The sequence below is a fragment of the Streptomyces sp. NBC_01267 genome, from assembly GCF_036241575.1.
GTDB lineage: Bacteria > Actinomycetota > Actinomycetes > Streptomycetales > Streptomycetaceae > Streptomyces.
In genome coordinates this window covers 168535-283877 of record NZ_CP108455.1, presented here as the reverse complement: position 1 = coordinate 283877, position 115343 = coordinate 168535, and the positions used below count along the sequence as shown (strand labels likewise).

At 68.9% G+C, this 115343-nt stretch carries 99 protein-coding genes and 6 pseudogenes (1 of these 105 running past the window's edge); 42 read left to right on the top strand and 63 right to left on the bottom strand.

Annotated features, from left to right (window positions below):
* Positions 1–520: the final stretch of an ABC transporter substrate-binding protein gene (locus OG709_RS01470; protein WP_250304985.1), read on the top strand. It extends 593 nt beyond the left edge of the window; only the last 520 of its 1113 coding nucleotides appear in the window; the start codon falls outside the window, past its left edge; it ends in the stop codon at positions 518–520.
* Positions 521–589: 69 nt separating this feature from the next.
* On the opposite strand, the gene OG709_RS01465 is transcribed toward OG709_RS01470, so the two are convergent.
* The 5 genes from OG709_RS01465 to OG709_RS01445 form a co-directional block, all read right to left on the bottom strand.
* A complete protein-coding gene (locus OG709_RS01465; protein ID WP_329164437.1) occupies positions 590–1405 on the bottom strand; it encodes a DUF899 family protein in 816 nt (271 codons plus the stop codon).
* Between the two features lie 292 nt (positions 1406–1697).
* A complete protein-coding gene (locus tag OG709_RS01460; protein WP_250304987.1) occupies positions 1698–2390 on the bottom strand; it encodes a TetR/AcrR family transcriptional regulator in 693 nt (230 codons plus the stop codon).
* 541 nt (positions 2391–2931) lie between these two features.
* Positions 2932–3912: a hypothetical protein gene (locus OG709_RS01455; RefSeq protein ID WP_329164436.1), complete on the bottom strand. Its 981-nt coding sequence runs from the start codon at positions 3910–3912 to the stop codon at positions 2932–2934.
* A gap of 177 nt (positions 3913–4089) precedes the next feature.
* On the bottom strand, positions 4090–4383 hold the full coding sequence (locus tag OG709_RS01450) for a class I SAM-dependent methyltransferase (RefSeq protein WP_329164435.1): 294 nt from the start codon (positions 4381–4383) through the stop codon (positions 4090–4092).
* Between the two features lie 84 nt (positions 4384–4467).
* Positions 4468–5853 (bottom strand): FAD-dependent oxidoreductase, encoded by a 1386-nt coding sequence (locus OG709_RS01445; protein ID WP_329164433.1) that lies wholly within the window; start codon positions 5851–5853, stop codon positions 4468–4470.
* A gap of 499 nt (positions 5854–6352) precedes the next feature.
* On the opposite strand from OG709_RS01445, the gene OG709_RS01440 reads away from it, so the two are divergent.
* Positions 6353–6787: a VOC family protein gene (locus OG709_RS01440; RefSeq protein WP_329164431.1), complete on the top strand. Its 435-nt coding sequence runs from the start codon at positions 6353–6355 to the stop codon at positions 6785–6787.
* Between the two features lie 235 nt (positions 6788–7022).
* Here the strand turns inward: OG709_RS01440 and OG709_RS01435 are convergent, their stop codons facing one another.
* The gene (locus OG709_RS01435) at positions 7023–7670 is read right to left on the bottom strand and encodes a class I SAM-dependent methyltransferase (RefSeq protein ID WP_326695460.1); all 648 of its coding nucleotides are present in this window, start codon (positions 7668–7670) and stop codon (positions 7023–7025) included.
* Between the two features lie 722 nt (positions 7671–8392).
* Here OG709_RS01435 and OG709_RS01430 point away from each other — a divergent pair.
* The gene (locus OG709_RS01430; RefSeq protein WP_329164428.1) at positions 8393–9835 is read left to right on the top strand and encodes a cellulase family glycosylhydrolase; all 1443 of its coding nucleotides are present in this window, start codon (positions 8393–8395) and stop codon (positions 9833–9835) included.
* 402 nt (positions 9836–10237) lie between these two features.
* Complete coding sequence (locus tag OG709_RS01425; protein WP_266644670.1) at positions 10238–11296, top strand: D-alanyl-D-alanine carboxypeptidase family protein; 1059 nt, start codon at positions 10238–10240, stop codon at positions 11294–11296.
* Positions 11297–11665: 369 nt separating this feature from the next.
* Here the strand turns inward: OG709_RS01425 and OG709_RS01420 are convergent, their stop codons facing one another.
* A complete protein-coding gene (locus tag OG709_RS01420) occupies positions 11666–11992 on the bottom strand; it encodes a hypothetical protein (protein WP_250304995.1) in 327 nt (108 codons plus the stop codon).
* A 517-nt stretch (positions 11993–12509) separates the two neighbouring features.
* Here OG709_RS01420 and OG709_RS01415 point away from each other — a divergent pair.
* The 4 genes and pseudogenes from OG709_RS01415 to OG709_RS01400 all read left to right on the top strand — a co-directional run bounded on the left by OG709_RS01415 (position 12510) and on the right by OG709_RS01400 (position 15599).
* Entirely contained in the window at positions 12510–13058 is a 549-nt protein-coding gene (locus OG709_RS01415) for a TetR/AcrR family transcriptional regulator (protein ID WP_329164426.1), read from the top strand.
* Between the two features lie 27 nt (positions 13059–13085).
* Positions 13086–13799 (top strand): hypothetical protein, encoded by a 714-nt coding sequence (locus OG709_RS01410; protein WP_326695462.1) that lies wholly within the window; start codon positions 13086–13088, stop codon positions 13797–13799.
* Between the two features lie 92 nt (positions 13800–13891).
* Positions 13892–14287: pseudogene (locus OG709_RS01405) on the top strand (prolipoprotein diacylglyceryl transferase family protein); the annotation flags it as partial.
* A 394-nt stretch (positions 14288–14681) separates the two neighbouring features.
* Complete coding sequence (locus OG709_RS01400; RefSeq protein WP_250304998.1) at positions 14682–15599, top strand: S1 family peptidase; 918 nt, start codon at positions 14682–14684, stop codon at positions 15597–15599.
* Between the two features lie 354 nt (positions 15600–15953).
* Here OG709_RS01400 and OG709_RS01395 read toward each other — a convergent pair whose 3' ends face one another.
* From OG709_RS01395 to OG709_RS01380, 4 genes are all read right to left on the bottom strand, one after another.
* Positions 15954–19169, bottom strand: a complete 3216-nt coding sequence (locus tag OG709_RS01395; RefSeq protein ID WP_329164423.1) for a lantibiotic dehydratase — start codon at positions 19167–19169, stop codon at positions 15954–15956.
* A gap of 86 nt (positions 19170–19255) precedes the next feature.
* A complete protein-coding gene (locus tag OG709_RS01390; protein WP_329164421.1) occupies positions 19256–20518 on the bottom strand; it encodes an MFS transporter in 1263 nt (420 codons plus the stop codon).
* On the bottom strand, positions 20515–21681 hold the full coding sequence (locus OG709_RS01385) for a radical SAM protein (protein ID WP_329164419.1): 1167 nt from the start codon (positions 21679–21681) through the stop codon (positions 20515–20517). The genes OG709_RS01390 and OG709_RS01385 overlap by 4 nt, the downstream gene beginning before the upstream one ends.
* A gap of 258 nt (positions 21682–21939) precedes the next feature.
* Positions 21940–22755, bottom strand: coding sequence for a class I SAM-dependent DNA methyltransferase (locus OG709_RS01380; protein WP_266644676.1), 816 nt, complete (start codon positions 22753–22755; stop codon positions 21940–21942).
* A gap of 571 nt (positions 22756–23326) precedes the next feature.
* Here OG709_RS01380 and OG709_RS01375 point away from each other — a divergent pair.
* Positions 23327–26110, top strand: coding sequence for a helix-turn-helix transcriptional regulator (locus tag OG709_RS01375; protein WP_326695465.1), 2784 nt, complete (start codon positions 23327–23329; stop codon positions 26108–26110).
* 48 nt (positions 26111–26158) lie between these two features.
* Here the strand turns inward: OG709_RS01375 and OG709_RS01370 are convergent, their stop codons facing one another.
* Together OG709_RS01370 and OG709_RS01365 are read right to left on the bottom strand one after the other, a co-directional pair.
* Complete coding sequence (locus OG709_RS01370) at positions 26159–27448, bottom strand: MFS transporter (RefSeq protein ID WP_329164416.1); 1290 nt, start codon at positions 27446–27448, stop codon at positions 26159–26161.
* Entirely contained in the window at positions 27445–27984 is a 540-nt protein-coding gene (locus OG709_RS01365; protein ID WP_250305005.1) for an ArsR/SmtB family transcription factor, read from the bottom strand. Before OG709_RS01365 ends, OG709_RS01370 begins: the two co-directional genes overlap by 4 nt.
* Before the next feature lie 403 nt (positions 27985–28387).
* On the opposite strand from OG709_RS01365, the gene OG709_RS01360 reads away from it, so the two are divergent.
* Positions 28388–29221: a PIG-L family deacetylase gene (locus tag OG709_RS01360; RefSeq protein ID WP_250305006.1), complete on the top strand. Its 834-nt coding sequence runs from the start codon at positions 28388–28390 to the stop codon at positions 29219–29221.
* Positions 29222–29630: 409 nt separating this feature from the next.
* Here OG709_RS01360 and OG709_RS01355 read toward each other — a convergent pair whose 3' ends face one another.
* A complete protein-coding gene (locus OG709_RS01355; RefSeq protein WP_266644679.1) occupies positions 29631–30233 on the bottom strand; it encodes a TetR/AcrR family transcriptional regulator in 603 nt (200 codons plus the stop codon).
* Between the two features lie 91 nt (positions 30234–30324).
* On the opposite strand from OG709_RS01355, the gene OG709_RS01350 reads away from it, so the two are divergent.
* From OG709_RS01350 to OG709_RS01325, 6 genes are all read left to right on the top strand, one after another.
* Positions 30325–31452 (top strand): ABC transporter permease, encoded by a 1128-nt coding sequence (locus tag OG709_RS01350; RefSeq protein ID WP_250305008.1) that lies wholly within the window; start codon positions 30325–30327, stop codon positions 31450–31452.
* Positions 31449–32123, top strand: coding sequence for an ABC transporter ATP-binding protein (locus OG709_RS01345; protein ID WP_329164410.1), 675 nt, complete (start codon positions 31449–31451; stop codon positions 32121–32123). Before OG709_RS01350 ends, OG709_RS01345 begins: the two co-directional genes overlap by 4 nt.
* Before the next feature lie 573 nt (positions 32124–32696).
* Positions 32697–33656 (top strand): carbohydrate ABC transporter permease, encoded by a 960-nt coding sequence (locus OG709_RS01340; protein WP_250305010.1) that lies wholly within the window; start codon positions 32697–32699, stop codon positions 33654–33656.
* Complete coding sequence (locus OG709_RS01335) at positions 33653–34531, top strand: carbohydrate ABC transporter permease (RefSeq protein ID WP_250305011.1); 879 nt, start codon at positions 33653–33655, stop codon at positions 34529–34531. Before OG709_RS01340 ends, OG709_RS01335 begins: the two co-directional genes overlap by 4 nt.
* On the top strand, positions 34528–35898 hold the full coding sequence (locus OG709_RS01330) for an ABC transporter substrate-binding protein (RefSeq protein WP_329164407.1): 1371 nt from the start codon (positions 34528–34530) through the stop codon (positions 35896–35898). The genes OG709_RS01335 and OG709_RS01330 overlap by 4 nt, the downstream gene beginning before the upstream one ends.
* On the top strand, positions 35895–36602 hold the full coding sequence (locus OG709_RS01325) for a glycerophosphodiester phosphodiesterase (protein ID WP_250305013.1): 708 nt from the start codon (positions 35895–35897) through the stop codon (positions 36600–36602). Before OG709_RS01330 ends, OG709_RS01325 begins: the two co-directional genes overlap by 4 nt.
* A 180-nt stretch (positions 36603–36782) precedes the next feature.
* On the opposite strand, the gene OG709_RS01320 is transcribed toward OG709_RS01325, so the two are convergent.
* Positions 36783–37256, bottom strand: coding sequence for a hypothetical protein (locus OG709_RS01320; protein WP_326695470.1), 474 nt, complete (start codon positions 37254–37256; stop codon positions 36783–36785).
* 385 nt (positions 37257–37641) lie between these two features.
* On the opposite strand from OG709_RS01320, the gene OG709_RS01315 reads away from it, so the two are divergent.
* Complete coding sequence (locus OG709_RS01315) at positions 37642–38592, top strand: DUF4232 domain-containing protein (RefSeq protein ID WP_250305015.1); 951 nt, start codon at positions 37642–37644, stop codon at positions 38590–38592.
* A 54-nt stretch (positions 38593–38646) separates the two neighbouring features.
* On the opposite strand, the gene OG709_RS01310 is transcribed toward OG709_RS01315, so the two are convergent.
* Positions 38647–41463 (bottom strand): glycoside hydrolase family 2 protein, encoded by a 2817-nt coding sequence (locus OG709_RS01310; protein ID WP_329164403.1) that lies wholly within the window; start codon positions 41461–41463, stop codon positions 38647–38649.
* Between the two features lie 611 nt (positions 41464–42074).
* Here OG709_RS01310 and OG709_RS01305 point away from each other — a divergent pair.
* Positions 42075–42818: an SDR family NAD(P)-dependent oxidoreductase gene (locus OG709_RS01305; protein ID WP_250305017.1), complete on the top strand. Its 744-nt coding sequence runs from the start codon at positions 42075–42077 to the stop codon at positions 42816–42818.
* A gap of 539 nt (positions 42819–43357) precedes the next feature.
* Positions 43358–44191 carry an NAD(P)H-binding protein gene (locus OG709_RS01300; protein ID WP_250305018.1) on the top strand — a complete coding sequence of 278 codons (834 nt, stop codon included), beginning with the start codon at positions 43358–43360 and terminating at the stop codon, positions 44189–44191.
* 91 nt (positions 44192–44282) lie between these two features.
* Here OG709_RS01300 and OG709_RS01295 read toward each other — a convergent pair whose 3' ends face one another.
* The 3 genes from OG709_RS01295 to OG709_RS01285 all read right to left on the bottom strand — a co-directional run bounded on the left by OG709_RS01295 (position 44283) and on the right by OG709_RS01285 (position 46845).
* A complete protein-coding gene (locus tag OG709_RS01295) occupies positions 44283–44681 on the bottom strand; it encodes a hypothetical protein (RefSeq protein WP_250305019.1) in 399 nt (132 codons plus the stop codon).
* 405 nt (positions 44682–45086) lie between these two features.
* Positions 45087–45464, bottom strand: coding sequence for a hypothetical protein (locus OG709_RS01290; protein WP_329164397.1), 378 nt, complete (start codon positions 45462–45464; stop codon positions 45087–45089).
* A 218-nt stretch (positions 45465–45682) separates the two neighbouring features.
* A protein-coding gene (locus OG709_RS01285; RefSeq protein ID WP_326694943.1) for an IS3 family transposase occupies positions 45683–46845 on the bottom strand; the annotation gives its coding sequence in 2 pieces (ribosomal slippage) (positions 45683–46558 and positions 46561–46845; 1161 coding nt in all).
* A 243-nt stretch (positions 46846–47088) separates the two neighbouring features.
* On the opposite strand from OG709_RS01285, the gene OG709_RS01280 reads away from it, so the two are divergent.
* Positions 47089–48020 (top strand): IS5 family transposase gene (locus tag OG709_RS01280; protein WP_401279564.1). Its coding sequence is split into 2 segments (ribosomal slippage): positions 47089–47436 and positions 47439–48020, totalling 930 coding nucleotides; the frame shifts between segments, so codons are not numbered across the junction.
* 817 nt (positions 48021–48837) lie between these two features.
* Positions 48838–49212, top strand: a complete 375-nt coding sequence (locus OG709_RS01275; RefSeq protein ID WP_329164395.1) for a hypothetical protein — start codon at positions 48838–48840, stop codon at positions 49210–49212.
* On the opposite strand, the gene OG709_RS01270 is transcribed toward OG709_RS01275, so the two are convergent.
* Together OG709_RS01270 and OG709_RS01265 are read right to left on the bottom strand one after the other, a co-directional pair.
* On the bottom strand, positions 49194–50738 hold the full coding sequence (locus OG709_RS01270; protein ID WP_329164393.1) for an FMN-binding glutamate synthase family protein: 1545 nt from the start codon (positions 50736–50738) through the stop codon (positions 49194–49196). The two genes, OG709_RS01275 and OG709_RS01270, sit on opposite strands and share 19 nt — an antisense overlap.
* 422 nt (positions 50739–51160) lie before the next feature.
* Positions 51161–51769, bottom strand: a complete 609-nt coding sequence (locus OG709_RS01265) for a TetR/AcrR family transcriptional regulator (RefSeq protein ID WP_266644693.1) — start codon at positions 51767–51769, stop codon at positions 51161–51163.
* Positions 51770–51815: 46 nt separating this feature from the next.
* Between OG709_RS01265 and OG709_RS01260 the strand changes: the two are divergent.
* Positions 51816–52196: pseudogene (locus tag OG709_RS01260) on the top strand (SRPBCC family protein); the annotation flags it as partial.
* On the opposite strand, the pseudogene OG709_RS01255 reads toward OG709_RS01260, so the two are convergent.
* Positions 52094–53394: pseudogene (locus OG709_RS01255) on the bottom strand (MFS transporter). The pseudogenes OG709_RS01260 and OG709_RS01255 overlap by 103 nt on opposite strands.
* Positions 53395–54010: 616 nt before the next feature.
* On the bottom strand, positions 54011–55774 hold the full coding sequence (gene ltrA / locus OG709_RS01250; RefSeq protein ID WP_329164390.1) for a group II intron reverse transcriptase/maturase: 1764 nt from the start codon (positions 55772–55774) through the stop codon (positions 54011–54013).
* Positions 55775–56670: 896 nt separating this feature from the next.
* Here ltrA and OG709_RS01245 point away from each other — a divergent pair.
* The 4 genes from OG709_RS01245 to OG709_RS01230 all read left to right on the top strand — a co-directional run bounded on the left by OG709_RS01245 (position 56671) and on the right by OG709_RS01230 (position 59561).
* Positions 56671–57624, top strand: a complete 954-nt coding sequence (locus OG709_RS01245) for an SDR family NAD(P)-dependent oxidoreductase (RefSeq protein WP_329164389.1) — start codon at positions 56671–56673, stop codon at positions 57622–57624.
* Between the two features lie 207 nt (positions 57625–57831).
* Positions 57832–58002 (top strand): hypothetical protein, encoded by a 171-nt coding sequence (locus OG709_RS01240; protein ID WP_250305026.1) that lies wholly within the window; start codon positions 57832–57834, stop codon positions 58000–58002.
* A gap of 581 nt (positions 58003–58583) precedes the next feature.
* Positions 58584–59072, top strand: coding sequence for a GNAT family N-acetyltransferase (locus OG709_RS01235; RefSeq protein WP_250305027.1), 489 nt, complete (start codon positions 58584–58586; stop codon positions 59070–59072).
* Positions 59073–59159: 87 nt separating this feature from the next.
* The gene (locus OG709_RS01230) at positions 59160–59561 is read left to right on the top strand and encodes a hypothetical protein (protein ID WP_308409512.1); all 402 of its coding nucleotides are present in this window, start codon (positions 59160–59162) and stop codon (positions 59559–59561) included.
* Between the two features lie 784 nt (positions 59562–60345).
* On the opposite strand, the gene OG709_RS01225 is transcribed toward OG709_RS01230, so the two are convergent.
* The 14 genes from OG709_RS01225 to OG709_RS01165 form a co-directional block, all read right to left on the bottom strand.
* The gene (locus OG709_RS01225) at positions 60346–61062 is read right to left on the bottom strand and encodes a DUF6390 family protein (protein ID WP_329164384.1); all 717 of its coding nucleotides are present in this window, start codon (positions 61060–61062) and stop codon (positions 60346–60348) included.
* On the bottom strand, positions 61063–62151 hold the full coding sequence (hypE, locus tag OG709_RS01220; protein WP_329169031.1) for a hydrogenase expression/formation protein HypE: 1089 nt from the start codon (positions 62149–62151) through the stop codon (positions 61063–61065).
* Positions 62152–62177: 26 nt separating this feature from the next.
* On the bottom strand, positions 62178–63281 hold the full coding sequence (gene hypD, locus OG709_RS01215) for a hydrogenase formation protein HypD (RefSeq protein WP_250305029.1): 1104 nt from the start codon (positions 63279–63281) through the stop codon (positions 62178–62180).
* On the bottom strand, positions 63278–63574 hold the full coding sequence (locus OG709_RS01210) for a HypC/HybG/HupF family hydrogenase formation chaperone (RefSeq protein WP_250305030.1): 297 nt from the start codon (positions 63572–63574) through the stop codon (positions 63278–63280). The genes hypD and OG709_RS01210 overlap by 4 nt, the downstream gene beginning before the upstream one ends.
* Positions 63575–63621: 47 nt before the next feature.
* Positions 63622–66174, bottom strand: a complete 2553-nt coding sequence (gene hypF / locus OG709_RS01205) for a carbamoyltransferase HypF (protein WP_329164383.1) — start codon at positions 66172–66174, stop codon at positions 63622–63624.
* A 2-nt stretch (positions 66175–66176) separates the two neighbouring features.
* Positions 66177–66707: a hydrogenase maturation protease gene (locus tag OG709_RS01200; protein ID WP_329164382.1), complete on the bottom strand. Its 531-nt coding sequence runs from the start codon at positions 66705–66707 to the stop codon at positions 66177–66179.
* A 7-nt stretch (positions 66708–66714) separates the two neighbouring features.
* Complete coding sequence (locus OG709_RS01195; RefSeq protein WP_250305033.1) at positions 66715–66927, bottom strand: hypothetical protein; 213 nt, start codon at positions 66925–66927, stop codon at positions 66715–66717.
* 26 nt (positions 66928–66953) lie between these two features.
* Complete coding sequence (locus OG709_RS36015; RefSeq protein WP_374211356.1) at positions 66954–67073, bottom strand: DUF6893 family small protein; 120 nt, start codon at positions 67071–67073, stop codon at positions 66954–66956.
* Positions 67070–68482, bottom strand: coding sequence for a hypothetical protein (locus OG709_RS01190; RefSeq protein ID WP_329164380.1), 1413 nt, complete (start codon positions 68480–68482; stop codon positions 67070–67072). The genes OG709_RS36015 and OG709_RS01190 overlap by 4 nt, the downstream gene beginning before the upstream one ends.
* Positions 68479–69120: a DUF6084 family protein gene (locus OG709_RS01185; protein WP_329164378.1), complete on the bottom strand. Its 642-nt coding sequence runs from the start codon at positions 69118–69120 to the stop codon at positions 68479–68481. Before OG709_RS01185 ends, OG709_RS01190 begins: the two co-directional genes overlap by 4 nt.
* Positions 69117–69677: a DUF5947 family protein gene (locus tag OG709_RS01180; RefSeq protein WP_329164377.1), complete on the bottom strand. Its 561-nt coding sequence runs from the start codon at positions 69675–69677 to the stop codon at positions 69117–69119. The genes OG709_RS01185 and OG709_RS01180 overlap by 4 nt, the downstream gene beginning before the upstream one ends.
* A gap of 89 nt (positions 69678–69766) precedes the next feature.
* On the bottom strand, positions 69767–70711 hold the full coding sequence (locus tag OG709_RS01175) for a NifU family protein (RefSeq protein ID WP_329164376.1): 945 nt from the start codon (positions 70709–70711) through the stop codon (positions 69767–69769).
* Position 70712: 1 nt separating this feature from the next.
* The gene (locus OG709_RS01170) at positions 70713–72506 is read right to left on the bottom strand and encodes a nickel-dependent hydrogenase large subunit (protein ID WP_250305038.1); all 1794 of its coding nucleotides are present in this window, start codon (positions 72504–72506) and stop codon (positions 70713–70715) included.
* A 47-nt stretch (positions 72507–72553) separates the two neighbouring features.
* Positions 72554–73609: a hydrogenase expression protein HypE gene (locus tag OG709_RS01165; RefSeq protein ID WP_266644708.1), complete on the bottom strand. Its 1056-nt coding sequence runs from the start codon at positions 73607–73609 to the stop codon at positions 72554–72556.
* A gap of 261 nt (positions 73610–73870) precedes the next feature.
* On the opposite strand from OG709_RS01165, the gene OG709_RS01160 reads away from it, so the two are divergent.
* Entirely contained in the window at positions 73871–74200 is a 330-nt protein-coding gene (locus tag OG709_RS01160; RefSeq protein ID WP_326695482.1) for a hydrogenase maturation nickel metallochaperone HypA/HybF, read from the top strand.
* Positions 74201–74203: 3 nt separating this feature from the next.
* Complete coding sequence (gene hypB / locus OG709_RS01155) at positions 74204–74977, top strand: hydrogenase nickel incorporation protein HypB (protein WP_329164371.1); 774 nt, start codon at positions 74204–74206, stop codon at positions 74975–74977.
* A 22-nt stretch (positions 74978–74999) separates the two neighbouring features.
* Here the strand turns inward: hypB and OG709_RS01150 are convergent, their stop codons facing one another.
* Positions 75000–76679 carry a hydrogenase maturation protein gene (locus tag OG709_RS01150; RefSeq protein WP_326695483.1) on the bottom strand — a complete coding sequence of 560 codons (1680 nt, stop codon included), beginning with the start codon at positions 76677–76679 and terminating at the stop codon, positions 75000–75002.
* 185 nt (positions 76680–76864) lie between these two features.
* Between OG709_RS01150 and OG709_RS01145 the strand changes: the two are divergent.
* Positions 76865–77345: pseudogene (locus OG709_RS01145) on the top strand (transposase family protein); the annotation flags it as partial.
* Positions 77346–77830: 485 nt separating this feature from the next.
* Positions 77831–78433, top strand: a complete 603-nt coding sequence (locus tag OG709_RS01140) for a GNAT family N-acetyltransferase (RefSeq protein WP_250305043.1) — start codon at positions 77831–77833, stop codon at positions 78431–78433.
* Positions 78434–79043: 610 nt separating this feature from the next.
* Here the strand turns inward: OG709_RS01140 and OG709_RS01135 are convergent.
* On the bottom strand, positions 79044–80027 hold the full coding sequence (locus OG709_RS01135) for an alpha/beta hydrolase (protein ID WP_329169030.1): 984 nt from the start codon (positions 80025–80027) through the stop codon (positions 79044–79046).
* A 643-nt stretch (positions 80028–80670) separates the two neighbouring features.
* On the opposite strand from OG709_RS01135, the gene OG709_RS01125 reads away from it, so the two are divergent.
* Positions 80671–80988 carry a 4a-hydroxytetrahydrobiopterin dehydratase gene (locus OG709_RS01125; RefSeq protein WP_329164368.1) on the top strand — a complete coding sequence of 106 codons (318 nt, stop codon included), beginning with the start codon at positions 80671–80673 and terminating at the stop codon, positions 80986–80988.
* A gap of 960 nt (positions 80989–81948) precedes the next feature.
* Complete coding sequence (locus tag OG709_RS01120; RefSeq protein WP_329164366.1) at positions 81949–83571, top strand: alpha/beta fold hydrolase; 1623 nt, start codon at positions 81949–81951, stop codon at positions 83569–83571.
* Positions 83572–84044: 473 nt separating this feature from the next.
* Here the strand turns inward: OG709_RS01120 and OG709_RS01115 are convergent, their stop codons facing one another.
* The 5 genes from OG709_RS01115 to OG709_RS01095 form a co-directional block, all read right to left on the bottom strand.
* A complete protein-coding gene (locus tag OG709_RS01115) occupies positions 84045–84323 on the bottom strand; it encodes a hypothetical protein (protein WP_266644717.1) in 279 nt (92 codons plus the stop codon).
* 487 nt (positions 84324–84810) lie between these two features.
* Positions 84811–85518: a hypothetical protein gene (locus OG709_RS01110; protein ID WP_329164362.1), complete on the bottom strand. Its 708-nt coding sequence runs from the start codon at positions 85516–85518 to the stop codon at positions 84811–84813.
* Positions 85519–85535: 17 nt separating this feature from the next.
* On the bottom strand, positions 85536–85901 hold the full coding sequence (locus OG709_RS01105; RefSeq protein ID WP_329164359.1) for a hypothetical protein: 366 nt from the start codon (positions 85899–85901) through the stop codon (positions 85536–85538).
* Complete coding sequence (locus tag OG709_RS01100; RefSeq protein ID WP_250305055.1) at positions 85898–86623, bottom strand: HAD family hydrolase; 726 nt, start codon at positions 86621–86623, stop codon at positions 85898–85900. The genes OG709_RS01105 and OG709_RS01100 overlap by 4 nt, the downstream gene beginning before the upstream one ends.
* A gap of 240 nt (positions 86624–86863) precedes the next feature.
* Positions 86864–87697 (bottom strand): alpha/beta fold hydrolase, encoded by an 834-nt coding sequence (locus OG709_RS01095; protein WP_250305056.1) that lies wholly within the window; start codon positions 87695–87697, stop codon positions 86864–86866.
* Positions 87698–87809: 112 nt separating this feature from the next.
* On the opposite strand from OG709_RS01095, the gene OG709_RS01090 reads away from it, so the two are divergent.
* Complete coding sequence (locus OG709_RS01090; protein ID WP_250305057.1) at positions 87810–88295, top strand: MarR family winged helix-turn-helix transcriptional regulator; 486 nt, start codon at positions 87810–87812, stop codon at positions 88293–88295.
* A gap of 172 nt (positions 88296–88467) precedes the next feature.
* Positions 88468–88758: pseudogene (locus OG709_RS01085) on the top strand (dienelactone hydrolase family protein); the annotation flags it as partial.
* A 298-nt stretch (positions 88759–89056) separates the two neighbouring features.
* Here the strand turns inward: OG709_RS01085 and OG709_RS01080 are convergent.
* A pseudogene (locus OG709_RS01080) lies at positions 89057–89444 on the bottom strand (transposase); the annotation flags it as partial.
* Between OG709_RS01080 and OG709_RS01075 the strand changes: the two are divergent.
* Entirely contained in the window at positions 89365–89649 is a 285-nt protein-coding gene (locus OG709_RS01075; protein ID WP_250305116.1) for a hypothetical protein, read from the top strand. The pseudogene OG709_RS01080 and the gene OG709_RS01075 sit on opposite strands and share 80 nt — an antisense overlap.
* A gap of 544 nt (positions 89650–90193) precedes the next feature.
* On the opposite strand, the gene OG709_RS01070 is transcribed toward OG709_RS01075, so the two are convergent.
* Complete coding sequence (locus OG709_RS01070; protein ID WP_326695489.1) at positions 90194–90793, bottom strand: hypothetical protein; 600 nt, start codon at positions 90791–90793, stop codon at positions 90194–90196.
* 440 nt (positions 90794–91233) lie between these two features.
* On the opposite strand from OG709_RS01070, the gene OG709_RS01065 reads away from it, so the two are divergent.
* Entirely contained in the window at positions 91234–92460 is a 1227-nt protein-coding gene (locus tag OG709_RS01065; RefSeq protein WP_443068526.1) for an IS701 family transposase, read from the top strand.
* Between the two features lie 235 nt (positions 92461–92695).
* Positions 92696–93627, top strand: a protein-coding gene (locus OG709_RS01060; protein WP_405683604.1) for an IS5 family transposase whose coding sequence is annotated in 2 segments (ribosomal slippage) — positions 92696–93043 and positions 93046–93627 — 930 coding nt in all. Because the reading frame shifts where the segments join, the coding sequence is not laid out codon by codon here.
* A gap of 86 nt (positions 93628–93713) precedes the next feature.
* On the opposite strand, the gene OG709_RS01055 is transcribed toward OG709_RS01060, so the two are convergent.
* The 4 genes from OG709_RS01055 to OG709_RS01040 all read right to left on the bottom strand — a co-directional run bounded on the left by OG709_RS01055 (position 93714) and on the right by OG709_RS01040 (position 97113).
* A complete protein-coding gene (locus OG709_RS01055; RefSeq protein WP_329164355.1) occupies positions 93714–94325 on the bottom strand; it encodes a hypothetical protein in 612 nt (203 codons plus the stop codon).
* Positions 94326–94446: 121 nt separating this feature from the next.
* Positions 94447–94659 carry a hydrophobin family protein gene (locus OG709_RS01050; RefSeq protein WP_329164354.1) on the bottom strand — a complete coding sequence of 71 codons (213 nt, stop codon included), beginning with the start codon at positions 94657–94659 and terminating at the stop codon, positions 94447–94449.
* A 298-nt stretch (positions 94660–94957) separates the two neighbouring features.
* The gene (locus OG709_RS01045; protein WP_266644730.1) at positions 94958–96610 is read right to left on the bottom strand and encodes a hypothetical protein; all 1653 of its coding nucleotides are present in this window, start codon (positions 96608–96610) and stop codon (positions 94958–94960) included.
* Between the two features lie 308 nt (positions 96611–96918).
* Positions 96919–97113, bottom strand: a complete 195-nt coding sequence (locus OG709_RS01040) for a hypothetical protein (protein WP_266644732.1) — start codon at positions 97111–97113, stop codon at positions 96919–96921.
* A gap of 153 nt (positions 97114–97266) precedes the next feature.
* Here OG709_RS01040 and OG709_RS01035 point away from each other — a divergent pair, with 153 nt between their 5' ends.
* The 5 genes from OG709_RS01035 to OG709_RS01015 all read left to right on the top strand — a co-directional run bounded on the left by OG709_RS01035 (position 97267) and on the right by OG709_RS01015 (position 100113).
* Positions 97267–97899: an RNA polymerase sigma factor gene (locus OG709_RS01035; RefSeq protein ID WP_329169028.1), complete on the top strand. Its 633-nt coding sequence runs from the start codon at positions 97267–97269 to the stop codon at positions 97897–97899.
* Positions 97896–98966: a CU044_5270 family protein gene (locus tag OG709_RS01030; protein WP_329164352.1), complete on the top strand. Its 1071-nt coding sequence runs from the start codon at positions 97896–97898 to the stop codon at positions 98964–98966. The genes OG709_RS01035 and OG709_RS01030 overlap by 4 nt, the downstream gene beginning before the upstream one ends.
* 200 nt (positions 98967–99166) lie before the next feature.
* Positions 99167–99577, top strand: a complete 411-nt coding sequence (locus tag OG709_RS01025; RefSeq protein ID WP_329164350.1) for a DUF2975 domain-containing protein — start codon at positions 99167–99169, stop codon at positions 99575–99577.
* Positions 99577–99825: a helix-turn-helix domain-containing protein gene (locus OG709_RS01020; RefSeq protein ID WP_250305065.1), complete on the top strand. Its 249-nt coding sequence runs from the start codon at positions 99577–99579 to the stop codon at positions 99823–99825. The genes OG709_RS01025 and OG709_RS01020 overlap by 1 nt, the downstream gene beginning before the upstream one ends.
* A gap of 150 nt (positions 99826–99975) precedes the next feature.
* Positions 99976–100113 carry a hypothetical protein gene (locus OG709_RS01015; RefSeq protein ID WP_250305066.1) on the top strand — a complete coding sequence of 46 codons (138 nt, stop codon included), beginning with the start codon at positions 99976–99978 and terminating at the stop codon, positions 100111–100113.
* An 11-nt stretch (positions 100114–100124) separates the two neighbouring features.
* Here the strand turns inward: OG709_RS01015 and OG709_RS01010 are convergent, their stop codons facing one another.
* The 13 genes from OG709_RS01010 to OG709_RS36010 all read right to left on the bottom strand — a co-directional run bounded on the left by OG709_RS01010 (position 100125) and on the right by OG709_RS36010 (position 114965).
* Positions 100125–100904, bottom strand: coding sequence for a PIG-L deacetylase family protein (locus OG709_RS01010; RefSeq protein WP_266644737.1), 780 nt, complete (start codon positions 100902–100904; stop codon positions 100125–100127).
* Positions 100897–103212 carry a methyltransferase, FxLD system gene (fxlM, locus tag OG709_RS01005; RefSeq protein WP_329164347.1) on the bottom strand — a complete coding sequence of 772 codons (2316 nt, stop codon included), beginning with the start codon at positions 103210–103212 and terminating at the stop codon, positions 100897–100899. Before fxlM ends, OG709_RS01010 begins: the two co-directional genes overlap by 8 nt.
* Before the next feature lie 42 nt (positions 103213–103254).
* Complete coding sequence (locus tag OG709_RS01000; RefSeq protein WP_329164345.1) at positions 103255–103749, bottom strand: M15 family metallopeptidase; 495 nt, start codon at positions 103747–103749, stop codon at positions 103255–103257.
* A 106-nt stretch (positions 103750–103855) separates the two neighbouring features.
* Complete coding sequence (locus OG709_RS00995; protein ID WP_329164343.1) at positions 103856–104200, bottom strand: NUDIX hydrolase; 345 nt, start codon at positions 104198–104200, stop codon at positions 103856–103858.
* On the bottom strand, positions 104160–104897 hold the full coding sequence (locus tag OG709_RS00990; protein ID WP_329164341.1) for a GNAT family N-acetyltransferase: 738 nt from the start codon (positions 104895–104897) through the stop codon (positions 104160–104162). Before OG709_RS00990 ends, OG709_RS00995 begins: the two co-directional genes overlap by 41 nt.
* On the bottom strand, positions 104894–106342 hold the full coding sequence (locus tag OG709_RS00985) for a phosphotransferase (protein ID WP_329164340.1): 1449 nt from the start codon (positions 106340–106342) through the stop codon (positions 104894–104896). The genes OG709_RS00990 and OG709_RS00985 overlap by 4 nt, the downstream gene beginning before the upstream one ends.
* A complete protein-coding gene (locus OG709_RS00980; protein WP_329164338.1) occupies positions 106339–107208 on the bottom strand; it encodes a class I SAM-dependent methyltransferase in 870 nt (289 codons plus the stop codon). Before OG709_RS00980 ends, OG709_RS00985 begins: the two co-directional genes overlap by 4 nt.
* Positions 107205–108473 carry a protein-L-isoaspartate O-methyltransferase family protein gene (locus OG709_RS00975; RefSeq protein WP_329164337.1) on the bottom strand — a complete coding sequence of 423 codons (1269 nt, stop codon included), beginning with the start codon at positions 108471–108473 and terminating at the stop codon, positions 107205–107207. Before OG709_RS00975 ends, OG709_RS00980 begins: the two co-directional genes overlap by 4 nt.
* Positions 108470–109957, bottom strand: coding sequence for an NUDIX domain-containing protein (locus OG709_RS00970; RefSeq protein WP_329164335.1), 1488 nt, complete (start codon positions 109955–109957; stop codon positions 108470–108472). Before OG709_RS00970 ends, OG709_RS00975 begins: the two co-directional genes overlap by 4 nt.
* A gap of 4 nt (positions 109958–109961) precedes the next feature.
* On the bottom strand, positions 109962–110909 hold the full coding sequence (locus OG709_RS00965; protein ID WP_329164333.1) for an MFS transporter: 948 nt from the start codon (positions 110907–110909) through the stop codon (positions 109962–109964).
* Positions 110893–111927 carry a phosphotransferase enzyme family protein gene (locus OG709_RS00960; RefSeq protein ID WP_329164331.1) on the bottom strand — a complete coding sequence of 345 codons (1035 nt, stop codon included), beginning with the start codon at positions 111925–111927 and terminating at the stop codon, positions 110893–110895. Before OG709_RS00960 ends, OG709_RS00965 begins: the two co-directional genes overlap by 17 nt.
* Positions 111928–112192: 265 nt before the next feature.
* Positions 112193–114058 carry an ABC transporter ATP-binding protein gene (locus OG709_RS00955; protein ID WP_329169027.1) on the bottom strand — a complete coding sequence of 622 codons (1866 nt, stop codon included), beginning with the start codon at positions 114056–114058 and terminating at the stop codon, positions 112193–112195.
* Between the two features lie 739 nt (positions 114059–114797).
* Entirely contained in the window at positions 114798–114965 is a 168-nt protein-coding gene (locus OG709_RS36010) for an aldo/keto reductase (protein ID WP_443068566.1), read from the bottom strand.
* Positions 114966–115343 lie beyond the last annotated feature (378 nt).

Genomic DNA, 115343 nt, shown 5'->3' with positions numbered 1-115343 from the left:
CGACGAACTCGTCGAAAATCGCGCAACTGCCCTCCTCCTTCTGGTCGGCCACCCTGAGCCGGCCGTGTCGATCGTCAAGTCCGTCCGCCGTGACCCGCGCCTCGCCGCGATCATGATCGGTGCTCCGGCCGGGCAGCCGGAGTTCGCCGAATGGGCGACGTCGCTGGGCAAGGACGGCGCAGCGGTCCCGTTCTTGCGCTACCTGCCCGAGCGGCTCACCCCCCTTGGTGAACGAGTCGAGAGGGCCCTTCGCGAGGAGCTGGCCGAAGCGCCCTCCTTCGTCGCTTTCGAGGGTTACGACACGGTCGCGGTCCTCGCCGATGTGCTGCGTTCTCACGGCGTGGACCGGGTGCGCACGGCCGAATCCTGGCCGCGCGTCGCAGTCGAAGGCACCCGTGGGCAGATCCAGTTCTCCCGCGTACCAGGTATCAGCGTGTGGCAATGGGCTTGGACGCCGGTCCAGGTCGTCGACCGCGATCCGGCGGAACCGGATCGTTTTCGGGTCCTTCACACCGGCTGAGGGCGCCAGCACCTTTTACAGCCGGAGCCGGAGCCGCAGCCGCCGAACCACCGCCGTCGACGAAGCGCGTCAGCGGTGGTTGCCGTGCCGGCCGAGCGTTTCCACGGGGGTCGCGCCGGGGCGGGTCCACTGCGGCACGGGTCGGCTGGTCGGGCCCCAGGTGGCGACGCCATCGGCGTCCGAGCGCCAGTACCAGCAGGCGTGGTGGCCTTCGGGCGAGGGGGCCTCGCTGCCACCGCCGGTCAGGTGACGGCCCTCGGGCTGGTCCTCCCACGCCTCGCCGCGGCCGTACGGTGTCATGTCGAGAAGCGCGAAGAATCCGGAGACGGGCTCGTTGCCACGGCCCGTCGTGGAGTAGGTGAGGAACACGCGATCGCCGTCGCGCAGGAAACAGGTGATGTGCCCCATTTCCCCGCCGACCGGCGCTTCCACGTCCCGCACCGAGTACCAGGGCTGGGTGTAGCCCATGAACTCGACGTAGGGAGCCACCTCGCCCCACGACCCCGAGGTCAGGATGGCGAACGAGACGCCCCGGGCGTTGAGGTAGACGGCGTCCTTCACCTGCCAGGCCATGGTGGTACAGCCTTCGCACTGACCCTGGTGAGGTGCGCCGTCGTACCACATGTGCTGGTAGACCACGAGCTCGTCGCGGCCCTGGAACAGGTCGAGGAACGGGACCGGCCCGTCAGCGCCGGTGACTTCGACCGTGCCGTCGAGATCGACCATCGGCAGCCGCCGCCGGGCCGCGGCGATCGCGTCGCCCTCATGGGTGTGTGCCTTCTCGCGGACCAGCAACTCCTCGCGCGCAGCCTGCCAGGTGGCCAGGTCGACGACTGGTGGCTTGCCGGGGAGGTCGCTGCTCGTGTTGCCGGGCGTGATCGTCATGCTGTGCTCCTTGGCGTCTCGTACCGGGCAGCGTCGCACGGCGTACGACGGCCACCGGGGCAGACTCGCGACCGGGCCGGAACTCATCGGCACAGGGGTGCTTTCGGCCGAGCCCGGCAGTCGGCGATGGCGGATCGGGGAACCTCGCCGACGAACATCATTTTCCTGGTCCGCCCGACGGGCAGGCAGCCGCAGTCCCCTGCGCCAGGCCGGCGGCGGGTCCGGGTTCACCGGCTGCCCGGGGTTGGCGGGGGCGAACCGGTACGGAGCCCGCGGGGCCGGAGCCGCGGCCTCAACCGTTCCGGGCGACGGCGTACCCGACGAGCAGCGCTGCAAGGATGTCGGCCAGCCGCGGTTCGACGTCGACGATGGTGTGGGACAGCTCGGGGTCTGTCTCGTAGAAGGCACGCAACTGCGTGCCAGGGGCGGCCATTTGCCACAGGGCCCCGGCCATCGAGGTGGCGGTCGTCACGACGTCGTGCGCCTGGTCGACATCGAGGGGAGCGATCGTGGCCAGCGTGGCACTGATCTTCGCGACCTCCGCGATGGCGCCCTTCTTGAAGACCCGGACGATGCCGGTGGAGACGTTGCGCTCCAGGTTGAGCGGGGTGTGGGCCAGTAGGTCGCAGAACAGCGGGCGCGCCACCAGCGACCGGGCCAGCGTGTCGGCGATCGAGCGCGCCGTGCGATCCCACGCGCGATCGCCGGCGGCGGGGCAGGGGGTGACGGCCTCAAGGCGGCTGCGTACGTCGGCTGACCAGTCCTCCCAGGCACTTGCCGCAAGACGCAGGAAGATGTCCTCGCGCGTCTCGAAGTAACGGAGCATGGCCGACTTGTGCATGCCGACCTCGTCGGCGATGGCTGTCACGGTCACCTCCCGGACTCCCTTCGACGTAGCGAGGTGTTCCGCCGCCGCGAGGATCGCGTTCTCGCGGGCGCGCTTGGTCTCGGGACTGCGGGCGCGCAGGAATTCAGCTTTGGCCATGAGCTCGGTGTAACGAAACATGGTTTTGGTAATGACGCAACCGCGGTCTTGCTGCGGGTGGCCGGTCCTGCGATTAGTGCAACCGTGTTTCGGTATAGATGTGAGTACACACATCCGCACCTGGTTCATCACCGGTTCCTCGCGCGGCTTCGGCCGCTGGGGCGCGTTCAAGCAGAGACTGGCCGTGAGCGTCCCGGACCTCTTGGAGAATGGGCAGATCAAGGCCCCTGCCACGGAAGTCCTGATGGCTGGGGCCGAACGATGGGCCGCCGAAACCGGTTGGCGGGCAACGTGAGTTGACCCCGACGAGGTGGAAGAAGCCGGGCACGCCGTACCGGGGGAGAGGCTGATGACCCTCGACCGAGCGGCTGCGATCCCGCCCGACGCCTGTCATGGCCGCCAGCGGTGCACAACGGAGAGCGTCGTCGCTACCCGTCGCCCGAAGTCTGCCCCGGCGATGTCCCGCAGAACAGGGGCGCAGGAGCTCAGGACAGCGAGACACGTTTCGCGGTCTCTCGGTCGGAAGGCCGCTCCGCCACTCTCAGGCACCGCCCGGTACTTGGGGCGACCGTCGACTGCGCGGGCCTGGCGGAGGTGACGGCGGATCCGCAGGGGCGACAAGCCTCCGCAAGGGGAGGGTGAACGTGTAGGAGCGCTGTGCGGCGCATCCCTGGCAGGTGCCGACGAACCGGGAGAGGAGGTGATCGTCGGCCTCGGTAAGGATGTTGCGCCAGAAGCAGCGGAACTCCCCGCACCCGCAAGACCGTTGGCTGACGCTGATGAACGCGTTGGTGTTGGAGTCGTGACCGCCCTCAGGCGGCATCTGCCGCAAGGCGTCACCACCGTCGGTATCGGGCAGTCCGTACTGCCTCCGCTTCCACGATGTCTCCTCGGCGGTGAGAAGGCCCGACCCGCCGCATTCCACACATCTGCCAGGCCCCGCGTTGTTCGCGGCGCACAGACATCGCCCGTAGCCGCCGCTGCCACCGCTGTAGGGCCTGCCCTCACACTCCAGGCACATTCCCCAGCCGTGGCAGTCATCGCACAACACCCCATCGGCCGTGCTCGGAGTGAAGGGCGGCTGGCGCAGATGCCGCTCGGTGTACACGACCGGTGTCCAGCCGGTGAACGTCACGATTCCCCGCCCGCTGCCCTCGTAGACCCTCACCTCGAACTCTTCGCGGTGTACTGTCGCACCCCTCTCCCCGGGGTGGTCCGAGGGCCGTCGCTGTACGGTCCAGCCGGCCGCGGAGAAGGCGTTCAGGGCGTCGTCGAATCCTGGAGACGTGGGGCGATCGTCCCCGTCGGCGCAGAGGAGGAACAAGAAGCGGTGGCCGACCGGCGCGGGGTCACGCAGCCGTACCGGATCAGTCCACTCGCGGACCACCATCGGTCGGCGGTCCGGATACAGCGCGGAAGTGATCTCCAGCAGCTCCCCTTTGAGCCACACCGCACTTCCGGGGACAGTGGGCGCGCCAGCGTGTCCCTGCTCATCGGTCGCATCGGTCATTGTGGATGCCATCCCTCCCTCACTCGGAGACGTCCATGATGCGCCGCCCGGCAACAGCGGTGTCAGCTGGACCGGTAAGACCGAGGGGGTGGGCGGCCGTCAGGCCCTTCCGGCGCCGGTCCTCGCACGCCGGACCACCAGCCGCGAAACCTCGGGCAACGGCGGGCCTACCGGGCAGCAGAACAGAGTTCAGGCCGCCTTCGCTGCGGACAGGGCGCCGCCTTTGTACGACGACGCGCCGGGCGGCGGTCGGGTGCGGCAGCGCAGCATCTCCCACGAAGAACTCGCCACCCGGCACCAGGCGCCGGTGGATGTTGCGGCACATCGCTCCATCGACGCAGTGTTCTCGGCGTAGTTGAGGCGCTGAACCCCGACCGCGATGTCGAAGCGCCGGTCGGGAGGCCGCAACTCGGCCACGTCACCGACCTCGTAGCTCACACCCAGCGGGGCACGCTGCTCGAACTCCCGCGCGGCGGCGGTCATCTCGACGGAGATGTCGACACCGAAGACGTCCGTCGCGCCACACCGCTTGAACTTCCGGGGCGCCGTCCTTGTCTTGCCGAGGTGTCAGGCAAGTACCCGGCCCGGGATGAGCGCTTCCCACTGATCCCGGGTCGGACCGTCGTACGTCGGCGAGAAGTCCGGGCGGGCATCCAGCCAGGCGGTGAGGTGTCGGTCCACCTCGTCGGTTCCGTAGGCGTCGTGGGCCGGTTGCAGGAGATGGCGTACCTGGGCTCGGGCCCGCATCACGACAGGATCATCGAAGGCGCAGGCCGCCAGGGCGGCAGCCCGCCGATCCGAGCGGGGTGAGGCCTCGGCGAGGCGTTGCTCGTTGGCACGGTCGGCCGATACCTGCGCGTCGAACCACGGGCGGAGGGCTTGTGCCGTCCAGTCGTGGTAAACGACAGGATCCGCGGTGATCTGGTCGACATGGGTGGCGAGGTGCTGGGCGGCGCGCAGTCCCAGGGCTGCGCCGTGGCCCAGGGTGGGGTTGGTGTGGATGAGGCTGTCCCCGGCGTTGACCAGGCCGGTGACGACGGGGCCGTCATCGTCGGTGAGGGAGGTCCATCGGTTGTCCAGGCCGGCCATCGCGAGGACGGCCGACTGAGGTTCGGGGGCCAGGTCGAGCCAGGCGGCAGTGGCGGGGAAGCGGCGCGCGGCGGCCTCGAACACTGCGGGGTCGGTGAGCGCGCCGCGGGTCGGGTCGCCGGTGGAGAGCGCCAGGTGCAGCGCGAAGGTGTCGTTGTCGGAAGGGAAGACACCGGCGAGCGCGAACGGAGCGGAGGAGCCGGTCTGCACCCGACCGGGGTCACGCGGACCGTCGGCACGCAGGCGGTACCAGCGACACAGATAGGCGATCCCGGTCCGATGGCTGTCGACCACGGGCGGGCGGCAGCCGGCCGCGGTCAGCCAGCCGGGAACCGGCGAGCGGCGACCGGACGCATCGACCACAAGATCCGCCTGGTGCGTTTCCGCCCCCACCCGCACACCGGAGACCCGGGCAGGGCGGCCCTCCTCGATGGTGAGAGCGCTCACCCGTCGGCCTCGTCGCACGTCAACGGTGTGTTCCCGCCGCACAGCCGCGGTCAAGGCGGCCTCCAGCACGATGCGGCGGGTGCGCAGGGTCACCAAGTCCTCGTCCCCGGAACGGTGGGGCGGATGCTCATCGAACCAGTCGAAGTCGTGGTATTCCTGGGCTCCGCGCGTCAGCAGGTCCTCGTAGACATCAGGGACTTCGGTGCGCAACACCGTGCGTACGGGGGCGAGGAACGAGTGAGGTTGGACCGCCTGCGGAACTCGGGGCCTGTGCCAGTGGAAGAAGTCCCGGTTCAGGTCGTCTCCGGCCTGCCGTACGTCCTGCTCGAACACCGCGACCGTGTGGCCCCGTCGGCCGAGCATGAGCGCGGCGCCCAGCCCGCTGATGCCCCCACCGATTATTGCAACCCGCGCCATTGAGCTCCCCTTCGCGTCGTGTTGCGGGATGATCCTACTGCTCGGCGGCATCGGCGGCCGGAGTGCTGTCCGGGCGTGCGAGGAGGTGGACGTACCCGAACGAGAATCGGGCGCAGGGCCGGGTTCGACTGCTCCTGGCAGGGGTGCGGGGTCGGTGAGGACGGGTATGCCGAGGCCGACCAGCTGGGGCATAGCCGCAGCTCGGGGACGGCTCGCCAACCGATCCTCGTGACCGGCATGCCCCGAGCGGGCAGCAGCACCGCCTGCGCGCGCCGCCGGGGATCCACCGGGTGACGCCGTCGACTGCCACACAGATACCCCAAGACACGACCGTGGCTGGTCCAGAGACACGACCGTGGCTGGTCCAGCCGTTGACGCAGCCACAGTTGTTGCTGATCTGCATCCGGTCCCTGGCGAGGGCCACGGACGACATCACATGGCACTGGCCAGGGGGCCGGCCTGTGGAGACGACGAAAGGCCCCGTCTCTATAGTGGACCGATGGCGTTGATCAAGCAGATCCAAATAACCTTCGACTGCACGGAACCTGAGCGTGTTGCCCGTTTCTGGTGCGAGGTGTTGGGGTACGTCGTACCGCCGCCACCGGACGGGTTTGCCACGTGGGACGACTTCGATCGCGCACTGCCACCTGAGCGTCAGGGTTCGGCGTTCGCATGCAAGGATCCCTCAGGTGTGGGCCCTCGACTGTTCTTCCAGCGCGTTCCCGAAGGCAAGGTCGTCAAGAATCGGCTGCATCTCGACGTGCGCGTCGCCACTGGGCTCGTGGGTGAAGAGCGCCTGGCCGCACTTGAGGCCGAGTGCACACGACTGGTCGCACTCGGCGCTGTACGTGGGCAACTGCTGCTTGCCGATGGATTCAACGAGTCGTGCCTCGTGATGCAGGACATCGAGGGCAACGAGTTCTGTCTCGACTGAGTGGCCGAACGTGGCACCTGCATGAGTCGGCTGGTGCAGTTCGCCGTCATCACGAGGGTCGTCGTCCCGCGTCCCGCCAACGGTCCCGACCCCGAACCACGCCTCGGACTCTCCCTCGTTCGCCCCACATCGGAGTGCGAACGAGGGAGAGCCCTGGTCACGAATCGACGCCTGGAACCTGGCGGACCCCTGTCCGGCAGGTCGGCCCCCGTGTGTTCGGCCAGGCAGTCCCGGTTCAGGCCTTGCGGGCGAGCAGTTGAATCTCCTGGAACTGCCGTCGGTCGGTCGGCTGAGGCTCGCGAACCAGGCGAGCCACCTCGGCCAAGCCGGACTTGCGCAGCATCGCGGTGAGGTGATCAGGCGACCACCGATAGGCCGGCGCAACTGCATGATCGAAGACCTGCGTCGGGTGAGACGGGCCAGCGCTTGCCGAAAAGCCGATCAGAAGGTGGCCGCCAGGTGCCAGCACCCGATGGAACTCCGCCAGGATGGCCGGGAGTTCCTGCGGCGGCGTGTGGATGATGGACCAACGTGAGAGTACGCCGCCCAGCACGCCGTCCGCGATGTCCAACGCGGCCATCGAGCCCAGGTCGAACCGCAGGCCCGGATAGGCCTGTCGAGCCAACTCGACCATCGCGGAAGAGGTGTCGACACCAAACGTAGTCAGCCCCAACTCGGCCAGGTGGGCGGTGATATGGCCAGGCCCACACCCCAGATCCGCGACCCGACCGTTCCCACTCGCACGCACGAACTCGGCGAAGGCACCCAGGATCCCGCGGTCCAGGGGACTGTCACGCAGTGTGTCGCGGAACAACTGCGCGTAGGTGAGGGCAGCAGCGTCGTAGGCCTCGCGGGTGGCACTCAGGGCATCACTTTCAACCATGCCCGCGACACTAGTTCCCGGCCACGGGGCGAGCCGAGAAAATCACCAACTTGCCTTCCCCTTCGCGGCCCAAGTGGCTGTAGTTCGCGCGAGAACCGGGTTCTGGCACGGAGCTTGGGGGAACGGTCGCGGAGTGTTGGCCCGGTGATCGAATGTGCTCGTTGATTGGCTACTCAAGGGCTCGGTAGTCAAAGGGCTCGGTAGTCGGGTGACGGATGAACCAGCTCGGGGTGTTCCGCTACGTACCGATCGCCGTGGATCGCCGGCATCGCCCAGTGTCACGCCTCGTCGTGAATGATCAGCCCGCGGTCCGGCGCCTCAGCCGGTTCGTACGGGTATCTCTCCAGGGCAGCCTCCCTGGCCTCCTTCGGCTCCGGCCCGCCGTGATGCTGTATCACCCCGGACAGAGAATCCAGGGGCCGGCCGTCTCCCGACGGCGTCGTGTGGTCGCTCCTCGACCTGGCGATCTGCCTTGATCTGGCCGGACAGACCGATGCGAACCCGGGGATCGAGCGCGAGGCGCTCAGCTCTTGGAACGTGTCGGGCCGGCGCTCACGGGACGGGTCGGCGCCCGCCTGGCGGGCCAGCTGGGCATCGGCGCCCTCGAAGAAGGAAGTCCCGCCAACTCCCGCGTACTCCTTTGAAGTTGACCCACTCGCCAGTAACATCCGACCGGCCAGTAACACGCCGCCCGAGCAGCCACCCGCGAAAGGGTCTCCTGCATGCGCTTGACCTCCCGCGTCGCCCCCATCGCCCTCGCCGTGGCCGCCCTCCTGCTCGGCGTCCTCCCCGCGCAGGCCCAGGCCCACTCCGACCGCGCCACCGACCGCGCCACCGACCGCGCCCCCGACCGGGTCACGGTAGGTGACCGCACCTTCATCGCCGATGGCCAAGGCCGCGCGCTCCAGTGGCACGGCTTCAATCTTGCCGACAAGAGCAACCGAGGCACCGACGCGTTCGCCGACATCCACGAGAGCGACCTCGAAGACATGGCCGCCCGGGGCTTCAACCTCGCGCGCCTCGCGTTCTTCTGGGACGACCTCGAACCCACCCCCGGGCACTACGACCGCAGCTACCTCGCCAAGATGCGCCGCATCCTCGACTGGGCCGACCGCTACCACATCAAGGTCATCCTCGACGCCCACCAGGACGTATTCGGCCCGCACTTCGGCTCCCGCGGCATCCCCGACTGGGCTACCCGCGACGAGGGGCTGCCGTTCTCGCAGATACCCGACGACTGGTTCTCCGAGTACTTCGAGCCATCCGTACAGACCGCCTTCGACCACCTGTACAAGGACGCCGATCTCCGCGCCGCGCAGGCTCGGATGTGGATGACGGTCGCCTCCGCCCTGGGCGGGCACCCGGCGCTGCTCGGCTACGACTTGATGAATGAGCCGTTCGCGAAGTTCCTCGAAGGCGAAGACCTCCCGGCCGCCGCAGCCCGCTTCGAGGCCACCGAGCTCACCGAGCTGTGGAACCGCCTCGCCCGGGCGATCCGCCTGGTCGACCACAGGTCGTGGGTATTCGTCGAACCCACCGTCATCGTCGGTGAGGGCGTCCCGACCCAACTGGGTCACATCGACGACCCGCACGCCGGCTACGCGCCGCACTTCTACGAGACCGCGATGGAAACCGGCGGCGACTACGACCCCGACGGTCCCTTCATCCCCGCCTACGAGGCCGCGATCAGCGACTACCCGAGCCGTAACCGGATGCCGGTGATCGTGGGGGAGTGGGGCGGCAACCCCGACGTTCCGCACGGAAGCCAGTTCGTCACCGACATGACGGCTGCCTTGGACCGCTTCTCCAGCGGCTGGACGTGGTGGCAGTGGTGCCGGGGCGGCGGTTACTGCTTCCTCGACCAGACGGGCGCCGCGAAGCCCAACGCCCAGCTGCTCGTCCAGCCGTACGCGCGGGCCGTCGCGGGCGACCCGCTCACGTTCGCGTACGACCCGGCTGCACGCACGTACACGCTCACCTTCCGCACCCGCGACAATGCCGAGGGGTCCACTCTGATCACTGTGCCCAGGGACACGTACCCAGGCGGCTACCGCGTGAATGTCCAAGGCGGCAAGGCCAGTTGGGGCGACCACGGCCAGACCGTCACGGTGAGCACCCACGGCGGGGCCGGAGCTACCTACCGGGTCACGATCAGCCCGAGGTAGCCCACCCGTTCGCTCACGGGCGTCATCCGCACCACGCGGCTCCTGTCTGAGACAGGGGTCGCGTTCAGCGGCCTTTGAGCGTTCACACACGGACGGGGAGTTGGTATCCCGCTTGCGGGGCGGATATCGGACAAAACAGGTCGGACGCCTCGGAGTTGGCATCCTGGTACCGGATCGACGGACGCCGGTCGGCTCTGGTGCCCCAGGGGAGTCGGTCCGCTACCGCGCGCGAGCAACCCCACAGGCCCCACCAGTCACCTGCGCAACATCTGCACACCGTCGGATCTCGTTACCTGGCTATGACATACCCAGCTTGACAGTCGCTGTCATCACGCAAGTAGGTTCGATATGCACTGAGTTTCTACGAGTACCGGCGTCTCTGCGCCGGAAGGAGGGGACATCATGGGTTCCCACGCCCGCCCCAACCGGATACACCGAACCGGGGTCCGGATCGCGATGGTCGCACTTGTCGGGGCGGCCCTGCCGCTCACCGCCGGCGGCCTCGCCGAGGCGGCCACCCCCGGTGGCACGCACTCCGCCGACGAGGACGGTCGGCAGGGCAACGAGACCACCGCACCCGCCCACCAGAACCAGGACGCGCACCAGCGGGCCCAGCCTGCCCGGACGGCGCAGCACTCCGTCAGGGCCGCCGACGTGCAGGACGCGAAGGATCAGGCCGCCCCCGAGATCAACGCCGACCACGCCTTCCTGCTGGACGCTCGCGACGGCAGCCAGGAGCGGGAGATGTGGGCCGGTGCCAAGGCCGACGAGAGCGTACCGATGGCCAGCACCACGAAGATCATGACTGCCCTGGTGGTGCTCAAGCACCCGGAGTGGCTGAACCGGCAGATCACGGTCAAGCAGGAGTACCGGGACTACGTGCAGGAGGCCGGTGGCAGCACCGCCGACCTCCAGACCGGCGACACGCTGACCGTCGAACAGCTGTTGCACGCCATGCTGATCCCGTCCGGCGACGACGCCGCGATGGCCCTGGCCGACAACTTCGGCTCCGGGGACACCGAGGACGCGCGGATCGCCGACTTCGTGAGCCAGATGAACGCCGAGGCGCAGCAGTTGGGCCTCACCGGCACGCACTTCGACACCTTCGACGGCATCTCGCACGGCAACAACCACAGCACCGCCCGCGACCTGGCCAAGCTCGGTCAGCGCGCGATGCTGCAGCCGGTGTTCGCCGATGTCGTGCAGAACAAACAGTTCAAGACAGAGGCCCCGGCGGCCAACGGGCACACCCGGTACTACACCTGGAACACCACCAACGAGCTGCTGGGCAGCTACGACGGCGCCCTGGGCGTGAAGACCGGCAGCGGCCCGGAGGACGGCTACTGCGTCGTCTTCGCCGCCAAGCGGGACAACCGCACCCTGGTCGGCGCGATCCTCCGGGACGACACAGGCCGCTTCGACGACGCCACCAAGATGCTCGACTGGGGCTTCGCCCACTGAGTAGGACGCCCACCGGGAACGGCTTCGAGCCTCACCCCGCACAACGTCGATCACCTGGAGGAATCCTCTGTTGCACTGACAACTTGAGCATCCCCGAAGGGTTTCCGGAGCCTATGAGTTATGGTCCTGAACACTCGTCGGTGACTCTTGTCTTCCCTCCGACCGGCGACCGGGTCTCATCCGCGCACGCGGAGGTACGTTCCCCAGTTCTGCGGCCCCGGGCGGCATTGCCCGTCCGGGCTCGCCCGCAGTAGGCGGGCTCCAGGTCGTGGCGGGCGCCCGCCACGACCTGGAGGGTTCGCCGGAGAGAAATCCCAGCCCGCGCGAAGGACGCCTCCTTGCGGCCCGGGGCGGCGAGAGAACGGCCGGTCAGGTGGCCTCGACCTGGACCTTGACCACGTAGGCACCGAGGTCGCACCACACGGTCGAGGTCCCCCCGGACACGGCCCTGTTACCGAAGTGGCGGTACTGGTACCCCTGCTTGTCGCACACGACGGACGCGGTGAAGGCCGCGCCGGTGCAGGTGACCCTCGCTCCCTTGTGACCGCCGCTCCCCGTGAGAGGAGTAGCAGGCCCACAGTTGAGGGCCTGCACCTGTGCCGGGGCGGCGGTGGCGGGCGCAGCCGCACTGAGCAGTCCCGCACCCAGCAGTGCTGTTGCCGCGATGGACCCGACGAGTCGATTCCGGTTAATCACATTTCCCCCGTAGGTGGTGGTTCCGACTTCCGTAACGCTAGATCCATTCCGGGCAGTTCCGGCAGAGCGCACAGGGTGACTGAGGTGGCGTGCGGAGCGCGGGAGGCGGGGCACGCACCACTGCACGCCTGGGCGGTCTTGTGCAGCGCGCGAGCGCCACACCGCGGTCTGTCGGTCCCACCCACCGGCCGGAGGTTCGAGTTCCCTGAACCGGTTCCGCGCCGGGCGTTGTGGTGGTGCTGGCTGCCGCAGTTGTCGCAGTTCGGCACCGTCCAGGCTTGACGGCTAACACTGTTAGTCGTACCTTGGCGCAACGCGGCTAACACTGTTAGCCATGTCGGTCGGTCGCAACGTGAGAGGGCTGCAGTGAACACCGCCACAGCCAGTGAAAGGCACCAACTGCCGGTCGTCGCCGCGCTCGTGTTCGTCAGCGGCCCCCTGGGCCCACCCACCGTCCGGACGCCTGCTTCCGGATACGGACGGCCCACCCGCATCGCGATCACAGGGACGGCCCGTCGTGGCTGACCGCGCGCGGCAGATCATGGCCGCCGCCCGGGAACTGCTCGACGCCGAAGGGCCGGATGCGCTGTCGATGCGGCGCATCGCCGAGCGTGTCGGTATCCGAGCGCCTTCCTTGTACAAGCATTTTCCGGACAAGGCCGCTGTCGAGGCCGGGCTCCAGGTACAGGGGATGATCCAGCTGGCGGAGGAACTGGAGGCCGCCGAAGCAGAGATCGGCGGCGAGCCGCCTCTGCTCGTGCTCTCGCGCGCCTACCGTCGGCACGCTCTCGCAAACCCGCACCTCTACCGCATCACTCATGGTCGGCCGCTCGCACGCACCGAGCTCCCCGAGGGGCTCGAGGATCGCGCGGCGATGCCGCTGGCCCGCGCGGTGCACGGCGACATCGACATCGCGCGCTCGTTCTGGGCATTCGCGCACGGCATGGTCGTGCTCGAACTCGACGGCCGCTTCCCGTCCGGCGCGGATCTGGACGCCGCATGGTGCACCGGCTGCGAGGCGTTCGCCCGCGCAATCCGAGACAAGACCGGGCCGGACATCGTGTGACCACAACAAGACCGGGGGAGAGATCGCATGACCACAATCGCCGAGGAAGCCGCTTCCGGCGTCACCGCCCGCGCCGCCGGATACACACACGCCGCGGCGTGGATTCTCGGGCTCGCCGTCGCGTGGGGAGCCACACCCGAAGTCGGTGACACACACGCAGGGATCACGACTGCGTACGCCGACCGGCCCTTCCAGGCTGTGGCCCAGGCTCTGCTCGTTCACGGTGTGGCAGCTGTCGCCCTGGTGTTCGTCGGATCCGGAGTGCTCGACCGGGCTCGCCGTACCGGCAACACCGTGGCTCGGTCGGCCGGATGGGCCGGCATCGTCGCGGGGGCGTTCGGATGCGCGCAACTCGTCCTGGAACTGATCGCTATACCTGGGGCTGATCCAGCGTCACCGGGCAGGACCGGCGCACTGTTCGAAGCGGTCCAGCGTCTGGACGGTGTCAAGATGGTCGCACTGGCCGTGCTCGCCGCGGCTGCCTGTGTGGCCTCGCGGCGCGACGCACTGCTGCGGCGTCGAGAGGTCGTTCTCGGCTGGATCCTTGCCGTCACGATCACCGTGTCCGGCATCGGATACCTGCTCCTGTCCACCACCTTGACCCCGGCGGCATTCATTTCACTGCCCTTGCTGCTGATCTGGATCGCCGCACTCGGTGCGGCCCTCAGGCGTCGGCGATCGGGCATCGGCGATCAGGCGCCGACCCTGGGCGAAGCCAGCCGTGAGCGACGCCGGCCCTGAGCGCTCGTTCGACCGTACGGGCTTCTGGCCAAGGGCTCAGGAAGCCGTTCAGCGCACGCCTGATGACCAGTCCGTTTGACCGAGCCTCCTACGGAGCGACCGACGTCGCGACGTACCACCCCACCTTCCTCTACGAGTCCCTCTGGGACATCGGCGTCGCCGCACTGGTCCTCTGGGCGACCCGCCGGTTCGCGCTCGGTCACGGCAGGGCTTTCGCCCTGTACGTCGCCGCCTACACGGTCGGCCGGTTCTGGACCGAGTACCTGCGCATCGACGAGGCCCACACGTTCCTCGGCCTGCGCCTCAACAACTGGACCTCTGTGGTGGTCTTCCTCGGCGCCGTCGCCTGCCTCGTCGTATCGGCTCGCCGCCATCCGGGCATCGAGGACGTGTCCCGGCCGGAGGACGGGGGCGGCACCGAGAGGGCCGACGGGCCGCTCCGGGACGTCGCCGTCAACAGAGCGGGAGCGACGCACGATCACACGTGAGACCGTCGGCGCCACCGCGAGCCCGGGGCGACATGTCTCGCCGGGGCGCCTCGCTTCTTGCTCAGTACTCCGGCGAGGCCGGCGGGCAGGTGACTTCGCAGGCGCGGGCACGTCCGGTCCGGAGACGAATTGCTCCCACCCCGTGCAGACGGCCGTGTGCGTCGTAGGCGGCGGCTGCGGCCTCCTCGTGCTCTCGGGAGCGATGTGGGCAGGACGGGCTCGTGAGACGAACTCGCCCGAACGGTGGTGCCGGATACGGAGGTTGTCAACAGTGCGAAACGCGTCAGGAGGGAACCGCAGGGTAGCGGGCGCATTGTCGGTACGCGGACAATGCAGCGACCCTTCGACGTCCGGGTGCCGGTCGGCTCCCGGGCTGATCCGAGAGGAACCCACCATGCGCAAGCCTCTCCTTGCCACCCTGGCCACGCTCACCCTGGGCGCAGCCGCCCTGGCCGGAACTGCGGGCACGGCCGCCGCGGCCCCGGCCGGGGGAGGCCGTGCGGCCCCCGCCGTCACGACGCCGGGCGCGCATCCGGACGGCGGGAAGGTGACCCCCGCAGCGGCTCGGGCCACCTCATTCGCCGGCACGGTCGCACTCAGCAACTGTTCGGGCTCCCTGGTCCGTATGCCGAACTCGCAGTCGACGGACCCCGCGCTGGTCATGACGAACGGCCACTGCCTCGAAACGGGCTTTCCCAGCGCAGGCCAGGTCATCACCGGCCAGTCATCGACCCGCAGTTTCACGCTCCTCAACGCCTCGGCCGGCAGCGCCGGAACGCTCAAGGCGAACCAGGTCGTCTACTCGACGATGACCGACACCGACGTGACGATCTACCAACTGACCAAGACCTACGCCCAGATACAGCAATCCACCGGGATAGCCCCGCTGACGCTGTCCGCCACCCACCCGGTGCAGGGCCACGCGGTCAACGTGGTCTCCGGCTATTGGAAACAGGCCTACTCCTGCTCGGTCGACGGGTTCGCGTACCGCCTCAAGGAGGATCAGTGGACGTGGAAGGACGCCGTCCGCTACACCCCGGAATGCCAGGTCATCGGTGGCACTTCGGGCTCTCCGGTGATCGACACGACGACGGGACAGATCACGGCGATCAACAACACCACGAACGAGAGCGGCGAACGCTGCACCCTCGACAACCCCTGCGAGGTGGACGAACAGGGCACCGTGACCATCCGCGAGGGCATCGGCTACGCCGAGGAGACGTACGGCATCCCGGCGTGTTTCACCACGGGCAACAAGCTCGACCTGGCGGCAGCAGGGTGCGAACTGCCGAAACCGTCGGGGACGCGGTGACCTGGAAAGCCCCAGGGACGCGGTGACCTGACAGCCTTTCGCCACGGGCGCCGGGGCAAGCACGTCACCCGCGCCTCCCGCTTCCTTGTCCCGGGCCCCGGACGCGCCCGCCCCAAGCAGCCGTGTCGGGGGGCGCGTGGAGCACGCTCGTGTCGCAGGCGCCTGGGCAGGCGAGGTTTTCACGGGCGTTTCAGGCTGCTTCCGCGACAGGCCTGACCGCGACCGATGGTGCGCTCCAGCCTTCACGTCCGCTCGGGGCTGGAGCGCAGCAGCGGTGTCAAGGCATGTCGAGTTGGCGGCAGGTCCGGCGGGCACAAGGCCCGCGAGCCGTGAGCAAGGGACTCGCCGAGACCGTCATCGCCGCTGAGTCTGCCGGTCGAGGTGACCCTGCACGGTGTTCCGTACCAGTACCAGGACCGTGTCCTCGCCTGCGGGTGGTATGCATACCGCGCGGTTGTAGTGCATGTGCAGGAGTGAAGGCAGGGGAGTGTGCTGCCCTTCCTCTGCGGTGATTCCCCGGCCGAGGTCGCTTATTACCTGTCCGTACCGAGCGAAGGCCTCGGCGCGGTTCGCCGCAGCAGAGGCCAGCGGGCCGGGACCGCAGAGTCGGGCCAGCGTTGGAGCGGGTGAGCCGGGGGAGAGGAGGCTGGGAGAGCCGTCGAGGAGTCGGTCAAGGAGCTTTTGCCGGTTGCGTACGGAGGCGGTCTGCGGGGTGCGCGGGTACCGGGCCAGCAGCCACGGTGCCCAGGGTTCCGGGCCGGCCGTCGCGCGGAGGGCATCGAGTTGGTTGACCGCGCACAGCACGACCGGGTCGCCGCTCAGCGATCCCTCGCGCAGCGCGGAGAGTTGTGCCACTACCAGTTCGCTGTCGGCCTGGAACGCCCTCTCGGCAGCCTTCAGTGCTCGGGGACCGCCGTAGCGGGCCGTCTCCGGTCGGTAGCTGTCCAGGACCACCCGCCCCAGGAGTCCGTCCGCGCGCAGACGCTCGGCCCAGGTGTGCAGCGCCGGAAGCACCTCGCGCGTCAACCGCTGGGGGCTGCCGTGGAACCGCACCCGCAGATGCGGATCGGGGTCGCCGTACCGCAGGAAGAACCAGCGGTCCACGTGGTCACCTATGTGCGCGAGCAATTCCGGCAGGTGGACTCCGATCACCTCGTCGTGCCGTTCGTACGCGATGTACAGCTTGGCGTACAGCCAGGGGCCGCCCACGAGATGAGGCGACTCGACGAGCTGGGGGCGTAGCCGGCGGGGAGCGGCGGCGCCGGCCGGCCGGTGGGTGAACAGCGGGAAGACCACCTCGTTCGCGTGCGCTCCCGCCGGGCCGGTCAGCCAGCCGTCTCCCGGGTCGGGGCCGGTCGGACCGGGCAGGAAGGGCGCCTCCTCCAGAGTCACCGGCAGCCCCCGGGCCGCTTCCTTACGTATCAGCTCCACGTGCGCGGCGCAGGTCAGGTCGGTTTCCACGCGCTGGTCGCCGGTGCCTAGCAGCACGCGTCGAGGCAGCCCCGACCGCTCGGCCCAGGCAGTGAAGTGCTGTGTCCAGAGGACCGGTTCGGCCGTGGCGGGCGGAGAGAGCCTGGTGTCCAGCCGCCAGCGGGCAGCGGTCAGTACGGTCCGGCCGTAGCGGACGCGCGGCAGGAACGGGGCCGCCGACAGTGAGCCCCAGTCCCAGCTCTGCCACGGCCGGGCCCCGGTCATGGGGATCTCACTGAGGAGACGGGCGAGGTTGGGGGCATGCCGTTCGAATTCCAGCATGTGGAAGGAGAGCGGTACGACCTCGCGGTCCCGGCTGAGTGAGACCAGCCGCAGGCGCCGGTCGTCGGCCACTACTGCCAGGTCCGAGGGGACGAGGGTCAGCGGGTCGGCAGGGTCGGCGTACAGACCGACAGGCAGCCGGTGAGGCGTCCAGTGCGGCAGCCGGGTGATGTTCCCGCTGCGGAACGGGACCGGGCGGCAGTCCAGTTGGGCAGTCAGCTCCGGTGCGTACTGGGTGGCGGAGCGCCGCGCCACCTCGCGGAGGAGGTCACTCCTCGCGGGCCCCAGGGCGTGTGCGAAGCGGGCCGATGCCGCGCCCGCGAGGTCCGAGCCGGGCCCGGTGGTCAGCCACAGCCGGAAGTGACCGGCGTCCAGTTCGGCCGTGCCGCGTGCCAGCAGCCGGGCGGGGAAGTCCGTGGACCGTGGGGGGCCGACGGCTTGGCCGCCTTCGGGGGTGCGGTCGAGGCGGCGGAGCGACTCCGTATCCAGTTCCACCTCCTGTCGGCCGGAACGGACGGCGTCGAAGACGATGTCGGCGAGCAGCCGTACGCGCTCCGGGGCGTCCGGACAGAGGAGGGAAGGCAGGTTCTGCCGCAGTACCGGCGGATGCCGGTAGCCCTGGGGAGGCCCCAACCCGGTATCCGGATCCAGGAGTTCGAGGACCGGAACCGCGACCCCGGTCCCGTACAGGTCCGTGAACGCCTCATGGAAGCGGCGCAGTTCCTGCGGGGGGCCGGGCGGGGAGAGCCGCCACAGGACTTCCGCCGCTTGCTCCGCTTCCCGCGCCACTTCTGCGGGCAGGAGGAGATCCGCATCGGCGGCCAGGTCCACGTGGACCGCTGTCGGTTCACCGGGCAGCAGCTCGGCCATCGCCCGCCGTGCATGGTCGAGGGTGTGGAGTGCGGCACCGGGCGGGGCGGCGCCGTAATCGGCGAGCAACTGGTGTATCTCACGCAGCGCGGACAGCTCGGGTACGTCCGGCACGCCGTCGAGCCGGTCGAGCACCGCCGCGATCGGGTCTTCCTCGTGTGCGTCGGGACGCGCATCTGTCAGCAGGAACTCCCGCCGCACCAGGGCGGTCAGTGCGGCATCCACGGCGTCCCGGGGAAAGGCCCTGGCCAGTTCCTCCCTCAACGTCCCCAGCAGAATGGGCCGCCGGGCCTCCCGAAGGGCCGATTCGGCCACGTCTGTACGCGGCAGCGCGAGCTCGAAGAACGTGCCGCTGCGCCCCCGCTCACCTCCCCGGGCCAGCCGGTCGGTCTGCAAGGACGCGACATAGCTCAGCACGAGCCGGTCGCCGCGGGAGGCGGCGAGTGAGTTGGTCACCACCGAGAGCCGGTCGGCCACCTCCGGGCGCTGCTCCCACAGGGAGACCAGAGTGAGCAGCCACTGCGTGTCCGGGCGCACCCCGCGGCGGTGGTCCTCGCCCACGTTCGCCCGTGCGCGCTCGCCCGGCGTGCCGATCCGGGCGAGCGCCACGGCCGCGAAAGTGCCGTACGGGGTGGAGCGCGAAGCCATCCGCAGCTGGTAGCCGACCACGGCACGCACGGCTTTGCGCAAGACGCCGAGCCCGGGGCGCGGGCCTGTGCGGAGGGAGTCGAGCCGCTGCCGCAGCGAAGGGCTGGCCAGGGTGATCGCCTCCAGGAGAGGCGCGTCGCGTGCGGCCACGGCCAGGTAGCCGGCCAGCCGGTCGCTCTCGTCCGGCGCGCCGTGCGCCACGGGCTCCCCGTAGTGCCGCACCAGCTCCCGCGGGCGCACGGGCAGCCGGACGGTCACCGTGTCCGCACAGGAGAACAACGGCGGTTCTGCGGCAGGCATGGCACTCCTCTGACGGATGGATGCGGATAGACACGGATGGACAAGGATGGATACGGATGGGAAGCGGGTACGGGGAGAACGCCGTGTCACACGGCGCGCAGCGCGCTCCGCGCCCGGGGCCAGAGCAGCGGCCACGCGACGACGCAGCAGCCCACCGCACCCATGGCCAGCAAGGAGTCGTCCAGCCCGAGGGCGGCAGTCATGGGACCCGCGAGAACCATGCCCAGAGGCAGGGACGCGAAAGAGCCGAGGAAGTCCCAGGCGCTGACCCGGCCCAGCACCCCGGCGGGCACGCCACGCTGCAGCGCGGTGGACCACAGGATGGCGAAGATCCCCTCCGCCGTGCCGAGAAGTCCGTACGCCAGCGTCACCTGCCACCACGAACCGTGCACCGCCATGGCGAGGCAGGGCAGGCAGAAGGCCGCCATCACGGCCGAGCACATCAGGACAGGGTGCTTCGGCGCCCAGCGCAGCATGAGCATGCCGCCCAGGACCGCGCCGACGCCCGCGCTGGTGAGGAACGCGGCGTACCCCCGTGCCCCCGAGTAGCCCTCCTGAGCGGCGAGCGGGGCCAGCACCTGCATGGGGCCGAGGGTCACCAGATTGAGCACGGCGGCCTGGACGATGACCAGCAGGAGCCACCGCCGGCCGACGACTTCGGCCAGCCCTTCGCGCAGTTCGCGCCGGAATCCCTGTACCGGTGGGTGACGTGGGGCCGCGGCGCGGACCGGGATGCGGTACAGGAGAGCCGCGGCGAGGAAGAAGGACGCGGCATCGGCGGCGATCGCCTCCGCCGGACCGACTGCGGACGCACACCAGCCGGCGAGCGCCGGACCGACGATGACGCTCAGTGACATCCCGGTGCGCAGAGCGGCGTTGGCGCGCTGCAGGGCGTGCGGTGGGACGACGCGCGGCAGTATCGCCCGCGCGGCGGGCCCGGTCACCCCACTCGCGAGCCCGCGGAGGAACGACAGTGCGCCCAGCGCCCAGAGCATGCCCGTACCGGGCCCGGCGGCCAACAGGACGAAGGTGACGGTCTGCACCGCGCCGCACGTCAGCTCGGCGCCGGCCATCAGGGAGCGGGGGTTCCAGCGGTCGGCCAGCCCACCCCCGGCCAGTACGCTCGCGAGCGTACCGACCACGGTGGGTGCGGTAGCGGCGGCGACCGTACCGGCCCCGGAGCCCGGAAGACCGGCCACCGCCAGAGCGAGCGCCACGGTGGTGAAGCAGTTCCCCACCGTCGAGACCCAGGTCGCCAGCGCCAGGCGGGCCAGAGGCCGGCGTGCCCCTGCGGGGATGCCGCCACGGTCCGCGGCCTTCGCCGACGGATCCAGGGAGGCACCGCTCACCCCGAACCCAGCTTCCCCTTGAGGTACATCAGGTCCAGCAGTGAGGCGTCCACCTGGTCGCCGATCTGTGACTCGGCCCGCGCCGCGTCGGGGGTGAGCCGCACGTCGTAGTCGCAGGCGACCCAGCGTGGGGTGATGACCTCGTCGGGCAGGTAGCCGGAGCGGATGTGGCCGACCTCCCACCCCTCCTTGCCCGCCGACTCCCAGCAGCTGTAGAGCGTGCCGTCGGCGTTGACCACGGCACCGGTCGCGCCGCTGCGCAGTGCGCAGTAGGGGCAGCGGGTGATCGGCTGGGGCAGCGGCACGGTGAACCCGTACGACAGCGCCCTGGCGTTCCAGCTCTTGCGCCGCTGCGCGAGCGCGGCGGTGGCCGCGGGGGCGTACTCGTAGCCGATGCCCACGTCGTCGACCGTGGCGAAGCTGATCGCACACCGCTCTGTGGGTGTCCGGGCAGCAAGGTCGTCGATGAGCGCGTCGATGCCCTCTATCGACGGGGTGGCGACATTGATGCGGAAGTGCCATCGCAGGCCGGTGGCCTCCGCGCTGCGTGAGACGTTGCGCACGATCCGGTCGTACGTGCCACGGCCCATCCGGTTGACCCGGCTCACATCGTGGTGTTCCTGGTCGCCGTCAAAGGTGATCTGCACCCGGCCGAGGCCCAGTCCTTCGAGTGTGCGCGCGGTGTCGGCGGTCAGCAGGGTGCCATTGGTGATCATCTCGGCTGACGCGAGACCGGCGCCGGCGGCTCGGTCCAGGAGGGTGTAGCAGCCCTGACGGTTGAGCAGTGGCTCACCGCCGAAGAGCAGTAGGTGGAGCTTGCCGAGATCCGCCGCGGCCATCCGTTCCCGGGCGAAGACCAGGATCTCGTCGATGACCGGGGCAGTGAGGGCGATCTGCGGAATGCGCGGTGGACGGTAGGTGCCCTCCGGAGCGGCCCCGGTGTTCTGGAAACAGTAGGCGCACCCCAGGTTGCAGGCGCTGCTGGTGAGCACGGTGAGATGAAAGCGGTCGACCGGCGGTACGGCGAAGAAACCGGTGCCGTCGAGTTCGGCCCGTGCTCCGGCGGTGAGTTCGCCGTTCTCTGTCACGGCGGATGACGGCAGCTTGGCCACTTTCCGGCCGGACAGGCACCACCAGTTCGCCTCGCCTCTGATCAGTCGCATGGTTCCTCGTCTCGGCACATCTGAGTGTGTGATGCCCATGAGATGGCTGAGCCCGGGGAGGGCACGTCGTACCGGCGCGCCCTCCCCGGGCCGGCATCAGCGAGCCGGGGTGCCGGTCCGGACGCCACAGGTGTCGGCAGCTTCCTCGGTGTCGAAGACGACGATGGTCTCCTCGGTGTGCTCCATGATCAGTACTTCCTTTCCATGAGGGGATGGTGCTCGTGCACCGGACGTCTGCTGACGCCCGGAGTCCATGGGTCAGCCGGTCGGCGGCCGGCGGGCGATGACGATCGCCTTGTGGTGCCGCTCCTCGTCGAGCGTGTCGTCGACGTCCGCGGTCCCGGGACGCATGCCGTACACGCGGAGGACGTCGAGGCCGGCCGTGCGGAGCGCGGAGCGCAGGCGGGACTCGGGATGGTGACGCTGAAGGTGCGGCGCCTCGAAGCGTCGCCACAGCGGGGTGGCCTCGTCCCGTGCGAAGACGGTGAGGTCGGCGCGGGCCAGGGCGCCCTCCGGGTGTCCGGGTCCGCAGTGCCCCTGCCAGACGAAGACGGTGTCCTCTTCGTGTGACACCTCGTCGTGTGCGTACCAATTCCTGTACGTACGAAGGGTGTTCACGTCGAATACCAGCAGCCCACCGGGGCGCAGTGCCCGTGCCGCACTGGCGAACGCGCTGCTGAGTCCGGCGTCGTCGAGGAGGTTGTTCACCGCGTCGTCCATGCACAGCACGACGTCGTGGCCCGGACCTGTGCCGGGCAGGTCGCGCATATCGCCCTGCTGGAAGGATATGCCCCGGTTCGCCGCCTTGGACCGGGCCTCTGCGATCATCGCCGCACTCAGGTCGACACCTGACACCTCGTAGTGCAGATCGCGGAACGCGGCCGTGCTCCTGCCGGTCCCGCAGGCCACGTCCAGCAGCCGCTTGCCCGGTACGCGGTGGCGGTGCAGCAGGTCGTCAAGGAGGGCGCACCACCGGGGGTAGTCGTCGTGCCGGGTGAACAAGTCGTAGAAGTGGGCCAACGGTTCATACGTCGCCAGTGCGTGCTCGGAAGCGTCCGTCTCCGCAACTGTCATACCCTCTCCCTCGGTTCTGCGTCCGTGACCGGAGCCCGCGTCGTGATCGGGTCTGCGGACCGGTGCCCCCGGCGTGCGGTCCGTGGTCATTACTGTGCGCAGGGCGACGGGCGGCCGGTATCTGTCATCCGACTGGTCCTGGGGGCGCTGCCGCGATGGTCAAGAGATCGTCAAGTCGGTCGGGCCGCCCCACGGAGAGGCACGGGCGGAGGCCGTCCGCCGCGCCGACCGGCCGGGAACGGTGCCTCGAACGCACTGACCGCGCCGCCCTGGACGCACTAACAGGCCACCGTTACCAGCCGCTAGGGCATCGTTAGCGAGTGGTGGGAACCTCTTCTGCGTCGCAGTCACGGAGTGTCCCGCGGGTTTCCGGAGCCGTATCCGGCCGCGTTCGCTGCCCGCGCGTGGCTGGCGGCATTTCGCGCACGATGACCACCCACATCCAGCCGTCTTTCCCGTCCCGGAGTGCGCACAGGGGCAATCGATCGTCAAGCCAGGCAGAACCACGCGATGGCGCGACGGGAATACGCCGACGTACAGCCTGAGCCACCTACGGAGCGGGAGCATCGGAATGTTGGAAGGGCGAGACCGGGAGATCCGAGACCTTCTGGGGCTCATCGACGCCGCACGGAGTCACCGAAGTAGTGCCGTACTCCTGCGCGGCGGTGCCGGCATCGGCAAGAGCGCACTGCTGACCCACGTGGCACAGCAGGTGGAGCCCCCCGCGCAGGTCTTATGGGCGGACGGAACGCAGAGTGAGGTCAGACTGCCGTTCGCGGGACTGCACCAGCTGCTGCACCTCCTGCTGCCGGCGCTGGAGTTGGTGCCCGACCGCCAAGCTGACGCGTTGCGCGGCGCCTTCGGCATGAACGCATCTTCCGCAGAGCCGCTCCTCGTCGGCCTGGCCGTGCTCGCCCTGCTCACGAGAGCCGCCCGGCAGGCACCCGTACTCGTGGTCGTGGACGACGCGCACTGGATGGACGAGGAGTCGGCGGCCGCGCTCGCCTTCGCCGCCCGCAGGCTCCGGTCGGCACGGGTGGCCATGGTGTTCGCGGTCTGCGATGAGGAAACGTTACCCGTCCCCGTTTCAGGGGCCCGGGAACTGCGGCTCGGGCCCCTGCCCACCGCGCTCGCGCGGCGCCTGCTGGACCAGCACGCGCCGCGGGCGGCTCCCTCCGTGTACAAGCGTCTGCTGACGGAGGCCGAGGGCAACCCGCTGGCGCTGGCCGAACTCCCGGCCGCACTCAGTGACGAGCAACTGACAGGCGCCCAGGCGCTGCCCGACCAGTTGCCGCTCAGCGAGCGGGTACGGCAGATCTTCTGTCGCCGCGCCGCCGCATACGGTTTCCCCCTGCTGCTCGCCGCCGCCGAGCGCGACGGCGAGCTTCGCACCCTCCTCAACGCCGCCGACGACGCCGACACGGCCATGGACGTACTGAACGGGGCCGCAGAGGCCGGGCTCATCACCGTGCGCGGAGAACGGGTCAGCTTCAGCCACCCCCTGGTACGCTCCGCGACCTACCAGGCCGCAGCGCCCAGCCGGCGCCGCGCCGCCCACCGGGCCCTGGCCGGTGCCCTCGACCAGGAGGACGACCGCCGCGTCTGGCATCTCGCGGCCTGCGCCACACCTCCCGACGACACGGTCGCCCGTCTCCTTGCCGGTCTCGCGGACCGGACCCGGCGCTCCGGCGGCGTGGCGTCCGCCGTCCGCGCGCTACGCCGCGCCGCGGCACTCTCCTCCATCCCCGCGGCCACCGCGCGGTGGTTGGTGGAGGCTGCCGAGTGCGCCTGGGCCGCGGCCGAGCCGGCCCAGGCCCAGGCGCTTTTGGCCGAGGTCGAACTCCTGGAGCACACAACGGAGTTACAGGCCCGCGTTGCCTGTGTGCGCGGCACCATGCTGCATGCCGGCAGCGCGCCCGCCCTCGCCTGCGACACGCTCCTGCACAGCGCGCGACTCGCCCGGTCCCATGCACCCCAGCTGGCGGAGGAGTGCCTCCTGCTGGCGGCCCGCGCCGCATGGGGCGCCAGCCACCCGGCGAAGCTGACGGAGATAGCCGGCCTACTGGCCCTGCTCCCTCTGGAGAAAACCACGGACAGGAGCCAACGTCTCGACCAATTACGCTCCATGGGAGACGTGGGCCGGGGTGAGGAACCGGCCGGAGAGCCTGCGGTACGGTGCTCACCTCCGAGCGACGGGTGGGCGCCGACCCTCGGCCTCGGGCCTGTTGTGTGGCCTCCCGTGTTCCTGCCGTACCTCATGGGAGACGGCGAAGCCGGGCTCGACGCACAGCGGCGTTCGGTCGACGCCCTGCGGGCGTCCGGTGCTTCGGGGGCCCTACCGGTGGCCCTCACCTCGCTCGTGGCCGCGCAGTTGGTCACCGGCCGGTGGGCCGAAGGGGCGGCGCTCGGCGAACAAGCACTCACCCTCGCCGCGGAGACCGGCCAGTCCATCGCTGCCTGCCACCTCCAGGCCCTGCTGGCGTGTATGGCCGCGGCCCAGGGCGATTCCGCCCGCTGCCATGAACTGGCCGAGGCGTCCCTTGCGGTGTCCATGCCCCGCCGGGCCGCGTCGGCCGCCGCGATAGCGCGCTGGGCACAGGGACTGGACGCTCTCAGCAGCCTTCGGCCGCGGCAGGCAGTCGGCCCGCTCAGCGAAGTCACCGCCCCCGGCGGCACGGCAGAGCACTTCATGCTGAGCCGGCTGGTCATCCCCGACCTGGTCGAGGCCCTGGTCCGGGTGGGGCAGCGCGATCGGGCGGGCGCGGCGCTGCTGCAGTTCGAAGAGCGGGCCGCGCCCCAGCTCTCACCCTCGCTCCGCGCCGCATGGCACCGGTGCAAGGCGCTGCTGGCGCCGGCGGAAAAAGCCGGTCACCACTTTGCCGACGCACTTGCCGCGCCCTGCGTCTCCGGGTTCGAAACCGGCCGTACTCATCTCCTGTACGGGCAGTGGTTACGCCGCCACCACGAGATCAAGTCCGCCCGGCACCATCTGCACCAGGCCGTGGAGCACTTCCGGATGATGCGGGCCACACCCTGGACGCAACAGGCACACACAGAACTGCGCGCAGCAGGTGTCCTCGACGCCACGCCGCCCACCAGCGGTCAGGACCTCACTCCCCGAGAGCTTCAGATAGCCCGCTACGCGGCGCAGGGGCTGACCAACAAGGACATCGGCTCCCGCCTGTTCCTCAGCCCGCGCACGGTGGGCTACCACCTGTACCGGATCTATCCGAAACTCAACATCACCTCGCGCCGCCAACTCCCGGCACGCCTTCCGAACTCATCAGCCTCACCCGACCGCGGTCACGGGCAACTCCCGGACCCGTCGACAAGTGACGTCCCTACTGCTCGATAGATGCACCCACCCTGAAACACCCGTGACACTTCCGCGAAGACGCCGCCACTATTCGGGTGCACCTTCCCGAACGGGGTTCGCGGATTCCGGGTGACGTGGACCGCCGGCCGAGGCAGCGCCGTGCAGTGCCGCCTCGACCCGGCGGTTGTCGGTCATGGTCGCCGTGACGGCGGTCATGGTGAGGAGGAGAGCGGCGGCGGCGTAGAGCGGGGTGCGTATGTCGTAGGTGGTGGCCAGCCATCCGCCGACGAAGGCGCCGAACGGGGCGGCGCACATGGCGAGCATGCGGGAGGTGGAGGCGACCCGGCCCATCAGGTGGGCCGGGACGATCGCCTGCCGGAGGGAGGGCCCGAGCACCATCGTGGCGCCCATGCCCGCCCCGCAGACGGCGAGCGCGAGCCCGGCCGCGTACGGATTCGGGGCGGCGGCAAGCCCCAGGACGGCAAGCCCCTCGACCGCGGCCGTGCAGGTCAGCGCGGTGCCGGTGCCGAGTCGTCGGCCGAGGAAGGAGGCGATGCCCGCGCCGAGCAGGCCGCCGGTGGCCTCTGCTGTGAGGAGCAGGCCGTAGCCGAGGGCGCCGATGCCGAGACGGTCGTGTGCGAAGAGGGCGAGTACGGTCTCCACGGCGAGGAAGGCGACGTTCCCGACCGTCGGACGGAGCGCGAGCCCGAGCAGCAACCGATCCCGGAAGACGTACGAGGCCCCGGCCCGCGCCTGCCGAAGCAGCGACTCGCGGGCCTCCGGTACGGGCCGGGGCGCGGCGGGCAGCGACCGTACGAGCAGTGCGGAGAGCGCGAACGACACCGCGTCGGTGAGCAGCGGAACCGCCCGCCCGAGCGCGAGCAGCGCACTGCCCAGGGGCGGCCCCGCGAAGCCGGACGCGGCGGTCTGGGCGCCGCGCAGGCGGGAGTTGGCGCGCTCCAGGAGTGCGGGGTCGCGGCCGAGCAGATCCGGCAGACAGGCCGTGGCGGCCGTGTCGAAGAAGAGTCCGCCGAGGCCGAGCAGGAAGGCGACGGCTGCGAGCAGCGGAATACTCAGCACGTCGAGCCAGGCCGCCGCCGCAGGTATCGCGAGCAGTACCGCACGTGCAGCGTCCGCGACCCACATCGCGCGCCGACGGTCCCAGCGGTCAACCAGCGCACCGCCGAGCACCCCGAAGAGCAGCCACGGCAGCGTCCCGGCGGCCGTGACGACGGCGAGCGCCATCGGATCCCGCGTCAACGTCAACGCGAGCAGCGGCAGCGCGGCATGCGTCACCCCGTCACCGAGCGAGGACACCGTCTGCGCGGTCCACATCCGTCCGAACCCGGTCGGCAACTTCCTTATATCTGAGGTCACTTGGAATCCCCTTCGGCCTGCTCGCGCGGCGCCGGCCGGAACAGCGCGAAGGCGAGCGACACGTCCGGCAGCGACGGATCGGACAGCTCCCGGTACTCGTCCGCCAGCGCCTGCAGACGCGCCCCCAGCTCCGCGAACTGCTCACCGGTGAGCCGCAGATGCGCCATCCGCACGTGCCGCTCGCCATCCACCGGCGCCGCCTCCAGGTCCGCCACCGCATTGCGCATCAGCACATCCGGCTGCCCCACCCCCGGATCCGGCAGCACGATCGACCGCGCGGCCATCGCGTAGTACCGCTCGGTGACCCCCCGCACCTTCCGCGTCCGCACCACCTTCACCAGGCCGGCCCGCTCCAGCAGTCGCATGTGATAGCTGGAACTCCCTTTGGCGAGGCCCACCCGCGCGGCGATCTGCGTGATCGTCGCGGGCTCGAAGCGGAGCACGGCCATGATCCGGTGACGGGTGAGATTGGAGACGGCGCGCAGCTGTTCGTCAGTGGTGACGTGAATGGTCTCGGGAAGATCGTCGGCAGGCATGTGGCCAATGGTCAACGACTCTTGACCATTGAGCAAGGGGATTTCGTACGGCCTTCCGGAATTCGCTGTCCGGCGGGGGAGGCCTTCGCTCCCGCGCAAGGTCGCGGCAGCCCGCCCCCTGCCGCTGCCCGGCGGCGCCGTTCCTGACGATCGGCCGCCTGCTGTTGAGCCGTTGCACCGGCTGACCCTTCTCGCCGGAGGGCGGCTGTCCGGTCTCGTACTGTCCGGACCCGGGAACAACAGGTCCGGCCGGCGCGGTTGCATCGACCGAGGGACCGGCGCCGCACGGACGGGGAACACGGAGACCGCGAGGTCGTCCGCCCCACCAGGGTCCGGGCCCCAGGATCGCGGTACGCCCGCCGCGCACTCGTACCAAGCCGTATTTCTGCAGGAGGACTGTTTCATGACCGACCGGCCCTTGACGCTCATGGCAGTACACGCCCACCCCGACGACGAAGCCACCGGAACCGGAGGGGTCCTCGCGCGGTACGCGGCGGAAGGCATCCGCACGGTTCTGGTGACGTGTACCGACGGCGGTTGCGGTGACGGAACGGAGGGCGCCAAGCCGGGCGATCCCGGGCACGATCCGGCGGCCGTCGCCTTGATGCGCCGTCAAGAACTCAAGGCGAGCTGTGACGTCCTGAAGGTCAGTGATCTGGAGATGCTGGACTATGCCGACTCCGGGATGGTGGGCTGGCCGAGCAACGACGCCCCCGGATCCTTCTGGCAGACCCCCGTGGAGGAAGGCGCTGCCCGACTGGCGGAGCTCATGCGGCACTACCGGCCCGATGTGGTCGTCACCTACGACGAGAACGGCTTCTACGGCCACCCCGACCACATCCAGGCCCACCGCATCACGATGGCAGCGCTGGAGATGACCGCGCTGACCCCGAAGGTGTACTGGACGACGATGCCCCGCTCGATGATGCAGAGGTTCGGGGAGACCATGCACGAGTTTCATGAGGACATGCCGGAGCCGGATCCTGCCGAGGCCGCCGCGATGGCCGAGATCGGCCTCCCCGACGACGAGATCACCACATGGGTGGACACCACCGCGTTCAGCGGTCAGAAGTTCGATGCGCTGGCCGCACATGCCAGTCAGGGCGAGAACATCTTCTTCCTCAAGATGGGCAAGGAGAGGTTCGGCGAGTTGATGGGCATGGAGACCTTCGTACGTGTCCAGGACGCCACCGGCGCGGCCGTCCCCGAGAACGATCTCTTCGCCGGACTGCGCTGATCCGCCCCCTCGACCCGGGTCCGGAAAGCCGACCCGTCAGGGGCATGGTGCAACCGGGAGTTGCCGCGTGCCATCGACGGGGGAGTGGCCGCGACGTCGGCCCCTCGTGAGCCGGAGGGCTCTGCGCGCGGCTCCTACGGCGAGCGCGGGTGCCGGTTCTTCCTGACCGGCCCCGCGCTCGAGGGCAGCCTGCGCAAGCCCTGCCGTACCGAGCCGGGTGTCCGTATCGGAGTGCCGCCTCGTCGGCGAGCTCACCAGCGCCCCGGCCACGAACGTGGCGCCGACGCCAGCTGCCCGATCATCCAGCTCACCCACCGGGAAACCCCCGCGGAGCAGGACGCCACCAGCGCCGACCGCGACGATCCGCACGATCGGCGCCATGCCCGTGGTGGGCCCGGCACGTGCGGCTCTATCGGGACGGCAGGTCGGCCGTGAGACCTCCGAGGGCGGCGACAACCAGCCGCACCGCCCGGTCCGTCACCGCGTCGTAGTCGTCGCCCGCCTCCAGCGCCGTGGTCGCGGCGTTGACGAATCCCTGCAACAGGCGTGCTGTCCTGAGGGGGGCGTCGTCACCCAGGTCACGCAGGGCATCCACGAGCGGATCGAGCAGCGCGCGGTGTGCCGCGTCCGCGCCCTCACGCAAGGCTGCTGCGTCCTGCGCGCCGGCACTGGCGCGGGCGATGCGGTGCTCGCCGTCGCGGACCATCTCCAACTGCGCGGTGACGTAGGCGGCAACCCGCTCCGCAGGTGAGTCGCCGGCGGCGGCGAGGGAGGCGTGAATGCGTTCGGTCCAGCGCGGAGCGGCCTGTCGGACCACCTCGGTCAGCAGCTCACGGCGGTCGGAGAAGTATTTGTAGACGCTGTTGCGGGCCAGGCCGGTGCGGCGGGCGACCTCCGCGAACGTCACCTTGGAAGCGTCGCCCTCGGCGAGCAGCTCCCGCGCCGCGTCGAGCAGAGCAGCACGCTGTTGGGCACGGTGATCGGCGACCGACGCAGCGTGGATCTTGGGCACGCGACCAGTGTAGTAGCCACCCCACTTAGGGACGCCGCGTCGCCATCTTCTATTTTGGGGACGCCTTGTCCCTATCTTTGGAAGGAGCGCCGTGTTCCTCGCCTTGCTGGAACTCAAAGCGGCCCGTGGCCGATTCCTGCTGATGGGTAGCGTCGTCGTCCTCGTCGCCGCGCTCGTCGGTATCGTCTCCGGCTTCACCACCGGCCTCGGTGACGACACCGTCTCCGCCCTGCGCAGACTGCCCGCCACCCACATCGCCTTCGCCGCCGGTTCCGATTCCGACCAGTTCGCCCGCGGCCTGATCGACGAGCAGTCCGCCGTCGGCTGGAATCGGGAGGAAGGCGCCGCGGCCACCCCGCTCGGCGTCGCCATCACGCGCGGCACCACCGACCGCGGCGTCGAGGTGGACCTCGCCGCGTTCGGTGTCGAGCCCGGCGCATTCACCGACCCCGGTGCCGACGAAGGCAAATCCCTGGAGTCGGCCGAACCGCACGGCATCGTGGTCTCCCGCCGGCTGGTGACTGACGGCGTCCACATCGGTGACACTCTCACCGTCGACCGGCTCGGTATTCGTCTGAACGTCATCGGCATCATCGGCCGCTCCTCCTACGGACACGTCCCCGCCGCCTACGTCTCCACCGACACCTGGCGCCGGATCCGCTTCACCACGCCCGGCACCGACGCGCGCCCGGACGACCTCCCACGTCAGTACAGCGCGATGGCACTCGAGCTCCCCGCAGGATTCGGCGAGAAGACCCTCGCCGCCGCGGACCGCCGCCACCGCACGACAACCGTCCCGCTCCAGGACGCCTTCGCTGCAGCCCCCGGCTACGAGGGCGAGCGCCTGACGATGACCTCCATCCAGACCTTCCTCTTCCTCATCGCCCCGCTGGTCGTCGGAGCCTTCTTCGCCGTCTGGACCGTCCAGCGCACCCCCGAGCTCGCCCTGCTGCGTGCCATGGGCGCGTCCCGCCGCCGCCTCCTCGGGCACACCCTCGCGCAGGCCGCTGTGGTCGTCGCTGCCGGTGCAGCCGTCGGGGGCGCGCTCGCCTCCGCCGTAGGCCTGTTCGTCGGCGAGCAGGTGCCCTTCAGCCTCCCCGTCACCACCCTCGCCACCACCATGGCCGCTGTGACCCTGATCGGTCTCGCAGGCTCCGCCCTCACCCTGCGCCGCGTCACCACCGTCGACCCGATGACCATGCTGGGAGCCGCACGATGACCCTCCGCCTCAATGACATCACCGTCACTCTCGGCAGCGGCGAGTCCCGCACCACCGCCCTGCACGGACTGACCACGACCTTCCAACCGGGCGCCCTCACCGCCCTCGTCGGTCCCTCCGGCTCCGGCAAGTCCACCCTCCTCGCCGTCGCAGGCGCCCTGCTCCGCCCGGATGAGGGGCAGGTCCTGCTGGGCGAGACCGACCTGGCGTCCCTCACCGACCGTGAACGCGCCCGCACCCGCCGGACTCGCATCGGCTACATGTTCCAGAGCGGCAATCTCCTCGCCGGCCTCACCGCCGAGGAACAACTGCTCGCCGCCGCCTCCCTTGCCGGTGGCAGACCCCGCGCCGTACGCGGCCAGGCCCGTGAACTGCTTGCCGACGTCGGACTCGCACACCGACTTCGGCACCGCCCCGACCAGCTGTCCGGCGGCGAACGCCAACGTGTCGCGCTGGCCCGCGCGCTACTGACCCGGCCCGAACTCCTCCTCGTCGACGAGCCGACAGCCGCCGTCGACCGAACCCGCGCCGGCGACCTGACCGGCCTCATCGCACGCACCACACACCAGCACGGCTGCGTCACCGTCGTCGCCACACACGATCCGGTAGTCATCGAGGCGGCCGACACCACGATCGACATGCTGGATCACGCCACTGCAACAACCGGCTGAACCACGGATCCCACCACGCCGAGCTGTACGGATGAGACCCCGGGTGCGATGAGCCGTCATGCCGGGCGATCGTCCATTCCGGCGCCGCTGTACGTCACCGGGATGACGTACCGGCGTTGAGGACCAGGAGGGCGGCGCACCGGACTACTCGCCCCGTCGCCCGCCTGGACACCCCTCGTCCACGTTGCCGCCCGGCCTCGCAGAGCAGAGGGGCAGACGGGGATCCGCCGGCACTTCGTGGAGCGCGTGACCAGGGAACCGGTGCTCTGGTCACGCGGTGCCGCAGGCTCCAGCGGCACCGTACATCTGGTTCGGCCCGGTCGGCCCGGTCGATACGTCGCGCTTTCCGGCTGTCATCACACGACAGATGTAAGACGGATGCCTCCCCCTGATGTCCAGGGAAACCCCCGGTCACGGCGGAACGACAGGTATCACGCGGGGACCGTCCGGCGTCCTGGCTGCCAATTCGTAACACGCAGAGGTGTTCTCTTCTCGTTCACTTTGTTGGTATTCCTAGGGCCGATACCGCGCCGCCGGAGGCGCAGTACGGTTCGCCGGAAGGACAACGCTGTCTTGACGACCGACTTGATGCAGGACGGCAGAGCTGTCCCGCCAAGTCCGGCGACTGCCGGCGAGGCAGGGCCCCGGACCCCCGCACGGCGCCGGCGGCGCGAGTACCTGCTGTTCGCCGCCTTCGCCGCCCCGAACTTTCTCTTCCTGCTGGTCTTCGCCTACTGGCCGGTGATCTACAACGCCTATCTGAGCCTCACCGACTGGGACATGGTTTCCTCGTCGTGGCACATGATCGGCCTGGACAACTACACGTCGCTGTTCGCCGACCCCGACTTCCGCGGCAGCCTGTGGACGACCGTGCTGTTCGTCGTCGGAATCGTCGCGGGCGGACTCGTACTCGGGCTCGCCACCGCCCTGTTGCTCAACCAGCGGCTGCGCGGGCGGGACGTCGTGCGGACGCTGGCCTTCGCTCCGTACGTGCTCTCCGGAGCCGCCGTCGGCACTCTGTGGCTGTTCGTCTTCGATCCCAACTACGGACTGATACGCCCCTTGCTCGCACCCCTCGGCCTGGCCGCGCCGGCGATGATGACCGACTCCAGGTGGGCACTGTTCGGTCTCGTCGTGGTCTACCTCTGGAAGAACACCGGCTTCGTCGCCGTGGTCTACCTCGCCGGTCTGCAGGGCCTGCCCAGGGACGTGTTCGAGGCAGCGGCCCTGGACGGCGCCGGAGCGTGGACGCGGCTGCGCCGCATCATCCTGCCGCTGCTCTCGCCCGTCACCTTCTTCCTCCTGGTGACCTGCACCATCAGCACCTTCCAGGCGTTCGATGTGATCGCCATGATGACCAACGGCGGCCCCGGCACCTCCACCTCGATCCTCAGCTGGTTCATCTACGACCAGGGCTTCCGCACGTTCGACGCGGGCCGTGCCTCCGCCGCCGCAATGATCATGTTTGTGGTGCTGCTGCTGATCACTGGATTCCAGGCGCGCTTCCTCCAGCGAAAGGTGCACTACCAGTGACAGCCGCCAACTCCCTGCCGGACGCCCGCCCGGTCGCCACGGGCAGCCGCTCAGGTGTCCGCCGCGCCCAGCGCTTCGGTCTGTACGCGCTGCTCGTCCTGGTCGCCGTCATCGCGGGCGGCCCGCTGTACTGGCTGATCTCCTCGGCGCTGAAGACCAACCCGCAGATCTACAGCTACCCCCCGCACTGGATCCCCACCGACCTGCACTGGTCCAACTTCTCCGACGCCTGGCGCGCCGCACCGTTCGGCCGGTTCTTCCTCAACTCCCTGATCGTGTCCGTGATCGGCACCGCGATCGAGTTGACCGCCGCGCTGCTGTGCGCCTACGCATTCGTGTTCCTGCCGTTCCCCGGCAAGAAGGTCCTGTTCCTGTTCCTGCTGGGCGCGATGATGGTGCCCGGCCACGTCACGCTGCTGCCGAACTTTCTGACCATCGCCCAGCTCGGCTGGGTCAACTCCTATGCGGGCCTGATAGCGCCGGGCCTCGGCTCGGTCTTCGGCACCTTCCTGCTGCGCCAGCACATGCTGACACTGCCCCAGGAGATCACGGACGCGGCGAAGATCGACGGGGCGGGACACCTGCGCATCCTCTTCCGCGTGGTGCTGCCGATGTCGCGCCCGATGGTGATCACCGTCGCCCTGGTCGTCATGGTCGGCAAGTGGAACGACTTCATCTGGCCTCTGATCGTCACCAGCAGCACGGACATGCGGACCCTGCCCATCGGTCTGCTCTTCCTCAAGAACACCGAGACCTTCGCCAACTGGGGAGCGATCCTTGCCGGCGCCGTCATGGTGGTCGTGCCGGTCCTCGTCATGTTCTTCTTCGCCCAGCGGTACATCATCGCCGGGCTGACCCAGGGAGCCGGAAAATGACGCGAACTGCGCTGCGGGAGGTCACGGGCCCCGTGCTCGACAGGCGCAGGATGCTCGGGGCGGGCGCGGGGCTGGGACTGGCCGCGACGCTGAGCGCCTGCGGTCAGACCACGGGGCCCGTCGCACAGCCCGGCGGTGGCTCGGTACCTGATGCGTTCCGGGGGCGCACCCGGGTGGTGCTCTGGTCGACGTTCGCAGATCCGGTGGGACCGGCCCTGCAGAATCTCGTCGACGCCTTCAACCGCGAGCAGCGGGACGTGTACGTGGAGGTGCAGTTCCAGGGCACCTACGACGAATGCGCCCAGAAGGCGGTCATCAGCCTGCTCGGCGCCCAGGCCCCGGACTTGTGCGTGCTGTCCGACGTGAAGTGGTACAAGTTCTACTTCGGCGACGCCCTGGAACCTTGGGACAGCTACTTCGCACGGGGTGAGCTGGAGCGGACCTACAATCCGCGGCTGCTGAGCGAGGGCGTCCGCAAGGGGCACACCTGGTGGCTGCCGCTGGCCCGCTCGACGCCGCTCTTCTACTACAACAAGACCCTCTTCAAGAAGGCCGGCGTGCCGGTACGCCCCCCGGAGAGCTACGACGAGCTCTACGACTGGTCGCGCCACATCACCCGGCAGAGCGTGGGCGGCAAGCGGGTAGCCCTGGAGGGATACCAGAAAGTCGACGGGGACTGGCAGTTCCAGTGCAGTGCCTGGCAGTGGGGTGGGGCGTACTCCAAGGGCCTGGACGTCACCATCGACGAGGGCGGCGCCGTGGCGGCGGGCGAATGGCAGCGAAAGCTGATCTTCAGGGACGAGATCGCTTACATGGCGACCGAGCCCACCGCCGACATGGGCAACCAGCTGATCGCCACGCTCGTCACCTCCACCGGCGCCCTGAAGAAGATCAACGAGATGGCGAAGGCGAACGGCTGGGAGCTGGGCACCGGTTTCCTGCCGAAGAAGGAGAAGTTCGCGGTCAACACGGGCGGCGGCGGCCTGGGCATATTCAAGCGCGTGCCACGGGAACGCAAGGAAGCCGCAGCCCAGTTCGTGCGCTTCCTGGCCCGCCCGGAGAACGCCGCGCGGTGGGCCATCGAGACCGGTTACCTGCCCGTGGTGTCGGCGGCGGTCAAGGAACCCACCCTCGTCAAACTGATGAAGAACGACCCGGCCTTCGCCACGGCCGTCAGGCAGTTGGACCTCACGCGCCCCTGCGACCAGGTGCGCATGATGATTCCGAATGCGAACGTGCGTATCTACACAGCTCTGCAGCGCATATGGTCGGCGAACACCTCCGCACAGCAGGCCTTCGCGGAGGTCGCCGATCAGCTGCGCAAGGGCGTCAACCGTTACGGCCCCATGATCGAGGAGCACTTGTGAACCACCCCGTGAGGCGTCCCGTGGTGTACGCACACCGTGGAGCCCGGACCGAAGAGCCGGAGAACACCCTGCGGTCCTTCCGGCGGGCTCTCGCTCTCGGCGCCGACGGCATCGAACTCGACATCCGACTCACCTCTGACAGCCACCTCGTCGTCATCCACGACAAGGCCGTGGACCGTACGACCGACGGCACCGGCCTCGTCGCCGACTTCACTCTCGCCGACCTCCAGGCATTGGACGCCGGGGAGGGAGAGCGCATACCCACCTTCGACGAGGCCATGGAAGTCTGCGGGGACGTCGTCCAGATCGAGATCAAGGCCCTGGAGGCGGTACAGGCCCTTGCCGAGCGGGAGCGCCGTACCCCGCTGCCCGGGTCGGTAGTGCTGACCTCCTTCAGCAAGACCGCGGTGGAAGAGGCCGCCCGATGGCTGCCGCACGTCCCCCGTGGCCTGATCACCCACCACCCGGGCACTGAAATGATCAAGGACGCGCTGGAACTCAAGGCCACCTGGGTGTGCCCGGAGCTGAAGCCCGAACTCACCCGGGACCTCGTGGACCGTTGTCACGAGACCGGCATCCAGGTGGATGCCTGGCCCACCGGGGAACGCGCCCACCTGCTCCGCTGGGTCGAGATCGGAGCGGACGCCGTGACCACGGACCACCCGGGGCGGATCGACGAGTGGCTGGCCACGTCCGGCAGTTGACGACGTGTCCCGGTCTTCTCGGCGGTGGGCGGAGGAGGCCGGGGCCGTATCACCGGGGCCACCCAGCGGATCGGTGCGTCGAACGCCTCTTGCTGACCGAGCGTGGCGCCTGGACCACGACAGTGTTCAGACATGCGCGCGGGATCAGCCGCGCACGCTGCACCCTGATCCGGTACCAGGTCAGGGTGCAGCGTGCGCCGGAACGCTCGGAGTGTCCGGCGCCGGTCGTGGAGGGCCGGCGACCATGGCTTGAACGACCGTCATCAAGATCTCCGCGCGCTGCTCGTCGCCCAGGTTGCCGTTGGCGATCAGACGTTCCGCAGCAAGATACCGGGACAGCTCCAGCGGTTGATCGAAGTACGATCGCAGGTGTGCGGCAGCCGCCTCCTGGGAGCGGACGAAGGTACGGCTCACGTACCCCGCGAGCGCAGCCGAGACGGCACCGAGTCCACCCGCAACGATGCCGCCCGTCGTCGTGCTTGCCTTCAGCGCCACAATGACGAAGGCGACGAGCAGTGCGAATCCGATGACCATCGCCAGCTGCGCGTTCCGGAACGACTGCTTCGCCTGGCCGGTGGCGATCCTGTGGTAGAGCTCCAGCCGGGCGTGCGTTGCCGCCCACAACTCCGCCAGCGCCAGATGCGGCGTCGACATACCGGCGCAGCCGATGAAGGCTGAATTGCGTAGCCACGATGCAGCACGTCTCAATCGCTGTCACCACCAGGGCCATCTGGTCCGGTGCCGCCGGCCAGACCCGGATGAGCGTGAACGCAGTTACTCCAGGGAGCCCGAGGCACGTGACCATGACCACGGAAAGCAGACGGATCTTCGAGGCCATGGGCTGAGGGGATGGCTCGTCGCTACTCAGCGTAACGCATCAGAATGCTGTCAGTTGCCCGGCGAGTCCAACTGTCCCCGTCACCTCCCCGGCCACGCCCCTCAGTTCGGCGCCTCCCGCTCCGCCACTTGTGACACCGCTGTGACCCGAACTGTGGCCTCCGTCACGGGCGCAGGGCCGACGCCCTGATGGGATGACGGGATGAGCAGACCCGCCCCACTCCGCCCGGCCCTCGCCGCGACCGGGCCCTTCCTGGTGGCTTTCGCCGCGATCGCTCTGCTCACGGCCTGCGGGGCGGAACACGCGGGCCGGAACACCGTCGCGAGCGGAGCCGTACCGCCGTCCCGCACGCAGATCGACGATCCTGGCAAGGACGGCGTGCGGGTCACCTCGCTGACCCTCCCGTCGCCTTCCCCCTCGCCCACCCGCAGTAACTCCGTCTCCGCCGACAGCCTCGCCACGGACTCGGGGGTCATGGCGGCCTACGAGGTCACCAACAAGGGCGCCGAGACACTGACCTACTCGGTCGTCTTCACCTTCATGAGCAGTGACGGCGGGGCCGTGACCAACCAGACCGTGACCGTGCGCGACGTCGGCCCCGGGAAGACCGTGCGGGGTACGGTCCGGGCCGGGGAACTGCCGTCCGCCGCGCCGCGGGTAGCGCAGGCCAAGGTGCTCGACGTGACCAAGGTCCCCGCGGGCGAGGCGCCCGCCCGGCAGGGAACATGCCCCGACTCCGGGATCCGGGTCAGCGCCGACGCGGGCGACGCGGCCATGGGACTGCGCGTCGTCGGCCTGCACCTCGACAACTGCGGCACCCACAGCTACACCGTCGAGGGCTACCCGCTGCTGGAACTCCTGGACGACGACCGCAAGGCCGTCGACGGCGTCGAGATCCTCGACGGCAGCGGCGAGATCACCACCGGCGCCGGGCCCGACGTGCAGCCCCGACCCGTCACAATCAGGCCCGGTGAGTCGGCCACCGCCGGCCTGGTGTGGCGCAACACCACCGGGTCCGGTACACCCGTGAACGTGCCCTATGTGCGGGTCCGGGTGAAGGCCGGTGCCGAGCCGGTGATGGTGACCCCGGAGCTCGACCTCGGAACCACCGGAAAGCTCGGGGTCAAACCGTGGGTGAAGGTGGAGCGGTAGAGACCCGGACGACGGGTATGGCCGGCCGCGGTCGGCCACACCCGTGCGTTCCGGTCACCCGCCGAAGGTCTTCGTCGGCGGACGGGTCGACAACGCCGCCTGGTTGAAGGTGACAGCCACGCCGTGTCCCCGCAGCCGGGAGGTCCGCTGGTCCATCTTCCAGCCGTCGATCCGCACACCGATGTCCTTGTGGTTGCGGACCTGATCGGTGTCCAACTGAACCCTGGCAGTGCGCGACTCGCCGCCCACCAGGTTCAGGTAGTTGTCGTCGAAGGTCGCCGGCAGGATACGTTCGCCGGTCCGGGTGTCGTACACCTGCAGGTGCACCATCAGTGCCACGCCCTTGCCGATGTTCTCGACCTCCACCGTCAGCTCGATGTTGCCCCTCCCGTGCTTCACGTCGGCCGCGACGGAGACGGCGGCCGGGGCCACATCGTCCAGGCTCAAGAATCCCGCGGCCCGGGTCGGGTTCTCGATCCAGTAGAAGTTATGGACCGGTTCGGCGCCGTGCGCATCGTTGAACGAGAGCCGGACGAAGGCGACATCGGAGGGTGCGCCGTTCAGCCGCGTGGCGATGTTGCCGATCACGGTGTGGTCGGACGCCGCTGCTCCGCCGACGCGCCAGGAAGTGTTGCTGAACGCCTTTCCGTCCAGGTCGTAGAGCGTGACGGCGACGGTGCCCCGCACGTCCGCTCGGGTGTGATTGGCCACCACCACGTCGTACGTCCGGCTGTTGAGGATCACGTTGACCCGCCGGCAGGCGTGCTGGACCGCGTAGAACGACGAGTGCGCCTCAAGGTCATGGGTGTACATCTGCCAGACGAAACTGGGCTGCGCGGGATTGGTCATCCACATGATGACGCCGGTGCGCGGGTACGGTTTGCCCGGCGCGGCGCTCTCCATGTTCGCGGCGTGCGCCTCGTAGATCGCCTTGATGCACTCGTAGTTCATCAGCTGGGACTTGCGGGCGAAGTCGGGGAGATTCTGCAGTTCGCCGTAGCGCTTCGCGGTGATCTGGAGGTAACCCGCGCCGCCGCCGTTGCCACCGTTGCCGTTGACGTCCCGGTCGGCCCAGAAGTCGTCCGGGTGTTCCCACGACGCCTCGGGAATCATCTTCTTGATGAACTCGAGGGTCGGGATCGAGTACGAGCCGACCTCGTTGTGGAACGGTGGCCAGTGCGTGCCGTCGTTGAGGTCGAAGTGGGTGCTGGGGGTGACCCAGTGGTACGGCCCGCCCGAACTGTAGCCGCCGATGGGGTTCTTGCCGGTATCGCCGGCCGAACTGGTCAGCGAGGCGCGCTTGGGGTCCAGCTCGGCGACCAGCGCGTCCAGGCCGTCGATGAGCTGCTGCGGCGGCGGGCCCTCGTTGCCGCCGCACCACAACAGGATCGACGGGTGGTTGCGGAACCGCACGATGCAGTCCCGGATATTGTCCAGGTCGCGGGTGACGTTCGCCGGCGGAGGACCTTCGGTCGAGCAGAAGAAGTCCTGCCAGACGAGGATGCCGAACTCGTCGCACGCCTCGTAGAAGTCCTCGGTGCTGCTCTGGCCGTTCCAGTTCCGGATCAGGTTGAGGTTGGCCTCGCTGTGCAACCGCACCTGCTCGCGGAGCCGTTCCCGCGGAATCCGCTTGAGCGCCTCGTCCAGGCCCCAGTTGCCGCCCATCACCAGGATCGGCTGGTTGTTGACGGCGATCGCCAGGCAGTCCACCGGTGTGCCGGACTGTGACTGGATCGGCTTGGTGTACTCGATCCGCCGAACGCCGAAGTCCACCGTCCGCTCGTCGTGGACCTGGCCGCCGGACTCGACGCCGATGGAGAGCCGGTAGCGGTGGGGATCGCCGTATCCGTTCGGCCACCACAGCTTCGGGCGGTTCAGCCGCAGGCAGGCGATGTCCTTCGAGGTCACCGTCACCGTGGATGCGCCGGCCGGCACGGTGACGGTCCGGGCGAACTCGCGGCCGTCGAGGACACCCCTGACCACCACGGACCGGGAAGAGCTGAAGGCGCTGTCGAGGGTGAGGTCAATCGCGATGTCGGCCGTGCTCAGATCGGCGGAGAGCGTCGGATCGACGTGCACGTCGGTCAGCCGGATCTGCCCCGTCGTGGACCAGGTGACCGGCTGCCAGATGCCCAGGTCCCGGTCGGGGATGGTGGGCAGCCAGTCCCAGCCCGCCGCGCAGAAGAACGTCGGCCCATTCTTCAAGGTGATCCCGGTCTTGCCACCGTTGTGTCCGCCGCGAGTCACGCCGCTGGCGTAGCTCGGCAGCGACGGTGGGTCGACGTAGTCCAGTTTGCCGATCAGTACCGCGAGGTGAGCCGTGCCGCTTGCCTTCGCGATGATGTCCGTGACGTCGAAGACGCCCCGTGTGAACGCACCCTCCACCGTGCCCACGTGGGTGCCGTTGAGCCAGATGGTGCCGAGGTAGTTGATGCCGTCGAACTGCAGCCAGAACCGCTGGCCGGGGATCAGCCGCGGCACGGGGAACGCGACCCGGTACCAGTAGTCGGTGTCCTTGAGGGTGTCCGGGACCGTGTCGGTCACGTTGTGGCCGTACAGCGGATCGGGGTACTCGCCGTTGGCGATCATGCTCGTGAGCGGCGTGCCCGGCACGACAGCCGGCTTCAGGCCGGTGATGCGCTGAGCGCTGGCCACCTGGTTTCCGGGCGGTGTCGTCCCGTCGGCCGCCGTGAAGGTCCAGCCGCTGGTGATCTCGTGGCCGTCGATGTGGAGGAGGCGGGCGCCTTGGGTGCCTGCGGTGCCGCCCGGCGCTGCGTCGGCGACGCCGGACAGCCCGAGCGCGCCGAGAACACCACCACCGGCGGCGGCAATCCCACTGGACAGGAAACGCCTGCGATTCAACTGGGTCACGTCGCTCCCGGTGTTCGTACGACAACGTTGTCAGCCCTGGTGTGGGTTCTATGGTCGGTAGGCCCTGATCCCTTTGTCAACGGCCTCGGGCCCACGCTCGTCACCGGGAGCCCGTAGCCGCCCTCGCCGACGGGATCCCCACCCGGGCCGCCGCGCCAGACCTGCCCGAACAACCGAACTACCCGCGCATCGGGCATCTTCGCGGTTCTCGACGAGGCACCCGGCCCGCTTCCGGGCCCGCGACCGCGAACTGCTCCCGAAGAACACCGAAGGCGTCCGAGCCAAACTGAAACGCCTGGTCACGCTCCACGTCCTCACTCGGATCTCCTCCCTCGGCCTCGACCACCCCTGCTGCTGCGGAGCGACCACGCCCGGGGCGCAGGACGGACGGCACGGCCGACTCGGCACACTGTTTGCCGCCGTGGATGGTTCCTTCCGGCGGGCGAGAACGGGCCGGGAACCTGCGACTGCGCGGCGCCCCGAGATGCAGTAGCCGCAAGTGCCGGAGCCTGCGGTGGCAGGGACAGTGGAGGGGTAGAACCCGGGGGGCCGCGCATCGTGGTTCACCCGCCTGCCGGGCGTCTGCCCCGGCCAGCCGAAAGGTGCTCCCCATGTCCGCAGCGCGTGCAAACCTCGCCCCGCATCCCCTCACCGCCCTGGTTACCGGGGCCACGTCCGGCATCGGCCGGGCGGTTGCCAAACGGCTGGCCGCCGACGGCATGTCCGTCGTCGTGGTCGGCCGCAACGCCCAGCGCGGCGCCGAGACCATCGACGAGATCACCGCAGTCGGCGGCCACGGCCGATTCGTCGCGGCGGAACTGCAGGACCCGGCCGGCATCGACCGGCTCGCGGCGGAGGTCGGCGAGATCGACGTCCTGGTCAACAACGCCGGGACTGCCGTCTGGGCACCGACCGAGGACATGAAGGTCTCCGACTACGACGCGATGTTCGCCGGTAACGTCCGCGCGCCGTTCTTCCTCGTGGCCGCCTTCGCCCCGGCGATGGCAGCGAAGGGTTCGGGCAGCGTGATCAACATCGGCAGCATGGCCGGCAGCCTCGGCTTGGCCAACGCTGCCGCGTACGGCGCGACCAAGGCCGCGCTGGCATCACTGACGCGGAGCTGGACAGCCGAGTACAGCGGTCGTGGCGTCCGCTTCAACACCGTTGCCCCAGGCCCGGTACACACCCGGGACGCGGACCGCGAACTGTTCGACGCGCTCGCCGAAACCACAGCGATGAAGCGCGCGGCCGAGCCTGCCGAGATCGCCGAGGTCGTCGCTTTCCTCGCCTCGTCGAAGGCCGGCTACATCACCGGCGCGACCATTGCCGTCGACGGTGGCCGCACTGCCATCTGACGCTGGTTCGCACGCCGGGCAGCCCTGACCGACGGGCCCCTGTCCGAGGGAAACAGGCTGGTTCAGGTGCCAGACACAGTCTGAGCTCGTTCTCTTCCTTCCGGCCTCGAACGGCGTCTCGTACCGAGTCGCTCAGCCGGGGATTCGCCGGCCGTGGGGGCGGCTTCGTCCGATCCGTGCTCCGGCCAAGGTGTACGTGACCAAGGCGAAGGCGGTGACGGCGAGTCTGCTGGCCAGATGCTGTCCGGAGGGAAGCGTTCGCGGAAGCGCCATGCTTCCGGGGCGAGTTCTACGAGTGTCTGACCGCTCGGCGCGACGCGTGGTTCGAGCTGGCGGACGCGGTGCTGTGCGCCGACGGTGCGGTGAGGTGTTCACCTGCTACCTGTTCGCATGTCGGCTGTCGTGCTCGGGCAAGGCGCCGGTGTACGTGCCGGAACGTGCCCAGCGGCAAGAAGGGCCAGGGATCTCCTTGACCTGAAGCATGATTGAGCTTTTAACGTGTCTTCCAGTTGACCATCTGACAAAGGGAGAACGCGCTCATGATCCTCGTGACCGGAGCCACCGGAAACATAGGCAGCGCACTGCTGAAGGAACTGCACGTATGCGGTGCCGGGCCGCTGAGAGGGCTCACCCGCAACGCTGCACAAGCCACCTTCCCCGAAGGGGTCGAGGCTGTGGAGGGCGACTTCGCGGAGCCGGCGTCGTTGCGGCCCGCGCTGGAGGGGGTGCGCTCGCTGTTTCTCGTGTCGCGTCTGGGATCTGACGCCGACATCCTCGAAGCCGCCCGGCAGGCGGGTGTAGAGCACGTCGTGCTGGTGTCGTCGATTACCGTCCAGACCCACCCGCATCTGGGCCCCGCCGGCGAGAACCTGGCGGTGGAGCGGTTGCTCAAGGCCAGCGGCATGGCCTGGACGATCCTGCGGCCGACGCAGTTCGCCTCGAACGCCCTGATGTGGGCGGCTCCCATCCGTGAGCACGAAACCGTCCGCGCGCCGTACGCGGAGACCGCACTGCCCACCATCCACCCCGCGGACATCGCGTCGGTGGCACGGGTGGCGCTGACCGAGCCCGGTCACCAGGGGCGCACGTATGCCTTGACCGGACCAGAGCCGGTGAGCGCCCGCCAGCAGGTGCAGGCCATCGCGGCAGCGCTGGGCCGGGAGGTGCCCTTCGCCGAGATCAGCCGTCGGCAGGCCCACGCACAGATGGCCGCGGTCTTCGGGGCAGAGGCCGCAGACGCGGTACTCGACGTCACGGGCGGAGACGTCAACGAGGCGCTGCTGACGGTGCTCGACACGGTGTCACAGGTCACCGGAACCCCGGCGCGGCCGTTCCGGCAGTGGGCTTCAGAGAACGTCACCGCCTTCCACTGAATCGCCTGGGCCTGAGCACGCTCGCTCATCTGCACTTGGGCGCGCGCTTTCAGGCCGCTCTGGCAAGCGGGGCAGCGGGCCAGGACCTCCCTCAGGCCGACCCTGCCTGCTCGGTCAGGCTCGTGGGGTGCCGGGTGAGCCTGCCGGTCACCAGCCGCACCGACGGCGCCCGCGTCGGTGCGCCATCCGGAGTTCGGCGCAGAGTGGCGATGTGGGCGCGGACCATCCGGTAAGCGGCTTCGTCCAGAGAACCGCGCCCAGTGACGTGCGCGATCCGTGGTCGAGCCGGGCGAGCGGCCTCCCACGCGTAGTCGACCACGGCACGGCTGCTGTCGTACTCGGCGAAATCGAGAGCCACGTAGTCGTGGCCCGTCCTCGTGTTGAAGGCCCTGATTTCCTCGTCCGCGTGCTCGTCCCCGGAGAGCACCAGCTCCGCAGCCCGCGCCGCAGCTCTCCCGGGGAGTGTGGCGGCGGCAAGCCGTCGCCACACTCCCCGACCGCGCCCTGGCCACTGATCGACACGGCCACACAACCCGGCCTCGCCTGCCCAGCCCAGGCTTCTGCATCACGCTTCAGGAACGGTCGGCTGCTGCCTCCACCCCGAAAGGGCGATCTTCCGCACATCGCCTTCGGGCACCAACCGCAACGAAACTGTCTGGTGAGACATGCAATTCGCGAAGAACACAAGTCGGCCGAACTGTGCTGGGGGCCCCGCCCGTGCAGTTGCGGGGCCCCACAGTCGGCGGACGGCAGCGGGCGGTTGAAGGTTTGTTCGCGTGTACGAAGATCAGCGACGGCTTCAGCGCCTCAGGCAGTCGATCGACTGATGCGACGGGGACTGGCACGGCGCACAGCTACCGTGCCAGTCCCCGGCCCTGCTCAAACCCCGCAGAGACTAGTAGCGGCAGTCGGGGAGACCGTTCACGGCGGCGCTGTTGTCCACATAGGGAGCGTAGGTCCACCCGTATATGTACTCAGAGAATCCGAGGTCGTTGTGGTACTCGGCGATGGTGTGGTACCAAGTCCTCCCGAGGCCCAGGTCCTTCCCCAGGCGGCTGTAGCAGTCGACGTCGATCCCGTCATGCTGCGCGGGAGAGAGGTCCTTGGCGACCTTGTCGTTGTTGTCGATGACGTTGTAATCCGCGTACACGCCTACGTTGTGGCTGGTACTCAGCCGGATACCCACATCCGCGCTCGCCGGGGTGGCGGCCAACACTCCGACCGTGGCGATGGCGCCGAGCAGTGCCGTGGTCGCAGCCAGCTTCTTGCCCATGTGCATGAGACTTCCTCCTGATCGAGTGACGACGTCGCGGCACAGTGGCCGTGATCGCCGTGTGGTCTGACGAAGGTGACGAGTTGTGGCTTTTCCTCAGGCCGGCAGTCCTGCTCGCGCCCGCCGTTTCGCACCGTGGCGAGGTCGCTTCCCCCTAGCGTCGCGCCGTGGTGTGACGCATCGTTTGGGTCTGATGCAGGGTTGGGTGACAAGTTCAGTCACGCGGCCTGGAGGGCCGGTGTGGTCATGACGGTTTCGAATTCGACAGGGGTCAGTCGGCCGAGTGCGGCTTGTCGACGGCGCCGGTGGTAGGTCTTCTCGATCCAGGTCACGATGGCGATCCGCAGTTCCTGGCGGGTGGCCCACGTGCGGCGGTCGAGGACGTTCTTCTGCAGCAGGCTGAAGAAGGACTCCATGGCTGCGTTGTCGCCCGCCGCGCCGACCCGTCCTATCGAGCCGACGATCTGGTGGTGGCCGAGTGCGCGGACGAATTTCCGGGACCGGAACTGCGACCCGCGATCGCTGTGCAGGACGCACCCGGCGACGCTGTCACGCCGGGCAACAGCGTTGTCCAGGGCGGCGACGGCCAGGCGGGACTTCATCCGCTCGTCGATCGAGTAGCCCACGATCCTCTTGCTGAAGACGTCCTTGATCGCGCAGAGATACAGCTTCCCTTCCGCTGTGGGATGTTCGGTGATGTCGGTGAGCCAGAGCCTGTTCGGGCCATCCGCGGTGAAGTCGCGGCGGACGAGGTCGTCGTGCACCGGCGGACCGGACTTCTTGACCCTGCCGCGTTTTTTGCCGAACACGCTCCACCAGCGGTTGTCCCGGCAGATCCGCCACGCGGTCCGGTCCGCCATGCCGGCTCCCGTGACTCGTGCTTCGTCAGCCAGGAAGCGGTAACCGAACTCCGGGTCCTCGCGGTGGGCGTCGAACAACGCGTTTGAGCGATACGCCTCCTCGACCGCAGCGTCGGTCACCGGCTTGTCGAGCCAGCGATAGTAGGGCTGTCTGGCGAGCTTCAGGACCCGGCACGCGACCGTGACGGGAACCCCGTCCACGGCCAGCTCCCTTACGAGCGGGTAGATCCTTTTCCCGGCAAATACGCCTGCGACAGGTAGGCCGCAGCCCGGCGCAGGACCTCGTTCTCCTGCTCCAGCAGCTTGATCCGCCGACGTGCTTCGCGCAGTTCCGTGCTCTCCTGGCCGGTCGTACCGGGCTTCGTCCCGGCGTCGCCGTCCGCCCGGCGCATCCACTTCCACAGCGTCATCGCGTGAACGCCGAAGTCGGCGGCCACCTGCTCGACCGTCACACCCGGGGCGCGGTTCCTCGCGACCCGCACGACATCCTCGCGGAACTCTTCCGGATAAGGCTTGGGCACAGCGACATCCTTCCCACCTGCCCTACAGGGCAAGCCAGTTCAGATGTCACCCGATCGTGCATCAGACCCTTTCGGTTGCGGGCGGACACGGGTAGCTTTCGTCATGCACGCGCAAAAGCCCTGATGGGAACGTCAAGTGCACAGGGAGCCAACCTTGATTCGGATTCATCTCGGGTCCGCAGGCCTAGGCACTGTTTCTCGGATCTCCTGACGTGGGTGGGGTGTTGGGGCGAGGGTGGCTGTATGGGCCGTGGGGATCTGACGAATGCGGAGTGGGATCGGCTGGAGTCGTTCTTACCTCCTGGTGGTGCGCGTGGTGGTCGGTGGAGCGACCACCGTCGGGTGATCAACGGGGTTCTCTACCGGGTGCGGACCGGTGTGCAGTGGCGGGATCTGCCGGAGCGGTTCGGGCCGTGGGAGACGGTCTATAAACGACATCGCCGCTGGTCAGCGGATGGGACATGGGCGATGCTGCTGTCCCGCATCCAGTCGGCCGAGGACGCGGTGGGCGGGATCGACTGGGATGTGTCGGTGGACTCGACAGTTGTGCGGGCCCACCAGCACGCCGCTGGCGCGAGGAAGGCGCCGGCGGTCGCGGTCCCTCAAAGGGGGATCGCTGGGGGGACGAACCAGGTCGATCCGGTGTTGAGGAAACTGGCAGTCCGGCTGGAGGAAGTGGTCAGATCGGCGAGTGTCTGGGACGTTCCCGCGGCGGATTCACCACCAAAATCCACCTTGCCGCCGATGGGCGATGCCGGCCACTCGCCCTCGTCCTGACACCCGGACACTACGGTGACGGCCCCCAGTTCGAGCGAGTACTGGAGCAGGTCTCCGTGCCCCGAACCGGAGTCGGCCGGCCCCGGACCCGGCCCGACCATGTCTTCGCGGACAAGGCCTACACCTCTCGGAAAACCCGGCGTTACCTGCGACGACGCGGAATCCGGCACACCATCCCCGAACGCCTCGACCAGCAGAGACACCGCAAGAATCGCGGTTCCCGAGGCGGCCGTCCCACCGGTTTCGACAGCGAGCGATACAAGAAACGCAACACCGTCGAACGCGCAATCAACCGTCTGAAAGGCTTCCGCGCCGTCGCCACCCGCTACGAGAAACGCGCCTACATCTACCTCGGCACCGTCACACTCGCAGCCCTCGTCATCTGGCTCCGAACATGATCCGAGAAACAGTGCCTAGGCAGCATCAGTGTCTGCACCCTCCCGGACTTCGGCGCCGAACTGACAGCAGCCGGGAGGCTTTACGCCGTCCGCAGTGGGCGGCCCCAGGGCGGCCCGCTGGCGCAGCTCTACACGCGTAGCATTTCGCCCGATCTTGCTGACGGCGTCAGCCCCCTGCACCTCTCCCACCTATTCGCCCGCTGCAGTCCCACGCCCTTCACCAAGGCCCTCGCCGAGGGCGAGGAGAAGGCGCACAGCGTCCTGACCCACGCCATCGACCACCTCCGCACCACCGCCATCGAGCCGTACCACTCCGGCATCCGATCCGCGGTCGCAACCCGAGCCGCCGGCCTCTCCCAGATCTACGTGGGCAGCGGCGCCTCAGCCATGCTCCAACATCTCGGACACGGAATCAGGTTCCGTCACGGTGTCCTGGAACTACCGACGGCCTTCGACGCCGACCTTGAACTCGGCCAGGGGTCCCTGCACATCCAGGCGGTGGCTACGAGCAAGCGGGTCACCTTGGCCGAGCCCGCCGACGATCAGCTGACCGTCCGGATCCCCGCAGGGCCTGCCCCGCGCATCGGACCGGGCCAACGGGCAGCCCTGCGACCGCTACTGGGCACCAGCAGAGCGGAGGCACTCGAGAGCATCGTCATGTCGGGAGGAGTCACCGGGCGGCAACTGGCCTCCCTGCTCGGCGTATCAAACGCCGCAGCCAGCCGGCACGCCGCGGTTCTACGGCGTGCCGGCCTGATTCAGACCCGCCGGATGGGGCAGGCCGTCGAGCACGTCGCAACTCCTCTGGGCTACCACCTTGCGCAGCCAGAAACACCGACCGGGCCGTGACCGCGGCAAGTCAGTGGCGCACCTCGGCAGTGCGGTCGCGGCGGGCAGGCCGACCCCGCTGAAGGAGATGCTGGCCGTCGGCTACGAGTGGACCCGTCTCCATGCCGCCATCGCGGTGTGGGACATCGCCGGCGGGGCGGAGGCCGGCTCCGTCATCCGTACGCTGCTGGAAGTCTGGGAGGAGAACGAGGCGACCGCGCACCGTATCGTGACATTCCTGGCACCCGCCGCGACGGGGCTGACGACTGGCGAGGCGGCCGTTGTCGGGCCGACCGCTCCCGTACCACCCGACCTGCGGATCAGGCAGCGGCAACTCGTCACCCGTCAGCTGGCAGGCTTGTGAAGAGGGGTCGGTTCGGTGGCGAGCAGGGCGGTGATCTCCTGGGCGAGCTCCGGGCCGAGTTCGCCCCAGCCGTCCTTGTAGCCGTAGACGTTGGCCAGGGTGCGGGCGTCGTAGTCGCCGTTCATGATCTCGATGTCGGTGGTGGTGATGAGCGCCGGGTGGGCGACGCCGACAGCTCCCGAGACCTTCAGCAGTTCCTTACGCAGGGTGCGCAGGTAGACAGCGGCCCGGGTCGCCTTCGAGGGTGCGTCGACGCCGCGCACCAGCCACGGGTTCTGGGTGGCTATGCCGGTGGGGCACTTGTCGGTGTGACATTTCTGCGCCTGGATGCAGCCGATGGACAGCATTGCCTCACGGGCGACGTTGATCATGTCGACACCCAGGGCGAAGGCGACGGCGGCGTTCTCGGGCAGGCCGAGCTTGCCGGAGCCGATGAAGGTGAGGTCGTCGGTCAGACCCCGGTCGGCGAAGGTGCTGTAGACGCGGGAGAAGCCCATCCGGAACGGCAGCGACACCGAGTCGGTGAAGATCAGGGGAGCCGCGCCGGTACCGCCCTCGCCTCCGTCGATGGTCACGAAGTCGACCCCGCGATCGCCACGCGCCATCAGCGTGGCCAGCTCCTGCCAGAAGCTCATTTCCCCCACAGCGCTCTTGATCCCGACCGGCAGACCGGTCTCGGTAGCGAGCAGCTCCACGAAGTCGAGCATCGAGTCGACGTCGTGGAACGCCGTGTGCCGAGAGGGGGAGGCGCAGTCCTTGCCGGCCGGAATGCCTCGGATCTCGGCGATCTCCGGGGTCACCTTCGCTCCCGGGAGCATCCCCCCGAGCCCCGGCTTGGCGCCCTGGGAGAGCTTGATCTCTATCGCCTTGACCGGGGCGCCTGCGACCACGTCCTTGAGCTTGTCGAGGCTGAAGGTGCCGTCCTCGTTTCGGCAACCGAAGTACGACGTTCCGATCTGGAGGACGAGGTCACCGCCGTTGCGGTGGTACTGCGAGAGGCCGCCCTCGCCCGTGTTCTGCATCACGCCGGCCAACGCCGCGCCCTTGTTGAGCGCCGTGACGGCCGCGCCGGACAGCGATCCGAAGCTCATTGCCGAGATGTTCACGACGCTCGCCGGCCGGAACGCCTTGGCACGCCCGCGCGGGCCGCCCAGGACCTTGGCCGAGGGCAGCGGAGCCTGTGGGTCACGCAGATCGGGCAGCGTGCCGGCGAACGTCCGCTGCTTCACGTACGCGTGCCCTTGCACGTGCTCGACGTCTACGTCGGTTCCGAACCCGAAGTAGTTGTTCTCTTCCTTCGCCGATGCGTAGATCCAGGTGCGCTGGTCACGGCTGAACGGGCGCTCTTCCTCGTTGGACGTCACGACGTACTGGCGCAGTTCCGGCCCGATCGTCTCCAACAGGTACCGGGCGTGCCCGATCACGGGGAAGTTCCTCAGCAGTGCGTGCTTTTTCTGGACGAGGTCGCGGGCAGCCACCAGTGCCAGTGCTGTTGCGGCGGCCGTGCCGATACTCCGAGCGCGCATGAACGTACCTTTCCTCGATTGCTCGATACCCGACTCCATCGCTGTACGGCGGACGTCGTGGGCGTTGGGCAGCGGACACGGCCAGGAAGGCATCGGCGTCCGACGACGAAACGCCACATGATGGTAGAGCTCTCGCAGATGAGCGGACGGGGCAGGGTGCGACAACGCTTCGCTGGGTTGCCCGAAGCAATCTCCAGTCGCGAGAGTGCGCACCCGTCGGAACGACACCTGTAACCGATGCCGAGCCGTGTCCGGTCATGAACCGTGGGACCGGGCTGCCTCCGTGGCACGCAGCCCCATCCAGTGAGGTTGCCCAAGGAGACTTGGACGGCCTACGTCGTGCTCGGTACGTACAACGCCTACGTACCACCGGATCCCCTGCGGGGCGCGAGCCCAGCGGCTCGGTCTGGCCGGTGACTTCGTCAGTTCGAGCCGTAGTACAGCCGGAGGAACTCCTCCATCGCCGCGTCGACCCCGGCGCGGTCACCGGTGGCGAGCAGGTCGAGCAGCAGACCGCGGACGGTGGCGAGCCCCAGCCTGGCGCGGCTCCGGGCCAGGACGGGGTCCGCACCTGCGGCGACCTCGGCCGCTATGAGCGGCTCCAGCCAGTTGTTCACGAGCCCTTCGAGGACCGGGGCAGCCCCGGGGCGGCCCTGCAGCGCGTGCCCGTAGATTTCGAAGAAGAGCCGCTCCTGACTGGCCAGTCGAGGATCTGCCAGCTGCTGCCAGAGGAGCCTCGCGGCGTCGGAGGGCGAGAAACCGGGTTCCAGACGGAACCGGGACAGCAGATCGCGCTGGCGCTGCTCGGACGTCCGGACAATCTCGACGAGCAGCTGTTCCTTGGAACCGAAGTAGTGGATCAGCATGCGGTGACTGACACCGATCGCGGCGCCCAGGCCGCGCAGGCTCAGGTCCGAGAGCCCGTGTGCCGTGACGTGGTCGACGGCCGCGTTCACCAGTTGAGAGCGCCGGTCTCCGTCGGTGCTGGGCGTGGCCTTGCCCTCAGGATGCGAGCCGTCCGTATTCACCACGTCGCGAGTGTACCGATGGGTACATGCTCTGTGTACCGTGTGGTACATGAAGTCTGTCACCGTGCTGATCGACGTGCCGCAGACGCCCGAACAGGTCTACGACTTCCTCGATGTCATGGCTCACCACGAGCGATTCACCAACCACTACCTGACCGGATGGCGCTACAGCGGCCCTGCCCGCGGCATCGGATCCTGTGCCACGGTCTCAGCCGCGCTGGGGGGCACGAAGACCGAGGTCACCATCGAGGTCGTCGAGGCCGATGAGCCGCGGCGCATTGTCGAACGGAATGTCAGCGCGGCCGGCCGACGCCTGGCCCACGGCACCTACACCATTGAACCCCTGCCGACCGGTGGGAGCCGCGTGTCGTTCACGTACGCCTGGGTGCGCACCCCGCTCGCCGACTGCCTGCTGCCGCCCGTCGTCCAGGTGTGACCAGCCGTCTGGTCCGGGCCTGCCGACAAATGTGAAGCGGAGCGCCCGGAAAGCGCGGTGACCACCATCACAGCGAGGCCGAGCGCCACGATCGCGGCGCCCACGTACAGCGGTGCCGTGTAGCCCAGGCCGGCACTGATCGCGAGGCCGCCGAGCCAGGCGCCCAGGGCGTTGCCGATGTTGGAGGCTGAGACGTTGGCGATGGCAGCGAGCGGCGCGCCGCCAGCGGCGTCCGTGACACGGGTAAGCATGCCGGGGACACCAGCGAACCCGAAGACGCCCGTCAGGAAGACCAGGACCACCGATGCGACCTTGCCCCTCAGCGAGCATCCCGAATGCTGTGAGCGTGGCGGCGAGTCCCGCCAGGGACACGATCAGCGTGCGGTCGCGGTTCCGGTCGGCCGCCCGGCCCCCGGCGAGTTTGCCGATCACCAAGCCGCTGCCGTAGACGACGAGCAGCCAGGCGATGTCGGCGCTGGAGAAGCCGGTGACCTCGGTGAAGGTGTACGCGATGTAGCTGAAGGCCCCGAACATGCCGCCGTAACCGAGGGCGGTGGCGGCGAGAGTCAGCCAGACCTGCCAGGAGCGGAAGACGCGTAGCTGCGGACGCAGCCCTACCTTCCGATGGGCATCGTCCACGGTGCCCGCCCAGGACGGGACCCACACGACGATGGCGGCCACGGCCAGGAGGCCAATTCCGGTGATCGCCCAGAACGTGGCGCGCCAGCCCCAGTGTTCGCCGACCAGAGTGCCGAACGGCACGCCCAGCACGTTGGCGATCGTCAGCCCGGCGAACATGACGGCGACCGCACGCGAAGCCCGTTCCGGCGGAACCATGCGGCGGGCGACAAGCGAGCCGATGCCGAAGAAAGAGCCGTGGCACAGGGCGGCGACGACGCGGCCGAGCAGTGCCCCGGCGTAGGTGGGCGCGGCGGCGGACAGCAGGTTACCGAGGGCGAACAACGTCACCAACCCGACGAGTACGGCCTTGCGGTGGAAGCGGGTGGTGGCGGCGGTCAGCAGGATCGCGCCGATCGCGACGCTCAGGGCGTATCCCGAAAATGAGCCATCCGGCTGCGGACTCGGAGAGGCCCAAGCCGCGGCTCACCTCGGGCAGCAGGCCCGCGATCACGAACTCGGTCAGGCCGATTCCGAAGCTGCCGAGCCCGAGTGCGACGAACCCAGCGGGCATCTGGCGCGCGCCCATGTCCTGTCGGTGTCCACGCCAACAGCATGAGGTTCGGCCGCCGGACTCGACAAGGCCCTCCTGGCCGCCCGCGAGGATGAACTTATCGCCCTTGCCCACACCCAACTGCCCTAACCGGATGGCTATTTGGCTGGGCGATCGGCTGCTGTGGAGCGGAATGCGTGGCCCTGGGGGAGGTTCCTGGCATCTCGGTGCCGTTCCCCGCCCCAGCAGCCAGGAACCTCAGAACCTCGACCACCTCGTCGGCGGGATCACGTCCTCGGCTTCTTCAACGAAGAGGAAGCGCTCCTCGGTATGACGTACTCCTTGCCGATCCGACCACGCCCCGGCCAGCGTGTACGGCTGCTGTTCACACGATGGAACGAAGAGCTGGGAGAGCGGGCCTCGGAAGACCTTGGCCTCAAAAGCTCGCACTATTCGATTTATTGTCGAACAAGAATCGAATAATGCGAGTAGTCCAGCCTGGGGTCGCCACGGCCGATGGCATTGTGGTCGGGTAGCCGGAGACCATTGCTGATCCCCGGCCCCCTCAGAACCGGACGTGCGAGCTTTCCCCGCATCCGGCTCAAGCAAGCCCCATGGGCTTCGCAGGTCAGCAGGGTTAAGTGGCCCGTTTGCCGTCTCCAGCGTGATGCTGGCGATGGCATTCGGAGTGCACAAGGCGAAGGTTGTTCCGCTCGTCCCCGCCGCCGTCGCGCCGGTAGGTGAAGTGATGCTTGTGGAGCATCTTCTTCGAGGCCGCGAACCAATTGATCCACTCGCGTGGGCTGTCCGGTTCGTACTCGGCTCCGGCGATCAGCGCCTGCTTGCAGAGAGGACAGAGCCCCTGCTGCCGGACCGCCAGGAGAAGACTCGTCTTGTCCATCGGCGGTGGCGCCTTCCTGCGGCGGCGGTTCTGCCAGTACTCGGTCAGCGCGGGGTCGTCCGGGGACGCTCCGCCCTTGACGAGCTGGTGGCGGACGATGCCGGTCCAGGCGAACTTGATGAGGAAGGCGCCGCTGTCGCGGTCGCCGAACACCCATCGGTCTCGCCGGGACGGGTGGAATCTGCCGAAGTACCGGGCCGCGACCCAGTGACTCGACTTGTTGCGGTGGCGGCGTCTGGCCCATTTGAAGGTCAGCCGCCACATGTAGTGATCCAGCGACGAGAACGTCGTCGTGGATGCCACCGCCCGGTAGTAGGCTGCCCAACCGCGCACGATCGGGATCAGCCTGCGCAACACGGCCTCGGCATTGGACCCGTGCAGGGTCTTCACCTCGGTCCGTAGGCGCGACCGGAGCCTTTTGCAGGCCGCTGTGCTCGGGGTGATGATCAGTTTCTTCTGGCTCTTCCGGCGAACGGTAAAGCCGAGGAAGTCGAACCCCTCATCGAGGTGGACGACCTGGGTCTTCTCCTCGTTGAAGCGAAGACCCCTCGGCTCAAGCCATTCCTCCAGCCGAGCCCTGACCTGGTGCACCTGATCTTCGTCGTGACAGAGCACGACGAAGTCGTCGGCATACCTCACCAGCACCGGAGTGCCCGGCATCGCGCCGGGCTCGCGCCCGGCCCGCACCGTGTATTGGCACCCTGCGGCCTGTTCCAGTCCGTGCAGAGCAACGTTCAGCAACAGCGGGCTGATCACACCGCCCTGAGGAGTGCCCTCCTCGGTCGGTGCGAATCGGCCGCGGTCGATCACACCCGCTTTCAGCCAGCTGCGGACCAGATCCCTGGCGGGGAACTGACCGAGCATGGTCATGAGGTGGCTGTGATCAATGCGGTCGAATGCCGCCGACAGGTCTGCGTCCAGGACCCACAGACGCTTCGGGTTCTTGCCCTTCACCGTCCAGAAGATCGCGGATATCGCGTCCTGACAGCTGCGGCCGGGCCGGAAGCCGTAGGACCTCGGCTCGAACCGCGCTTCCCACTCGGGCTCCAGCGCGTTCTTCACGCGGGCCTGGAGAACCCGGTCACGAATGACCGGGATGCCGAGCGGTCGCTGTTTCCCGTTGCTCTTCGGGATGAACACTCGCTTGACCGGCCTGGCCTTCCAGGGCTTCGACGACCGATGGATCTCGGCCGCCAAGGTGCCTCGCGCCTTCGGCGTGAGGGCCCGTTCCCCGTCGATGCCAGCGGTCATGCGACCACTGCTCTGCTGCGTCACCCGCTTCACGCTGACCAGCGTGTTGCTGCGGCTCCGCAGCATGAGCTTCTGCAAGTTGCGGACCTTCTTGAGGTCCCCGTTCTGCGTCGCCTTGAAGATCCTCTGCCTCAGCCGCCGTACGTTCTCCCCGCAGGTGGCCCAGTCGATGCCGTGCCAGTCGAGTAAGTCGTCCTCGGGTCCGTTCACCGCAGGCGAGGGCGTCACGACAGGTGTCGTGATCTCCATGTTCGCCTCCGGTGTCTAACTTGTCCCTCGGTTCCGGCTTCCTTGCAGTGGTGACTTCAAAGGCTCACCTGATCCACGTGGGCGCCCTTTCGGGCCGGGCCACCGGGACCCGTATCCGGCGAGTTATACGAGAGCGGGTAAAGGCCCCGATCTCCCGTTTTCCTCTGGCCTTTCGGCCCGCCGACGTTCGCTTCTTGGATCTTCCTTCTCCCGCCGGGGACTTCAGCCTTCCTTGCGGTCGGCCTACCAAGCCGGGGCTTGGACCCCGTCGGGGTTTCCACGTTCCGCACCAGTAAGACGCGACTGGGGTGGGCGCCCCCTCTACCCCGGGACCTGCGGTGTCCTCCCTCCGGGCTCAGTTACCCGAAGGTCGCTTGGTGCCTTTCAGCACCGGGTCCTGTGACCGCCGCCAACACGCCATCGACGCGGTCTTAAAGTCACGAGGCATCATCAAGGGTTCACTTGCGTTCGCCCGTCCAGCCTTCCCCTCGCCTGTTGCCTCCCGATGGCCGGGAAGCTCTTGGGCTTGAACGCTCCGCTTCACACCCCGCCGTTACCAGCGACGCATGGGAGCGCGGGGACGGGCCCTGGACGCTGGCCCGAGGTTCAGCCGATCGATACCTCCTTCACGTGGCTGTCCCTACTTACCTGGAGCGACTTCGTGTCGCACACTGAGCACTTCAGTTGGCCAGCGAGCGCTCCGGTTGGCCACTGTGATGCTCAGCGGCAATGGTGTGCTGTGACGGGCCGACACCGTTTCAGCGGGATATCGGCTGTCCGACGGGGCTGTCGGTGATCCGTAGGTGATGTGTCGGTGGCCGCTGAAACCCTGGGGATGTCGAGCTGCCCCACAGAGCAGCTGCAGCCGTCCTCAGCAGCAAGGGAGCCTCACCGCCATGTCGTCGTCCACGTCCTCCACCCCGCCTTGGGATGTTCAACGGCTACCGCGCGCCGATGGCAGTGTTTTCCTCGTCACCGGCGGCAATGCAGGTATCGGGTACTTCGTCGCGGAGCAGCTGTCCGCCAGCGGAGCCACTGTCGTACTGGGCAGCCGGAATCCCGCGAAGGCCGAGGTTGCCAGGGCCTCGATCCGCTCACGGGTCCCTGGCGCGCGGGTACGGGCCGTACAGCTGGACCTCGCCGATCTCGCATCGCTCGGAACAGCGGTGGAGGCACTTGATGTGGAATGCCTCGATGCGGTGGTTCACAACGCCGGCGTCGCGCTGGACGGCCCGCCGCGCGAGGAGACCGGGGCCGGGCACGAGCTCATGTTCGGCACGAACCATTTGGGGCACTTCGCGCTGACCCGGTGGCTGATGCCGCTGCTGTCTTCCGCACCGGCGGCCCGCATCGTGACCATGGGTAGCTTCGCGGCGAAGTCCGAGCGGCTCGACCTGGACGACCTGCAGTCCCGGCACGACTACCGGCCCAAGCGCACCTACGGACGCTCCAAGCTGGCACAGATGTACTTCGGTCTCGAACTCGACCGCCGTCTGCGCGCCGTCCACAGTGCGGTAGCGAGCGTGGTGGTCCATCCCGGCGGCGCGCTGGACTCACTCACCACGTCACGGCCGCCGGTCCATGTGCGGACCGCTGGTGCGCGGCTCTGCGGGGCACCGGCCGCCCTCCTCGTCCAGGGCAAGCACGCCGGTGCCTGGCCCGCAGTCCGGGCTGTGCTCGACCCGGCCGTGCGCGGGGGACAACTGTGGGGGCCGCGCGTCTTCGGCCTGCGCGGCAAGCCCCGATGCGAACCGGTGTGGGGCCACCTCGCTGACACCCTCGTCGCGGCGCGGTTGTGGGATGCAAGCTGTGACTTGACCGGCGTCGACTTCGGCACTGTTCCCGGTTAATGCCAGGCGTGCGTGTTGGCCAACAAGCGTGCTCGGTTGGCCAACTGAGACGCGCAGTCGCAGGCATCAAGCCTGGCCCTCGCGTACCGCCACTCAGCGCCCGCTTGCGATCCATGCCGACCGGAGACACGGGGGCCAAGGTCTTCCAGCTCGGCCAGGGCATCGGAGGACCGGATGTCTGCCGCCGCGCGGTGCACGTAAGCCAGGGTGATCGTCTTCGATGTTGGTGTCGGAGTGGACGGGGCTCTCGGATATCTCATCGAGACGGTCGGCGAGCGCAAGGTGGAGGGCGTGTTCGCCCTCCGTCATGACAGGCCGGATCGTGGCGGTAGGCGTCTGGACCAGGCGACGAAGACCGTCCATATGCTGGACCTGTGACGAGTAGGGGGTGGGCCGTAGCAGCCATGGCCTGGGGTGTGATTGCGGTGCTGTTTCTGGGGACAACCGTCTGGGCCGGAGTTCTGGGACTCGTTCGGCTGGGACTGGCTGGGGACGAAGTCCGGATTCGTCTTTTTTGTTTCCGCTGTTGCCGCTCCTGGTTGCTGTGTTGACTGCCTGTCTTGCTGTGCGTTCGGTCCGCCGAGGCCTGAGACCGAGCGCGTCAAGCACCTCGTTATTACGCCGAAGAACTTCGAGAGCACCCGACACAGGCTCAAGTGCCTGGTCAGCCCAGGCGTCCTTGCCGAGCCCGAACCCGGCTTGTTCGCCCAGCACCGCCCGAGCAATTCCGCACCACCAGCCCACCTGACCCAAGCCGATGGTTGAGTCGGGCTGGTGCCCTGTCCCAGGGGCGTCACCGTGCTGTCCCCGGACGCGCCGAACTTCGCCGACGCCAGCCCCGGTCGCGAGCGCAAGCCCTTCCGGCTGATGCCGGGTCCGGTCCGAAACCCCTTGGACAGCGCGGGGACCGGCTTGCTGGAATGGGAGACGGCCACTGTCGGAGTCGAATGGATGTGGCGATGACCGAGATCAGGTTGCACCTGTCGGTACGCGGCCTCACCGACGCGGATCTGCTGTCCTGCGGCTGGGCCGGCTCTCTCAAGCACGTGCGCGAGCTCGTCCACCAGATCCGCCGCGCCGAGGCGGGCGAGATCGACTACCTGGCGGTGTGCACGCCGACCGGGCTCCCTGTGGCGGTCGGCGGCATCGACTACACGGTCGAGCCCGGTGCCGGCACGCTCTGGCAACTCAGCGTCCACCCGGCCCTGCAGTCCTGCGGCATCGGCACACTGCTGATCCGCTCCGCCGAGCAGCGGATCGGCGCCCGGGGCCTGATCCGCGCCGAACTCGGAGTCGAGGAGAGCAACCCGCGCGCTCGCGCCCTCTACGAACGCCTGGGTTACCGAGCCTTCAGCCGCAAGCTCGACTTCTGGGACGTGGAGGCCGAGGACGGCTCGCTTCAGCGGCACGAGACGATGTGCACACTGATGCGCAAGGACCTGGCGTGACACCGGATTTCGCGGCGTACGTCACCGATGCGACGGCCGACCCGGCCGTCGGGCTCGGCCCTCAAGGGCTCTCGGGCCCACGACGGCATGACTATCCGTCACTCCGACCACAACCCGCTCGCTGGCCACCTCGACGCAGCTGCCGGCATCGGATTCCTGCTCGACCTGCTCTTCGCCATTGATCGCCGACCGCGCCCTTACAACACGTACCTGGCCTGGGAGCTGGGCCGGTTCCCGCTGCCCGGCTGGGAGAGCGCCGCGCTGCTGGAAACCGTCGCCCGGATCGCCGCGACCGGAGAAGTGGCCCTGCAGCAGCGGCTCTTGGCCCGGGTCGAGGCGGCTGCCCGGGGCGCCGGCCACGGGGCGGTGCTGTACGCCTGGGGTGAGGATCAGTCGCTCTGCGGCCGGGGGTGGGTACGGTGTCAGTGCCCTGCGGCAGAGTGCCGTGCATGGTCAACGATTTGGACAGCATCGACTGGTCGTCGATGAGCCATGCGGACGGGCCGGCCGCCGACGTTCCGGTGTGGCTCCGGGCGATGGCTCACCTGACCCCGAGGCCCGGGAGAGGGCGTTCAGCGGTTTCTACAGTGCGGCCCATCACCAGGGTGACGTGTACGCGTGCACGGCGGCGAGTCTGCCGTTCCTGTTCGCGCTGGCCGATGACCCTACGGCCCCCGACCGCACTGCGGCTGCCCGCAGCGCGGACCGCCGCCACGGCCTGGCTCGCTGCCCTGGCCGAGGACACCACGTCGGACCCCGATGTCCGGCCGGCCGCCCTCGTCCACCGCACCCGTTGCGTCCCGGAGACCATCGGCAACACCACCGTGCCGACGGTGATCGACCTGCTGCACCAGCTCACCCCCGCGCCGCAGACGAAGACCGACGAGAAGGCCCGCAGGACCTGTTCCGGCGCGCGCACATGTGCTCCCGCCGCCGAAACAGCATCACAGGGAACTCAAGCAGCTCGCCGCCGCGTTCGCCGACATGGAACGGCCCAACCGTCTCCACGCGCCCACCACATCTGCGGCAACAAGAGGGCAGGGCAAGTGGGTCTGTACAGGTGGGCCACAGCTCCCCGGCAGGCTCAACCGCACGGAGAACGATGCTGATGCATCCCGCTCGCCCACCGCACGTGCGGTGCCGCAGTCGTCACTGGACACGGCGCCACGGGCCAGCCGGTCACTGGGGCCTGACGGAAAGCTTCCCGGCGACGGGTCCGTTGCGGTGGCCGCTCATACAACCACCACCGGGCGAGCGGGCCCGTCACCTCGGCTCACGGGACGAGCGGTCTCAGCGCGGTGCGTCGGCGCTCCTCAAGGGACTCGATGTGCCACGCCTGCTCGTCGGTGAGCACGTCACACACCCAGTCCCAGTGCAGTGCCACACGATCGCCGGGGGCGAGGCTGTCGATCAGCGTCCTCCCGCCGGCCGAGCATCGAACGGTCTCCTCCCGCCACGCGCCGGTGACCAGTTCCGCACCGTCCCAGCTCAGCGGGCGTGATCGCACGGTCGCCACCTGGCTGTCGGCACCGAGGACCACGCCCGTACGGATGCGGCACTGGTCGAGTACGGAGAGCGCGGTCGGATTCCCGCTCGACCGTAGCATCGGTGCCCAGGGATAGACCTCGAACACCTGGAAGCTGTGGTGGGCCAGAGCCCGCCGTCCAGCCTCGCGCCAGGTGCCGCCGAGCTGGCCCCGGAAACGGTCCGTCATGCGCTCCACCAGAGCGGCGGGATCCACCCGGTCCAGCAGGTCGTTGCCGATCCAGTACGCCTCCACCACCCGCGCGTCGAGCGGGTCCGGGAGCCCGGCCGTCTCCGCCAGGTACTCGAGATAGCACCAGGCCCCCTCGAACTGCCTGGCCCGTCGCTCGATGTCGGCGGTCGCGTCACGACGGAGGAGACCCGCCGCGTCGGCGGGGCCGCAGTAGCCGAGCTCATTGGGCGGGTAGGCGTATCGCGCGAACAGCAGCGCGCCCTCGGCGCTCACTCAGCAGATCCTCGGCAGCTGTTCGCCGATCGGGAGTCCGATCACGCGGCTCCCGCCCAGGCCCGTCCTCGCCACCACCATCCCGGCATGATCCGGTACGCAACGGCCGACCCGGCACGCGGAGCGGCCCAGCGGGTGGGCACGCATCGCGGCCAGCACCTGGTCCGCGTCGCCGGCCGGAACGATCGCGATCAACTTGCCCTCGTTGGCTACCTGGAGCGGGTCGAGCCCGAGCAGACTGCACGCGTCCCGCACCGTGGGCGGTACGGGCAGCAGCCGCTCGACCAGTTCGATGCCGACGTCCGAGGCCCGGGCGATCTCGTTCAGCGATGCGGAGACACCTCCGCGCGTCGGGTCCCGGAGGACATGGAGGTCGGCACCGGTGGCGAGCATGTCGGCGACCAGCCCGTGCAGCGGGGCGGTGTCGCTCTCGACCGTCGTGCCGAACTCCAGACCCTCCCGGCAGCTCATCACGGCCACCCCGTGCACGCCGATGTCGCCGCTGACGAGCACGGCATCCCCGGGACGCGCCCGGCGTGCGTGGATGTCGACGCCGGCGGGGACCACCCCGATGCCCGAGGTATTGATGTAGACGCCGTCGCCACTGGCGCGCTCCACCACCTTCGTGTCCCCGGTGACCAGCCGGACGCCGGCGGACTCGGCGGCCCGGCCCAGAGCCCGGGCGATCCGGCCCAGGGCGCTCAGCTCGGTGCCCTCCGCGAGGATGAAGGCGGTTGACAGGAACAAGGGCGTCGCACCCGACATGGCCAGGTCGTTGACCGTTCCGTTCACTGCCAGGTCACCGATCGAACCGCCGGGGAAGAACATCGGCTTCACCACGAACGAGTCCGTGGAGAAGGCGAGGCGGATCCCGGAACCGACCGTCAGGACGGCCGAGTCACCGAGGTCGGAGGCGGCCGCCGAACCGTACGCGGGCAGGAACAGATGCTCGATCAGTTCGCCCGACATCGCGCCGCCGCCCCCGTGGCCCATCACGATGGACGGGATGTCCCGCAGCGGTACCGGGCAGACCCACCCCTCGAAGTCCAGGCCGGGCACCTCTGCCGTCAGGTCGGTCACTTCGGCCACTTCGGTCACTTCCTGCGTCGCGTCAGTCACTTCGCATCGACCAGTTCCAGCCGGCGGTGGGTGTAGTACGCGGCGCAGGCGCCCTCGGACGACACCATGGTCGCGCCCAGCGGGTTCCTCGGCGTGCATTCCTTGCCGAACGCGTCGCACGCATGCGGCTTGATCAGGCCCTGGAGTACCTCGCCCGACCGGCAGAGCGACGACTCGGCCGTGTGGATGTCCATCACGTCGAACCGCTGCTCCGCGTCGAACGCCCGGTATTTCCCGGAGAGCCGCCAGCCGCTGCGGGGGATCGCCCCGATGCCGCGCCAGGTCCGGTCCGTCACCTCGAAGACATCTCTGAGCATCTCCATGGCGGGTACGTTGCCCTCGTCGCGAACGGCGCGGGGGTAGGCGTTCTCCACCTCGTGCCGGCCCGCCTCGAGCTGGACGACGGTACGGCGGACGCCTTCGAGGATGTCCAGGGGCTCGAAGCCGGTGACCACGATCGGCACCTTGTACTTCTGCGCCAGAGGCGGGTACTCAGCGGTCCCCATCACACTGCACACATGGCCCGCGGCGAGAAACGCCTGCACCCGGCAGGTCGACGACTCCATGATCGCGGCGATCGCGGGGGGCACCAGCACGTGCGATACCAGCAGGCTGAAGTTCCGCACCCCGAGCCGCTCGGCCTGGTACACCGTCATCGCGTTGGCGGGAGCGGTGGTCTCGAACCCGATCCCGAAGAAGACGACCTCGCGGTCCGGGTTCTCGCGGGCCAGTTTCAGTGCGTCGAGGGGCGAGTACACCACACGTACGTCGCCGCCCGCGCTCCTGACGGAGAACAGGTCCTGGCTGCTGCCGGGCACGCGCAGCATGTCGCCGAACGAGCAGAAGATGACGCCGGGGCGGGCGGCGATGGCCAGCGCCCGGTCGATGATCTCCAGCGGGGTCACACAGACGGGGCATCCCGGTCCGTGGATCATCTCCACGCCGTCCGGGAGCAGTTGGTCGATACCGTGCCGGATGATCGAGTGGGTCTGGCCTCCGCAGACCTCCATCATGGCCCACTTCCGTGTGGTGGCCGCATGGATCTGATCGAGCAGCTTCTTCGCGAGATCGGGATCGCTGAACTCGTCGAGGTACTTCACTGGCCGGCTCCTTCGGAGGATTCGCCCTGCTGGGCTGCGAGTTCGAGGCCGTCGCCGAACTCCTCGGCGAGGAGGCCGAGCCGCTCGAAGTTGGCAAGGGTGTCCTGGGCCGACCGCTCGTCGAGGCGCTGGATGGCGAACCCGACGTGCACGACGACGTATTCACCGACCGACACATCGGGGATGTACTGGAGGCACACCTCTTTGCGCACCCCTCCGAAGTCGACCTCGGCCATCACGGTGCCGTCGACTTCGGCGGTGCTGAGGACACGCCCCGGAACAGCCAGACACATGGTCCCTCTTCTCTGTGGATCCCTTGGAGTGTGGGGAGACCGGGCCGTCAGCCCGATGCGGCGATCATGAGCTGGCCGAGTGCGATCCCGCCGTCGTTGGGTGGGAGCAGCCGCGGCCGAAGGACGGTGAAGCCTCTCTCCGTCAAGCCGCGTTGCGCAGCTCCGAGCAGGACGGCGTTCTGGAAGACGCCGCCGCCCAGGGCCACGGTGTCGAGGCCGGTGCGCGTGCGGCAGATCTCCGCGAGGCCGGTGACCAGAGCGGCGACGGACGCGTGGAAGCGGGCGGCGATCAGCTCGGCGGGAACACCGGCCCGTACGTCGGACACCACGGCCCGGACGACGGGGCCCGGATCCGCGACGGCGGGTCCCTCTCCCGTCCCGGTCCGGATCCCGAAGTGGTAGCGGTCCTCCGGAGCGGCGGGGTCCGACTCCGCGGCCCGTGCCAGCCCCTCCAGTTCCATGGCCGCCTCCGCCTCGTACGCCACCTCGTGGCGGACACCGGCCAGGGAAGCGACCGCGTCGAAGAGCCGGCCCATGCTCGACGTGGACACGCATCCGAAACCGGTGGCGAACTGATGTGCCAGTACGTTGCGTTCCGCGGGCGGGCAGGCCCGGACCGCGGGTGAGTCCTCGCCCCAGGGGATGCCGGCCGCGTGCAGATGCGCGAGCGCCATCCGGTACGGACGCAGCACGCCGGCGTCGCCCCCCGCCAACGGCACGTAGCCCAGGTGCGCGGCCCTGCGGAACGACTTGTAGCCGGCTACCAGGACCTCACCGCCCCAGGCCGCGCCGTCGTCGCCGTGGCCGGTCCCGTCGAAGGCGATACCGATCACGCTCTCGTCGACACCCAGGCCATGCTCCGCCATCACGGATGCGATGTGCGCGTGGTGGTGCTGCACCGTGCGGACCGGCCGTCCGGCCGCGTGGGCGCGGGCCCATGCGCCGGAGCGGTAGCCGGGATGCCGGTCGGCCACCAGCCGGGCGGGCGCCACCCCGGTGAGTTCTTCCAGGTGCTTCTCGTTCCGGGTCAGCGCTTCGATCGTGGCGAGGTCGTCCATGTCACCGATGTGCTGGCTGAGCCACGCATAGCGGCCCTCGCCCAGTGCGCAGGTGTTCTTCAGATCGGCGCCCACCGCGAGAGTCGAAGGCACGTCGAACGGCAGCGCGAGCGGCAGCGGGGCGTACCCGCGCGACCTGCGGAGCGGGAGCTCGGCACCGGCCACGTACCGGCTGACCGAGTCGTCGCACGGCACATGGATCCCCCGGTCGTGCCGCAGCCACGCATCGACCAGCGGGGCCAGCACCGTCAGCGCGGCCCCGTCGTCGGTGACGATCGGTTCGCCCGACAGGTTGGCGGACGTCATCACCAGCGCGTCCAGGCCCGGACGGTCGTCACCGGTCCCGAAGAGCAGTACGTGCAACGGGGTGTACGGAAGCAGCAGCCCGAGGTCCGGACTACCGGGCGCCACCGCGTCACAGACCCCCGCTCCCTGCCGGGCCGGGCGCCGGGGGAGGAGCACGATCGGGCGGCGGTTGCCGGTGAGGAGGTCTTCCTCGTCCCCGGTCATGGTCACCAGTTCCCGCGCGACATCGAGCCCCGCGACCATCACCGCGAAGGGCTTGCCGCCACGCCGCTTGCGCCGGCGCAACTCGGCCACGGCCCGGTCGTTGCGGGCGTCGCACACCAGGTGGTAGCCGCCGAGGCCCTTGACCGCGATGATCCCGCCGTCGGCGACGAGCTCCCGTGCGGCCCGCAGCGCGTCCTCGTCGCGGGCCCGGACCGCGGTCCCCTTGCCGACCAGTTCGAGCCGGGGTCCGCAGTCGGGACAGGCGATCGGCTGGGCGTGGAAGCGCCGGTCGCGGGGGTTCTCGTACTCCGCCCGGCAGGCTCCGCACATCTCGAAGTCCGCCATCGTGGTGGCGGCCCGGTCGTACGGCAGACCGGTGACGATCGTGAACCGGGGACCGCAGTGAGTGCAGGTGATGAAGGGATGGCGGTAGCGCCGGTTCGACGGGTCGCCCATCTCGTCGAGGCAGTCCCGGCACGTGGCGATGTCGGGCGAGACGAGTGTCCGGCCCCTGCCGCGTGTGCCGGACTTCTCGATGGTGAAGCCCGTACCGCCACGCACCGGCTGATCGCTCGTGCGCACGTCCTCGACGACAGCGAGCGGCGGGGCGTCGTCCCGCAGCCGGCGGCCGAACTCCTCCACGGCGTCGGTCGTCCCCTCGACCTCGGCGAGCACCCCGTCAACGGTGTTCGTCACCGTGCCCGTGAGCATCAGCTCCGAGGCGGTGACGTAGACGAAGGGCCGGAATCCCACGCCCTGCACGACGCCGCGCACCTCGAACCGGCGCCTGATCAGCTGCGCCCGGCCGCGGCCCATCATCTCCAGGCCCGACAGGGCCTCCCGGGCCTTGGCCCGGTCGATGAGCTCGACGGCGAAGCCCATGTGGAGAAGCACCCAGTCGTCGCAACCGGGTGGCTCGTCGAGCATGCCGATGTTGACGCGCCGCTGTGCGCCCTCCACGTCCACGAGAGCCAGCTGCCCCGCATACCCGTCCACGATCTTCACGACGCGACCAGGAATGCCAAGGCACATGATCAGGATCTCCTGGGTTCGGCGCTCTTCACGGACGCGGTCGGTACGGCCGCTGCGAGCTGCCGGACCAAGGTGTGCACTGCCTGGATCGCCTCGGGCACCGTGTTGTCGACGGCTTCACTGAGCCCGATGCCCTCCTCGATGTCGGCGGGTGTGCAGCCCACGAGGTAGGTGAGCGGAAGAGTACCGCCCAATTGGTCCAGGTTTGCAAGGACAGCTACCGGATTCATCCCGTGAGCATCGAATTCACCCGTACCGAGGTCCTCCACGCCGATACGGAGCACTGTCAGCTGCCCGGCCGGGCCGCCACCCGGGTACGCGTCGACCAGCACCAACGCGTCGTACCCGTCGAGCAGGTCGTACGCGAGGTGCATGCCGCGGATGCCGTAGTCGACCACCCGGACCTGCGGGGGCATCCCGCCGGAGCGGGCCAGCCGCCGCACGACCTCCGGGCCGAAGCCGTCGTCGCCGAGGAACAGATTGCCGATGCCCGCCACGAGTACCCGGGCGGCCGTGTCCGGTTCGTTCGTCATCCTCGGCTCAACTGCCGCCGGACTGCAGGTGAGGAGAGTCCGGGTCACGGGGCTTCTTCGGCTGTACGGAGGTGTCCGACTGCTCGTCCGAGGTGCCAGGGGTGCGGTCGGCCGGACCGCCCGACGGTTTGTCCGAGCCGGTGTCCCGCGACCCCTTCGGACCCCTTACCTCCTGCGGCTCTTCCTCGACGACGCTGTCCTTCTTCGGCGTGCCCGCCATGGCGTGCTCCTTGCTCACATCGGGATTCACATCGAACGGATTCTCAGGTAGCGGCGGATGTCGGGGATCGACCGGATCCCGACTGCCACGGCGACGACCGCCACAGCCGCCGCCACACCGGCGGTGATCATGCCCAGGCTCTTCACGATCGGTTCTCCTCTCGGTACTGCGCCGTCTCGTCGACGGACAGCGGTGTCAGCTCGTCGGGCGCGAAGTAGAAGTAGCGGCCGTACCAGTCGTGCAGGTCCGACGCCGGGTCGTCGACGAGGACCAGGGCGACGTGGGTACCGCCGTCCACATCCGCGAGAACCGCGGTCACCCGGGCCACCTGGCCGGCGAAGAACAGATCCTGTGCGTCGGCACGCCGGGAGGGGTGCACGCGGACCAGGCTGCCCTTGGCCACCCTTACCCCGTCGATCGTCACCGCGTCGCTCCCCGGCTGTACCGAGGCGTCGGCCGCGGGGTCCCACCAGGGAACACCCGCGGTGTCGAAAGGGGCGGGCTCCGCGTCCCGGACGTCGGCCGACGGGCCCACGAGTGCCGCGGAGGCCGCCGGTTCCGGCGGACGGGGTTCGCGCAACAGGCCGTGCAACTGCTGCAGGTCGGCGGGCGACATGCCCTCGCACCGGTCGATGATCTCCCTGGCCCGGGGATCGGTGGCCCGCGCCTCCGCCTTCTCCTCCTCCGTCATGGTCATCACCCGGAGGGTCAGGATCTCGTCGATCTCGGTCGAGTCGAACAGGGCGCCAGGGCTCTGCTCGGCCACCTCCGGATAGTCGTACAGAATGATCGGCGCGCCGAGCACTGTGTCCGTCGCCCCCTTCGCGCCGGCCAGTACGGGCCAGCACCTGCGCTGCCGGCAACGACCGGCGGCGCCCGCCGCTCCGGCGGGCAGTTCGAGCAGTGAGACGAACGCGGCGTTCTGTGCCCGGAGCAGCAGATGCGCGCCGATCAGCGAGGCGCGGATCGCGGCGTCCTTGGTGGCCGCCGGCTCCGGGTGCTCGTTGCGCACCGACACCGACAGGCGGACGTAGCCGTCGTCGACGGCGCTCCGGGTCAGGATCCGGAGCGTCAACGGCAGCCGGCGCCGCACGATCCGTCCCACGACCACACCGCGCGCATCGGTGAGAGGTTCCGACTCCTCACCGCCCGGGACCTCATGGACCTCGTCCAACGGCTCGTCCAACGGCTCCGCCACGAGAACGACTTCCTGCTCCACCGCCTCGTCCCAGGTCATCACCGAGACCCCGTCGACGGTGAGCTTCTTCACCGGCGCATGGCTGCCGTCCTCGTCCCTGCGCTGCACCTCGCGGACCTGCAGTTGAAGGAAACGCAGATGGACGGTGACCTGCGCGGGCCCCTCGTGCGGTGCCAGCAGGCACTGCATCTCCAAGTCCGGTTCCTCGCCGAAGCTCGCCGCCGCGGCGTGCGGCGGGCCGAGAACCCCGAACTGCCAACGCGACTGGTTCTTGTGCGAGCTCGCACGGTACGGATAGAGGAGGTACCCCTCGTAAAGCACGGCGTCGGCGATCGAACGCACCTGGTCAAGGCTCACAGGGCCACCTCGTCGCTCTCGGCCAGCAAGGCCTGAACCGTCTCGTCCCAGCTGATCAGCCCGCGCCGGGCCCGGAAGTCCGCGAAGCGCGCCAGCACCTCGTGGTCCAGCCTGATCCAGCCGGTGTTCGGGAAGTGCGACGCCACCATGCGCCGCCACACCTCGACCGGCATCGGGTACCGGGCCTCGCAGTCCCACGGCACGTGCTCCACCCCGAAACCCTTGCTGCCGCGGGTGAAGACCATGCCGGAGAACATCAGGGCGAGGGGTACCGAACCCTCTCCCAGGGCGTGCAGATAGCGGGAACCGATCACATCGAAGTCGTACGTGCAGGGCAGGGCGAGGTCGACCTCGGTGGCGCCGCTGAACCCCTGCACCGTGGTGTCGCAACTCATCCACTGGAACGGCTTCAGGGTCTCGGTCCAGCGCTCCCGGCCCCCGAACAGCGCCTGTAGACCGCTCTGTTCGGAGTCGTCGTAGTGGCGTCGCTGCGGCTCGATACGGACCTGGCAGTGCAGTGCGACGGCATGGATGCGGCGGCCCGTCCGCTCCTCGATCCGCAGTCGCGCCGTCAGCTGCGGTACGGCCGCGTAGGGCTCGGCGAAGATGTCCAGCACGTCGAACGCGATGTCGTTCACGGCGCCACGATCCCGGCTGCGGGCCGGCTGCGGTCCGCCACCCGTGTGAAGAAGGCGTCCATCGCGGCATGCGCCTCGGTGCCACCGTCGAATCCGCGCCACAGCGTCCGCAGCTGACCCACGAGTTCGTAGCAGGCGTCGATCGGAACCAGATGGCACGATCCGCCGCTTCCCGCGGAGCGCCGGATCAGCAGCGCCTCCACGTCGGGGCGTAGCTCGGCGAGCTCCGGGCTCGACTCGACGACGGCCTCCCAGGCATCCAGCGGCAGTTCCGACTCGGTGGCCCCGGCGGGGCCGGGGTAGAAGGCGATCGTTCGGCCCTGGACCGAATTGCGGAACAGGAAGGCGAGCCCCACGGGAATCTGCAGCTCGTCCCAGGCACGCCCGTCCACGGTGAGTCCGGCGAAGTGCAGATACCGCTCGGGGACCGCCCGGTAGCGCAGCTGCGCGTCCTCGTCGGTGAACAGGAGATAGCAGGCCCGGCAGCCGCACATCAGGGCACGGCTGTCGAGGTTCACCACGTGGGAATGGCTCTCGCCGATCGGTTCCGCACACATCTCGCAACGCTCCCCGGCAACCGGCAGCGGCCGGTTGCGCGTGAGGCGCAGCAGCGCAGCCGCCGGCGAGCCGGAACGGCCGGCCGCGATCACCGCGCCACCGCCGCGGGGACCGCGACAGAGACGGTCGCACCGTCCGAGAGCAGCGGAAGCGGAGCCAGGTGCAAACTGTCGCCGTCGAGGCAGACCCCGGCCCGCCGCACGTCGTAGTGCGCACGGCACCCGGCGCAGCGCAGGATCGCGTCACCGGAGCCACCACCCAGCCGCCGCGCCAGCGCGGCACCCTCGAACGGCCGCTCACAGCGCGCGCACCGGTCCTCGAAGGCGAAGAGATCCGCACCGACCCGGCAGGCCACCACCGGGAGTCTGCCGACGTCCACCCGTGCCACAGCGCCGGACCCCAGCCCGGACAGCTCCGGGACGACTTCCCACGAGGCGCCGTCGTCCTCGGCTGCTCCGGCATCTGCGTGCAGCCGGGCGAACAGCGAGTCCACCGGCACGAGTGGCCCCGCCGCAACGGCGTCCTCCTCGGTCGCGGTCTCGACCTCGATCGAGGTGATCTCCGGAGCCGCGGCCTCCACCGCGCCCTGCACGGCCAGTTTGAGCGTGACCGAGGAGGACGGGCAGCCGTCGCAGCTGCCCAGCAGCCGCAGTCGGACGGTGCCCCCGTCAGTGACGGCGAGCAGTTCCACATCACCGCCGTGCGAGCCCAGATACGGCCGGACACTCTCCAGCGCCTGCTCGACCCGGGTCTCCACGCCGTACGGGTGCAGCCCGTGTACCAGCAGGACGGTGGCCACCAGATCGTCGCCGGCCAGCGCGGCGAGGATGTCGTCGTCCAGCCGCCCCTGCTCGTGCACCAGGTCGAGCAGCCGTTCCAGGCCGGCGCCGTAGAAGTCGACGACGAGCCGGACCAGCTCCTCGCTGCGCTCGCGCGCCACCGCTCCGCCCGAGCCGCTGGCGGCGATCAGGGTGTCGATGCGTTCACCGGTCGTCCGCCATTCGGGCGCCGCCGGTGCTGTTTCCTGTGTCATGTCACTCACTGCCCGCGGACTGGGTGGGGGAGTGGAGCAGCTCCAGCTTCTTGCCCTCGCCGAGATACATGTGCACTCCGCAGGGCAGACAGGGGTCGAAGCTGCGCACCGTGCGCATGATGTCGATGCCCTTGAAGTGCTCCCGGTCGTTCTCCTCGAAGATCGGCTGGCCCTGCACGGCGTCCTCGTAGGGACCCGGAGTGCCGTACGTGTCGCGCGGGCTGGCGTTCCACGGGGTGGGCGGATACGGGTGGTAGTTGGCGATCTTGCCGTCCCGGATCACCATGTGGTGCGAGAGGACACCGCGCACCGCCTCGGTGAACCCGCAGCCCACCCCCTCCTCCGGCACCTCGAACTTCTCCCAGGTCTTGGTGTTCCCGGACCGGATCTCCGCGAGCGCCTTCTCCGCGAAGTGGAGCGCGCAGGCGGCCGCGTAGGCCTGGAAGTAGCTGCGCGCCCGGTTGCGCTCGATGGTGTTACTCCACTTCGGGACGTGCCATTCCAGCTCCACCGGGCCCTTGAGGGCCGTCCGGGGGAGGTTGATCTTGACGCTGTGGCCGGTGGCCTGGATGTAGCCGATGTCGACCAGGCCGGCCAGCGCGGTGGTCCACAGCCGCGCGAGCGGTCCGCCGCCTGTGTCCAGAGCGAGGTAGTCCTTGCCGTCGAACCACCGCGGCGACATGACCCAGCTGTACTTGTCGTCCAGGTCCCGCTTCTGCGGCTGCGGGTTGGTGTGCTGGTTCCACGGGTGGCGCCGGTCGACCGGATTGCCGAGCGGGTCCTCGGTCACGAAGGTCTCCTGCTCGTCCCAGTCGTTGTAGTACGACGAACCGAGCAGGATCCGGATGCCCAGGTTGATCTTCACCAGGTCGGTGGTGACCAGCTTCCCGTCGACGACCACGCCGGGGGTGACGTACATCTTCCGGCCCCAGTCGGTCATGTCCTTGTACTCGAAGTTGCAGTGCTCCGGGTCCTGGAAGGAGCCCCAGCAGCCCAGCAGGATGCGCCGGTTCCCGACCTGCTCGTACCCCGGCAGGGCTTCGTAGAAGAAGTCGAAGAGGTCGTCGTGCATCGGCACGACCTTCTTCATGAACTCGACGTACCGCTGGAGCCGGGTGATGTAGTCCGTCATCAGCTGGATGGTCGCCACGGTTCCGACGCCGCCCGGATAGAGCGTGGAGGGGTGGACGTGTCGGCCTTCCATCAGGCAGAACATCTCCCGGGTCATCCTGCTGACCTGGAGCGCTTCCCGGTAGAACTCGCCGGTGAACGGATTCAACGACCGCATGATGTCGCCGATGGTCTTGTACCCGTGGGCGTCGGCGTGCGGAGACTGAGTGCGGTTGGCCTGTTCCAGGACTCCGGGATTGGTCTCCGCGACCATCTTCTCGCAGTAGTCGACCCCTACCAGGTTCTCCTGGAAGATGTTGTGGTCGAACATGTACTCCGCGGCCTCGCCGAGATTCACGATCCATTCGCCGAGGTGCGGTGGCTTCACTCCGTACGCCATGTTCTGCGCGTAGCAGGAACACGTCGCGTGGTTGTCACCACAGATTCCGCAGATGCGACTCGTGATGAAATGCGCGTCCCGCGGGTCCTTGCCCTTCATGAAGACCGAATAGCCGCGGAAAATGGAGCTGGTGCTGTGACACTCGGCCACCACTTTCTGCTTGAAGTCGATCTTTGTGTAAATGCCCAGACTGCCGACGATCCGGGTGATGGGGTCCCATGCCATTTCGACCAGGTCGTCCTTGCCCCGGCCGCCCCCGGCACCCTTGTGCTGCGTCGCGGTCATGTACGCCGCCTCATCTTTCTGTCCATGTGCGTTGATTGCGCGGTCGCTTACCAGGTGCGTGTGGCGCCGGTCGTGAGATCCCTGCCGGGCTTACGCCATTTCGGTTCGCGGTCGAGGGTGTGGGTGGTGATGTGGCGAAGGCGCCGCATCGTCGACCCGTACGGCCCGACCGCGTTGGTGGAGAGCTTTCCGCCAGGGGGCTCGTCCATGAACGGCATGAACTTGTCCGGGAACCCTGGCATGGTGCAGCCGATGCAGATCCCACCGACATTGGGGCAACCGCCGATGCCGTTCATCCAGCCGCGCTTGGGCACGTTGCACTTGACCGTGGGGCCCCAGCAGCCCAGCTTGACGATGCACTTCGGCGAGCCGTACTCCGTCGCGAAGTCGGCCTGTTCGTAATATCCGGCCCGGTCACAGCCCTCGTGGACCGTCGACCCGAACAGCCATGTCGGCCGCAGCGCGTCGTCGAGCGGAATCATCGGCGCCTGGTCCGTGGCCATGTAGAGCAGGTAGGTGAGCGTCTCCGACAGGTTGTCCGGCTGGATCGGGCACCCGGGGACGCACACGATCGGGATCCCGGCCTTGGACTTCCAGTCCCAGCCCAGGTAGTCGGGGACCCCCATTGCGCCGGTCGGGTTGCCCGCCATGGCATGGATGCCGCCGTACGTCGCGCAGGTGCCCACCGCGACCACCGCGGTGGCCTTGGGAGCCAGCCGGTCGAGCCACTCGCTGGTGGTCATCGGCTGCCCGGTGGCGGGATCGTTGCCGAATCCGCACCAGTACCCCTCGTCGTGCAACTGCTCGTTCGGGATGGATCCCTCGACGACCAGAACGAACGGTTCCAGCTCTCCGCGGTCGGCCTTGAAGAACCATTCGAGGAAGTCGTCGGCGCCTCCGTTGGGGCCGCACTCGAAATCGATGAGTGGCCAGTGGACGGCGACCTGTGGAAGGCCGGGGAGGGCGCCGAGTGCAATCTCCTCGATGCTCGGCTGAGTGGCAGCCGTCAGCGAAACGGAATCGCCGTCACAACTCAGTCCTGCATTGATCCACAGGACGTGGATCAGTGTGTCCTCCGCCTTTACCGCTTCCTCTGTCGGCATGGCAGTGCCGCCTTTCAGGATGACGGCCTGACGGCCGTCGGCCCCCACTGATGGGTTCGCGCACATTGGTACCATCAGGCCTCGATCCGAGCGCACCGGCAACACAGGGAATTCCTCGCTCTGCCTGATGTCCGGTGAGCCGAATGACCGCACGCAGTGGACCGGTCGGGTGATCCGGCCGGGGTACCGGTCCGGTCGGTGGGCGGTACGGGCCCGCCGGAGCCCTACGGTCGGAGCCACCCGTGGGAGAACGAGGCACTCGTGCACGAGCTGGCAATCACGCAGAGCGTCGTCGATTCGGTGTGCGAACGCGCCGCGGGGCGTCCGGTCCGTTCCGTCCGCGTCCGCATCGGGGTGCTCACTGCCGTGGTCCCCGAATCGATGCGGTTCTGCTTCGGCCTGGTCACGGAGGGAACAGCCGCCGAGGGGGCGCAGTTGGACATCGACCAGCCGCCCGGGGCCGGCCGCTGCCGTACCTGCGACATCGAATTCACCCTGACCGACCTGATTCTGCTGTGTCCCTGCGGCAGCGCGGATGTGGAGATCACATCGGGACAGGAACTTCAGATCGTTTCCATGAAAGTGGGCTGAGCCATGTGTGGTACCTGCGGCTGTTCCGAGGAATCCGGCGGGACCAGGATCGTGATGCTGCGGGAGGATGATGCACCGGCTCACGGACATCCGCATCCGCACTCACACGACCACGTTCAGCCGAGGGGCGAAGGCGAGACCGTTACCCTTGAGCAGAAGGTACTCGCCAAGAACGACCTCCTCGCGGAGCGCAACCGGAAGTGGATGACCGACCGGGGCGTTGTGGCCGTGAACGTGATGAGTTCACCGGGAGCGGGGAAGACCACACTGCTCGAACGCACCATCACCGATCTCACCGGCCGTCGGCCGGTGGCCGTCATCGAGGGCGACCAGGAGACCAGGCTCGACGCCGACCGGATCAGGCGTACCGGCTGTGCCGTGGTGCAGGTGAACACCGGGGCGGGGTGCCACCTGGATGCGGAGATAATGCAGGGCGCGCTCACTGCCCTGTCGCCCGCCGAGGGGTCGCTGCTGATGGTCGAGAACGTCGGCAACCTGGTGTGTCCTGCCCTGTTCGATCTGGGGGAGCGCAGCAAGGTCGTGATCATCTCGGTCACCGAGGGCACGGACAAACCGTTGAAGTATCCGTACATGTTCGCCGCCGCCGACCTGATCCTGGTCAACAAGGCCGATCTGCTGCCCTACGTCGATTTCGACGTCGAGCGGTGCGCGCGGCACGCGCGCTCGGTGAACCCGGACGTGCGCGTGCTGACGGTCTCGGCGACCACTGGGGAAGGCCTGGAACACTGGTACGACTGGGTGGCGGAGCAACGGTAGCCACTCCGCCATCGGGCCGCGGTCAGCCCCGGGAAAGTGGGGAGTGCTGGGCCGCGGCACCGGACGCGGGGCGTTCCTTGCGTACGAAGGCTCTGCGCAGCCCGTGGTACGGATGGTGCGGGTCCGCGAAGATGCGCTGCATCCGGATGAGTTCGGCCTCGCGGAACGCAGCCAGGTCGGCTCGGTCCCGCTCGGCCTTCTTGGCGTTGATACGGGATCGTGTCGCGGGCAGCGCGGCCAGGCGGGACGCCAGGGCCCCGACCTCGGAGTCGAACGACCGGGGGGCGCATGCGATCACTCTGTCGATCAGACCGAGACGATGGGCCGCCGCAGAACTGACCGGCAGGGCGTCCTGCACGAGCCGGTCGGCCGCCGCCGCGCCCACGCGCCGCGGGAGCGTATACGTCCAGTACTCCGATCCGTACAGCCCCATCAGGCGGTAGTGCGGATTGAGTACCGCGCCTGCCCTGCACCACACCTCGTCGGCGGCGAGAGCCAGCATCACCCCGCCCGCCGCGGCGTTTCCGGCCATGGCGGAGACGACGAGGCGGTCCGTGGTGGTCAGAACCGCTTCCACCAGGTCGTCCATGGCGTTGATGTTGGCCCAGGACTCCGCGCCAGGATCGGCCGATGCCTCGATCACGTTGAGGTGGATGCCATTGGAGAAGAAGTCCCGGCCGCCGCCGATGACCAGCACCGAGGTAGGCCTGGAACAGGCGAACCGGTAGGCGTGCAGCAGGCGTTGGCACTGCTCCGTGCTCATTGCGCCGCCGCGGAAGGAGAAGGACAGGAAGCCGGTCCCGGCCTCCTCCCGGTAGCTGATCTCGGACCAGGTGTCGTCGTGCCCGGTCCTGTGCAGCGGAGCCGGCCTCTCCGGCACGGCGGACAGCCGCCCGGCCAGCGCCGAGGTGGCGGGGAGCTTGAAGGTGGCGGGACCGCCCGGAGCCCGCCGGGGCCGCAGCTCGGGGATCCACACCGCGCCGTCGGTGGTTGCCCGGCAGATCGCGCCGTCCCGGGTGGCCACCAGTGCCCCCGGCCGTCCGCCGAGCCGGGGCTCGGGATGCCCGCCATGCAGGAACCACTCCCCGCCCAGCAGTTCATCGAGCACGCCGGGCTGGGAGTCCGCCGCCCTGAGTTTGCGGACCACCGTTGCCGTGGAGTCCGACTGCCAGTCGATGCGGCGCAGCGACTGACGGAAAAGGGGGCGGCAGCCGGCGCCCGGGGTCTGCGGAGTCGGAGTGTACGTCCCGGACGCGAAGCGCCCGACCGCCAGGAGTACGGCCTCCACGGCGGCGTCCGAGATCTCGTTGCGGTACAGGTCGCTCTTGCCCACCGGGGGCAGCGAGCAGGACGCCGACGCCCATACGTCGCCCGCGTCCATCTCCGCATTCGCCTGCAGGACGGTGACGCCCCAGTTGTCTGCTCCCTCGTGGACGGCCCAGTCGAGGGAAGAGGGCCCGCGGTCGCCGACCGGGCCCGGATGGACGATGAGACAGGTGTGGACCGACCACACGTCGTCCGGAATCGCGGATTTGAGATACGGGGCCACGACGAGGTCCGGGCGCTCCTGGCGCACGGCCTCCCTGACGGGGCCGTCCTCGTGCACGAGTTGCACGGCCAGGGAGTGCCCGCGGTCCCGGAGCTCGGCCTGAACACGTTGGGTGAGGCTGTTGAAGGCGCTCGCGAGAAGCAGAATATGCACGGCGATCTCTTCCGGTGGCTGCGGTCGTTCCGGGTCGAGCGTGAGCGTGGCCCCTTGCTCACCGAGACGGACTCGGCCGGAACTCGCGGTGAGTTCACTCGAAAGTGCACTCACGGGTCTGTCAAACGAGCGGCTCTGGCCCGTAATCGGTGGTAGCGAAGGGTGACGGTTGTCGTTGGCATGGTCTGCGCGATGTCAATGAGCTTGTGACGGTGGTGTTTTCAGGACCGTCGGCCTTGACCATCGAGGGGGTGACGGGCGAGGGCGAGTTCATCCGGGTGTCGGCGCGGACCCGGGACAGATCGGGTGCCGTGCCCCGCGTGCGGGACGCGAACAGCGCGGGTGCACGGATTTCATGGGCGGGTGCTCGTGGACGTTCCGGTGGACGGACGGCGGATCGTCGTCTCGGTGCGGGTCCGCCGCCTGGTGTGCCCGGTACTCGACTGCCCGCGGCAGACGTTCCGCGAGCAGGTTTCCGGCGCCGTGGAGCGCTACCAGCGCCGCACCAACCGCCTGACCAACCAACTGAACTCCGTGGTCAAGGAGTTAGCGGGCCGGGCGGGTGCCCGCCTCGGCCGCGCTCTGGCCTGCGCGATCTCCCGCTCGACCGCCCTGCGCATGCTCATGCGCCAGATGGTGACGCCGCTGCGCGTCCCGCGCGTACTCGCCTCCGTCACCTTCCTCACCAGTACCGACCTGCGCATGGGGGGCATGATCGACCCTCGGCAACTTGCCACCGCGATATGGCCGTTGGATGAGATTGCCGTCGGCCACGAGCGTCTCACCACCTTCGCGACGACCTGCGCCGACCGACTCGCTCGTGGATCGGACCTGCCCGGGGTCGAGCGGCTCACCCTGGCCGTGGAACTTGCTGCGGAGTTCAGCCGGGCCATGACCCCCGACCCGCTACGGCTCCCGGAGCTGCTGCCCGCCCCTGGCCCGGCAATCGTGCCCGCCGGCTCCTTCCCTCCCCATCGGTGCACACTTCTTGCTCGCTGGGTGGAGGAATGCGGGAGGTGCCCGTCTGCTTCGGGGTGTGACCGGCTGTTCGCCGTCTGTGGTTTTGGGGTGCCGGTAGGAACCGCGTCACGTTCCCCTGGTCAAAACGCGTTGGCGAGGGATTCACCCGGTGTCAGGATGGCTTGGTGAACATGGCACAGAACCAAAGGGCCCCTGTCGTACGTACCATCACCGACGCCGACATTCCCACCGCGGTCGATACCCTCGCCCGCGCCTTCGCCGACTACCCCTACACGCGGCACGTGATCGCAGCGGACGATCACGAGGGGCGGATCCGGCGGTCCCAGGAGCTGTGCCTGACCCGCATCGGCATGGTGTACGGCCGGGTCTGGGTCGCCGACGAAGGCCGCGCCGTGGCTGTCTGGGCCGTTCCCGGCCAGGATCCCTCGCCCGCCTTCGCCGAAGTCGGGCCGATCCTGGGCGAACTCAGCGGCGACCGGGCCGCCGTGTCCGCGTCCGCGGACACGGCCCTTGCCCCGTACCGGCCCCAGGAGCCGGGATGGTTCCTGGAAACCGTGGGAACCGCCCCCGAGTCCCAGGGGCAGGGCCTCGGCAGTGCGGTGCTGATTCCCGGCGTCCAGGAGGCCGAGCGCGCTGGGTATCCAGCGTTTCTGGAGACCTCCAGCAAGGCGAACGTGCGATTCTACGAGCGCCTCGGCTTCAAGGTCACAGCCGATGTCCAGCTCCCCGACAACGGCCCCCGCACATGGTGCATGCGCAGGGACCCGCGCTGAGAACCCGCAGTGTCACCTTCGACGGAGGCGTGCTCAGACCCCTCGTCCTCGTACAACTCCGGCGCATCCGGGGCGCGCAAGGGGCGCAGTCCGCCGCCGGACCGCCGTCGGCGGGGGTGGAGGCGGCGAAGCAGTAGTGGCCGAGCAGCTGAGACCCTTGTGCTTGAGCGGGGACAGGCGGGCGACGTCCTCGTCGCGGATCCCGTCATTCATGAGAATCACAGCGCGTGATGGCAGTGACGCAGAGCTACTCGACACTTGTCGGCAGCTTCGGGGAAGCACCCCGGGTTCACCTTTGCCGCCAACGTGATCATTCTGCTCCAGTGGCCAGCCCTGGACAGCCCGTTCACAGGCACGGAAAAGGCACCTGCGAGTGCCTCAGCCGACATGCTGCAATGAATCCTCATGAAGGCACATCTCCCGTCGATCAATGGATCCGGCCTTCTGCTCGCGATGGAGCAGAACCTCGCCAAGCACACCTGTCACCTGCACCGAAACCTGGAAGGGATCGCCCCCACTCCCCGGCCCGCTCGGCCACGACCTGTCCGGCTTCCGGCGCTCCCGGGCAGAGACACTCTTGACCTGCGACTTCTTCGAGCGCCCGATCCCCCTACCCTGCGAGCGTGTCCAGGATTTCTGCGACCGGGACGGGATCCAGAGGGCCGACGTGTGACGCCCCGGGAAAATCGTGCACGCGGAAGCTGTTGCCGGGCGTGAACGCGTCGGCTTCCGCGATCATTCTGTCCTGGAGCGCGGTGGCGATCGTCCGGTCCCTGCCGAAACGCAGGTAGGTGCGGGGAATGCGTCCCCAGCTACCAGCCCGGCCGACCGCTCGGCCCGCGTAAGCGGCGACGGGCTCGTCGGTCTGCATGCCGGCCAGTATCCGGCGGAATTCGGCGTCGGGGTAGTCGGCGCAGATCATCTCCTTCAGGAGGGCCAGCTCACGGCCGTCACCTGTCCGGAAGTTCAGTCGTAGTACACCGAGCCGGTCCGGGGCACCCACCGTCAGCTCGACCGGGCTGACAGCGTTCGCGTTCTCGGGTGCCGCCGTGCAGGCGTCCGCTGTGGGCAGGACACGGCTGGGACAGAAGGCCGCCATGTAGCAAATGTGGTGCAGCAGATGCGGGACGGCATCGCCGACACGGCTGACCGATACGCCACCCAGGCTGTGCCCGACCAGCACCACCGGGCCATTCCGTGCCGCCCGCCGCACGATGTCCGTGACACGCGCCTCATAGTCCTCCAGCCCGAGGCCTTTCAGCGGGGAAAGCTCGGCTGCCATCGCTTCGAGGTCCTGCCGCTGATACGACTCCGGCACGAAAGCCTCGGCGCCATGCCGCGGCTGGTCCACCATGACGACGTGGTGACCGCGCAGTGTCAGCTCACGCGCGATCGGCATCCAGAACGCGCCGGCGCTGTGGGTACCGTGCACCAGCACGTAGGTGGTGAGCCCGCGGCGCGGGTCCGCTGCGGCCGGCGAGGTTCCCAGCCCGGTGGCCAGTGCCGCGCCCCCGACCGCGAGTCCCAGCCCGCGCAATGCTGTCCGCCGGGTGGCACCTGTTCGTTCTTCGTTCGTCGCATTCGTCATGAGCACGACGCTATGAAAGGCACACTCGGCCTGCCAGCGGTCCAGCACCACCACAGGGGTGGACCCAACACCACCTTCCAGTGCAGCCGTTCCGCGCGGTCTGGAAGCGTGGGAAATCCGTGATCACGGACAGAAGGCCATCTTCGTTTCGGCATCGCGCCAGGCAACTGCGAGCTATCCGGACCCCAGGTGACGACCACCTCAGAGGGGCGACTTTGTGTCAACGGCCATGGAGATGCCCAGGTGGCGTTCGGTGTCCAGGCTGGTGGCCAGCAGAAACCCAGGCATGTGGTCAGTGGTGTTCCTGGGGGCGGGGCTCAGTGCGACCTCCACGCCCTCCGACAGCTCTTCAGAACTACTTGGACCAGCCGGTGTTCTCTGGTCTCAAGTCCTTGACGCGGTGCCTGAGACGGCCCGACGTGACCGCGGGGTCTATCTGGCCCGTCACGCGACTGCGGCAGCGGTGGCAGGGGAGCCGGACCAGGCGGTGGAGATTGCCCGGACAGCGGCAACCATCGCGGTCGAGACCAGGCCGGTGCGCATGCGCCGGGAGTTGGCCACTCTGGAGAGAAATGCGGCCGCGGCACGATGCCCCGATCGGCCGGGACCTCGATGAGGTTCTGGCCCCGCTGACCGAGAGGGGATAGACGTGGCGCAGGGGCTGGTTCCGCTCACGGATGAGGAGATCGCCGAGCGGTTGGAAGGGCTCCCGGGGTGGGCACACGTAGGAGACGAGATCACGGGCACATACGCCGTGAGGTACCACGCTGGTGTTGCCGTGATCGTGCACGTCGCGGACCGTGAACGCAGGATCGGGCACCACGCCGACAGCGACCTGCGTATCGACAGCATTCGGCTCGGCATCACGACGCACGACGTGGGACGTCAGCTCACCGCGGCCGACTTCGATCTCGCCGCGCGGGTGGACGCGATCGTCGCCGCACACGAGGAGCCCCCCCTCGACTGATCGCGAACTGCAGCGCCCTGATCGGTACCCGATGCCCATCAGCTCTGTGCGGTCCGCGTCGTGGTTGGGCGGCCGGGAACGGCTGGGGTCACCGTTCCCGAATACGCCACCACCACCAGCGCCCGGCTGTCCATTCGCCCGCCCAGCCCGGGTCCGGGAGGGTGCGACGCTCGAATTCGATGTCTATTTGCTCCACCAGTCGTCCCAGGTCGGCTCGGGCTCCTGCGGGGAGGCGTCTCAGGGCGTCTTCCAGATCGTCTCGGCCATCTTCGATCTCGATGCCAGGACTCTCGCCCGGCCCGGTCAGATATCGTCCTGGCTGTCTGAAGGCCCACTCGAATCGGCTGAGAGCGTTGGCGATGGCGTTCGGCCACATGAACTCGGCTTCAACCCGGCGGATCGCTGCCCGGGTCCGGGCGGATACGCCTGGGATCCGGTGTACTAGCACGTGTTTTTGGGGCCGCCACCGCTCAGCGCGGACAGCGCTTGGGCGCCTACGCGGCATTGCCCTTTCGGATCAGCATCATGCGGGGATTCTGCCACGGCCACCGCCCTCGGGGTCCCGCAGGGGAAGGCCCCGCCTCTCCGCGGGTATCTCTGGATTGAAGGCGACTCATCGACATGCAAAGTCTGGAGGAGGACAGACAACGGCGTGCTGGAGCGCTTCGCCTCCGGGCTGGCCTTTGGTGAAAGACCACGCCAGGCGCACGGGATGCCTGGGATGGGGCGCGGACGCAACAGCGCACTGATGGACCTCGCAGCACAGATGCCTCCCGCCGTCCTCAGCGAGGTCCTCGGGGTCTCCATCGGAGCGGCCGCTGGCTGGGCCGTCGTTGCAGGAGGCCCCCGCGCGCAGTACGCCGCCGATCTCAGCCGTCGCTCGAAGAGCGGAGACCAGGGTCGGATGCCGGCGGTGACACTCTCGAAAGACGGAGGCCACGGCGTGAGTGAATAGGGGACATGCTCTTCGACTTCACGCACGACCACGACGGTGAACGGCTCAGCGGTGTGTACGGCGGTGATCCTTCCGGGGTCACCGCCGTGGTGCTGCATGGCGCAGGCACCAGCAGCACGGAGCGACAGCTGCCGCTGGTACGGGAGTTCGTGGCCCAAGGCTGTCGAGGAATCGCCTTCGACTTCTCCGGGCACGGCGAAAGCACCGGCAAACTGAGCGAGTTAAGCCTGCTGCGACGGTTCGAGCAGGCCGTCGCGGTGATCGACGCGTACGCGGGGGCGGACGGGCCGCTGGTCCTGGTGGGGTTCAGCATGAGCGGGCAGACAGTGGCGGACCTCGTTCGGTACTACGGGGATCGGGTGGCGGCGCTGGGGCTGTGCGCGCCCGCCGTGTATACGGCCGAGGCGTGGGAGGTGCCCTTTGGAAACGGGAACGGCAGGTTCAGCAGTATTATCCGGCGGCCGGACAGCTGGCGGGAGGCACCCGCGCTTCAGGTGCTGCAGGCGTACGAGGGACGGGCTGTGCTCGCCGTGCCGGGCACCGACGCGGTGATCCCGCCCGCGGTGACCGAGTCCGTACAGGACGCGCTGACCGCGCGCGCCCAGTACACGCGGTTCGACCTTCCGGACGCACAGCACCAGCTGGGAATGTGGTTCCGTGACCACGGCGACGACCGGCGGGACTTCGTGGAGGCCGTGCTGACCGGCCTCGACGACCGTGGCTGGACGGCCACCCGCGAGTGGGTGGCCAAGCAGCTCGTCGACGGCCGCTCGGTCACCGACTTGCGCCTCCTGTCCGGTGGCTGGAGCTCCCAGATGCGCCGACTCACGCTCGACGACGCCACGGACCTTGTGCAACGGACCTTTGTGAAGCCTTTCTTCCGCCACGCAGGGCCCGGTCTGCTGGCCCGCGAGGCGTCCGTCCTGGCGCTGCTCGCCGGGCAGGAAGGCATCCCGGCGCCCGAGTTCGTAGCCGTGGATGCCACGGCCGAACACTGCGACCACCCGACCCTGTTGATGTCCGCGCTGCCGGGTCGCGTCCGTGTGGACGAGGACGACCTCGACCGGCGTCTGGACCTGCTCGCAGCCCAGCTCGTCCGCGTCCACGGCGTCGTACCGGCCGAAAGACCGCGCACGTACCAGGCGTGGACGTCCCCGGAGCGCGTCCGGTCCCCGGACGGCCACCTGTGGGAGCGTGCCGTGGACGTGATCCGCCGCGATCCGCCGCCGTACGAAGGCTGCTTTCTGCACCGCGACTTCCATCCCGGGAACGTGCTCTTCACGGGAGCCGGGCCCAAACTGCGGATCACCGGTGTCGTCGACTGGGTCGAGACCTCGTGGGGACCTGCCGACCTGGACGTGGCGCACTGCTCGACCGCGCTCGCGCTGCTGCACGGGCCGGCATACGGGCTGGACTTCCGCGCGCGGTACGAGGCACACGGCGGCCGGGACCTCGCCGACGACCCCGACCACCTGTACTGGCGGCTGCTCGACGCCCTGCACTACTGCCCCGACACGGCGAAACTGGCCGGGCCGTGGCGTGAACTGGGACGGGACGATCTGACGTCCGAGGTGCTGGGAGAACGGCTGGAGGCGTACGTGGACGGACTACTGCAGCGATACGGCTGACCGGCCCTGGACCACTTGTCTGACACCGACCCGAGGAGACGCGCGCATGGGCTGCCGTACCGGTCACTCCCGGTTGTAGGGCAGCTCGACCTCGTCGTTGAACTTCTGCAGGAACTGCTCGCCGCCAACACTCCGCGCGGGTGAGTTGAAGGAGTCACAGCTGCTCGTTGATGTCACAGGTACAGGCAACTGCGTGATCAGGCGCTGGACTTGGCCGCGATCCTGGTGAGCAGTATCTCGCGTACGGCAGACAGGTGGCATGAGCGAGCAGAGTTCATTCCATCCGGGTGAGATCGTGCCGGACAGTGGGATCTACGTGTGTGACTGCGGGTCCGAGCATCACTGGAGCACGGACGTACGCGGCCACCGGTTCCCACCGCATCCCTCCGACTGCACGGGAATTCCTGGTCACTGAGAACTCAGGCACACCCGCACAACGCATAGTCACACCTGCGGATAGGGCCTGTGCGGGGTCAGGGGCGGATCTGGATGCGCCGGGCCGGGGGCGGAGCGTTGGCGGACACGAGGAGGTCGCTGACGAGGCCCTCTTCTGTGTCGGCGAACTCCCAGGAGGCAAGAACTCTTTTACCGGTAGGCCATTCGGAACGGACAACGGGGCGGCACAGCACCCTCTCGAGCCAGTCGGCGCAGTGGAGCGCGAGTTCGCCGGTCGTGCCGGAGGCGAAGAAGAATCCTCGTCCGGGAGTTTTATCGAGGTTGAAGAGGTCGTCGGAGACTTTTCCTGCCTGCACGTGGGCGCCGTAGAAGTGCACGGCCCACTGGCCGAGTATCAGCGGGCGCTCTTCGTCGAGCAGAGAGATCCAGACGAGGAGTGAGGAGTCGTCCTCCGGCCGTGAGACATTTGCTGGGTGCCCATGACACCCGCCATGCGGCGGCCCGGGCACGCAGGACTGCGAGGAAGCTGAGCTCTGAATCGGTGAACTCGAAGGGATCGTCGTCGTAGTCCTTGAGGTTCTCGTGATCGAACCAGGTGTTGTATTCCACGGCGCGAGTCCAGAGAAGCGGGTAGTGGTCTCCCTGGCGGCAGTCTGGATCGGGCCTCGCTGCTGTTACCAGCGCGCACCGGCTACCGTCTTCGTGCGGCGGCCTGCGACAGCAGAGTCAGGGTGGCGATGAAGCGGGCGATGTCGAAAGGCCGTGGGTTCACGTTTTCCGAAGGGGACTCGAAGCCGGTTTCCCTTCCCACGTCTTCACGCGGCGGAATGCGAGCAGTTGACGTCATGTGACGCGGATCTGCAGGATGTAGTCGGCGAGGCCGCCAAGAATGAGGCTGCCCGACCGATAGGTCAGGGCCTCGGGGAGTGCGCACGGAAGTCGTAGTGCGTCCACCGGCTGAGGGATACGGCAGGGCTTCGTGGATTCAACGTCGGAGGCTTCGTGGGCGATGACATCTGCTTTCCCGGAATGGAGATGCAGGACCGCGCCGTTGTTCCCCGACGCGTCGTAGACCTGGGCGAAGATCCCGTTCGCACCGTCGCCGGTCAGCCACCGTACCTTGAGGGCGGCGGGCGCCCCCGGCATCCCGTCGATGGCCGCCGGTAGTTGGAGCTTGCTCAGGCTGCCGTTGGCGCGGACGGCCAGCAGGTCGCTGAGACGTCCGGGGAAGCGGTCGGGCACCTCGGGTGAGATGTAGGCGGTGCCGGTCGCGTCCACTGCGCTGTCCCGGCCGATGTGGAGGAGTTGGCCGTCGGCGCTTTTCCCGGTGGTGCGATAGAGCTGTTTGAGGGTGCCGTTCTTGAGCCCCCACAGCACGTCCCGGTCCCCGATCAGGATGGTGCCGTCGGGGCCGACCCCGAACGGGCTCGGCCCGGCGAAGTGGAATCCGACGGCGGGAACCGACGCCGGCACGGGGGCACCCGGTGTGCGGGCCGCGCCGGCAGCACCGGCCAGTACCGACACGGTGCCGTCCGGAGCGATCCTCTTCACCTGCCCGGCGCCGCCGACTACCAGGGAGCCATCCGGTAGGGCGACCAATCCGGAGGTAGAGGTGCCGGCCTTCGTGGCCCCTCGACCGTCGACACCGTCCGATCAGGCTTGAGCCGGACCGCTTTGTCGCCGAGACCATAGACGCTTCCGTCCGGGCCGGTCGTCATGCCACCCGGGGCGGTGACTCCGCCGAAACCGTAGAACGCCACGTCCCGCAAGGCGGCATCGCGGCCGCCCTCCGCGAAGTCGAGCAGCGCGGCAGCCTGGCCCGGGGCGGGCGCGGTCCACTGGTCGCCGGTCCCGCCGCCCCCGCTGTCACAGGCACCGGCCGTGCCGACGAGGACGGCCACGACCAGGCCGGTCAGCAACCTACGCTGCTTCATCGGGGAGCGCCTTCCGGGGCATTCGTGTTGTCAGTTGGAGTTGAAGCGGCCAGCACCCAAGTCGAATCCCTTGCCCCTATCGGTTCTGTGGAGATTCTCGATCTCGGGGTAACTTCCACCCGGAAGGTGGAGGGCGTCTTCGCTTCGTCGGTGCCCCACCGGATGGTTTCCCATGGGCCACGGCGGATCAGCGCGGTGGGCATGCCCGCGGCGACAGCGGGCTTGAGGTCGTTGTCGATCCGGTCGCCGACGCAAAGGATCTCGCCGGGCGTGTGCGGTACGGCTTCAGCGACGCGCACGAAGAACTCGGGGTCCGGCTTGGAACCGCCCCAGTCGTCCAACGTCCCGAAGAGGTCGACGTCGCGGGTGAACAGCTTACGGAGGATCCCACCAACCCGGACGGTCTGGTTCCCTGCGATGCCCAGCCACAGCCCGGCCTCACGAAGTGCTGCGAGGGCGGGCCGGACGTCGGGGTACAGGTCGCTCTCGTCGAAGCGCTCGGGCTGGCCCGCCACGGCCCGCGCCTCGCGCTGCTCAGAGAGGTCGAATTCGGGCTCGAATTCCTGGAACACGTCCCGATAGTCGCGGCCTTGGGCAATGACAGCACCGGACATCGCGGCGAACGTGTGCCGGGGGACACCGAGCCGATCGGCCCAGGAGCCGTACTCCCTGGCCTCGTCGACGAGGCATTCACCAACATCGAAAACAACTGCACGAATCATGCCGCGAATCGTATGACGACGGCGACACGCCTTGTCGGGCGGATGTACCGGTCCATCTTGGCTAGGGCGGCCCCCAGCGGCTCCACCGGGGTGGTTCCAACTGGCTCCGGTGCGGGGATGATTCGTGAAGATCAGGCGTGGTGAAGTGGCCCCGGAAGGCGGCTTGGTCTGGGACCACCCGGCCATGGATGTCCGCCTCGCCCGGCCTTCCGGCAGGGGTTCCTGACGGCCCGCTCTGCGTCAGTGTTCGGCATTCAGGATCTCCCGGATGCGTGTTGCGTAGGCCCGGGGGTGGGTGGTGTTTCCGTTGTGACCGCCGGGAAGTTCCTGCAGTTCGCGGCCGAGGAGCGCGGCCAGGGCTGTCGCGGCCTGGTAGTCGAAGACGTTCCGCGCAGTGATGCGTCCGGCGGCGGGCACGATGCGAGTGCTGACGTCCTTCAGCGCCGCGATGTCGAGGGTGTCGTGAATGACCGCGGTGAAGTCGTGCCGGAAGAAGTAGTCGAAGTTCGCGGCGCGAATGGCGTTGATCGGCTGAGGCGTCAGATCGGGTTCCACGTCCTTGGCGGTGAGGTCAATGCCCAGGGTCCTGGCGATCTCCGGGAGTGCTGCGGCCAGGCCCTCGCGGAGGTAGAAGTCCTGAAGCGCGGCGAGTTCGCGCTCGTGACAGGCGCGTTCGCCGTCCGGAAGCAGGCGTGGGGCGACGGGCTCGTGGGCGATGAGGGTGCGGATCTGCCCGGGATACCGGACGGCTGCGTGCATGCCGATGACAGCTCCGAGACTGCAGCCGAGCATGAGGGCGGAGGTGTCGGTGAGAGAGGCCAGCAGGCGGTGGACGTCGTCGGCGTGCTCGGCCAACGTCGCGCCTTGCCCGGGGGTATCGAGCCGGCTGCGGGACAGGCCGCGGCGGTCGTAGGTGACCACGGCGTAGGAATCGATGAGTTGGGTGACCAGGTCGGTGGTGCGGTCGGCGTCACCCTCTCCGCTCTGCGAGATGAGCAGCAGCGGGCCGGTCCCGCGGACCTGGTAGTGCAGAACTGCGCCAGGGACGGCGAGCGCGCCGGTGGTGTTGGGCATGACGGTTCCCCCTTTGTGGGCGGCGGGCCCTCCGCCGCGTCTGCCGACCAACATAATCCATCGAAATAGATACATCAATATAGATGAATCTATTTCGATGTATGTTGGGTGTGTGGACGGAGTCGAGCTGTTCCTGCTGGGACGCACCCTGATGAAGATCGGCGAGGAGGCCCTGCCCGAGCCTCCGGGCGGCGCCCGGCGTTATGCGGGCAGCGCCCGGCTGGTGCTGATCGTGGCCAGCGACATCGCCGCTCATCCCGACACCGCCGTCGGTGAGATCGCCGCCCGCACCGGTCTGCCGCAGAGCCAGGTGTCCTCCGCCATTGCCCGGCTCAAGGAAGCCGGTTCGGTGCAGACGGCTCCGGATCCCATCGACCGGCGCCGGGTGCTGGTGCGTCAGGCCGCTGAGGTGTCCGAGCGGGTGGCGCAGGTCCGCGCCGCCGGCATCGAGGAAGCTCTCACCAGCGCGCTGGGATCTGATGAGCCGCAGCGGCTGAGAGAGGTCTCGGAGGCGCTGGATGTGCTCGCCCGGAACCTCTTGCCGTCGTCAGCGGGTCCGGAGTCCCGCCGCGCAGACACCGCCGCACCGTCGGAGTAGGGCCGCTACTTCGTTGCGTTGGTCTTGTTCGCCTTGGTGCGGCCAGGTGGTAGGACTCGGTGCCAGTCTCGATAAGAGCGGCGTTGAAGGTGAGCCGGTCTACGCGCGCCGCGCAGAGCCTCGGATCGGTTAGGCGGCGAAAGCGTCGGCCTGGCCGTCCTCGGTGGGAATGGCCGCCGTCGCCGCATTCCACGGCCCCGTGGGCGCCGACGGACCCGACAGCCTCGCCAAGATCACCGCTCAGGTCCACTTCGGCCACGCCGAAAGCGACCTGACACCCGAGGCCCTCAGCGAGCTCAACCAGGCACTGGACGCCGCAGGCGTCGGCTACACCTCCGAGATCTACCCCGGCACCATCCACGGCTTCACCATGTCCGACACCGACGCCTTCAACCCCGCCGCACTACAGCGCCATTGGGACCGCCTGCTGCCCCTTCTCGACCGCACCCTGGCCAACAGCTGAGGCTCCGGCTCGGAAAAAAACCCGAAGCGAATGGCTCCGGAGTCCTAGCGATGTTTCGAAGCCGGGGTGAGGGCGGCGCAGCCCGCCCTCACCCCGGCTGGGAGCCATTGATTGATGGCGGCGATGCCGATGTGCTCGCTTCGCCGGTTGGGCTGACGGGTTCGTGACGGCGGTGGGAGAATCGGTAGGGCTCCGTGCATGCAGGGTCTCCCGGTGACGGTGGTGACCGCCAACGCCAAGACGATCAGTCCCGTTGCGCTTCGCGGGAGGCCGGCTGTCCGCTTCTGCGGGAACTTCGGCGGGTGATGCGCCTGGCCTTGAGGTTGATCGCGGCCCAGGTGATGAGCGATTCCGAGTGCTGGATGAGCCGTTCGTAGTCGCGGGCGTGTCTGCGGGCGTGCATGATCCAGGCGGGTGAGCGTTCGACGACGACCCAGCGCCGGGGCAGGACGACAGACGCGGGGGTGTTCTTCGGACGGCTGATGGTCTTGATCGTCAGATTCAGGTATGTCTTCGCCCAGGTCGCGAGCTGTCCGGCATAGGCGGAGTCGGCCCAGACGATGGTGGATCTCGGGGTGCATCAGCCGCAGCCGGAACAGCACTTCCATGGCCGCGTTGCGGTCGATCATGTCGGCCGGGGTGACCATGACGAACAGCGGCCCACGAACACTCGCCGACATCGCCCTTGCCGCCCTTGTTCGCGTCGGCCTCGTAGATGAGACCCCTGACGAACTGCGGGACGTTGCGGGTCGCCTGTGTCTGCTTCTCGCTCTGGCCGTCGGCCGCGTCGAGGAAGCCGCTATTGCTGGTGTCGAGAAGGTTGAACAGTTCGAGAACCCTCATCTTGTACGCGCTCATGGTCGCCATCCCTCGGTGTGGTGGGGAATCTAGGCCCGTGATCGTTTGCGCCACTGTACTTCTGCCGTGTTCACCCAATGAGGTGAACGGGCGCGGGCGCCGCGCGCCCCGGACAGCAGCGCACCTCCCGGTACACGACCCGTCCGGGAAGCCGGGTCTGCTGACGGCGGGCCGCCGACCGTCATGGCCGTTGTCGTCGTCCGCGCGGTACCGGGTTCCCGCTGCTTCGTGAGCGCCGGGTGGACGGGATTGCCGGGGCGGTCGCTCGTCGGGTGAGGGGGGCGAGTGAGTGCCGGTTGTCGGCTGTCGCGCGGGTGATGATCGCGTGGTGGTCCGCACGGACGGGCCTGGTGCGGTGTGTGAAGGGCCGCGCTGTGGGGCATCGGGTGAAGGGGCGGACCGGCCGGGACCGCCACCCGCCATGGTTGGCCAGACAGGTCAAGATCACTTGGCAAACGATCAAGATCACCTGTCGGAGGACAGCCGATCTGGCGGCCGGTCTCGGGATCGGCCAGTGTCCTGTCTCGCTCAAGCAAGTCGCTTTCTCGACGAACCAAGTCGTTTGGGCTTCTGTCTCTCAACGAACCTGGTCGCGCGACTGAGTTTCGGGGAGGACCTGGACACGTTTGGCTACGTCGTCAAGCGCGTCCCTGGCCAAGCCGAGAAACGCCCTGCGCTCCGCTATGAATCCCATGCCGGCCTCGTGCACGTTGTCGCCTCCGCTACCAGGGCTGCCTGCCACTACTGCTTCTGCGTAATCACGAACGTGCTGGACGAGAGAAGACAACTGATCAACAAGGTTCTGAGCCCCCTCGGCAACAGCCTCAGGGCCTTCCAGGATCACCACGAGCCCCGCCCCTTCAGCCTCCTTGAACTTCATCCTGATCGCGGCGACCCGCGTCTCATCGAGCGGGACTGGACCATGTCCGGCGCGCAGCTCTCGGAAGAAGCCTTGGTTGTCCCGGTCAGCGGCGCCCAGCGCTTCAAGAAATGAGAGGTAGGCAGCCTGTCGGCGTTCACGGCGCCATCGCTGATGCTCAACCCGCAGGTCATTCAGCTGCACGCGCGCCTGTGATCTTTCTCTGCGCTGTTCCGTGCGAGCTGCGACGAAGGCGGTGAGGGCGGCCCCCATGACGGTTCCCAGCACGCCCACGACCGATACGAGTATGGCGGTCATACCCTCGTTTCTTCCCTGAAGAGAGGCACCCGTAAGCCGAAATGGGTCGTACAGCACAAGACGCATGGGCTTGATCCGGCCCGCGGCTACCGCCGTCGACGAACCGAGTCCACGCGTCTCACTCAATCCAGTCCACGCAGGTCAGCACTTTGCGGACGACTATCTTCGTCGAGACAGGACAGCCAGGCACAGATCAGCCGCCGGCGGGCGGGGACCACCCCGTGGTTGCTCAGCGATGTGGACCGCCTGTCGGCCCACTACGGCATCCCCGTGCCAGGCCTCCTAGTACTCCAGCCGGACTTCTTCATTAGCGCTGGTCAGCGGTTCGAGTGTGGGGAGTGTAGCGGGCTGGAACAGGGGTGGGGCGGTCTTGGCCGGGCCGTCCCACGAACGTGTGGCCGCGCTGCTTGTAGTGGCAGTGTTTCGGGCATTCCGACCGCATGGACGATGTACCAACAAACCTGTGGGAAGAGGAACTTGGCGAGCTCCTCTTGCGGATCGGGGGCCGTTTTACCCGCGTGGAGTCCAGGCGTCGGATGCGGGACTACGTCCGTGGGCTTCTTGGCCCGGTGGGCCGCAAGAATGGCTGGCAGCTCGCCGAATACGCCGGGCACGCCACCCCCGACGGGCTGCAGCACCTGCTCTCCCGGAGCCGCTGGGAGGCCGACGAGGTCCGCAACGACCTGCACGCCTACGTCGCCGAACACCTCGGCGCGGACAACGGGGTGCTGATCATCGACGACACCGGCTTCGTGAAGAAGGGCACCACCTCAGCCGGCGTCCAGCGCCAGTACTCCGGTACCGCAGGCCGCACCGAGAACTGCCAGATCGGCGTCTTCGCCGCCTACGCCACCACCCGCGGCCACACCCTGGTCGACCGTGAGCTCTACCTGCCCAAGTCCTGGACCGAGGACCGCGAACGCTGTCGGGCCGCCCGTGTCCCCGACGACCGCGCCTTCGCCACCAAGGGAGAGCTGGCGAGGGCCACCATCCTGCGGGCCCTCGCCTCGCCCCTGCCCGTTGGTTGGGTCACCGCGGACTCCGCCTACGGCCAGGACTCCCACTTCCGTCGCTTCCTCGAAGACCATCAGCTTTCCTACGTCGTGGCCGTGCCCAAGTCCCAGCAGGTCCACGGTCCGCGCATCGACCACCTCATCGGCCAGGCGCCGCCCGAAGCCTGGCAGCGGCTGTCCGCAGGAAGCGGCGCGAAGGGCGAGCGCTTCTACGACTGGGCCGCAGCTCGCCTCCCCGCAGTGTGGGAATTCGACGGCGACGAACCGACCCGGCAGCGCTGGATGCTGGCCCGCCGCAGTATCGCCAAGCCCGACGAACTCGCCTACTACCTCGCCAGTGCACCCCTGGACGCCACCGTCGCCGACCTGGTGCACGTCGCCGGCTGCCGCTGGAAGGTCGAGGAATGCTTCCAGAGCGCGAAGAACGAATGCGGCCTGGACCAGTACGAAGTCCGCCGCTGGGTGGGTTGGTACCGGCACATCACCCTCGCCATGCTCGCGCATGCCTTCCTCGCGGTCCTGGCCGCCCAGGAACGAGAAAAGGGGGCATCGAACGGGACACACCCGACCTCGTGGACCTCACACCCGCCGAGATTCGACGTCTGCTGGCAACTGGACCCCGCCACCGTGCTCCGGACCGCAACCACGCGATGACGTGGTCCCACTGGCGTCGCCGCCACCAAGCACGCGCCCGCCGTTGCCACTACACACGGCGCGGCCACACGTTCGTGGGCCGGCCCGGCCAAGACCGCCCCACCCCTGTTCCAGCCCGCTACACTCCCCACACTCGAACCGCTGACCAGCGCTAATGAAGAAGTCCGGCTGGAGTACTAGGCACTGTTTCTCGGATCTCCTGACGTGGGTGGGGTGTTGGGGCGAGGGTGGCTGTATGGGCCGTGGGGATCTGACGAATGCGGAGTGGGATCGGCTGGGGTCGTTCTTACCTCCTGGTGGTGCGCGTGGTGGTCGGTGGAGCGACCACCGTCGGGTGATCAACGGGGTTCTCTACCGGGTGCGGACCGGTGTGCAGTGGCGGGATCTGCCGGAGCGGTTCGGGCCGTGGGAGACGGTCTATAAACGACATCGCCGCTGGTCAGCGGATGGGACATGGGCGATGCTGCTGTCCCGCATCCAGTCGGCCGAGGACGCGGTGGGCGGGATCGACTGGGATGTGTCGGTGGACTCGACAGTTGTGCGGGCCCACCAGCACGCCGCTGGCGCGAGGAAGGCGCCGGCGGTCGCGGTCCCTCAAAGGGGGATCGCTGGGGGGACGAACCAGGTCGATCCGGTGTTGAGGAAACTGGCAGTCCGGCTGGAGGAAGTGGTCAGATCGGCGAGTGTCTGGGACGTTCCCGCGGCGGATTCACCACCAAAATCCACCTTGCCGCCGATGGGCGATGCCGGCCACTCGCCCTCGTCCTGACACCCGGACACTACGGTGACGGCCCCCAGTTCGAGCGAGTACTGGAGCAGGTCTCCGTGCCCCGAACCGGAGTCGGCCGGCCCCGGACCCGGCCCGACCATGTCCTCGCGGACAAGGCCTACACCTCTCGGAAAACCCGGCGTTACCTGCGACGACGCGGAATCCGGCACACCATCCCCGAACGCCTCGACCAGCAGAGACACCGCAAGAATCGCGGTTCCCGAGGCGGCCGTCCCACCGGTTTCGACAGCGAGCGATACAAGAAACGCAACACCGTCGAACGCGCAATCAACCGTCTGAAAGGCTTCCGCGCCGTCGCCACCCGCTACGAGAAACGCGCCTACATCTACCTCGGCACCGTCACACTCGCAGCCCTCGTCATCTGGCTCCGAACATGATCCGAGAAACAGTGCCTAGCTCCGTACTTCGCGGGTGGCAGTGGATGGTGGGTTCCAGCGGGAATGCGCAGTTGTATGGCCTGCGGTTATCGGCAACCATCCTGTTTGCGCTCGCTGCGCCGCAGGGCCCGATGCTGCTTGCCCGGCAGGGCGGCGGCCAACTCGCCCACCAGGGAGACGTCGTGGCACGTGCCATCCCGGCCGCCCTGGCACCACCACACCGGTGGGCCTGCCGAGTCCGCTTCGCTCTGGCACCAGCCGTCGGTGGTTCCTGCAGGCCGAGGGTGCATTCCGATCTTGTGTGCCGAGCAGATCGGCCAGACCTGCCAGAGCAGCTCCATGATGGTCTCCTGCGCCGCATCCGCGACCACGGACAGGACCGTCGTCGCATCGTCCGGCTCTGGCGGGTCGCCCTCCTCCAGGTCGCACGAATTGACCGAGTTGCCGTGCCAACGGCCGTCCGGCATCGCCACGTAGATCTGATCTCTATCGATGGGTCTCCGGGGCAGCGGCTCGCAAGACGGGGCAAGCATCAGTATCAGCGCGTCCTGGCCTGGCAGGGTTGCCATCAGGTCGCGGTTGACCACGGCGAGCGCAGCCTCCAACTTCGGCCACTGGCCGGGCTCGACTTGCCTGGGTTCCGGGAGATCCTGCCGCTCGTGACCAGGACCGATGCTGAAATGCGAGAAGTAGTTCACCGAGGCATCGTCCCAGCCATTCCATTGCTCACCGGTGGCTGAGGGCGACCCAGGGGGGCGGGTGGTCACCCGGTTGATTCTCGCCCGGACCGGGTTGCCGTCCGCCGCGGCGGAGGAATCCTCACAGGACCGAAATGGGGGAGCAGCCGATGCTGACGAGTCCGTTCGTGGTGTTGTTCTGGCAGGTGACGGCGTTGCTGTCGCCGGACTCGTTGAGGGTGTGGCCGGTCATGAATTCGCCGCTGGTGCCGGTGTCCGCGTGGGCGGTCCCGCCGAGGGCGATGGACAGGGCGGCGATGGCGGTGGCGCAGGCCGCGAGGCGACTGGTCGTCACGGGTGTTCTCCTTCGTGTCGTGAGGACGGTTCAGCAGGACAACGAGGCGGCAGGGCGCCGGTGCCGGTCGGCTCTCCCTCGCGTGTGTCCGCGCGTCCGTGGTGTGTTGGCTGCCTGGGGCACCCGACACCCAGCGCAGCACTATCGGCTAACTGAGTAGCTGTTGAACGGCCGTGTCTACGGCCCCGACCACGGCGCCCCCAGGCCCGGCCCGCTCCCGCACCGGGTCTGATCCGAACCCAGCGTCCCCCGGTCCGGTCAACAGGCAGGGGGACGCGATCGGTTCAGGTGGTGCGGGTCAGAAGCTGCACACGACCATGCCAGCGGTGGCTCCGCCGGCCCATCCGATGAGGCCGCCCGGGAGCGCTCCGACTCCACCGGCGAAGGCGCCTGCGAAGGCTCCGGTGATCGCGGTACCGACGGCCCACTGGGCCACGCACTTGTCCCAGTCACCGTCCTTCTTGAGCTTGTCCTCGTACGCCTTCTTCTCCGCGTCCGAGCAGGTGTGGCCCTGGTACCTGGCACAGGCGTCACCGACGTTGTCCATGGGCGACATCCGCAAGGGCTGCACCTTCAGGCTCTTCGTCTTGGCGGCGGAAGCTTTCAGTGGCGTGCTTCCGGGGAAGGTACCCGGGCCGAACGTGACCGAGGACGGGTTCTCGGTTCCCTCGACCGTCGTGCCGGTGGCGGCTTCGAGGGTCTGGGTGAGGGTGTTCCCGTCGACCGCCAGCTTGAAGGCGTGCTTGACTCCCTGAGTGTCGGTCACGCTGCCCGGCTGCATCCGCATGATGGGCTTGCCCTGGGCGTCGGCGATTTCCGCGCCGTTCGCGGTGGGAGCGAGGTGGGTTCCGGCCGGAAGGCCGAGCTTCGCGCTGGTGGAGGTGGCGGCGAAGGTCTGCACGGCCGGCTTCTGTGCCGGGCTGGTGCCGCTGGTGGGCATGTCCGGGCTGGTGTGCGCGACGTACATCGTGGAGCCCGCCGGGGAGTCGACCACCGGCACGGTTACCGTGGCGTCAGTGGTCCACGGCTGGTGGTCGGTGTCGAACGTCCACGTACCGGTGACCTTCTTGCCGACAGCCGCGAAGTCGACCCATCCGTAGTTCTTGGTGGGGACGGTGACGACGACACCATTGATGGTGGTCGAGTCCGACTGGTAGGTGGTCGTCGCCGTCAGCTGGGCGGAGATCATCGCCTGCACGGGAACCGAGACGCCGACCGACGTGGACAGGCCCGACGACAACGACTGCGACCAACCGGAGTGGTAGACGGTGGTGAAGACCTGGGTGACCTTGTCGGAGGTGTCGTTGTACCAGACCGAGGACGCTTTCTCGCGGGGCAGCGCTTCGGGCTGGCCTTCGGAGGTTTCGGTCCATGAACAGGTCGACGTCTGCTTGGCGCACAGGTCGGCGTAGTAGTCGAGCGCCAGACTCCTGGCCTCAGCCGCCTTCGACGCCGGGATGGTCCATTCCTGGCTCGGGCTGCCGTTGCAGGGGTTGGGGTTGGCGAGGATCCCCCACAGATGCAAGCCACCAGCGTTGTCCAGGCAGTACTCGGCACCGGAGTTGGCGTCGCGGCGCACGAGGCCGAAGCTGTTGGGCTTCCCGTCGATCGGACGGAAGTGCCACTGCTCGCCGTCCTGGCCGCACGACTTCTGTGTGGCGAACGAGGAGGCGTAAATACACTTCCCCGAGGACGTGTTGGCGATCTCGAACTGGCCCGGGTCGCCCAGCGTGATCAGGCGGAAGCCGGTGTAGTTGGTGCCGTCGGGGGTGACGGAGATCTGGTTTCCGTCGTCGTTGCCGGTCGCGTTCAGCGTGCCGTCGGTGTTGGTGAACGTGTAGGGGTCCGTCGCGGCGGCTGCGGGGGTCGCGGCGAGGGCGGGCACGAGCAGGCCCAGGACGACAGCCGGCGCGGTGAGCAGTTTCGCGGCTCTTCTTATGTGTCTTCTCATGATCGCTTTCTGTGTCGTTCTTGTGGATCTCCTATCGCGCTCGGTGAGCGTAGAGGGGCGGAACCCGGAATGGAGGATTCCCTCAGAAACCCGCCCCCCGGGGATCTAAAACACGCCGTGTACCGGTCACGAACCGGCCAGTTGAACCGTCCATCCCCACCGCGTTCCGGCCCTCGCATGCGGTCAGATGGCCCTGGCGCGACAGCACTACGAGGGGAGTACACGGTGGGCAAGACCTTGATCATCTGCACGTCTGTGTCACACGGCAAAGTACTGATACCAGGCCGCGCTCTCCCGTTCCTGGCTGCTCACCGGCTGAGGTGGATGCGCGGCCCCCACACGAACTCGAGGTCGTCCAGCAGGATGGTCTCCTGCTCCTTCTCCCACTGGCCGCGCAGACCGAAAGGGTTGGTCTCCATCCGCTCCACGATGACCAGGGTCTCGGGCTGCCCGATCAGCGCGTACCGGCCGTGCGAGGCGGTCTTCCGGGCGGACGACACCATCAGCCCCCGCCGCCCGCCAGTTGAGGCAATCGGTTGTGGCGCGAGTCACAGGAACGGGCGCAAGGTCGCGGAGAGATACCGGGTGTGAAGGAATCACCAGAATCAGAGGCCCCGGAGAGTCCCACCAAGGCCCCGGAGAGCGCGGGGAACGAGGTGCGCCGACGACTGCGCGCAGGGGACCGCGAGGCCTTCGCCGAGTTGTACGAGAGCTGCGCCCAGGCTGTCTATCGCCATGCGTTGCGGTTGACAGGTGACTGGTCGACCGCCGAGGACATCATGGCGGACGCCTTCCTGGCCGCCTGGCAGGGCAGAGAGCAGCTGGAGGAGGGCCAGGGCTCCGTCCTGCCCTGGCTCCTCGGCATCGCCACGCACAAGTGTGAGAACACCCGGCGGGGGCTGCGGCGGCGGCTGGTCTTCCTGGCCCGTCAGCCACCGCCCGCCAACGTCGCGGACTTCTCGGCGGAGGCAGCGTCCCGGCTGGACGACCGGAGTCGTCTGCGCGCCGTCTCGGCGGCCCTCGGTCAACTGCGCCGCCAGGAAAAGGAAGTGCTCTCCCTGTGCGTGTGGTCCGGACTGGACTACGAGCAGACCGCCGACGCGCTCGGCATCCCGGTGGGCACGGTGCGCTCCCGCCTCTCCCGCGCCCGCAAGAGACTCGCCCGGATCGCGGAACAGACGGAACGCGCGGAACGCCCGCGAAGAAACCTGGAACCCGCGAGAGTCCGCGGAGAGGTAAGGAATACAGCCGCAATCGCGGCCCAGCCCGTGCGGGAGGAAACCCCATGAACCGCGAAGACGCCGCCTCTCCTGAGAACAGGAACGACGACGAAGCCCGGCACCTGGCCTGGCTACTTCCCCCTCCGGTGACCGAGGACCTGTCGCCCGAGCGATTCCGTCACCAGAAGGAACTCTTGATGAACCACATCGACGCCGACTCCCGTCGTGACCGTCCGGCTCAGCCCACCACCCGCCCCACCAGCCGACTCCTGCGCCCCGCCCTTCTCGTCCCCGTGTCGGCGATGGCACTGGCCGGAATCCTCGCGGGCGGTCTCGCCCTCGGTACGGACAACGAGGACCGGACGACGACGGCGACGGCTACCCAGGGCACTGGCGGCCTTCTCCACCATCTCTCGACCGTCGCCCTCACGAGTGAGGCGCCCGTCGTACGGGACGACCAGTTCCTCTACACCCGTTCCAAGGTTCGGGAGGCTGAAATTCGCAGCGACAAGACTGTACTCAGCCCGCTGACCGAGACGGAGAGCTGGGCGCCGCAGGACCCGCGCCCCCTCAAAAAGATCGGGCTGACCCGGGTCAATGGCAAGGATGAGGTCAGTAACGCCCAGCTCGGGGACGACAATGGCACCCCCGCCGGACTGTCCCGCCCGACCTACGACTGGCTCGCCTCGCTGCCCACCGACCCGGACGAACTCCTGGCCTACCTCCGCACTCACGTCCGGAAGGACGCCGAGCAGGAAATCGACCAGACAGTCTTCGAGCAGATCGGTGTTCTTCTCAGCGGGGTGCTGCCGCCGAAGACGGCCGCGACCCTCTACCGTGCGGCGGCGAACATCCCGGGCGTCAAGGAGGCGCCGGACGCCAAGGACGCCATAGGCCGCACGGGCCTCGGCATCGCCCGTGAGGACACCAAGCACGGCGATCGCACCGAATGGGTTTTCGACAAGGACGACTACTCCTTCCTCGGCTCCCGCCAGTACCGAACGAAGGACGCCCCGTACGCGAAGGCCGGGACCCTTCTCTACAGCACCGCCGAGATGGAGCACGCCATCGTCGACAAGGCTGGACAGGTCCCGGGCAAGGCGCCCGAGTCCACCGGGAAGCAGCAGGCCGGCTGATCACTCCGTGCGTCTCCGGACCATTCGAGGGGCCGGACCCAGGTGCGGGCCCCTCGAATGGTCCAGCTTCGACACGATGTCGTCCGCCTGCTCGTGCGCGATCCCGACGGCGGCCAGCGCCTGGAAGACCGTGAACCGCGCCGCCGTTCAGCGCCGACGGGTCTACCGGCAGGTTCCGGCCCCATGCGGGGGTCGAGGTCATGACCCGCCCGTCCTACTGCACGGATCACGCCGGCGGTGCCCAGCGGCTGTTCGACTTCCTCGGCGGCTTTCCCTCGTTGCTGCTTGTCCTTGGCATCCTGTTCCTGCTCAACCGCGTGATAGGGGGTGCCTCCCGTGAGGGCGTCTTCACCACCCGGACCGCCAAGCACCTACGGGTCGCGGGCTGGTGGCTGCTGCTCGGCTGTCTGGCCGCCGGGGTGGTAGAAGCCGGCGCGCACGCGGCGCTGCTGGCGACTCTGGCCCAGGACTACCCCTTCACAGTGGAGAGTTGGCTGGGGGCTTGGCAGCCGCCCTATGCACTCGTCTTGACGGCCCTTGGCATCCTTACGTACGCCCGCGTCATGCGCGCTGGGGTGGCCATGCGGGAGGATCTGGAAGGGACGGTGTGATGACGTCGGACGACAACGACAGCCATGGGATCGAGGTCCATCTCGACCGCATGCTCAGCGAGCGCGGCATGACCCTCGCGGAGCTCGCCTCCAGGGTCGGCGTGACCAACGTCAACCTGTCCATCCTGAAGAACAGCCGGGCCCGCGCGATCCGCTTCACCACGCTGACCCGCATCTGCGAGGTCCTCGACTGCCAGCCAGGCGACCTGCTTACGTACCGAGGCGCCGAAGACGAACGGCGGCGGTAACCAGGCCCCCACCGGCCGTGGGCGCGTCAGAACCCGTGAATACTCAGTGCTCCGGTGATCGCTAACTGCTGTCCACAGTCGGTTCTGGCACACGTTCCGTGAGGACGATCAATGGTGTCCGGCCTCGGTGACGCAACGTCATCTGGGACCGTGACGCGGTGTGACGAGCTGGTGGGCGACCTGTTTCCGCACCTCAGCGAGTTGCTGGTGGGGCGAGTGTTCTCCGAGCACGGCGTGGTGCGGCTGGCGGCGAGAACCCGGGAGATCGAGGTGGCGTGTCCTGGTTGACCTGCGGTGGGTCAGGCGGTCAGTTGTGTCGAGCAGCCCGGGGCGGGCGCGAGGTTGATGCGGGTGTAGTACTCGGTGGCAAGAATCTGGTTACGGGCGTCGCCCGGAAGCCGCGACAGAATCCCGGGGAGCGGCCGTTCGCGCTCCACTTGGCTGCAGTGCGCGAGGATCGCGGTCCACTTCTGATCGAGCCACGTCGTCACGTCCACGGCGGCGGTCGCGTGCTCGTCCGGCACGCTCAGCAACGTTTTGCCGACCCCTGCAAGGAGTGGCCCCAGTTCACCGATCCCGGAGTGGGGGTGTGTGGCCGCGTAGAGGGCGCTGGTCTGCCACGGCTCACCGGTCTCGGGATGGAGGTCGGCGAGAGCGGCGGCCTCTACCGCGAGCAGTGCCACCTGATGGGTGCGCCGGTGGTCCGGGTGCCCGGTGAGCTGGCCGAGCACGTCATGGGTCACCACGACATCGGGACGGAACTGCCTGATGTGAAGCACTACTTGGGCGACGGCCTCGTCCAGGGCCACGTCGCACCACCGGGGCCGTCCAGGCGCCGATGCTTCGTTGCGGGCGTCGCTGAACCCGAGCATCCTCGGCGCCCCCGCTCCCAGGACAGCCAGAGCATCGGCGAGCTCGGCGGCCCGCGGGTTGTCAGGCGCCCAGGTCGCAGTGACGACCGCCGTACGGGCACCGGCGGCGGCGTGCTGAGCGAGTACACCGCCGGCCAGGAGGCTCTCGTCGTCGGGGTGCGCGAAAACGCCGAGCACTGCGGGAATCGGTCCGGTGGGGTCAGGCATGCTGTCCGCCCGCCGCGAGCAGGGCCTGTGCTCCGTCGGGGACGCGGCCGGGCCACCGGAAGACAAGGCGTGCTGAGGGCTTGTCGAGCACGGTACCGGCCGGCAGCTGCTCGTCGGGGGTACCGGCCGGGTGGACGGTCATCTGCGGGTAACCGCTCTCGCGTACCTTCTGGTCCCAGGTGTGCACACAGTCGGCGAAGCGCTCCGCCAACTCGTCGGCGGCCGGGCCGTAGGCGTGGATGAAGAACTCGGTAAGGCGGTCGGCCGGATCCGGCGCCTCCTTGACCTTGCGGTAGGTCAGGTAGGCGAGGGAGCCATCCGTCAGCATCGCCGCCGCGTCCTGCTGCGCCACCAGCGTGCATCCGTCCGGGACGGTCAGGCGGCAGAACCCCGGCAGCGTGGTCGCGGCGTAGATCTGCAAGGTCTCAAAATTGAAGGTGCCTCGGACCACGAGGCCGGTGGTGAGCTCGTGCCGGGGCCCGTGCAGCGCCTCCTCCAGCCCGGAGGCATCGCCAGGTTCACCGTCTTCCCACCGCACGGTGACCTTACCGTCGGCCAGCCGGACGGCGGGGGCGGTGCGCGCGGCGGCGCCGCGGTCCCGCACGAAACCGCAGTACGTCCAGTGGTCGCAGCGCAGCACGTCGCCCCGTCGGACCAGGGTGAGGGAGCGGGTGTAGCCGCCCATCTCCAGCGGCACGACCAGCCGGGCCCCTTCGGCGAGTTGGTCTCGCCATGCGGGTGCGATGTCGGACACGTTGTGCGTGACCACAATCCCTTCGAACCCGCCGGCGGGGACGTGGCCCGGCGCGCCGAGTCCGCCGTCGCCGAGGACGGCGGTGACCCGGCCGCTGCCGGCTTCCGCGCACAGCCGTTGCGTTCGGTGCACCACGTACGGGTCGATGTCCACGGTCACCACGCGTCCGAGCGGTCCCAGGACGTGCGCCAGGAGCTCGCCGTTGTATCCGCCGGAGCCGACCTCCAGCACAGTCGTCCCCGGCTCCAGCCGGAGTTGCTCGATCATGTCGGCCTGCAGCCAGGCCGCGGACACGGAGCTGAGCGCGGTCCGGGGTGACTCCCGGACCGTCACCACGGCGTGGTCGCCGTGGTAAGCCGTCTCCAGCGGGGTCTCGGGGACGAACCGGTGCCGGGGCACCTCGCGCAACGCGACTTGGACCCGCGGTGAGGGTGCCCAGCCCCTGCTGATCACGGTGTCCGCCATCCGCTCGCGCAGCCGGACCGCCTCGGCCGGCTCCCCGGGCACCGGCGGGACGGCGGCGGAGCACGGGTAGGAGTGGACCGGCGGGAGGCCCGGCAGCACCCCGGGCCACACCGCGGTCAGGGCCTGGGCGCTGGGCGCGAAAATCTTCCCGAGGGTCGCCAGGGTGTTCAGGTCGTGGAACTCCCAGCGTACGAAGCGGTGTGGCTCGGGCAGACCGGGTTCACCGTCCCAGCGGGAGACGCGGACCACGGCGGTGATGCGGCGTACGTCCAGGCGGTCGTCGTGCAGCACGGTGATGACGTGAGCGTCTTCCACGCGCGCCGTCAGCCCGGTCTCCTCGTTCAGCTCCCGCACGGCGGCCAAGGGTGCGGCCTCGTCTGTCTCGATGCGGCCGCCGGGCAGCTCCCACATGTCCCGGGTGGAGCGGCCCAGCAGGACCCGGCCGAACGCGTCGGTGACCACCACTGCGGCACCGAAGACGGCCTGCGGCTCCGGTCGCAGCTTCTCCTCCACGCTGAACGATCCGGCCGGTCCACGCAGGACCAGCACCGCCAGGTCCTCCGCATTGCACTGCTCGACGTGCTCGAACCCATCGGTGAGCGCGGCGAGTTCGTTCTCGTCCAGGGCGATGCGGCGCCGCTCATCCGGGGTGTTCTCCACGATCGGTGTGATGATGACGAGCGCACCGCCCTCGCGCAGCCGCGCGGCCAGACTGCGAAGGACACGGGTGCGATCGCGGATGAACGCGATGGACAGCCGCAGGACGATCAGGTCGTAGCCGTCCTCGGCGAGGCCGGTCAGGTCGTCGCGCTCCACGTCCAGGCTCAGCCAGCGCACCCCGTCCATCTCGGCGTGCTCCGCGCGGGCCCGCTCGAGCGCGCCCTCGGCGAAGTCCGCTCCGTCGACGGTGTAGCCGAGCGAGGCGAGGTAGACGGACAACTCGCCCGTGCCACAGCCGATGTCGAGCGCGCGGCCGCCCTCGGGGGCCGGGGCGTGCTCGACGAGCAGGCCCTTCTCCTCGTCCCCGAGCCGCCGGAAGCTTCGCCCGTCGTTGTAGTGCTCGGACCAGTCGGTCCGGGTGATTCCCACAGATCGCTCCTCGTTCGTGAAAGGCGGGGTGGTGGCGCGGTGTCAGGGCAGTTCCACGAGGCCGTAGAGGACGGCCGGCTGCTGGGTCTGCAGCGCCCAGTACCGGTCGCCGAACGACCAGTGCCACCCCTCAGTCCCGTAATTGATCAAGCCTGCGGTGGACAACGCGCCGCCCGGAGTGGCCCGGTTCGTGCGGGCCCGGGCGCCCAGGTCGGGGGCGACTCCTCGAGGGAGGCGTTGATGCGCGTGCCCATGTCCAGCTCGCGGGCCCTGGTCGTCGATCAACGTCACGTCGACGGCCGTGCCGGCGGAGTGCGGCGCGATCTCCGGCGGTGAAACGAAGCGGCTGACGGCCTCCCGAAGCTCGGCGGCCCGCCAGCCCGGATGGACACGCGCGAGCTTGCCGGAGTACTCCTCGAAGTACCGGCGCTGCAGGGACGGAGGCCGGTAACCCTCGATGAACAGCAACTGCCCGCCGGGGAGCAGCGCTTGCGCCTGCTGCAGCCGCGTGAGCACGCCCTGGCGGACGTGGGCCATGCGCCCGCCGTGTCCGGTTTGCGGGCGTCGACGAGAGCCTCGCCGCGCTCCTGGACGGGGATCGCGGCGACCCGCCGGTCGGACATCAAGACGATGCTGCTGGTGGTCATGCGTCCCCCCAGGTGTCGACGTATGCGGCCACGCCGGTACGGCGGGCGTCCTCCACAGCGCGCAGCCGCGCGAAATCGCGGGCCGGCATCAATGCCTCCCACTCGGCCAGGGGCAGGACGCGGGCCTCGTCGTGCTCGCGCGCGTCGAGAGTGAGGCCGCGGATCTGTTCATCGGTGAGGCGACCGCCATCGAAGATCAGCTGCAGCGTGCTGTACGGACGCTGCGCCCGGGGCTGCCCGTACACAGTGGCCAGCAGCCGGGGCGGACCCACGGCGGTCATGCCGGTCTCTTCCCGGCACTCACGCACCACCGCGTCCCAGGGCCGCTCGCCCAGATCCATCGCGCCGCCGATCATGTGCCAGGGATGGCCAGGGGTGGCCGGGGGAGTAGACGGAGTGCAGCTGGAGCGGCCGGTCGTCCTCGTCGGTGGCGTAGAGGCACACGAACGCGGCCGCCCGGGGCAGTGAGTCGGCATACTGCTGCGGCGGCACCCACGTCGAGTCCGGCTGCGCACCGGCCGCTCCAACGACGGGCTGGCTGCGACGGGTCATCCGCATCAGTGCCGGACTGCCGCTGAAGCCCAACTCCCGGTACAGGAGCGCGGCCTCCGTGCTGGTATGCAGCTCGAACAGAGTGACGTCGGCGAGGTGGTCGAGGAGTGTGGAGACGACGGCCCGGGCATAGCCGCGGCGCCGGTGGTCCGGGTGCGTGGCGACCACGTGCACGCGGGCGGCCCGGCCCCGGGGGTAGGCCGGCCCCGCCAGGACGGGGTGGATCAGGCCGAGGGCGCAGGCGGCCATCGTGCCGTCCGGGGCGTCGACGGCGAAGGCCCGCGCGTCTCCCTCCGGCGTCAGCCGTGGCGCCAGCTCGTCCGTGCACCGCCGGACCCACTCCTCGGTCAACGGTGAGGATAGGACGTATTCGGAACGGATCCGGATGATGGCCTCGGCGTCAGCGGGCGTTGCTGCGCGGACCGGTGTTCGTCCGGCGGCGTCGTGCGGCTCGGCCTCGGCAGTGGGTGCCGTGTCGGCGTTCATGTCGCATCTCCTGTCGGTGAGAGGGCTGCATGATGTTCGGCGCGTAGGCGGGCCAGCGTCCGGCGGCCGCGTTCGACCAGCTCGGGGTCACCGTGGGCGGCGCCGTACGAGATCCCGCTCACGGAATCGAGAGCTGCGTCGATGACGAGGCGGGCCTCCTCGGCGGCGGTCAGGGACCTGCCGTACCCGGCCAGAAATGCCTCGAACAGGTCAGGGCGGCCGGCCCAGGCGTCGGACAGGCGGACCAGATCCCGTACGGCCGGTCCCGGCTCACTGCGCTCAAGGTCGATCACCGCTACGAAGACGTCGGGATCGGCCGGGCCGTTCGCGGCGTCAGGGGTGTAGAGGAGGATGTTGCGGAGCTGGAAATCTCCGTGGGTCTCCACCCACTCCAACGGTTGCAGATCTTCGGCCTTCCGGACGAGGTCGCGGACGAACTCCTCATCACCCGGGAGCAGATGAGACCGTGCCCCGGCCAGATGCCGGTCGGCCTTGGCCACGGCCGGGCCGCTGCCGGCAGGAGCGGGCCGTGGGGGAGAGGACTGGTGGATGCGGCGCGCCAGCGCGCCGATCCGTTGGAAGACCACCCTCTCCCGGTCCGGGGCAAGGACGGCACCGTGCAGCGGGCGGCCCGGCACCGCGGTGAGGACCACCGCCCGCAGTGTCTCGTCGGCCGCGACCAGCCGGGGCGCGGCCGCCCCCAGCTCCGGCGCCCACGTCCGTAGCCCCCGCACTTCCCTGCCGTGGAACCGCTCGCTCTGGTGCACCTTCACGTACCAGGTGCCGCTCTGGACGCCGTGGACCCGCCACACGCGGCTCTCCTCGCGCGCCCATGAGGTATCCGTCCACTGCGCGATCCGGCCGACCGCCCGCTCCGCGAACTGCACGACCGCAGCGTCGGGACGGGCGGCAGACGCCTGGCCGGTCACGTCCGGCACAAGGCGCAGCCGGTCGGCGCCGGAGTCGAAGGCGATGCTGTCGCCGGGCAGTTGGAAGTGCACGGCGAGCGGCGCGCCGGCGCTGTAGGCGTCCAGGCCCGCACGGCAGTACGCCACCATCTGGGCGGGCAGGGCGGTAAGGGGCGCCCAGTCCATCGCGTCGCAGACGTCCGGCTCGGCGATCTCGGGCTCGCCCTTCCACCGCCGAACCTCGAAGAAGTGCCCGGTACGAGAGGCGCCTCCTGGGCTTCGGTGGTGCACGGTCACGGCGGCCCGCACGTCGGCCGGGTCGATGACGACCCCGGTCTCCTCCCGTGCCTCGCGGATCAGGGCGGTGACCACGTCCTCGTGCGGACCGTCCAGATGCCCCGACGGCAGGTGCCACAGGCCGGTGGCGTACACCTGCCCGGCCCGCCGGGACAGCAGAACCTGAGGCCCGTCGGCGGTCTCCCGGCGCAGGATCAAGTGGACGTCCACCGGCTCGGTGTGCCGCTGCCCGCCGCTCACCGCGCTCCCTCCGGACGGCGGGCGAGCAGAACCCTGAACATCGCGTCCTCGACCAGAGACCCGTCCACCGCCTGCGCGTGGAGAAGGGCGAGGGCCTCGTCCTCGAACGCCTGGTGCCGCTCTGCGAAGAGCTCAGGAGCGGCGAAGGACGTGGTGCGCAGGTAGCCGAGTACCTCCTGCGGCGCCCACGCGCGGGTCACCGGGAAGAGGTGCTCGGTGACGTCGTTGAACGCCGAGTCGGCGAGGTCCTCCTCGTACGAGCGGCGGGGCTCGGCGTAGGAACGGCGGGCGCCCGCCCGGCGCCCGGCGCCCAGGCAGCGCTGGATCAACTCGCGCAGCGCACGGGTCCAGGCCGCGTCGTGGGTCCACAGGCTCCCGTCGCCCATGATCGCCACTGCGGCACCCGGTGTGGCAACCCGGTCGGCCATCTCCAGGACCGCCTCACCGTTCATCCAGTGGTAGGACCGGCAGAAGGTGATCAGGTCCGGGCCGCAGTCCGGTTCGCCCGGCAGCGTCGCGAGCGGCTCATAGGCGTCGGCCGCCGCGTGGACGAGGGTGAGGGTGCAGTGACCGAGCACAGGCTGGAGGGCCTGCCTGGCCTGATGCAGCATCTGCTGGCTGACGTCGACCACTTCGATGTGCGTCAGGGCAGCGCCGGCGGACAGGAGCGCGAAGGGCACCTGCCCGGTTCCGGTACCCAGGTCGAGCAGCACCGGGGACGGCCGGCCCCGCAGCGTGCCGGCGAGTAGGCGCACCGCTGCCTCCGGCAGGCCGGGGCGGTGGCGGGCGTAGGTCAACGCCGCGCCGTCGAACATGGATTCCTGATCCGGTGCAAGGCCCGGAAGGGGCCCGTCGGGGTAGGTCACGAGGTGGCTCCCTCATCGAGCGGCCGGGGGGCGGGTAGTTGCCATGCCAGGCGTCCGCACTCGGACGCGGCGCGCTGCCCGCCGTCCGCGTCGAAGTAGAGGCGGTAGCGGTCGGGAGAGCATGCGGCCCGCCACCGGTCGGCGAGGTCCTGGATCTCTTTCCAGATGTCCCGTGGGCCGTCGACGGTGACGCTCCAGCGCCGGTGGCCCACCGGCTCCGCGCGCATCCAGGATCCGCAGCTGGGTGCGCCGATCGCCAGGTGCTCAGCGCCGAAGTCCCGCACCAGACCTCCGCCGAGGAGATGATCGGCCGCCAGCCAGAATCCGCGGTCGCTGTCCGCGGGCGGCGCCAGCATGCTCCGCTGGGTCCACGCGCCGGACTCGGCGGCCATGCGCTGCCGGAACTCCTCGCTGAGCCAGATCCGCGCCATGCCGTGCCCGGCACGGTGGGCGAACTCCACGGCCCGCAGCTCCGCAGTGACATACCCGTCTGCGGTGCGCCGGACGACGGCGAGGCCGGGCCACGACGGGGACGCGCTGGTCACGTGCGCCAGCAGCTCGGCGCCTGGCGCGAGTTGCTCCACCAGGGCCGTCGGCACGCACTCCACCGTGTACGACAGGAAGATCCGATCGAACTCCCGGCCCGGGAGGCCCTGTTCGCCCGAACCGCACACCACCTGCGGCCGGAAGCCGAGATCGGCCAGGCGGGCGGCGGCCGCGTCGGTGAGGTGCTGGTCCCGATCAAGGGTGACCACCCCCTGGTCGCTGCAGACCTGGCAGGCCACTGCGGCGGTCACCCCCGCGCCCGTCCCGACGTCCAGCACCCGCAGACCCGGGCGCAGATCCAGCTCCTCCAGCAGCTCGACGGTCAAACCCATCACCGTCGACATCGACGTGATCGACGCCCCCGACCGCGTCCCGCGCGCCCGGCCCAGCAACGGCTCCCCGTCATGCTGGACGAGCACACTGGCCCCGCCGTACAGCAGCCCGAGCAGCTCGGGGCGGTCCAGCGGCGCCGACCAGTCCAGCAGATCCCACCGCGGCACCTCCTCTCCCGGCCCGCTGCGCCGTATGTACGCCTGCGGCATCAGCACTTCGCGGGGCAGCGCGAGGAGAGCGTCGCGGACCGGGCCCGGCCCCAGAGTCCCTTCCTCCTCGAGCCGGGCGACCATCACCGCCCGCGCGGCTGCCGAATCCGTTTCCGCATCCGTCGGCGTGGCCCCGCCGACCGGGCCGGCGGCGGAACAGGTGTCCAGAGTGCTCATCGCTCGCCCCAGCCCTGCTCGGAGTACAGGCGCCCCCAAAGGATTCCGTCGATCGCCATGCGGGTGTACGGCACGACCGCTTCCGGCAGGTCCTGCGGCTTCCACCACCGCCACTCCACGCACCGGTCGGGCTCCAGGACCTCCGGGTCGCCGGTCCAGGAGCGGGCCTGGAAGACGAGCCCGATCCTCGGCCGGGCGTCTGGGGAGTCGACGTGGTGCACCGTGTGGACGAGATCGACGTCCTCGGGCGCGATGGTAAGGCCCGCTTCCTCTTTCGCTTCGCGTACCAGGCAGTCGATCGCCGTCTCCCGCTCGCAGTGGCCGGCCAGGAAGTGCCAGGTGTCCGGCGCATAGGCCGAGTTCGGGTGGCGAAGCCCCAGGAGGATCCGGCCTTGGTCGTCCTGAAGGTGCAGGTGGACACCCACGATGTGCAGCTGGGTTCCCGGCGGGACCTCGTCGGCCAGCGGCCCAGTGCCGACCGCCGGCTCCTCCGCCGCGAGGTGCTCGGCGGCGTGCCGCCGGATCAGCGCCTCAAGCCCGGGGCTCAGGCGCAGCCGGTCGAGCATGTCCACGGTGCACCACGTCAGCAGGACACCTTCGCGGAGATCCACTGCCTCGGCATCACCGCTCCAGTGCCCGGCGTAGACGCTGATGGGCACCGCCAGGCCGTCGACGCTCGTCGCCTCCTGGACGGCGAAAGGCATCAGGCCCGTGGGCTCCAGGCCCGGCGTCTCCTCTGCCAGCTCGCGCCGCAGTGTCGCCTCGAGGCCGGCATCGTCCCGCGACCGTTTGCCTCCCACGAGGGCCAGGACCCACGGCTCCCAGATGCCTTCGCGGTCATCTCGTAGATGAAGGAGGTAACGGCCAGCTCCGTCGTGGATCAGGGCGTTGGCGCTGACGGGCTCCGGGCGCCCATCCAGGCCGTGCGGCTCGGCAGCGAGGAGCTTGGCCCGCAGCGTAGGGGAGCGCACGTCGGTGTACGGAAGCCACTGGGCCCCGGCGACTTCCTCGTCCTGGAGAGCGACCGCGGGCGGTTGCTCGGCGGTGAGGTAGAACGCGAAACGGAAGTCGAAGTGCTGGTGAGCAGGCTCGCCTTTGGCCGCATCGGCGTCGATGTCATGGACGTCCACGTCGATCGGCTCGTCGAGGAACTGCGGAGTCAGGCACAGGTCGCCGGGACACAGCCCGGCCTCTTCGCATACCTCGCGCACGGCCGCGGCCAGGAGCGTACGGTCACCCGCCTCAGCGTGGCCGCCTGGAGCGAGGAGCAGCCCTGTCACCCGATGACCGATGTGGAGCACCCGACGGTCGCGGTCGATGACCACCGCGCTGCAGGTGACGTGACCGGGCAGCGTGGCGCGGCTGGACGGCTCCTCGGTGCCGTCGAGGACAGCCAGCAGCCCTTCCAGAGCGCCCCGTTCCTCGGCGTGCCGGCTGAGATAGGCCTCGACGGTCGCGCGGATGTGAGAGCGGGAGGGCGGCACGTGATCACCTCGAATGTTGGTGGGCAGGAAGTAGGTACGGGGCGAGAGGGGCGCGCCCGGCGGCGGGCCCGCCGATGACGGCTCCGGGCCAGGGGCCGGGTCCGCCGGCCGCCGCGCCCAGAGCTCCGAGTCCCAGGACCACGCCGAAGGCGGTCGCGCTCATCGCAAGGGACCGGAAAAGGTGGAGCGCCCAGAGGGTGTTGAGGAGTGCCAGGGCGGCCGACGTCGTGGCGTTGACGAGGGTCAGTGTGCGCAGCCGGCGGTCGCCGTGCACGTAGCGCAGGCCCTCACCGATCTCGGTGTGCAGTCGGCGGCTTTCCGCTGCCGACCGGGGGCTTTTGGGGGCCCGAATGCGGGCGGTGCACCAAGCGCTGACGAGGTAGGAGAGGACGTCCCCGAGAAGCGCCCAGGCCGGGCCGAGGAGCGCGGTCAGGGCGGCGCCGAGGTTGCTGCCCGCGGTGGCGGCGACGGCGAAGAGCCCGCCGACGCGGCTGTTGCTCCGCTTGATCAGGGACCGGTCGACCAGGCTGGGCAGGAGACTGATCGCGGCAGCGTCGTGCAGTACGCCCGCCGCGCCCTGTACGGCCGCGACCACCATCAGCTGACCCAGGGACAGCCGGTTCAGCGCGGCCGCCACCGGCACGCTGGCCAGCGCGGCGGCGCTGATGAGATCACCGGTGATCATCTGCTTCCGCTTGGAATGGCGGTCGGCGAGGGCCCCGGCGGGCAAGGCCAGCAGCGCGGGGGGCAGTTGGCCCAGGAACGTCAGCCAGGCGACCTCGGCGGTGGTCGCGTCCAGTTCGAGCACCGCCAGCACGGGGATCACCATGGTGCTGATCGAGCTGCCGGTCACGCTGGCTGCCTGCCCGGTCAGGTAGCGCCGAAAGTTGCGCTGTCGCCACAGCGAGGGCCGGGTGGCGAGAGAGGACGAGGGGTCAATGGAGGAGGTCATGGAGCACCTCCTCGGCTTCCGTCAGGCGCTCGCGCAGCTCGACCATGGCCGCATGCCGGTTCCGGCCGTACGCCGCGAGCTCCGGGGTGACAGCGGCCGGGTCATCGACGGCCTCGGACAGGGGATACACCGAACACGCCAGATATCCGGCGGCGACCCGAGGTACGGCGAGGAGTTCTTCGGCCGGCAACGCTGGGTTGGCTGCCCGGTATGCGGTGATCGCTTCGGCCAGGCCGGTGGGCCAGTGCGGCTCTGCCAGAACGGTGCGCGGGTCGAGGACGATCCGCCCGAGCTCCCAAGCGGGGCTCCGGTGACCGGGCGGCCGGAAGTCGATCAATGCCGCTACCTGCTGTCCGCGCAGGAGCAGGTTGGGCGAGGCCAGATCGCCGTGGACGGTCTGCACGGTCAAGGACGCCGGGAGCTCTTCGAGCATGGCGGCCACGGCAGGCAGCGCCTCGTTCCGTCGGACGGCGGTCTCCCGTGCCCAGGTGGGAAACTCCGAGGTGGGCGGCCTCTTGCTGAAACAGGCGAGCAGTCTTTCAAGGCGCTGCCGGGCCCGTTTTACATCGCAGACCTGCCGGACGGGCACGCGACACGGCGGTCCGGCCGGGTGGCGGGCGAGCGTGCGGTGCAGCCGGCCCACGGTCTCGCCGACAGCGGCCCACCGCTTGCCGGACAGACCGCCTTCCGCTGTCTCGGCACCCTCGACGAACGCGGCGACGGACACTGACAACCCGCCGCCCGTCGCGATGAGATCACCGTCGAGGGTGCGGCGCATCACCGGCACCGGGGCGCTGCCGAGCGCGGCGAACTCGGCCAGCTCGATGGAGCGCCGCTCGGCGCCCAGATCAGCGCTCACCGGATAGGCCTTCACGAACCATCGCCGGCCGTCGGTATCCCGGGCCACGTAGTTGCAGGTGGCCGTCCCTGACGGCCCCTCGGAGACGTCGGTCGGGATGATGCGGTAGTGCAGCTCCAAGACTCCCGCCACGACCATGTCGCCGGACCGGGCGCTCATCGCCCCACCTCCGAGCTGCCGGGAAGCGTCGTGCGGTTGGACGGATCGTCAGGGCTGTCCAGGGCGGCAAGCAGCCCGGCAAGAGACTCTCGCTCATACGGATGCCGAGTCGGATAGCTGCCGACGGTCGCGCGGACGCGGGGGCGAGCGATCGGCACGTCAACACCTCGGAGGAACATGGAAGGACTGGTGGATGGGGCAACGGTGTGCGGGGCAGCCGGGGTAGCGGACCCGGGCGAAGCTTGTGAAGTAATGTCGGGGTCCCTCATGCGCGGGTCCCGTGCCTTTCGCCGTCCGGCTCCGAGGTGACTTGGTAGGACAGCAACTGCTGGAACAGGCCGCCCTCTTGTCCGGCGAGGTCCTTGTAGGTGCCCTCTTGCACGACTCGGCCCTCGTCGAGGACCACGATCCGGTCGGCGACGGCCACGTTGGTGATGCGGTGTGTCACCAGCAACACCACCCGGTCCTGGGCCAGGTTCCGCAGCCGCTGGAAGATCCGGAACTCGGCACGGGGATCGAGGTTCGCGGTCGGCTCGTCGAGGACCAGGAGCCCTGCCTCGCGGAAGAACGCCCTGGCGAGCGCGATGCGCTGCCACTGGCCGCCGCTCAGCTCCTCCCCGTTCAGCCACTCGCGGGCCAGGAGGGTGTCCAGGCCGGCGCCGAGCTTGTCGACGACCTCGTCCGCGTCGGCGGCCTCGCACGCTTCACGCACCGCCGCGTCACCGCGGGCCGTGGGCTGCCCCTGGGTCACGTTCTCGCGCACCGTCAGCGGCCAGTGCGCGTAGTCCTGCGGTACCAGGGCGACCTGCTGCCACAGCGACTGCGGGTCGGCATCGTCGGTGGGGACGCCGTCCCACAACACCTGCCCGCCCGTGGGCAAGTACAGGCCGCTGACCAGCTTCGACAGCGTTGACTTTCCTGAGCCGTTGAAGCCGACCAGTGCGGTGACCTCGCCCCGGCGCAGAGTGAGCGATACGTCGGACAGCGCGTCCTGGTCCTTCCCTGCGTAGCGGTGCGAGACCGACTTGATCTCGATCTCATCGGGTGGCGTCGGCCGGTGCTCGCCGCGGCGCATGGTGTATCCGCCGGCCAAGTCGAGGAACCTGCTCCAGTCGTCCATGTACAGGCCGGTGCGCACAGCACGGGCCCCGACGGCGACCAGCCCGCGCACCGATTGGCCCGCCGTCTGCAGAGCGAAGACGGCCGTGCCGGCGTGCCCGACGCTGATGCGGCCGGTGGCCAGCAGCCACACCACCGCCGCCCACACCACTCCCGATCCGAGGCCGCCGCACAGCGCGCCGACCAGCGACATGCGGGCACCCTTGTCGGCCGCGGTCCGGTCCTCGCGGTTGATCCGGGTCACCGTCTGCCGGTACCGGCCGGACAGGAAACCGGCCATCGTGCCGGCGCGGATCTGGTCGGCTGCCTCGCGGGTGAAGATGTGCCAACGCAGCACCGACAGAATGCGGTTGTCGCCGTTGCTCCGCAGGTTCGCCAGGTAGCGGACCCGGGCGGCGCTGACCTGGGCAAGGGCCTGCGGCAGGCTGGCCGCGACCAGGAGGGGAAGGAGCACCCAGCTCACACCGGCGAGCACGATGGCCCCGGCCAGGAAAGAGGCAGCCGAGGCGATCAGGTCCTGGCCCTCGTTGATCAAATCACCGGTGACCTGCGCTCCGCGGTCGGCGGCCTCCCGGTCACGGTTGAAGTCGGGGTCGTCATAGGCGGCGAGCTCCACCTCGGCGCAGCCGGTGAGCAGCATCTGCTCGGCCTCGCGCGACATGAGAGGGCTCAGCCGGGAGGAGAGCCAACTGACGGTAATCCCCAACAGGGCCCGCACTCCGGAAGCGGTGGCCAACAGGGCTACGGACGGCCATGCCTGAAGGAGCCGGTGGTAGACATCTCCGCTGGTCAGCAGTGCGGTGAGGGTACCGCTGATCGCAATCAGGCCCAGGGCTTGCATCATGCCGGCCACCGTCTGGCACAGCAGCAGGCCGGTGGTGGCCCGCCGGTCGACCCGCCAGGCGAGTGCCAGCGACCGCCGGACCAGCTGGGGCAGGCGCCGGGCCATGTCGCGCATGCGGATGGAGCGGCCGGCCGCTTCTCGGCTGCCGGTCAGGTCGACGAACCGCATCTGGGGCTCGGGGCCAGTCGTCTCCGAGGGGGAGACCTCCTCAACTGCCTCGGCTGCGCATGAGCCGTCAGGTTCGTGCTGCGGTCCAGGCGGTGGTACCGCGGCCGGGGTGGTGCGCGGACTGGGGATGTTGTCGGCTGCTGCATCGGTGGGCTCGCTCATGCTGCCCACTCCGTATCCGGTTGTGATGAGCGGCAGACGTCGGCGTCGGCCCTCTGCGTATCGACAGAGAGATGGTCCGCAGCAGGCTGTCGTTGTTCGAATCCAAGAGGCTGATGCACGGGGGCGAGTACAGGATTCATTTCATCCTCCATCTGGGCGCGCGAGGGGTACTGGTGCTCTAAGAAACGCCGTCCGTCCGGGGCCGTCACGGCCTCGGACGGACGAATTCTTCGAACGTGAATACGGTCATGATGTACAGGGCAGTGCCTGTGGGCCTGGACGCTTTTGAACTCACACGTTCGAGTGGACGCGGGTTGGGCGGCACCCGATCAGGCTCTTGCGCGGTTGGTGTCGGACCCTCGCTGCGGGCCGGAACAGGATGGGTCGGCGTGGCACCCGTCCTCCAGGTAGCAGTCGTGCGGTCCGAAGTCGGTGTGGTTCAAGGTGAGTAGGCCGAGGTACTCCACGCCCAGGTTCTCCAGGCTTTGCTCCGCCTGGCTGTGCAGGTTGAGAGGGCTGTATGCGTTGAGGGCCGGTACCTCTGTAGGCCCCGATCGAGCACGTGATCCGAACTTCCTTACGACACTTGGGCAAGAATCCGGCCCAGCAGTCTCAGAGAGTGGCCGAGACCGTAGACGTCGGAGGTGTCGTAGACAGTTGCCCCCTGTGCGTGGGTGCTGAGGAGGGCATCGACCGCGTTGTCGTCAGCAACGGGCGCCCACCCTGCTGCGTGGCCCTGGTTGATCGCTGCCCCCCCGATGGGGTGGCAGCCGACACCGAGGGGATGCTCGTCCCATCCAGCGATCAGGCGTCACCGGGGCAAGTGAGAAGTCACGACGGGCTCGCTCTCATCGCGAAGACTGGGGCGGCGACTCGGCCCGTTGCGGTGTGGAACGGCATCGAGGCGAGAGCCCGGGGAGGTTGAAAGAGAAATGGGGCGGTGTGCGGCGGCTTGGCCAACCCCGTTCCTGCCGTGGCATTTGTCCGAAGGTGACGTCCCGTTGCCCAGCGGCTCATATCGGGGGTCATTTCCCGGGCGAGAACATGCCGTGTCGACTCGACTCGTCCGGAAATGCCCGCATCTGGTGACTGAGTCGAGAGTTCGAAGGCTCATCTGAATGAC

Bases quoted from the DNA above. Each gene is read 5' to 3' on its own strand.
- OG709_RS01465 (WP_329164437.1), bottom strand. From the start codon at position 1,405: ATGACGATCACGCCCGGCAACACGAGCAGCGACCTCCCCGGCAAGCCA.
- OG709_RS01460 (WP_250304987.1), bottom strand. From the start codon at position 2,390: ATGGCCAAAGCTGAATTCCTGCGCGCCCGCAGTCCCGAGACCAAGCGC.
- OG709_RS01455 (WP_329164436.1), bottom strand. From the start codon at position 3,912: ATGGCATCCACAATGACCGATGCGACCGATGAGCAGGGACACGCTGGC.
- OG709_RS01450 (WP_329164435.1), bottom strand. From the start codon at position 4,383: ATGACCGCCGCCGCGCGGGAGTTCGAGCAGCGTGCCCCGCTGGGTGTG.
- OG709_RS01445 (WP_329164433.1), bottom strand. From the start codon at position 5,853: ATGGCGCGGGTTGCAATAATCGGTGGGGGCATCAGCGGGCTGGGCGCC.
- OG709_RS01440 (WP_329164431.1), top strand. From the start codon at position 6,353: ATGGCGTTGATCAAGCAGATCCAAATAACCTTCGACTGCACGGAACCT.
- OG709_RS01435 (WP_326695460.1), bottom strand. From the start codon at position 7,670: ATGGTTGAAAGTGATGCCCTGAGTGCCACCCGCGAGGCCTACGACGCT.
- OG709_RS01430 (WP_329164428.1), top strand. From the start codon at position 8,393: ATGCGCTTGACCTCCCGCGTCGCCCCCATCGCCCTCGCCGTGGCCGCC.
- OG709_RS01425 (WP_266644670.1), top strand. From the start codon at position 10,238: ATGGGTTCCCACGCCCGCCCCAACCGGATACACCGAACCGGGGTCCGG.
- OG709_RS01410 (WP_326695462.1), top strand. From the start codon at position 13,086: ATGACCACAATCGCCGAGGAAGCCGCTTCCGGCGTCACCGCCCGCGCC.
- OG709_RS01400 (WP_250304998.1), top strand. From the start codon at position 14,682: ATGCGCAAGCCTCTCCTTGCCACCCTGGCCACGCTCACCCTGGGCGCA.
- OG709_RS01395 (WP_329164423.1), bottom strand. From the start codon at position 19,169: ATGCCTGCCGCAGAACCGCCGTTGTTCTCCTGTGCGGACACGGTGACC.
- OG709_RS01385 (WP_329164419.1), bottom strand. From the start codon at position 21,681: ATGCGACTGATCAGAGGCGAGGCGAACTGGTGGTGCCTGTCCGGCCGG.
- OG709_RS01380 (WP_266644676.1), bottom strand. From the start codon at position 22,755: ATGACAGTTGCGGAGACGGACGCTTCCGAGCACGCACTGGCGACGTAT.
- OG709_RS01375 (WP_326695465.1), top strand. From the start codon at position 23,327: ATGTTGGAAGGGCGAGACCGGGAGATCCGAGACCTTCTGGGGCTCATC.
- OG709_RS01365 (WP_250305005.1), bottom strand. From the start codon at position 27,984: ATGCCTGCCGACGATCTTCCCGAGACCATTCACGTCACCACTGACGAA.
- OG709_RS01360 (WP_250305006.1), top strand. From the start codon at position 28,388: ATGACCGACCGGCCCTTGACGCTCATGGCAGTACACGCCCACCCCGAC.
- OG709_RS01345 (WP_329164410.1), top strand. From the start codon at position 31,449: ATGACCCTCCGCCTCAATGACATCACCGTCACTCTCGGCAGCGGCGAG.
- OG709_RS01330 (WP_329164407.1), top strand. From the start codon at position 34,528: ATGACGCGAACTGCGCTGCGGGAGGTCACGGGCCCCGTGCTCGACAGG.
- OG709_RS01320 (WP_326695470.1), bottom strand. From the start codon at position 37,256: ATGTCGACGCCGCATCTGGCGCTGGCGGAGTTGTGGGCGGCAACGCAC.
- OG709_RS01315 (WP_250305015.1), top strand. From the start codon at position 37,642: ATGAGCAGACCCGCCCCACTCCGCCCGGCCCTCGCCGCGACCGGGCCC.
- OG709_RS01305 (WP_250305017.1), top strand. From the start codon at position 42,075: ATGTCCGCAGCGCGTGCAAACCTCGCCCCGCATCCCCTCACCGCCCTG.
- OG709_RS01300 (WP_250305018.1), top strand. From the start codon at position 43,358: ATGATCCTCGTGACCGGAGCCACCGGAAACATAGGCAGCGCACTGCTG.
- OG709_RS01290 (WP_329164397.1), bottom strand. From the start codon at position 45,464: ATGGGCAAGAAGCTGGCTGCGACCACGGCACTGCTCGGCGCCATCGCC.
- OG709_RS01270 (WP_329164393.1), bottom strand. From the start codon at position 50,738: ATGCGCGCTCGGAGTATCGGCACGGCCGCCGCAACAGCACTGGCACTG.
- ltrA (WP_329164390.1), bottom strand. From the start codon at position 55,774: ATGGAGATCACGACACCTGTCGTGACGCCCTCGCCTGCGGTGAACGGA.
- OG709_RS01245 (WP_329164389.1), top strand. From the start codon at position 56,671: ATGTCGTCGTCCACGTCCTCCACCCCGCCTTGGGATGTTCAACGGCTA.
- OG709_RS01235 (WP_250305027.1), top strand. From the start codon at position 58,584: ATGACCGAGATCAGGTTGCACCTGTCGGTACGCGGCCTCACCGACGCG.
- OG709_RS01230 (WP_308409512.1), top strand. From the start codon at position 59,160: ATGACTATCCGTCACTCCGACCACAACCCGCTCGCTGGCCACCTCGAC.
- OG709_RS01210 (WP_250305030.1), bottom strand. From the start codon at position 63,574: ATGTGTCTGGCTGTTCCGGGGCGTGTCCTCAGCACCGCCGAAGTCGAC.
- hypF (WP_329164383.1), bottom strand. From the start codon at position 66,174: ATGTGCCTTGGCATTCCTGGTCGCGTCGTGAAGATCGTGGACGGGTAT.
- OG709_RS01200 (WP_329164382.1), bottom strand. From the start codon at position 66,707: ATGACGAACGAACCGGACACGGCCGCCCGGGTACTCGTGGCGGGCATC.
- OG709_RS01195 (WP_250305033.1), bottom strand. From the start codon at position 66,927: ATGGCGGGCACGCCGAAGAAGGACAGCGTCGTCGAGGAAGAGCCGCAG.
- OG709_RS01180 (WP_329164377.1), bottom strand. From the start codon at position 69,677: ATGTGTGCGGAACCGATCGGCGAGAGCCATTCCCACGTGGTGAACCTC.
- OG709_RS01175 (WP_329164376.1), bottom strand. From the start codon at position 70,711: ATGACACAGGAAACAGCACCGGCGGCGCCCGAATGGCGGACGACCGGT.
- OG709_RS01170 (WP_250305038.1), bottom strand. From the start codon at position 72,506: ATGACCGCGACGCAGCACAAGGGTGCCGGGGGCGGCCGGGGCAAGGAC.
- OG709_RS01165 (WP_266644708.1), bottom strand. From the start codon at position 73,609: ATGCCGACAGAGGAAGCGGTAAAGGCGGAGGACACACTGATCCACGTC.
- hypB (WP_329164371.1), top strand. From the start codon at position 74,204: ATGTGTGGTACCTGCGGCTGTTCCGAGGAATCCGGCGGGACCAGGATC.
- OG709_RS01140 (WP_250305043.1), top strand. From the start codon at position 77,831: ATGGCACAGAACCAAAGGGCCCCTGTCGTACGTACCATCACCGACGCC.
- OG709_RS01120 (WP_329164366.1), top strand. From the start codon at position 81,949: ATGCTCTTCGACTTCACGCACGACCACGACGGTGAACGGCTCAGCGGT.
- OG709_RS01105 (WP_329164359.1), bottom strand. From the start codon at position 85,901: ATGAAGCAGCGTAGGTTGCTGACCGGCCTGGTCGTGGCCGTCCTCGTC.
- OG709_RS01100 (WP_250305055.1), bottom strand. From the start codon at position 86,623: ATGATTCGTGCAGTTGTTTTCGATGTTGGTGAATGCCTCGTCGACGAG.
- OG709_RS01095 (WP_250305056.1), bottom strand. From the start codon at position 87,697: ATGCCCAACACCACCGGCGCGCTCGCCGTCCCTGGCGCAGTTCTGCAC.
- OG709_RS01075 (WP_250305116.1), top strand. From the start codon at position 89,365: ATGGCCGCGTTGCGGTCGATCATGTCGGCCGGGGTGACCATGACGAAC.
- OG709_RS01070 (WP_326695489.1), bottom strand. From the start codon at position 90,793: ATGACCGCCATACTCGTATCGGTCGTGGGCGTGCTGGGAACCGTCATG.
- OG709_RS01065 (WP_443068526.1), top strand. From the start codon at position 91,234: ATGGACGATGTACCAACAAACCTGTGGGAAGAGGAACTTGGCGAGCTC.
- OG709_RS01045 (WP_266644730.1), bottom strand. From the start codon at position 96,610: ATGAGAAGACACATAAGAAGAGCCGCGAAACTGCTCACCGCGCCGGCT.
- OG709_RS01040 (WP_266644732.1), bottom strand. From the start codon at position 97,113: ATGGTGTCGTCCGCCCGGAAGACCGCCTCGCACGGCCGGTACGCGCTG.
- OG709_RS01030 (WP_329164352.1), top strand. From the start codon at position 97,896: ATGAACCGCGAAGACGCCGCCTCTCCTGAGAACAGGAACGACGACGAA.
- OG709_RS01025 (WP_329164350.1), top strand. From the start codon at position 99,167: ATGACCCGCCCGTCCTACTGCACGGATCACGCCGGCGGTGCCCAGCGG.
- OG709_RS01020 (WP_250305065.1), top strand. From the start codon at position 99,577: ATGACGTCGGACGACAACGACAGCCATGGGATCGAGGTCCATCTCGAC.
- OG709_RS01010 (WP_266644737.1), bottom strand. From the start codon at position 100,904: ATGCCTGACCCCACCGGACCGATTCCCGCAGTGCTCGGCGTTTTCGCG.
- OG709_RS01000 (WP_329164345.1), bottom strand. From the start codon at position 103,749: ATGGCCCACGTCCGCCAGGGCGTGCTCACGCGGCTGCAGCAGGCGCAA.
- OG709_RS00995 (WP_329164343.1), bottom strand. From the start codon at position 104,200: ATGGATCTGGGCGAGCGGCCCTGGGACGCGGTGGTGCGTGAGTGCCGG.
- OG709_RS00990 (WP_329164341.1), bottom strand. From the start codon at position 104,897: ATGAACGCCGACACGGCACCCACTGCCGAGGCCGAGCCGCACGACGCC.
- OG709_RS00975 (WP_329164337.1), bottom strand. From the start codon at position 108,473: ATGAGCACTCTGGACACCTGTTCCGCCGCCGGCCCGGTCGGCGGGGCC.
- OG709_RS00965 (WP_329164333.1), bottom strand. From the start codon at position 110,909: ATGACCTCCTCCATTGACCCCTCGTCCTCTCTCGCCACCCGGCCCTCG.
- OG709_RS00960 (WP_329164331.1), bottom strand. From the start codon at position 111,927: ATGAGCGCCCGGTCCGGCGACATGGTCGTGGCGGGAGTCTTGGAGCTG.
- OG709_RS00955 (WP_329169027.1), bottom strand. From the start codon at position 114,058: ATGCGGTTCGTCGACCTGACCGGCAGCCGAGAAGCGGCCGGCCGCTCC.